Origin of the sequence: Actinosynnema sp. ALI-1.44, from assembly GCF_001984155.1 — a bacterium.
Lineage (GTDB): Bacteria > Actinomycetota > Actinomycetes > Mycobacteriales > Pseudonocardiaceae > Kibdelosporangium.
Map to the genome: position 1 here is coordinate 1 of NZ_MTQO01000049.1, position 115,343 is coordinate 115,343.

At 68.2% G+C, this 115,343-nt stretch carries 101 protein-coding genes, 2 tRNA genes, 1 pseudogene and 1 riboswitch (1 of these 105 running past the window's edge); of the genes and pseudogenes, 37 read left to right on the forward strand and 67 right to left on the reverse strand.

Annotated features, from left to right (window positions below; genetic code table 11):
* Window positions 1-252 precede the first annotated feature (252 nt).
* Both ALI144C_RS29995 and mca read right to left on the reverse strand, forming a co-directional pair.
* On the reverse strand, window positions 253-585 hold the full coding sequence (locus ALI144C_RS29995; RefSeq protein ID WP_076990564.1) for a hypothetical protein: 333 nt from the start codon (window positions 583-585) through the stop codon (window positions 253-255).
* Window positions 582-1,463, reverse strand: coding sequence for a mycothiol conjugate amidase Mca (gene mca / locus ALI144C_RS30000; RefSeq protein WP_076990565.1), 882 nt, complete (start codon window positions 1,461-1,463; stop codon window positions 582-584). Before mca ends, ALI144C_RS29995 begins: the two co-directional genes overlap by 4 nt.
* Before the next feature lie 117 nt (window positions 1,464-1,580).
* Here mca and ALI144C_RS30005 point away from each other — a divergent pair, with 117 nt between their 5' ends.
* Window positions 1,581-2,015 carry a DUF4307 domain-containing protein gene (locus tag ALI144C_RS30005; RefSeq protein WP_237774384.1) on the forward strand — a complete coding sequence of 145 codons (435 nt, stop codon included), beginning with the start codon at window positions 1,581-1,583 and terminating at the stop codon, window positions 2,013-2,015.
* 172 nt (window positions 2,016-2,187) lie between these two features.
* Window positions 2,188-2,685, forward strand: a complete 498-nt coding sequence (greA, locus tag ALI144C_RS30010; protein WP_054296447.1) for a transcription elongation factor GreA — start codon at window positions 2,188-2,190, stop codon at window positions 2,683-2,685.
* Between the two features lie 50 nt (window positions 2,686-2,735).
* Here greA and ALI144C_RS30015 read toward each other — a convergent pair whose 3' ends face one another.
* From ALI144C_RS30015 to ALI144C_RS30025, 3 genes are read right to left on the reverse strand one after another with little or no spacing between them, the layout of a single operon-like run.
* Complete coding sequence (locus tag ALI144C_RS30015) at window positions 2,736-3,227, reverse strand: Lrp/AsnC family transcriptional regulator (RefSeq protein ID WP_076990566.1); 492 nt, start codon at window positions 3,225-3,227, stop codon at window positions 2,736-2,738.
* The gene (locus ALI144C_RS30020; protein WP_076990567.1) at window positions 3,218-5,737 is read right to left on the reverse strand and encodes an MFS transporter; all 2,520 of its coding nucleotides are present in this window, start codon (window positions 5,735-5,737) and stop codon (window positions 3,218-3,220) included. The genes ALI144C_RS30015 and ALI144C_RS30020 overlap by 10 nt, the downstream gene beginning before the upstream one ends.
* A complete protein-coding gene (locus ALI144C_RS30025) occupies window positions 5,734-6,207 on the reverse strand; it encodes a MarR family winged helix-turn-helix transcriptional regulator (protein WP_076990568.1) in 474 nt (157 codons plus the stop codon). The genes ALI144C_RS30020 and ALI144C_RS30025 overlap by 4 nt, the downstream gene beginning before the upstream one ends.
* Window positions 6,208-6,428: 221 nt before the next feature.
* On the opposite strand from ALI144C_RS30025, the pseudogene ALI144C_RS54740 reads away from it, so the two are divergent.
* A pseudogene (locus ALI144C_RS54740) lies at window positions 6,429-6,580 on the forward strand (4-hydroxyphenylpyruvate dioxygenase); the annotation flags it as partial.
* A gap of 78 nt (window positions 6,581-6,658) precedes the next feature.
* Here the strand turns inward: ALI144C_RS54740 and ALI144C_RS30030 are convergent.
* Window positions 6,659-8,005 carry an RNA polymerase sigma factor gene (locus ALI144C_RS30030; RefSeq protein WP_076990569.1) on the reverse strand — a complete coding sequence of 449 codons (1,347 nt, stop codon included), beginning with the start codon at window positions 8,003-8,005 and terminating at the stop codon, window positions 6,659-6,661.
* Window positions 8,006-8,140: 135 nt separating this feature from the next.
* Between ALI144C_RS30030 and ALI144C_RS57800 the strand changes: the two genes are divergently transcribed.
* Together ALI144C_RS57800 and ALI144C_RS30040 are read left to right on the forward strand one after the other, a co-directional pair.
* The gene (locus tag ALI144C_RS57800; protein ID WP_076990963.1) at window positions 8,141-9,223 is read left to right on the forward strand and encodes a family 1 glycosylhydrolase; all 1,083 of its coding nucleotides are present in this window, start codon (window positions 8,141-8,143) and stop codon (window positions 9,221-9,223) included.
* 141 nt (window positions 9,224-9,364) lie between these two features.
* Complete coding sequence (locus tag ALI144C_RS30040) at window positions 9,365-9,607, forward strand: hypothetical protein (RefSeq protein ID WP_076990570.1); 243 nt, start codon at window positions 9,365-9,367, stop codon at window positions 9,605-9,607.
* Window positions 9,608-9,659: 52 nt separating this feature from the next.
* On the opposite strand, the gene ALI144C_RS30045 is transcribed toward ALI144C_RS30040, so the two are convergent.
* From ALI144C_RS30045 to ALI144C_RS30070, 6 genes are all read right to left on the reverse strand, one after another.
* Window positions 9,660-10,817, reverse strand: coding sequence for a cystathionine gamma-synthase (locus tag ALI144C_RS30045; protein WP_076990571.1), 1,158 nt, complete (start codon window positions 10,815-10,817; stop codon window positions 9,660-9,662).
* 68 nt (window positions 10,818-10,885) lie between these two features.
* Window positions 10,886-11,545, reverse strand: a complete 660-nt coding sequence (locus ALI144C_RS56415) for a hypothetical protein (protein ID WP_076990572.1) — start codon at window positions 11,543-11,545, stop codon at window positions 10,886-10,888.
* Between the two features lie 176 nt (window positions 11,546-11,721).
* Complete coding sequence (locus tag ALI144C_RS30055) at window positions 11,722-12,876, reverse strand: hypothetical protein (RefSeq protein WP_143230959.1); 1,155 nt, start codon at window positions 12,874-12,876, stop codon at window positions 11,722-11,724.
* Window positions 12,877-13,035: 159 nt separating this feature from the next.
* Window positions 13,036-14,010 carry an RDD family protein gene (locus ALI144C_RS30060; RefSeq protein ID WP_076990573.1) on the reverse strand — a complete coding sequence of 325 codons (975 nt, stop codon included), beginning with the start codon at window positions 14,008-14,010 and terminating at the stop codon, window positions 13,036-13,038.
* A gap of 71 nt (window positions 14,011-14,081) precedes the next feature.
* Window positions 14,082-15,452 (reverse strand): cystathionine beta-synthase, encoded by a 1,371-nt coding sequence (locus ALI144C_RS30065; RefSeq protein ID WP_076990574.1) that lies wholly within the window; start codon window positions 15,450-15,452, stop codon window positions 14,082-14,084.
* Between the two features lie 50 nt (window positions 15,453-15,502).
* Window positions 15,503-16,690, reverse strand: a complete 1,188-nt coding sequence (locus ALI144C_RS30070; RefSeq protein WP_202819087.1) for an amidohydrolase — start codon at window positions 16,688-16,690, stop codon at window positions 15,503-15,505.
* A 95-nt stretch (window positions 16,691-16,785) separates the two neighbouring features.
* Here ALI144C_RS30070 and ALI144C_RS30075 point away from each other — a divergent pair, with 95 nt between their 5' ends.
* The 3 genes from ALI144C_RS30075 to ALI144C_RS30085 all read left to right on the forward strand — a co-directional run bounded on the left by ALI144C_RS30075 (window position 16,786) and on the right by ALI144C_RS30085 (window position 19,859).
* Window positions 16,786-17,718 carry a hypothetical protein gene (locus ALI144C_RS30075; protein WP_076990576.1) on the forward strand — a complete coding sequence of 311 codons (933 nt, stop codon included), beginning with the start codon at window positions 16,786-16,788 and terminating at the stop codon, window positions 17,716-17,718.
* A gap of 70 nt (window positions 17,719-17,788) precedes the next feature.
* Complete coding sequence (locus ALI144C_RS30080; RefSeq protein WP_083753516.1) at window positions 17,789-18,559, forward strand: SGNH/GDSL hydrolase family protein; 771 nt, start codon at window positions 17,789-17,791, stop codon at window positions 18,557-18,559.
* A gap of 79 nt (window positions 18,560-18,638) precedes the next feature.
* Window positions 18,639-19,859 carry an acetyl-CoA C-acetyltransferase gene (locus ALI144C_RS30085; protein WP_076990577.1) on the forward strand — a complete coding sequence of 407 codons (1,221 nt, stop codon included), beginning with the start codon at window positions 18,639-18,641 and terminating at the stop codon, window positions 19,857-19,859.
* A 9-nt stretch (window positions 19,860-19,868) separates the two neighbouring features.
* On the opposite strand, the gene ALI144C_RS30090 is transcribed toward ALI144C_RS30085, so the two are convergent.
* The 3 genes from ALI144C_RS30090 to ALI144C_RS30100 all read right to left on the reverse strand — a co-directional run bounded on the left by ALI144C_RS30090 (window position 19,869) and on the right by ALI144C_RS30100 (window position 21,791).
* Entirely contained in the window at window positions 19,869-20,360 is a 492-nt protein-coding gene (locus ALI144C_RS30090) for a hypothetical protein (RefSeq protein ID WP_076990578.1), read from the reverse strand.
* 26 nt (window positions 20,361-20,386) lie between these two features.
* The gene (locus ALI144C_RS30095) at window positions 20,387-20,893 is read right to left on the reverse strand and encodes a GNAT family N-acetyltransferase (RefSeq protein ID WP_076990579.1); all 507 of its coding nucleotides are present in this window, start codon (window positions 20,891-20,893) and stop codon (window positions 20,387-20,389) included.
* A 97-nt stretch (window positions 20,894-20,990) separates the two neighbouring features.
* Window positions 20,991-21,791: a Bax inhibitor-1/YccA family protein gene (locus tag ALI144C_RS30100; protein WP_076990966.1), complete on the reverse strand. Its 801-nt coding sequence runs from the start codon at window positions 21,789-21,791 to the stop codon at window positions 20,991-20,993.
* A 227-nt stretch (window positions 21,792-22,018) separates the two neighbouring features.
* Between ALI144C_RS30100 and ALI144C_RS30105 the strand changes: the two genes are divergently transcribed.
* From ALI144C_RS30105 to ALI144C_RS30125, 5 genes are all read left to right on the forward strand, one after another.
* Complete coding sequence (locus ALI144C_RS30105; RefSeq protein WP_076990580.1) at window positions 22,019-23,104, forward strand: polysaccharide deacetylase; 1,086 nt, start codon at window positions 22,019-22,021, stop codon at window positions 23,102-23,104.
* A gap of 135 nt (window positions 23,105-23,239) precedes the next feature.
* Window positions 23,240-24,217: a nucleotide-binding protein gene (locus ALI144C_RS30110; protein WP_076990581.1), complete on the forward strand. Its 978-nt coding sequence runs from the start codon at window positions 23,240-23,242 to the stop codon at window positions 24,215-24,217.
* 28 nt (window positions 24,218-24,245) lie between these two features.
* Window positions 24,246-24,638: an SCO5389 family protein gene (locus ALI144C_RS30115; protein WP_076990582.1), complete on the forward strand. Its 393-nt coding sequence runs from the start codon at window positions 24,246-24,248 to the stop codon at window positions 24,636-24,638.
* 56 nt (window positions 24,639-24,694) lie between these two features.
* Window positions 24,695-26,683: an SDR family oxidoreductase gene (locus ALI144C_RS30120; protein ID WP_076990583.1), complete on the forward strand. Its 1,989-nt coding sequence runs from the start codon at window positions 24,695-24,697 to the stop codon at window positions 26,681-26,683.
* 28 nt (window positions 26,684-26,711) lie between these two features.
* Window positions 26,712-27,542 (forward strand): hypothetical protein, encoded by an 831-nt coding sequence (locus tag ALI144C_RS30125; protein ID WP_076990584.1) that lies wholly within the window; start codon window positions 26,712-26,714, stop codon window positions 27,540-27,542.
* 93 nt (window positions 27,543-27,635) lie between these two features.
* Here ALI144C_RS30125 and ALI144C_RS30130 read toward each other — a convergent pair whose 3' ends face one another.
* Together ALI144C_RS30130 and ALI144C_RS30135 are read right to left on the reverse strand one after the other, a co-directional pair.
* Window positions 27,636-28,451 carry an alpha/beta fold hydrolase gene (locus ALI144C_RS30130; RefSeq protein WP_076990585.1) on the reverse strand — a complete coding sequence of 272 codons (816 nt, stop codon included), beginning with the start codon at window positions 28,449-28,451 and terminating at the stop codon, window positions 27,636-27,638.
* Window positions 28,448-30,136: an SDR family oxidoreductase gene (locus ALI144C_RS30135; RefSeq protein WP_076990586.1), complete on the reverse strand. Its 1,689-nt coding sequence runs from the start codon at window positions 30,134-30,136 to the stop codon at window positions 28,448-28,450. The genes ALI144C_RS30130 and ALI144C_RS30135 overlap by 4 nt, the downstream gene beginning before the upstream one ends.
* 146 nt (window positions 30,137-30,282) lie before the next feature.
* Here ALI144C_RS30135 and ALI144C_RS30140 point away from each other — a divergent pair, with 146 nt between their 5' ends.
* Window positions 30,283-30,969 (forward strand): class I SAM-dependent methyltransferase, encoded by a 687-nt coding sequence (locus ALI144C_RS30140; RefSeq protein WP_168211379.1) that lies wholly within the window; start codon window positions 30,283-30,285, stop codon window positions 30,967-30,969.
* Here ALI144C_RS30140 and ALI144C_RS30145 read toward each other — a convergent pair.
* The gene (locus ALI144C_RS30145; RefSeq protein ID WP_076990588.1) at window positions 30,943-31,695 is read right to left on the reverse strand and encodes a MerR family transcriptional regulator; all 753 of its coding nucleotides are present in this window, start codon (window positions 31,693-31,695) and stop codon (window positions 30,943-30,945) included. The genes ALI144C_RS30140 and ALI144C_RS30145 overlap by 27 nt on opposite strands.
* Before the next feature lie 19 nt (window positions 31,696-31,714).
* Between ALI144C_RS30145 and ALI144C_RS30150 the strand changes: the two genes are divergently transcribed.
* The 4 genes from ALI144C_RS30150 (at window position 31,715) to ALI144C_RS30165 (ending at window position 42,067) form a co-directional block, all read left to right on the forward strand.
* A complete protein-coding gene (locus tag ALI144C_RS30150; protein ID WP_076990589.1) occupies window positions 31,715-32,116 on the forward strand; it encodes a hypothetical protein in 402 nt (133 codons plus the stop codon).
* Window positions 32,117-32,197: 81 nt separating this feature from the next.
* The gene (locus tag ALI144C_RS58710) at window positions 32,198-35,797 is read left to right on the forward strand and encodes a S8 family serine peptidase (protein ID WP_076990590.1); all 3,600 of its coding nucleotides are present in this window, start codon (window positions 32,198-32,200) and stop codon (window positions 35,795-35,797) included.
* 268 nt (window positions 35,798-36,065) lie between these two features.
* Window positions 36,066-39,413 carry a S8 family serine peptidase gene (locus tag ALI144C_RS30160; RefSeq protein ID WP_168211380.1) on the forward strand — a complete coding sequence of 1,116 codons (3,348 nt, stop codon included), beginning with the start codon at window positions 36,066-36,068 and terminating at the stop codon, window positions 39,411-39,413.
* 287 nt (window positions 39,414-39,700) lie between these two features.
* Entirely contained in the window at window positions 39,701-42,067 is a 2,367-nt protein-coding gene (locus tag ALI144C_RS30165) for a cation-translocating P-type ATPase (RefSeq protein ID WP_076990592.1), read from the forward strand.
* 6 nt (window positions 42,068-42,073) lie between these two features.
* On the opposite strand, the gene ALI144C_RS30170 is transcribed toward ALI144C_RS30165, so the two are convergent.
* From ALI144C_RS30170 to ALI144C_RS30215, 10 genes are all read right to left on the reverse strand, one after another.
* Window positions 42,074-42,784 carry a zf-HC2 domain-containing protein gene (locus ALI144C_RS30170; protein ID WP_076990593.1) on the reverse strand — a complete coding sequence of 237 codons (711 nt, stop codon included), beginning with the start codon at window positions 42,782-42,784 and terminating at the stop codon, window positions 42,074-42,076.
* A gap of 37 nt (window positions 42,785-42,821) precedes the next feature.
* A complete protein-coding gene (locus ALI144C_RS30175) occupies window positions 42,822-43,208 on the reverse strand; it encodes an ankyrin repeat domain-containing protein (protein WP_202819088.1) in 387 nt (128 codons plus the stop codon).
* Between the two features lie 250 nt (window positions 43,209-43,458).
* Window positions 43,459-43,532: transfer RNA gene (locus tag ALI144C_RS30180), tRNA-Leu, on the reverse strand.
* Between the two features lie 81 nt (window positions 43,533-43,613).
* Window positions 43,614-44,942 carry an NAD(P)/FAD-dependent oxidoreductase gene (locus ALI144C_RS30185; protein ID WP_076990594.1) on the reverse strand — a complete coding sequence of 443 codons (1,329 nt, stop codon included), beginning with the start codon at window positions 44,940-44,942 and terminating at the stop codon, window positions 43,614-43,616.
* Window positions 44,943-45,023: 81 nt separating this feature from the next.
* Window positions 45,024-45,542: a hypothetical protein gene (locus ALI144C_RS30190; protein ID WP_143230961.1), complete on the reverse strand. Its 519-nt coding sequence runs from the start codon at window positions 45,540-45,542 to the stop codon at window positions 45,024-45,026.
* A complete protein-coding gene (locus tag ALI144C_RS30195; RefSeq protein WP_076990596.1) occupies window positions 45,539-46,879 on the reverse strand; it encodes a DUF58 domain-containing protein in 1,341 nt (446 codons plus the stop codon). The genes ALI144C_RS30190 and ALI144C_RS30195 overlap by 4 nt, the downstream gene beginning before the upstream one ends.
* Window positions 46,876-47,823, reverse strand: coding sequence for an AAA family ATPase (locus ALI144C_RS30200; RefSeq protein ID WP_143230962.1), 948 nt, complete (start codon window positions 47,821-47,823; stop codon window positions 46,876-46,878). Before ALI144C_RS30200 ends, ALI144C_RS30195 begins: the two co-directional genes overlap by 4 nt.
* A 29-nt stretch (window positions 47,824-47,852) precedes the next feature.
* Complete coding sequence (locus ALI144C_RS30205; RefSeq protein WP_076990598.1) at window positions 47,853-48,311, reverse strand: hypothetical protein; 459 nt, start codon at window positions 48,309-48,311, stop codon at window positions 47,853-47,855.
* Window positions 48,308-48,946 (reverse strand): DUF4129 domain-containing protein, encoded by a 639-nt coding sequence (locus ALI144C_RS30210; RefSeq protein WP_076990599.1) that lies wholly within the window; start codon window positions 48,944-48,946, stop codon window positions 48,308-48,310. The genes ALI144C_RS30205 and ALI144C_RS30210 overlap by 4 nt, the downstream gene beginning before the upstream one ends.
* 80 nt (window positions 48,947-49,026) lie before the next feature.
* Window positions 49,027-49,755 carry a uracil-DNA glycosylase gene (locus ALI144C_RS30215; protein WP_076990600.1) on the reverse strand — a complete coding sequence of 243 codons (729 nt, stop codon included), beginning with the start codon at window positions 49,753-49,755 and terminating at the stop codon, window positions 49,027-49,029.
* Between ALI144C_RS30215 and ALI144C_RS30220 the strand changes: the two genes are divergently transcribed.
* Window positions 49,754-51,193: a S10 family peptidase gene (locus tag ALI144C_RS30220; RefSeq protein ID WP_076990601.1), complete on the forward strand. Its 1,440-nt coding sequence runs from the start codon at window positions 49,754-49,756 to the stop codon at window positions 51,191-51,193. The genes ALI144C_RS30215 and ALI144C_RS30220 overlap by 2 nt on opposite strands.
* Window positions 51,194-51,253: 60 nt before the next feature.
* On the opposite strand, the gene ALI144C_RS30225 is transcribed toward ALI144C_RS30220, so the two are convergent.
* The 12 genes from ALI144C_RS30225 to eno all read right to left on the reverse strand — a co-directional run bounded on the left by ALI144C_RS30225 (window position 51,254) and on the right by eno (window position 65,415).
* The gene (locus ALI144C_RS30225; protein ID WP_076990602.1) at window positions 51,254-52,957 is read right to left on the reverse strand and encodes a S8 family serine peptidase; all 1,704 of its coding nucleotides are present in this window, start codon (window positions 52,955-52,957) and stop codon (window positions 51,254-51,256) included.
* The gene (locus ALI144C_RS30230; protein WP_237774386.1) at window positions 52,954-54,735 is read right to left on the reverse strand and encodes a S8 family serine peptidase; all 1,782 of its coding nucleotides are present in this window, start codon (window positions 54,733-54,735) and stop codon (window positions 52,954-52,956) included. The genes ALI144C_RS30225 and ALI144C_RS30230 overlap by 4 nt, the downstream gene beginning before the upstream one ends.
* Window positions 54,732-55,748, reverse strand: a complete 1,017-nt coding sequence (locus ALI144C_RS30235) for an ABC transporter ATP-binding protein (protein ID WP_076990604.1) — start codon at window positions 55,746-55,748, stop codon at window positions 54,732-54,734. Before ALI144C_RS30235 ends, ALI144C_RS30230 begins: the two co-directional genes overlap by 4 nt.
* Window positions 55,741-56,781, reverse strand: a complete 1,041-nt coding sequence (locus ALI144C_RS30240; protein WP_083753520.1) for an ABC transporter ATP-binding protein — start codon at window positions 56,779-56,781, stop codon at window positions 55,741-55,743. The genes ALI144C_RS30235 and ALI144C_RS30240 overlap by 8 nt, the downstream gene beginning before the upstream one ends.
* Before the next feature lie 9 nt (window positions 56,782-56,790).
* The gene (locus tag ALI144C_RS30245; RefSeq protein ID WP_076990605.1) at window positions 56,791-57,744 is read right to left on the reverse strand and encodes an ABC transporter permease; all 954 of its coding nucleotides are present in this window, start codon (window positions 57,742-57,744) and stop codon (window positions 56,791-56,793) included.
* The gene (locus ALI144C_RS30250) at window positions 57,737-58,663 is read right to left on the reverse strand and encodes an ABC transporter permease (RefSeq protein WP_076990606.1); all 927 of its coding nucleotides are present in this window, start codon (window positions 58,661-58,663) and stop codon (window positions 57,737-57,739) included. Before ALI144C_RS30250 ends, ALI144C_RS30245 begins: the two co-directional genes overlap by 8 nt.
* Window positions 58,664-58,731: 68 nt before the next feature.
* A complete protein-coding gene (locus ALI144C_RS30255; RefSeq protein WP_076990607.1) occupies window positions 58,732-60,384 on the reverse strand; it encodes a peptide ABC transporter substrate-binding protein in 1,653 nt (550 codons plus the stop codon).
* A gap of 134 nt (window positions 60,385-60,518) precedes the next feature.
* Window positions 60,519-61,463, reverse strand: coding sequence for a Ppx/GppA phosphatase family protein (locus tag ALI144C_RS30260; RefSeq protein ID WP_076990608.1), 945 nt, complete (start codon window positions 61,461-61,463; stop codon window positions 60,519-60,521).
* Window positions 61,464-61,483: 20 nt separating this feature from the next.
* Complete coding sequence (locus ALI144C_RS30265) at window positions 61,484-62,656, reverse strand: lytic transglycosylase domain-containing protein (RefSeq protein WP_076990609.1); 1,173 nt, start codon at window positions 62,654-62,656, stop codon at window positions 61,484-61,486.
* A 233-nt stretch (window positions 62,657-62,889) separates the two neighbouring features.
* Window positions 62,890-63,393: a DUF501 domain-containing protein gene (locus ALI144C_RS30270; protein WP_076990610.1), complete on the reverse strand. Its 504-nt coding sequence runs from the start codon at window positions 63,391-63,393 to the stop codon at window positions 62,890-62,892.
* A gap of 4 nt (window positions 63,394-63,397) precedes the next feature.
* Window positions 63,398-64,129, reverse strand: coding sequence for an FtsB family cell division protein (locus tag ALI144C_RS56420; protein WP_083753522.1), 732 nt, complete (start codon window positions 64,127-64,129; stop codon window positions 63,398-63,400).
* Window positions 64,129-65,415: a phosphopyruvate hydratase gene (eno, locus tag ALI144C_RS30280; protein ID WP_076990611.1), complete on the reverse strand. Its 1,287-nt coding sequence runs from the start codon at window positions 65,413-65,415 to the stop codon at window positions 64,129-64,131. Before eno ends, ALI144C_RS56420 begins: the two co-directional genes overlap by 1 nt.
* Window positions 65,416-65,559: 144 nt before the next feature.
* On the opposite strand from eno, the gene ALI144C_RS30285 reads away from it, so the two are divergent.
* Window positions 65,560-65,937 (forward strand): tetratricopeptide repeat protein, encoded by a 378-nt coding sequence (locus ALI144C_RS30285; RefSeq protein WP_054288504.1) that lies wholly within the window; start codon window positions 65,560-65,562, stop codon window positions 65,935-65,937.
* Window positions 65,938-65,988: 51 nt separating this feature from the next.
* On the opposite strand, the gene ALI144C_RS30290 is transcribed toward ALI144C_RS30285, so the two are convergent.
* Entirely contained in the window at window positions 65,989-66,978 is a 990-nt protein-coding gene (locus tag ALI144C_RS30290) for a substrate-binding domain-containing protein (RefSeq protein ID WP_076990612.1), read from the reverse strand.
* Between the two features lie 271 nt (window positions 66,979-67,249).
* Between ALI144C_RS30290 and ALI144C_RS30295 the strand changes: the two genes are divergently transcribed.
* Window positions 67,250-68,044, forward strand: coding sequence for a phosphate ABC transporter ATP-binding protein (locus ALI144C_RS30295; RefSeq protein WP_441297580.1), 795 nt, complete (start codon window positions 67,250-67,252; stop codon window positions 68,042-68,044).
* 20 nt (window positions 68,045-68,064) lie between these two features.
* Here ALI144C_RS30295 and ALI144C_RS30300 read toward each other — a convergent pair whose 3' ends face one another.
* The 8 genes from ALI144C_RS30300 to ALI144C_RS30335 form a co-directional block, all read right to left on the reverse strand.
* On the reverse strand, window positions 68,065-68,892 hold the full coding sequence (locus ALI144C_RS30300; RefSeq protein ID WP_076990613.1) for a sortase: 828 nt from the start codon (window positions 68,890-68,892) through the stop codon (window positions 68,065-68,067).
* Window positions 68,889-71,444 (reverse strand): hypothetical protein, encoded by a 2,556-nt coding sequence (locus tag ALI144C_RS30305; RefSeq protein ID WP_076990614.1) that lies wholly within the window; start codon window positions 71,442-71,444, stop codon window positions 68,889-68,891. The genes ALI144C_RS30300 and ALI144C_RS30305 overlap by 4 nt, the downstream gene beginning before the upstream one ends.
* A complete protein-coding gene (locus ALI144C_RS58510; RefSeq protein WP_076990972.1) occupies window positions 71,441-73,066 on the reverse strand; it encodes a phosphate ABC transporter substrate-binding protein PstS in 1,626 nt (541 codons plus the stop codon). Before ALI144C_RS58510 ends, ALI144C_RS30305 begins: the two co-directional genes overlap by 4 nt.
* Window positions 73,067-73,071: 5 nt before the next feature.
* Complete coding sequence (pstA, locus tag ALI144C_RS54755) at window positions 73,072-74,211, reverse strand: phosphate ABC transporter permease PstA (RefSeq protein ID WP_202819089.1); 1,140 nt, start codon at window positions 74,209-74,211, stop codon at window positions 73,072-73,074.
* A gap of 15 nt (window positions 74,212-74,226) precedes the next feature.
* Window positions 74,227-75,213: a phosphate ABC transporter permease subunit PstC gene (gene pstC / locus ALI144C_RS30320; RefSeq protein WP_076990615.1), complete on the reverse strand. Its 987-nt coding sequence runs from the start codon at window positions 75,211-75,213 to the stop codon at window positions 74,227-74,229.
* 117 nt (window positions 75,214-75,330) lie between these two features.
* Window positions 75,331-75,846, reverse strand: a complete 516-nt coding sequence (locus tag ALI144C_RS30325) for a hypothetical protein (RefSeq protein ID WP_143230963.1) — start codon at window positions 75,844-75,846, stop codon at window positions 75,331-75,333.
* A 121-nt stretch (window positions 75,847-75,967) separates the two neighbouring features.
* Window positions 75,968-76,345, reverse strand: a complete 378-nt coding sequence (locus tag ALI144C_RS30330) for a hypothetical protein (protein ID WP_076990617.1) — start codon at window positions 76,343-76,345, stop codon at window positions 75,968-75,970.
* 202 nt (window positions 76,346-76,547) lie between these two features.
* The gene (locus ALI144C_RS30335) at window positions 76,548-77,345 is read right to left on the reverse strand and encodes a lytic transglycosylase domain-containing protein (RefSeq protein WP_083753523.1); all 798 of its coding nucleotides are present in this window, start codon (window positions 77,343-77,345) and stop codon (window positions 76,548-76,550) included.
* A gap of 203 nt (window positions 77,346-77,548) precedes the next feature.
* Here ALI144C_RS30335 and ALI144C_RS30340 point away from each other — a divergent pair, with 203 nt between their 5' ends.
* Window positions 77,549-78,256, forward strand: a complete 708-nt coding sequence (locus ALI144C_RS30340) for a transporter substrate-binding domain-containing protein (protein ID WP_237774387.1) — start codon at window positions 77,549-77,551, stop codon at window positions 78,254-78,256.
* A gap of 69 nt (window positions 78,257-78,325) precedes the next feature.
* Here the strand turns inward: ALI144C_RS30340 and ALI144C_RS30345 are convergent, their stop codons facing one another.
* The 4 genes from ALI144C_RS30345 to mfd are packed head-to-tail and all read right to left on the reverse strand — an operon-like array spanning window position 78,326 to window position 86,756.
* Window positions 78,326-81,508: a S41 family peptidase gene (locus ALI144C_RS30345; protein WP_076990974.1), complete on the reverse strand. Its 3,183-nt coding sequence runs from the start codon at window positions 81,506-81,508 to the stop codon at window positions 78,326-78,328.
* Window positions 81,509-81,518: 10 nt separating this feature from the next.
* Window positions 81,519-82,214 carry a MazG family protein gene (locus tag ALI144C_RS30350; protein WP_076990619.1) on the reverse strand — a complete coding sequence of 232 codons (696 nt, stop codon included), beginning with the start codon at window positions 82,212-82,214 and terminating at the stop codon, window positions 81,519-81,521.
* Window positions 82,211-83,158: a hypothetical protein gene (locus ALI144C_RS30355; RefSeq protein ID WP_143230965.1), complete on the reverse strand. Its 948-nt coding sequence runs from the start codon at window positions 83,156-83,158 to the stop codon at window positions 82,211-82,213. Before ALI144C_RS30355 ends, ALI144C_RS30350 begins: the two co-directional genes overlap by 4 nt.
* Window positions 83,159-83,198: 40 nt before the next feature.
* The gene (gene mfd, locus ALI144C_RS30360) at window positions 83,199-86,756 is read right to left on the reverse strand and encodes a transcription-repair coupling factor (RefSeq protein ID WP_076990621.1); all 3,558 of its coding nucleotides are present in this window, start codon (window positions 86,754-86,756) and stop codon (window positions 83,199-83,201) included.
* 84 nt (window positions 86,757-86,840) lie between these two features.
* Here mfd and ALI144C_RS30365 point away from each other — a divergent pair, with 84 nt between their 5' ends.
* Entirely contained in the window at window positions 86,841-87,164 is a 324-nt protein-coding gene (locus ALI144C_RS30365) for a hypothetical protein (protein ID WP_083753524.1), read from the forward strand.
* On the opposite strand, the gene ALI144C_RS30370 is transcribed toward ALI144C_RS30365, so the two are convergent.
* On the reverse strand, window positions 87,138-87,365 hold the full coding sequence (locus ALI144C_RS30370; RefSeq protein ID WP_076990622.1) for a hypothetical protein: 228 nt from the start codon (window positions 87,363-87,365) through the stop codon (window positions 87,138-87,140). The genes ALI144C_RS30365 and ALI144C_RS30370 overlap by 27 nt on opposite strands.
* 119 nt (window positions 87,366-87,484) lie before the next feature.
* On the opposite strand from ALI144C_RS30370, the gene ALI144C_RS30375 reads away from it, so the two are divergent.
* Window positions 87,485-88,333, forward strand: coding sequence for a helix-turn-helix domain-containing protein (locus ALI144C_RS30375; RefSeq protein WP_076990623.1), 849 nt, complete (start codon window positions 87,485-87,487; stop codon window positions 88,331-88,333).
* Between the two features lie 12 nt (window positions 88,334-88,345).
* Window positions 88,346-88,552 (forward strand): DUF397 domain-containing protein, encoded by a 207-nt coding sequence (locus ALI144C_RS30380; protein ID WP_076990624.1) that lies wholly within the window; start codon window positions 88,346-88,348, stop codon window positions 88,550-88,552.
* On the opposite strand, the gene ALI144C_RS30385 is transcribed toward ALI144C_RS30380, so the two are convergent.
* Window positions 88,549-89,301 (reverse strand): enoyl-CoA hydratase/isomerase family protein, encoded by a 753-nt coding sequence (locus ALI144C_RS30385; RefSeq protein WP_237774388.1) that lies wholly within the window; start codon window positions 89,299-89,301, stop codon window positions 88,549-88,551. The two genes, ALI144C_RS30380 and ALI144C_RS30385, sit on opposite strands and share 4 nt — an antisense overlap.
* Before the next feature lie 84 nt (window positions 89,302-89,385).
* Between ALI144C_RS30385 and ALI144C_RS30390 the strand changes: the two genes are divergently transcribed.
* Window positions 89,386-90,597 (forward strand): PQQ-dependent sugar dehydrogenase, encoded by a 1,212-nt coding sequence (locus ALI144C_RS30390; RefSeq protein ID WP_076990976.1) that lies wholly within the window; start codon window positions 89,386-89,388, stop codon window positions 90,595-90,597.
* Window positions 90,598-90,601: 4 nt separating this feature from the next.
* Complete coding sequence (locus ALI144C_RS30395) at window positions 90,602-93,421, forward strand: AfsR/SARP family transcriptional regulator (protein WP_076990626.1); 2,820 nt, start codon at window positions 90,602-90,604, stop codon at window positions 93,419-93,421.
* Here the strand turns inward: ALI144C_RS30395 and ALI144C_RS30400 are convergent.
* Window positions 93,413-93,757 carry a hypothetical protein gene (locus tag ALI144C_RS30400; protein WP_076990627.1) on the reverse strand — a complete coding sequence of 115 codons (345 nt, stop codon included), beginning with the start codon at window positions 93,755-93,757 and terminating at the stop codon, window positions 93,413-93,415. The two genes, ALI144C_RS30395 and ALI144C_RS30400, sit on opposite strands and share 9 nt — an antisense overlap.
* 2 nt (window positions 93,758-93,759) lie before the next feature.
* Window positions 93,760-94,902 (reverse strand): hypothetical protein, encoded by a 1,143-nt coding sequence (locus tag ALI144C_RS30405; protein ID WP_076990628.1) that lies wholly within the window; start codon window positions 94,900-94,902, stop codon window positions 93,760-93,762.
* 93 nt (window positions 94,903-94,995) lie between these two features.
* Here ALI144C_RS30405 and ALI144C_RS30410 point away from each other — a divergent pair, with 93 nt between their 5' ends.
* On the forward strand, window positions 94,996-96,363 hold the full coding sequence (locus tag ALI144C_RS30410) for a class I adenylate-forming enzyme family protein (RefSeq protein ID WP_076990629.1): 1,368 nt from the start codon (window positions 94,996-94,998) through the stop codon (window positions 96,361-96,363).
* A gap of 317 nt (window positions 96,364-96,680) precedes the next feature.
* On the opposite strand, the gene ALI144C_RS30415 is transcribed toward ALI144C_RS30410, so the two are convergent.
* The 3 genes from ALI144C_RS30415 to ALI144C_RS30425 are packed head-to-tail and all read right to left on the reverse strand — an operon-like array spanning window position 96,681 to window position 98,932.
* Window positions 96,681-97,262: a Uma2 family endonuclease gene (locus ALI144C_RS30415; protein WP_076990630.1), complete on the reverse strand. Its 582-nt coding sequence runs from the start codon at window positions 97,260-97,262 to the stop codon at window positions 96,681-96,683.
* A 59-nt stretch (window positions 97,263-97,321) separates the two neighbouring features.
* Window positions 97,322-97,915, reverse strand: coding sequence for a TetR/AcrR family transcriptional regulator (locus tag ALI144C_RS30420; RefSeq protein WP_076990631.1), 594 nt, complete (start codon window positions 97,913-97,915; stop codon window positions 97,322-97,324).
* Window positions 97,916-97,972: 57 nt separating this feature from the next.
* Entirely contained in the window at window positions 97,973-98,932 is a 960-nt protein-coding gene (locus ALI144C_RS30425; RefSeq protein ID WP_076990632.1) for an acyl-CoA desaturase, read from the reverse strand.
* A gap of 254 nt (window positions 98,933-99,186) precedes the next feature.
* Here ALI144C_RS30425 and ALI144C_RS30430 point away from each other — a divergent pair.
* The 9 genes from ALI144C_RS30430 (at window position 99,187) to pth (ending at window position 107,011) form a co-directional block, all read left to right on the forward strand.
* Window positions 99,187-99,257, forward strand: a tRNA-Gln gene (locus tag ALI144C_RS30430).
* A gap of 168 nt (window positions 99,258-99,425) precedes the next feature.
* Entirely contained in the window at window positions 99,426-101,021 is a 1,596-nt protein-coding gene (locus ALI144C_RS30435; protein WP_237774389.1) for a GGDEF domain-containing protein, read from the forward strand.
* A 47-nt stretch (window positions 101,022-101,068) separates the two neighbouring features.
* On the forward strand, window positions 101,069-102,535 hold the full coding sequence (glmU, locus tag ALI144C_RS30440) for a bifunctional UDP-N-acetylglucosamine diphosphorylase/glucosamine-1-phosphate N-acetyltransferase GlmU (protein WP_076990634.1): 1,467 nt from the start codon (window positions 101,069-101,071) through the stop codon (window positions 102,533-102,535).
* Window positions 102,532-103,515, forward strand: coding sequence for a ribose-phosphate diphosphokinase (locus tag ALI144C_RS30445; RefSeq protein ID WP_076990635.1), 984 nt, complete (start codon window positions 102,532-102,534; stop codon window positions 103,513-103,515). Before glmU ends, ALI144C_RS30445 begins: the two co-directional genes overlap by 4 nt.
* A 256-nt stretch (window positions 103,516-103,771) precedes the next feature.
* A complete protein-coding gene (locus tag ALI144C_RS30450; protein ID WP_076990636.1) occupies window positions 103,772-104,308 on the forward strand; it encodes a hypothetical protein in 537 nt (178 codons plus the stop codon).
* Window positions 104,309-104,319: 11 nt separating this feature from the next.
* Window positions 104,320-104,997, forward strand: coding sequence for an alpha/beta hydrolase (locus tag ALI144C_RS30455; protein ID WP_076990637.1), 678 nt, complete (start codon window positions 104,320-104,322; stop codon window positions 104,995-104,997).
* 49 nt (window positions 104,998-105,046) lie between these two features.
* Window positions 105,047-105,589 (forward strand): LppA family lipoprotein, encoded by a 543-nt coding sequence (locus ALI144C_RS30460; protein ID WP_076990977.1) that lies wholly within the window; start codon window positions 105,047-105,049, stop codon window positions 105,587-105,589.
* 221 nt (window positions 105,590-105,810) lie between these two features.
* The gene (locus ALI144C_RS30465) at window positions 105,811-106,422 is read left to right on the forward strand and encodes a 50S ribosomal protein L25/general stress protein Ctc (RefSeq protein ID WP_076990978.1); all 612 of its coding nucleotides are present in this window, start codon (window positions 105,811-105,813) and stop codon (window positions 106,420-106,422) included.
* A gap of 4 nt (window positions 106,423-106,426) precedes the next feature.
* Window positions 106,427-107,011: an aminoacyl-tRNA hydrolase gene (gene pth, locus ALI144C_RS30470; protein ID WP_076990638.1), complete on the forward strand. Its 585-nt coding sequence runs from the start codon at window positions 106,427-106,429 to the stop codon at window positions 107,009-107,011.
* A 12-nt stretch (window positions 107,012-107,023) separates the two neighbouring features.
* On the opposite strand, the gene ALI144C_RS30475 is transcribed toward pth, so the two are convergent.
* The 7 genes from ALI144C_RS30475 to ALI144C_RS30505 all read right to left on the reverse strand — a co-directional run.
* Window positions 107,024-107,725 carry a molybdopterin-dependent oxidoreductase gene (locus ALI144C_RS30475; RefSeq protein WP_076990639.1) on the reverse strand — a complete coding sequence of 234 codons (702 nt, stop codon included), beginning with the start codon at window positions 107,723-107,725 and terminating at the stop codon, window positions 107,024-107,026.
* 293 nt (window positions 107,726-108,018) lie between these two features.
* Window positions 108,019-109,686, reverse strand: a complete 1,668-nt coding sequence (locus tag ALI144C_RS30480; protein ID WP_076990640.1) for a fatty acyl-AMP ligase — start codon at window positions 109,684-109,686, stop codon at window positions 108,019-108,021.
* A 48-nt stretch (window positions 109,687-109,734) separates the two neighbouring features.
* Window positions 109,735-111,498 (reverse strand): ABC-F family ATP-binding cassette domain-containing protein, encoded by a 1,764-nt coding sequence (locus ALI144C_RS30485; RefSeq protein WP_076990641.1) that lies wholly within the window; start codon window positions 111,496-111,498, stop codon window positions 109,735-109,737.
* Window positions 111,499-111,558: 60 nt separating this feature from the next.
* Window positions 111,559-112,524 carry a 4-(cytidine 5'-diphospho)-2-C-methyl-D-erythritol kinase gene (locus ALI144C_RS30490; RefSeq protein ID WP_076990642.1) on the reverse strand — a complete coding sequence of 322 codons (966 nt, stop codon included), beginning with the start codon at window positions 112,522-112,524 and terminating at the stop codon, window positions 111,559-111,561.
* Between the two features lie 68 nt (window positions 112,525-112,592).
* Complete coding sequence (locus tag ALI144C_RS30495) at window positions 112,593-113,600, reverse strand: methionine ABC transporter ATP-binding protein (protein ID WP_076990643.1); 1,008 nt, start codon at window positions 113,598-113,600, stop codon at window positions 112,593-112,595.
* 195 nt (window positions 113,601-113,795) lie between these two features.
* Window positions 113,796-113,885, reverse strand: a riboswitch (SAM riboswitch).
* A gap of 87 nt (window positions 113,886-113,972) precedes the next feature.
* The gene (gene rsmA, locus ALI144C_RS30500; protein ID WP_076990644.1) at window positions 113,973-114,815 is read right to left on the reverse strand and encodes a 16S rRNA (adenine(1518)-N(6)/adenine(1519)-N(6))-dimethyltransferase RsmA; all 843 of its coding nucleotides are present in this window, start codon (window positions 114,813-114,815) and stop codon (window positions 113,973-113,975) included.
* A gap of 89 nt (window positions 114,816-114,904) precedes the next feature.
* Window positions 114,905-115,343 carry the 3' end of a resuscitation-promoting factor gene (locus tag ALI144C_RS30505; RefSeq protein WP_083753526.1) on the reverse strand. It continues 1,046 nt past the right edge of the window, so the window shows 439 of its 1,485 coding nt (coding positions 1,047-1,485); its start codon lies beyond the right edge, outside the window — the gene reads right to left on this strand; it ends in the stop codon at window positions 114,905-114,907.

Below are 115,343 nucleotides of genomic sequence, written 5' to 3' on the forward strand. Positions count from 1 at the left end.
GTCGCTGGGGCTCTTTTGGAGGCCGACCTCTTGACAGCCCGTGGTTGGCTTCGCCCAGGCCGACGGGCAGGAGACACCCCCGAAGCACCACTCTGCGCTAGCGCGCACGCCGCCTGCTCTGCGCTTACGTGCAAGCCCGTTGTGGGCTGACGCAACGCGCGAGCCGCGAACTTCTGCGCTGTCGTTGCGGCTACACCCGCAGGACGCGCTGGGCGTCTCGCCGACTGCCTACCGCGCCGCGTTCAGGGACCGTCAGGCCTTGGCGCCGTTCTTCTCTTCTTCCGACTCCGCGTCCGATTTCGATGTCGTCGATTTCGACTCCGGCTTCGAGTCCGGCGCTGTGTCCGGCTCGGCTGATGCCTCTGGGGTCTCGGTGGCGTCGGTGGCTTCCGCGTCGGGCTTGTCGAAGCTCTTCGGGACCCGCTTGAGGTGCTTGGTCATCGAGCGGGCCAGGAACACCACCGCGACCAGGAACACGAGCAGGACGAGCAGCCCCACCGGTGAGGACTTGCCGAAGTCCTCACCTCGGCCACCCGGGTCGTCGGGCATGGGCGGCGGCTGTGCCACCAGTGCCGTGAAGGTCATGCGGTCACCTTCTCGTTGATGCCGGCGAACAGGTCGTTCTCCGGCAGCGTCGTGTCCACCAGCGAGCGGGCCAGCTCGTACTCCTCGAACGGCCAGATCTCCCTCTGCAGCTCCAGGGGTATGGCGAACCAGCGGCTGTTGGGGTCGATCTGGGTCGCGTGCGCCCGCAACGCATCGTCCCTGATGTGGAAGTACTCGCCGCACTCGACCCTGGTTGTGACGCGGTCGGCGGTGTCCGCCTTGTCGTCAGTCCACCTCTTCAGCCACTCCTCGTAGGGCGACTCCATGCCCCTCGCGATCATCGCGTCGTGCATCGTCTGCAGGCGCTTACGGGAGAAGCCGTGCGAGTAGTACAGCTTCAGCGGTGTCCACGGCTCGCCTGCCTGCGGGTACCGGTCCGGGTCGCCTGCCGCGTCGAACGCCGCCACGGAGACCTCGTGGCACTTGATGTGGTCCGGGTGCGGGTAGCCGCCGTTCTCGTCGTAGGTGACGATCACGTGCGGGCGGAACTCGCGCACCGCCTCGACCAGCTTGCCCGCCGCTTCTTCCGTCGGGACCAGCGCGAAGCAGCCTTCCGGCAGCGGCGGCAGCGGGTCGCCCTCCGGCAGGCCCGAGTCGACGTAGCCCAGCCAGCGGTGCTTGATGCCCAGGATGCGCGCGGCCTCGGCCATCTCGGCACGTCTGATCTCGGTCATGTTGTCGAGCACGTCCGGCCGTTCCATGGCCGGGTTGAGGATGCTGCCCCGCTCACCACCGGTGAGCGTGACCACCATGACCTCGTGCCCATCAGCCACGTACTTGGCCATGGTCGCGGCACCCTTGCTCGACTCGTCGTCCGGGTGCGCGTGGACTGCCATCAAACGCAGCTTCTCAGCCATGGGTTCCTCTCTCCCTGTACCCCGCGTGCCAACGCCCCAGGCCCCCACGGATACTCGACAAGTACGTGACCCACATTGTTCCCGTGGGCGCGAGTCCAGTTGTCGGGAGACCCCGTTTTGGAGAGCCGCGTCACCTTGCCCGAGGGCCGCTACGGCTCACGCGCCCGGCCGCCGATGAGCCGTACACGGAAGTGGGCGCTGACCGGAGTGGGCTTGATACTCGCCGGGGGGATCGCGTTCGTCGCTTACAGCAACCTCGGCAGTGCGCCGATCGACGCGGAGCGGACGGCGTTCAGCCCAGCGGGCCCGGACACGGTCAAGATCACGTTCACCGTGACGCGTGACGAACCTGGCAAACCGGCCGTGTGCGTCGTGCGGGCCCGAGTGCGGGACGGCTCGGAGGGCGGCCGGAAGGAAGTGCTCATACCGCCTGGTGAGAGTACAGTTTCGACTGTGATCAAGAGCTCCGGCGAGCCCGTCACAGCCGACGTGTACGGGTGCTCGTACCAGGTGCCGTCCTACCTGTCCACGGAGGCGCGGCCAACGGAGTGAAACCTAAGCCGGAAGGCGATAAATCGGACATTTCGGAAACATGGTCGCTACTGATCGTGTTATCCTCTTATACCGGCACGGCCCCTGGCGGGCCGTGTTTTGACGTTCCGGGACCGCGGGGTTCCGGAACACACCGCCCCGCATCCGCGGGTTCCGGGAGCAAGACGAGGAGTTGGTGACCGTGAGCGATAGCAAGGTGACCTGGCTGACGCAGGAAGCCTACAACCGCCTCAAGCAGGAGCTTGACGAGGCGATCGAGAACCGCCCGGTCATCGCCGCGAAGATCAACGCCAGCCGTGAAGAGGGCGACCTCAAGGAAAACGGTGGCTACCACGCGGCACGCGAGGAGCAGGGGCAGGCAGAGGCGCGGATCCGGCACCTGCAGGAGCTGCTGCGCAACGCCAAGGTGGGCGAGGCGCCCGCGAACGACGGCCTGGCCGAGCCGGGCAAGGTGCTCACGATCCGTTACGACGGCGACGACGACACCGAGCAGTTCCTGCTCGCCACCCGCGAGGAGGGCGCCGAAGGCGACCTCGACGTGTTCTCCCCCGAATCCCCGCTCGGCCGCGCCCTGCTGGGCGCGAAGGAAGGCGAGACCCGCGAGTACGAGCTGCCCAGCGGCGCGTCCCAGAAGGTCACCCTGATCAAGGCGGTTCCGTACAACGGCTGAAACGTCTCACCCGGCGGGAGCGGCGCGCGGACGGGCAGACCGGCCGGTTCCTAGTCGGTGACTTCGGTGGTTCTCGCCACGCGCTCGAGCAGTGGGCGTGAGCGCAGTGGGATGGGCGTCGACAGCGCGATGGAGGTGGACATCCGCTGCACGCCCGCGACGTTGACGACCTCGTCGATCACTCGTTGCAGGTCTTCGTTGGACTGGGCGACCATCCTGACAAGGAGGTCGCCCTGTCCTGTCGTCGCGTGCACTTCGCACACCTCGTCGATCGACGCCAGGCCCTCGGTCACCGGACCGCGGTATCCCTGCGCGATCTCCACGACCGCGAACGCGGTCAGGCCGTAGCCCATCGCCTCGAGGTTCAGCGCTGGCGGGAAACCCGTCAGCACCCCGGTCCTGATCAACCTGTCCAACCTGGCCTGGACGGTGCCTCTGGCGACGCCGAGGCGCCGGGAACACTCCAGGACGCCCAGCCGCGGCTCGTCGGTGAGCAACAGCAGCAGCCGGGCGTCCAGTGCGTCGATCGGGGTTACTTCCACTCCTCAAACCCTAGAACCACGTCGTGGTCCATGTGTTCCCCGTCGCCGAGACGGACGTGGTCCACCGTCGGCGCGTACCCGCTGGCGATGACCGTGTACTCGCCCGGCCCGAGTTCCGTGATGCGGTACCGGCCGTTGTCGTCGGTCGTGGACACGCTGACCACCGAACCGTCCTTGTCGATGATCGTGATCCGCGCTTCGGCGACCGGCACGCCCCGGTGGTTGCGGGCGATGCCGCACAACGCGGCTCCGCTGGTCAACTGCACGTCCTGGCGGACCTCGCCGACCTCGGGCACGGCCAGCGGCACGGCGGCGGGGCGGTACCCGTCGGCGTTCACCACCAGCGTGTACGCGCCCGCGCCAACGCTCGTGAACCGGTAGCTGCCGTCGGACGCGCTCGGGTGTGACCCGATGACGTGCCCTTCGCGGTCGGTCAACGTCACGGTCGCGGCCTGCACGGGATTGCCCATCCGCTCGGTGCGGATGACCCCGGCGACCTCGCCCGCGCCGACCAGCGTCAGGTCGAGCACCAGCGGCTGGGAGGCGACTGTCAGCGGCGACGCGGAGGGCTGGTGCCCCGGCGCCGACGCGATCAGCACGTACGCGCCCTGTCCCGGCGTCTGCAACTGGTAGCGGCCGAACGCGTCCGTGTTGCCGCGGGCCACCTGCTGTCCCGTGTGGTCGATCAGGGTCAGGCCCGCACCGCCGACCGCCGAGCCGTCGCCGTTCTGCACCGCGCCCATCAACGGCTGGTGTCCGTTGAGGGACAACGGAGCCGTCACGGCCTCCGGCTTGACGTGCTTGCCGCGCGGCTGCTCGGGTTCCGGCTCGGGCGCGGGGTCGGGCAGCATCGCCTCGCCGCCCTCGACCATCGCCGACTGGATGGCGTTGCCGGTCCGCAACGGGATCTCCTTGATGAACAGGGAGACGATGAACGCCAGCACCATCACGAACATCCCGGCGAGGAACACCATCTGGATCGAGTCGGTGAAGCCCTCGAGGAACGGCCGCGCCAGCCGTGGATCGATCTGCTGCAGGAACGACGAGTCCTGCAGCACGTTGCCGACGCCGCCGCCCTGCAGTCCCTTGATCACCTGGGCGTTCTGGGGGTTGGCCAGCACCGCGGGATCGGTCAGCGCCTGCTGGAACGAACTCGTCGGCGCGATCCGCTCGAACGCCTCCCTGATCTTGTCGCCGACCGTGCTGAACAGCACCGACAGGAACACCGCGACACCGATCGTGCCACCCATCTGCCGGAAGAACGTGGCCGACGCGGTCGACACGCCCATGTCACGCGGTGGCGCCGCGTTCTGCGCGGCGATGGTCAGCGTCTGCATCGACAGGCCGAGACCGAGTCCGAACACGCCCATGTAGAGCATCGGCTGCCACAGTGGACTGTCCACTTCGATGGTGTGGAACAGGCCCATCCCCGCCACGAGCAGCGCGCTGCCGATGATCGGGAAGATCTTGTAGCGCCCGGTTTTCGCGGTGATCCGGCCGGACGTGAACGACGCGATCATGATGCCGACCATCAGCGGCAGCATCAGCAGGCCGGCCGACGTCGGCGTCTCGCCCTTCACGATCTGCAGGTACTGCGGCACCATCGTGATCCCGCCGAACATGCCGACACCGAGGATCACCCCGGCGAGGATCACCATCGAGAACGTCGAGTTCTTGAACAGCCGCAACGGGATCAGCGCCGCGTCCTGCATCTTGGCCTCGACCATGACGAACGCGATCAGCCCGACCACGCCGATGGCGTAGCAGAGGATCGACCGCTGCGACGTCCACCCCCACTCGCGGCCCTGCTCGGCGATGATCAGCAGCGGCACGACCCCGACGACCAGCGTCAACGCGCCGAACCAGTCGATCTTGTGGTCGTGCCGCTCGTGCGGCACGTTCAGCACGCGCGCCACGACGAACAGCGCCAGGACGCCGATCGGCACGTTCACCAGGAACACCCAGCGCCAGCCGTCGATGCCCAGGATGTCCTTCTGACCGGCGAGGAACCCGCCGAGGACCGGGCCGAGCACGCTGGACGTGCCGAACACGGCCATGAAGTAGCCCTGGTACTTGGCGCGCTCCCGCGGGGAGACGATGTCCGCGATGATCGTGAACGCCAGCGACATCAGGCCGCCCGCACCGAGTCCCTGCAGCGCGCGGAAGGCCGCGAGTTGGTACATCGACTGGGAGAACGTGCAGGCCAGCGAGCCGATGACGAACAACGAGATCGCGAGCAGGTAGAACGGCTTGCGGCCGTAGATGTCGGACAGCTTGCCGTAGATCGGCGTGGTGATCGTCGACGTGATCAGGTACGCCGTGGTGGCCCATGCCTGCAGGCTCAACCCGTCGAGGTCGTCGGCGATCGTCCTGATCGACGTGCCGACGATGGTCTGGTCCAGCGCGGCCAGGAACATGCCGAGCATCAGGCCGCTGAGGATCACCAGGATCTGGCGGTGCGAGAGCTGTGCCGGCAGCGCCCTCGGCGGCGCGACGGCGGTTTCGGTCATCGGGCTTCCCCCACTGGGTGGTAGTTCTCGAAATCGGTGTTCAGGCGGTCGAGCAACATCACCAACGTGCGCCGTTCACCCGACGGCCACTCGGCCAGCACGGCGGCGATGTGCCTGGTCCGCTCGGCTCGCGCCCGGTCGAAGGTGCCGCGCCCCTCGTCGGTGGCCACCAGCAGGCAGGCTCTGCCGTCCACCGGGTCGGCGGTCCGTTCGACCAGTCCGTGGGCCACCAGCGCGCTGGTCTGTCTGGACACCGTGGACGTGTCGGAGTGGACGGCGTCGGCCAGTGCGGTGATCCTCTTCGGCCCTTCTTTCACCAGGTGCGCGAGCAGCGCGTACGCCGCTCGCTCGATGCCGTCTCCTGTCGCCTGCGTGAACTGGGCCTTGGCCCTGCCGACCATGGTCAGCAGCCGCACCAACTGGTTCCCGAGTTCTTCCGCGACGGGGAGCTCCTGTGCTTGGTCAGCCATGACCCGCGCTCCGCCAAAAGATACTTGGTTCCTACAACTAGTTGCCTGACCCAAGCATTCGCTTGTTGTGAGCGCTATGCAAGTAGTAAAAGCGTGACGCTGGTCTTATTGCACGAACTCGCCGTCGCGGACTAGACCGCTTTGGGCAGATTGTCCAGCTGAACCACGAACACTTGCTCATTCTGCGGCCTTGAGCTGATCCTGGCGTCCGGTCAAGTCACTACCTGCTGCAGATCTTCACCAAGCCGATCGGTGACCGCCGACGGTGTTCCACGAGCTGATCGAACGGCACGGCTCGCTCGGCTTCGGCAAGGGCAACTTCAAGGCCCTGTTCGAGGCGATCGAGCGCGAGCAGGAGCGCCGAGGCTTCCTGCAAGTCCTGCTCGCAATCCTGTGGAGTGGCGCTGGACGGCGGCGTTTTGCCTTAGCGTGGCAAGGCAAAACGCCGCCTTCAGCATCGGGTGACCGCGACCTGCCCCAAGCCGCGGGTGGTTGACTGGCCGTCGCGGCCGACGGCCTCGACCGTCACGTCCGCGTGGTGACCGGCGTAGCGGTGCGGGAACGGTCCGACCTGGCTGTACCAGGTGCCCGCGAAGCCGATCATCGAGATCGTCACTGTGGTGTCGCGGATGCGCATGGTCATCCGCACCGACGCGAGCCCGTCCGGAGCGGTGACACCGACCTTCACCCTTGTCGCCGACGGGCACCTGCCGCCGGTACCGATCTGCCGGGCCGCGATCGCGTCCGGACCTGCGATGATCGTCGGCGGCTCGGCCTTCCGCGTCCGCGCCACCGGCGACGGCGGCACCACTGGCCGTACCGGTTGCGGTGCAACGGAAGTAGACAGCTTCACCGGCGGTGGTACGGCCACACGGGACGTGCTGTCCGATGTCAGGCTCGCGCTCTCCGGCTGCGCGGCGGGTGAGGCCATTCGTATCGAGGTGACAGGCATCGCCACACCTTGCTCGGTGGTTGCCCCGCCCTGGTTGACAATCAGCGCACCGGTGACGGCCGCGACGGTGACAACGGCGGCGACAGCGGCCTTCTTGAACGTGAGGAACGAGCCGAGCACGCCGATCGGCACCACGAACATGGCCTTGTGCACACCTTCCAGCGTCTCGGCCTGCCGTTCCCGGCACACCGAACACGATTTGACGTGCCGGTTGATCCGGCTGCCGAGCCTGCCGTGCGGACCAGCCTCGCGGAGGATCCTGGTCACGCCGGGACACCGCATCTGGTCGTCCGCCGACAGGGTCGCGGCCACGATCGCCTCGCCGACAAACTCCGGCAGGCGCTGGAACGTTCCGCGCAGCGCCGACGGCTTGATCTTGAGCTCCAGCGCCGCTTCGCTGTCGGTCAGCACACCGCCTTCGACCGCCAGGTAGCAGGCGAGCACGTCGAGCTGCCGCGCGGTGAGCATCGGCTTGGCCTTCTCGATGAACCGCTTGGCGTCCAGTGAGCTGGTCTTGCCGACCTCGTCGTCGGCGGCCAGCTGGTCGAGCAGTTCCATCGCGTAGGACGCGGACCGCGGCGACCGCGCCTCGCTGCGGGCCGCGTCCTTGATCAGGTTGAGCGCCACCGTGGCCAGGAAGACCCTCGGGTTCACGATCGGGTGCCGCGGCGGGCGCCGCTGCAGCTTCTCGAAGACCGCCTGCACCGCGTCCTCGGCGTCGTGCCGACAGCCCACCCGCTTTTGGCAGTACGCCAACAGCCAGGCGCGGTGCTGCTGGCACAGCAACGTCAGCTCCGCACGGCTCAGCCGACGAGAGATCCCGATGTCGTAGGTCTCAGCGCTCACACATCTGGGACGCTTCAGCGGGCCGTCTCGAAACACCGATGCGCCGTGTTCGCCGGAAGGCGTTAACCACTCCACTGACGGGTGGCAGTTCCGACTACGGTCCGTCACCGCAAGTCGGTCGATAGCCTGGTGGACATGTTCCTGTGGGGCGTCGCCGGTGCCGGGTACCAGTCCGAGGGGTCGGCGCCTGCCAGCAACTGGTCGGCCTTCGCCACCGGCTACCGCGATTCCGCGGACTTCCTGCACCGCTACCCGCAGGACATCGAACTGGCCGCGGACCTCGGCGTCCAGGTTTTCCGGCTGTGCGTGGAGTGGGCGCGCGTGCAGCGGATCCCCGGTGAATGGGACTTCGAGTTCTACGACGACGTCGTCGCCAAGGTCCGCGCGACCGGGATGCGCCCGATGATCACGCTCGACCACTGGGTCTACCCGGGTTGGACGGGCGGCTGGCGCAACCCGCGGATGACCGAGTTGTGGCTGACGAACGCCGACCGCGTCGTCAAGCGCTACGCGGGCAACGGAACCATCTGGATTACGTTCAACGAACCGACTGTCTACATGGCACACGAGATCCGGATGCGCCGGTTCAGCCCGATGATGCCGGGCCGGATGGCGCGGGCGCACAAGGCGGCGTACCGGCTGATCCACGAAACCGACCCGGAAGCGTTGGTGTCGAGCAACGTCGCGTACATCCCGGTGGTGAACCGGTTGGTGGACTTGGGTTTCCTCGACCGGATCGCCGGAAGCATCGATTTCGTCGGCATCGACTACTACTACGACGTCACCCCGGGCAACCTCACCGCGCTGCACGGCGCGACCGGCAAGCCGTACCGGATCGACCCGGAACCGAAGGGCATCTACCGCGCCCTCAAGCACTACGCCCGACGGTCTCCGCAATTGCCGTTGTACGTCGTGGAAAACGGGATGCCCACCGACGACGGACAGCCGCGACCTGACGGGTACACCCGCACCGACCACCTGCGCGACCACGTGTACTGGATGCACAGGGCACAGTCGGAGGGGGTGACCGTGCTCGGCTACAACTACTGGAGCCTGACCGACAACTTCGAGTGGGGCACCTACCGGCCGAGGTTCGGTCTGTACACAGTGGACGTGGAGCGCGACCCGGCGCTCGTCCGGCAGCCGACCGACGCGGTGGACGCGTACCGCGACATCGTCATGCACGGCCTGCCGGCCGGATACCGACCGAAGAAGTAGGCCATTCAGCCGGTACACCACCGGAAACGGCGGCGTTTCCCTTAAAGAATCCTGTCATTGTCGCCGCCGCGGCTCATCCGTGCACGAAGGCAGGTATCCTCGGCGGCAAGGAGTAGTCGCCGACAAGGGGCAGAGTAAGCAATGGCACGTGCAACCCGGGCCGCTGGAATGGTGCCACTGGTCGGTGCGTTGGCCGCTGCCACAGCTCTGGCGGGCGTCGCTGTGTTCAGCGCGTCCAGTGCCGGGTGTGCCAGCCCAGGCCAGTACGTCCAGCGCGACGGCTACGTCGAACTGGTCGGCGGATGCATCGACGCACGCGACCTCCCACCAGCACCGATCGCCCCACCGCAGCACGAGGGCGAACCAGCGGGCTACCAGCAATAACATCGTGAGTGTTGTGGCCGGTTCTGACCGGCCACAACACTCACGAGGGTTTTCAGGCCAGGGCTTGGAGGAGGTCCTGGACCAGGTCTGTGCCGTCCTCGATGCCCACTGACAGGCGCACCAGGTTGTCCGGCACTTCCAGCTCCGAACCCGCCACGCTCGCGTGCGTCATCTTGTGGGGGTGCTCGATCAGGGACTCGACGCCGCCGAGCGACTCGGCCAGGATGAACAGCTCCGCCTTCGACGTCACGTCCAGCGCGGCCTGCTCGCCACCGGCCACCGTGAACGACACCATGCCGCCGAACCGGCGCATCTGCTTGGCCGCGATCTCGTGGCCCGGGTGTTCCCGCAGGCCCGGGTAGTAGACGCGCTCGACGCGCGAGTGCCCGAGCAGCGCTTCGACGACGCGCTCGGCGTTGTCCGAGTGGCGCTCCATGCGCACCGCGAGCGTCTTCACGCCACGCAGCGTCAGCCAGGCGTCGAACGGGCCGGGCACCGAGCCCGAAGCGTTGCGCAGGAAGGCGAACTCCTCGTTCAACGCGTCGTCCGACGTGATCAGCGCACCGCCGACGACGTCGGAGTGGCCGCCGAGGTACTTCGTCGTCGAGTGCAGCACCACGTCCGCGCCCAGCCCCAGCGGGGACTGCAGGTACGGCGTGGCGAACGTGTTGTCCACGACCAGCCGCGCGCCCGCCTCGGCCGCGATCTGGGCCAGTCCGGCCAGGTCGGAGATGGCCAGCAGCGGGTTGGTCGGCGTCTCACACCAGATCACCTTGGTGTTCGGGCGGATCGCCGCCCTGACCGCGGCCAGGTCCGGCTGGTGCACCGGCGTGTGCTCGATGCCCCACTGCTTGAGCACCTTGTCGACCAGGCGGAACGTGCCGCCGTACGCGTCGTCCGGGATCACCACGTGGTCGCCGGGGCGCAGCAACGTCCGCAGCGCCACGTCGCTCGCGGCCATTCCGGACGGGAACGCCAGCGCGTGCCGTCCGCCCTCGAGCGACGCCAGACACTCCTCCAGCGCCGTCCTCGTGGGATTGCGGGTACGGGAGTACTCGTAACCGCCTTCACGCAGGCCACCGACGCCGTCCTGAGCGAAAGTGGAGGTCGCGTAGATTGGCGGGATGACCGCGCCGGTACGCGGATCCGGCTGCTGTCCCACGTGGATCGCCCGGGTCTCAAACCCCAGCGTGGAGTCCCCTTCTGACATAGCGCAATCCTACGTGGATCCAGTCGAGTGACCAGATGGTGGGACGATCCATCCGGACGGGTGACCGCTCACCAACCGGGCTGCTGGGGGTAACCGCCACCTTGCTGTTGCTGGGGGTAACCACCTTGCTGCGGGTAGCCCTGTTGGGGGAACCCGCCGGAATTCGGGTCGACCGGGTAGCCGGGCTGCTGCGGGTAGGCGCCATAACCCGCGTAGTCGCCGTTGCGGTTGCCGCGCAGGTACTTGAAGGTCGGCGGCAGCACGGCGAAGATCAGCGCCAACGGCGCGACGATCACGATCAGGGCCCGGCACGTGGCCTCGGCCTGACCGAACTCGAAGATCGTCTCGTAGAACAGGCCGAGGTTCTTGCTGCCGCCCGGCAGCATCAGCGGTTCGGTCAGCACACTGGCGACACCGAGCAGCGCGCCGATCAGGATCAGCACCGCTCCCGCGGTCTTGCGGGCGAACGTCACGATCGAGCCGATCAGCATCACCAGGCCGACGATCAGCTGGCCGACGAGGATCGTGACGATCCCGCCCGGCAGCTTGCTGAGGTTCTCGATCAGGGTGGACTCGTTGACCAGCAACACGACCTCGAAGCCGGCGATCGCGAGCGCGAGGACGGCCGCGATGATCGCCGTCGCCGGGCTGCCGCCGGACGGCGCCGCCGGGTACGGCTGCTGCGGGTAAGGCTGCTGCGGATACCCGCCCTGCTGTGGATAGCTCACGACTGTTCTCCCCGAACCGCTAGGCCGGTTGGCCTCTAGTGGCCACGACCATAGACCAGTTCTCCGCAGATCAGGCCGGTTTTCCGAAACGCGTCCTGAACAGTCGTCCCCATCGTGCAGGCGCCAGGTGGCAAATGGGGCGCCCCGCGTGGGACGCCCCATTTTCCGTCATTCGATCACCACTGCTGCGGCGGCTGCTGACCGTAGCCGGGCGGCGGCTGGCCGTAACCCGGCGGCGGCTGCTGACCGGGCTGGGGCGGCGGCTGCTGACCGTAGCCGGGAGGCGGCTGCTGCTGGCCATATCCGGGCGGAGGCTGCTGGCCGTACGGCGCCGGTCCGAAGCCGGGCGGCGGCGGCTGCTGGAACCCGCCGACGACCGGGGCCGGTCCCGCACCGACGAACGCCTTGGTGCCCGGGAAGAACTGCAACGCACCGAGACCGGCGACGATGATGCCCGCAATCAGGCTGAGGATGACCCAGCCGCTGATCGGCGAGTCCAGCTCGAGCTTCCCCTTGAGGATGATGAACAGCAGGGAACCCACGAACATCAGGCCACCGCCGACGAGCAGCAGCATGGCGCCGAGCTTGTTCTTCAGGAAGATCATCACACCCGCGCCGACCGCGGCGAGCCCACCGAGCACCGCCAGGATGGACGTGACCCACACCATGGGCCCCGGGATGATGTCGATGTTCTCCTTCATCGCGTCGGACGCCTGGGACCAGCCCTTGGCGTAGTCGGAGATGTCACCCATGTCGACGAACACCAGGATCGCGGCGACCAGACCGAGGATCGCGGCCACACCGGCGATGGCCCAGCTGATGATCTGCGTGTTGCCACCACCGGGCGGGCCGTACTGGCCGTATCCGGGTTGCCCGTAAGGCTGGCCGTACGCGCCGGGCTGTTGGTAACCGGGCTGTTGGTAACCGGGCGGCGGGGCGAACCCCGGCGGCGGCTGCTGGCCCGGTGCCGGCTGGCCGAACTGCGACGGCTGGCCGTATCCGCCGATCGCCTGCGTCTGCTGCTGGCTCTGCGGCGGCGGGAACCCCCCGGGCGGTGACGGCGGCTGGTCGGCCGCGCTGGGCGGCGGCTCGTACTGCGGCATCGGCGGCGGCATCGACCCGGGCGGCACCATCTGGGTGGATTCGCCCTGTTGCGGCGGCTGCCCCGGCTGGCCAGGCTGGACCATCTGGGTCACCTCGGGTGACTGGTCCGGCTGCTGCTGACCAGGCTTGAGCACCTGGGTGCTCTCCGGCACCTGCAGCGCGCCTTCCTGCTCCTGAGGTGGCTGACCGCCCTGGTTCGGATCGTGCGGCGGCTGCGGAGCACTCATTGTGCTTAACAACTCCCTCGGCCTGAATCGTCCACTTTCGGTGTAACGCTAGTCCAGATCAAGACGATCGCCTTGTAATGACCCCGAGTGTCCCACGGGCATGAAAACGGGGCCCGCCGGTGTCACCGAACAGGGCCCCGAAGGCTTGTCGACGCAGGGTCACCACTGCTGTGGCGGCTGCCCGTACGGTTGTTGCTGCTGCGGCTGACCGTACGCCGCGTACCCCTGCTGCGCAGACGGCGCCTCGATCACGATGGTGTTCACGATCTTGTCGGCGAACGTCTGCCGCTTGGCGTCCCACAACGGGGCGAAGAAACCGATGTAGATCGGCAACACGTCGATGATGTGCAGGATGTGGCGGCCGAACGCCAGGCCGAAGCCGATCACCTGGCCGCTGTCCTCCCGGACCACCTTGATGCCCGCGACCTTCTTGCCCCACGACTGCCCTTTGGTCCCGCCGAGGTAGCAGGTGTTGTAGAAGAGGAAGACCAGGCCGATGAGGCTGCCGAGGCCGGTCAGCGCGTACACCTCCGCGCCGAACGCGATACCCAGGATGATGCCGTTGAGCACGGCGAGCGAGCCGTAGTCGATCAGGCCGCCGACGAACCGCTGTCCCCAGCTCGCGTACTGGTACCCACCGCCGTACTGGTACGGCGCACCGCCGGGCGCGGGCGGGTAACCCGGCTGCTGCGGGTAGCCGGGCTGCTGTGGCGGATACCCGGGCGGGGGCTGCTGACCGAGTTGCTGGCCGAAGCCGGGCTGCTGCGGCTGCTGCTGCGGGTAGCCGGGCTGGGGATACCCCGGCTGCTGCTGGGGGTAGCCGGGCGGCGGCTCCTGGCCCGGCTGGGGCTGGCCGTAGCCCTGCTGCGGTTGGGGAGCCTGGGGTTGCTGCTGCACCGGCTGCGGCCCGGACGGCTGGGCACCGGCACCGACCTGGCCGGGGCGGACGACCTGGGTCGCTTCGGGCTGGTCGTCGTCCTGCGGCCGCACCACCTGGGTGGCGTCCGGATTCGGGTTCTGCCCCTGGCCTTGCGCCGGGTTGCCGGGACCGCCGATCGCGATCGTCGGCTCCGGGTTGGCCAGCGCGCCGGGCGGCTGCTGCGGTGGCTGATTCGGGTTCTGAGGAGCACTCATTTCGGACGTATCCCCCCTGCGGGTCGGCTACTCGCGCCACACGCTAACGGATTGGGGAAAGGCCCTCACATTCAGCTCCTGGCGAGGTAGCCGAGCAGATCCTGGCGGGTCACGACCCCCGCGGGCTTGCCGTCGATCAGCACCAACGCGCCGTCGGCACCGGCGAGCGCCTTCATCGCGACGTTGATCTGCTCGCCCGCGCCGATCGTCGGCAACGGTGCGGTCATGTGCTTGTCCAGCCGGTCGGCCAGCGCGGCCTTGCCGGTGAACAACGCGTCCAGCAGGTCGCGCTCGTTCACCGCGCCGACCACCTCGGCGGCCATCACCGGCGGCTCAGCGCTGACCACAGGCATCTGGCTGACGGAGAACTCGCGCAGGTAGGCGACGGCGTCCGCGACCGTCTCGGTCGGGTGCGCGTGCACGAGTTCCGGGATCCGGCCGTCCTTGCGGCGCAGCACGTCACCGACTGTCGCGCCGCTGTGCTCGGGCGGCAGGAAGCCGTACGAGGCCATCCAGCGGTCGTTGAAGACCTTGGACAGGTAACCGCGGCCACCGTCGGGCAGCAGGACGACGATCACGTCGTCCGGGCCGCACCGCTCGGCCAGCTTGAGCGCCGCCGCCGCGGCCATCCCGCACGAGCCGCCGACCAGCAGCGCCTCCTCGCGGGCCAGCCGCCGGGTCATGGTGAACGAGTCGGCGTCGGAGACCTCGATGATCTCGTCGGCGATGTCGCGGTCGTACGTGTCCGGCCAGAAGTCCTCGCCGACCCCCTCGACCAGGTACGGGCGGCCGCTGCCGCCGGAGTACACCGAACCCTCAGGGTCCGCGCCGATGATCTTGACCTTGCCGCCGGAGACCTCCTTGAGGTACCGGCCGGTGCCGGAGATCGTGCCGCCCGTGCCGACACCGGCGACGAAGTGCGTGATCCGGCCTTCGGTCTGCTTCCACAGCTCGGGCCCGGTCGACTCGTAGTGGCTCACCGGGTTCTGCGGGTTGGCGTACTGGTTGGGCTTCCAGGCGCCGTCGATCTCCTGGACCAGGCGATCCGAGGTGTTGTAGTACGAGTCCGGGTGCTCGGGCGGGACCGCCGTCGGGCACACCACGACACGAGCGCCGTACGCCTTGAGCACGTTGCGCTTGTCCTCGCTGACCTTGTCGGGGCAGACGAAGACGCAGTTGTAGCCCTTGCGCTGGGCGACCATGGCCAGCCCGACACCGGTGTTGCCCGACGTCGGCTCGACGATCGTGCCGCCCGGCCTGAGCTCGCCGGACTTCTCGGCCGCCTCGATCATCCGCTCGGCGATGCGGTCCTTCACGCTGCCGCCGGGGTTGACGTACTCCACCTTGGCCAGCACCAGCGGCGCGAGGCCGTCGGCGACCGAGTTCAGCCGGACCAGCGGTGTGTTACCGATCAGGTCGACGACGTGTTCGACGTACTCCACCGCTGTTCTCCTCGTGAGGCGCCCGTTTCCCGCCAGCCTAGCTCGCCGCGCTAACCCCGCTGACCGAGCCAGGTGAGGGCGGCGACGCACAACGCGTCGACGCCGGTCGACAGCGTCGGCTCGATCAGAGGTGCGAACACCGGCGAGTGGTTGCTCGGCAACGCCTCGATGCCGCCTTCCTGGATCGCCTTGACCACCACGTCGAACTCCAGGCCGCCCCAGAACCAGAAAACCGTCGGCACACCGGCGGCGTCGCCGAAGATGCCGATGTCCTCGCTGCCGGTGACCACCGGCAGCACCATCAGCTTGTCGGCGCCGAAGTGCCCGGTGAACGCCTCGACCGTCCGCGTGGTGCTGTCCGGGTCGCTGACGAGCACCGGCGCGCTGTTGTGCCAGTCGATCTCGGGGTCCTTCGGCGCGCCGCTCGCCGCGGCCTCCGCCCGGACGATCCGCTCGATCGCGGCACGGACCAGGTCCCGGGTCTGCCTGGTGTACGTGCGCATGTTGATGTCCAGCTCGGCCGTCTCCGGGATGATGTTGTCCTTCGTGCCCGCGTGCAGCTTGCCGACCGTGACGACCGCGGTCTCGGCCGGCGGGACCTCGCGGGCGACGATGCCCTGCAGCCGCACGACGACGTTGGCGGCCATCAGCACCGGGTCGACCGTGGTCTCCGGGCGTGATCCGTGCCCACCGCGGCCGTGCAGCGTGACCCGGACGGAGTCCGAGCCCGCCATCACCGGGCCGGTGCCGTAGCCGAGCATCCCGGCGGGCAGCGGGCAGACGTGCTGGCCGAGGACGATGTCCGGCTTGCCGAACCGCTCGAACAGCCCGTCGGCGACCATCGCACGCGCCCCCGTGGTGGTCTCCTCGGCGGGCTGGCACACGAGCATCAGCGTCCCGGTCCAGGAATCCTTGTCCGCCAACAGTTTCTCCGCGGCGCCAACCAGACACGTGACGTGCATGTCGTGTCCACACGCGTGCATCACGCCAGGCACTTTGCTGGTGTACGACAGACCTGTCTGTTCCTCGATCGGCAGCGCGTCCATGTCGGCGCGCAGCATGACCGTTGGCCCGTCACCGTTGCGGAGCAACGCGACGACACCCGTTCCGCCCACGCCGGTGGTCACTTCGTAGCCAAGCGAAGCGAGCGCCTCGGCGAGCTTCCCGGCCGTCCGGTGCTCCTGCCGGGACAGCTCCGGGTGCTCGTGCAGATCGCGGTAGAAATCAGCCAGGTTCACACCCGCGAGCGTACTCAACCTGCGGTTTCACTCTTCCGGATCTTCACGCGAGTCACCCGGGGAACGTACAGTTTCAACTACAGGGGGTGTTTCGCATGAAACTGAGCGTACACCTGTTGATGGACAAAACCGACGAGTCGGACACCCACGTGATCGACGGCAGGCGGTTCGTGGTGGGTACCACACCCCCACGGGAATCGCTCGTCCCCGATTTCGGCATCAGAGTCGCTGCCAATTCCACCTACCTGCCCGCGATCGGACTCGACCCGGAGTGGTCCCGCGCGCTGGCCCACGACGGGCTCGTGCGCGGCATGACGGGCTCGCACGTCCTGCACGTCGAACCGCGACAGCCGTTGCCGGAGCTGCTCGCGGAACTCCTCGCGCGGTACACGTCGGCCAGGTACCGCGCGGACTCGCCGCTGCTCGACATCATCAACGCGGTGCCGTCGAAGTCGAATGTGGTCGCACAACTCGACCTGACGCTGGAACACCGCGTCCGCGCCGGGTTGAACGTCGGCCTGCAGGAGCCGGAACTGCGCCACCGCGGCGAGTTCTACGTGTTCGCCGAGAACCACTGGTTCCTCGTCGACCGCCAGCTGCTCGCCGGGCTGGAGGGCAAGCTGGCCGCGATCCCCGACGTGACAGGGGAAATCGCGTTGCAACCGTGCATTCCCCTTGCGCACCACGCTGATCTGCTGACCAGGGACATGGACCTGGTGTTCACCACGCAGAGCTTCGCCAGGGCGAGCGCGACCGCCAAGCGGTACCGGGAATGGCCGCACTGCCGCGAGGAACTGACCAGCCTGCACGACGCCAACTGGCCAGGCTGGACGACCGGTGAGCCGCGGTTCGTCTACGCGCTCGACCCGCCCGGCGCGCTGCCGTTCCTGATGAAGGTGAACCTGCTGCACCACGTGACCAGGATCCGGCGCAGGGGCTTCGAGGTGGGTTTCGCCCGCAGGCCCATCCCGACGTGCACGTTGCCGTCACCGCGGACCGAAGGTCTGCCCCTACGGAACCCCCATTAGGGGACAATTCGGGTGCCTCGCACGTCATGATCCGTGTATTAGTGGGGTCAGGGCGTGAGGGGAGGCCGCGATGGGGGCGTTGCGGGGTGTTCGAGTCGCCGCGGTGGCTCTTTGCGGTGTGGGCGGACTGTCCGGTGCCATGTACGGACTGCTCACCGGACAGGGCAAGCGGGCGCGGACCTTGATCGGGCAGTCCACAGGCGACCCGCACCGCGCGGACGGCGTGTACGCGGGATCCGGTGCGGGAGAACTGAAGTTCGCCGTACTCGGTGATTCGCTCGCCGCGGGCTACGGCGCGGAGAACGCCGACCTGCTGCCGGGTGTGCTGCTCGCGCGTGGGCTGGCGGAGGAGACCGGGCGCTCGGTGCGGCTGACGACCTACGCCCGGGTCGGCGCGAACACCAGGACTTTCGTCTCGCAGGTCGACAAGGCGGTGACGGACCCGCCGGACCTGGCGTTGGTGATCATCGGCGGCAACGACGTGACGGGCAAGATGCGTGTCAGCACGTCGGCCGCGCTCCTCGGCGTCGAAGTGGCCCGGCTGCGTTCGGCCGGGGCAGCCGTCGTGGTCGCGACGTGCCCCGATCTCGGTACGGTCAGGCCGATTCCGCAGCCGCTGCGCTGGGTCGTGCGGCGGTGGGCGCGGATGCTGGCCAGGGCACAACGCAACGCCGTGCTGCGGGCGGGTGGTGTGCCGGTGCCGATGGGCGAGCTGGTCTCATCGGAGTTCCACGTGCGGTACTCGGAGCTGTTCAGCCCGGACAGGTTCCACCCGAACGGGGCGGGCTACCGGCACGCTTCGGACATCCTGCTCGCACCCCTGTGCCGTGCAGTGACCTAACTCCCGTGGCGAGTTCGGCCCCAGGCCCTAGGCTGACCGGTGAGTAACTTCCGTGTCGCCGGAGCAAAGGAGCTGCGCCATGCCCGAGGCCGTCATCGTCTCGGCCGCCCGATCGCCGATCGGACGCGCCGGCAAAGGATCACTGGTCAGCATCCGGCCGGACGACCTCGCCGCCCAGATCGTGCGCGCGGCGCTGGACAAGGTGCCCCAGCTCGACCCGAAGCAGATCGACGACCTGATCCTCGGCTGCGGCCTGCCCGGCGGCGAGCAGGGCTTCAACATGGGCCGCGTGCTCGCGGTGGAACTGGGCTACGACCACCTGCCGGGCTGCACGGTGACGCGGTACTGCGCGTCGAGCCTCCAGTCGACCCGGATGGCCTTCCACGCGATCAAGGCGGGCGAGGGCGACGTGTTCATCAGCGCGGGCGTGGAAACCGTGTCGCGCTTCGCCAAGGGCAGCTCGGACTCGTGGCCGGACACGCACAACCCGTTGTTCGCGGACGCCGAAGCCAGGACGGTGTCGACAGCCGAGGCCGGCGCCGAGTCGTGGCACGACCCCCGCGAGGACGGGCTGATCCCGGACGCCTACATCGCGATGGGCCAGACCGCGGAGAACCTGGCGCTGCTGAAGGACGTGTCCCGCGAGGACATGGACCGCTTCGGCGTGCGGTCGCAGAACCTGGCGGAGAAGGCGATCGCGGACGGCTTCTGGGCCAAGGAGATCACCCCGGTGACGTTGCCGGACGGCACGGTCGTCTCGGCGGACGACGGGCCACGGCCGGGTATCACCTACGAGAAGACGGCGACGCTCAAGCCGGTCTTCCGCCCGAACGGCCGTGTGACGGCCGGCAACTGCTGCCCGTTGAACGACGGCGCGGCGGCACTGGTGATCATGAGCTCGGACAAGGCCAAGGAGCTGGGCGTCACACCGCTCGCGCGGATCGTGTCCACGGGCGTCTCCGGCCTGTCCCCGGAGATCATGGGCCTCGGCCCGGTCGAGGCGTCCAACCGGGCACTGGCCAGGGCGGGCATGGCGATCGGGGACATCGACCTCGTCGAGATCAACGAAGCCTTTGCCGCGCAGGTGATCCCGTCCTACCGCGACCTCGGCGTCGACATCGACCGGCTGAACGTCAACGGCGGCGCGATCGCGGTCGGCCACCCGTTCGGCATGACCGGGGCCCGGATCACCACCACCCTGATCAACTCCCTGCAGCACCACGACAAGCAGTTCGGTCTCGAGACCATGTGCGTCGGCGGTGGCCAGGGCATGGCGATGGTCATCGAGCGCCTGGCCTGACCGACCGCGTCAGGACTCCTCGAGTTCCTTCTCCTCGCCGCGGCGGCGCAGGTAGCCGAAGCCGGGGATGCCCTGGATCGCCTGCCGGACGTCCTTGGCGACGTCGAGCAGTTCGTGGATGTCCGGTCCGACGCGGTCGAGGGTGCCGAGGATCGGCATGATGTCCTCGGCCATGTGCTCGGCGAGTTTGGGCAGTTCGTCGACCAGGCGGATGGCCGCTTCCACCTCGTGCGCGGACATCTCGGCCGCGAAGCGGACCATCGGCTTGGTCGCCTCGATGACCTCCTCCGCGGCGACGGCGACGCGCCTGGCGTGCTCGACGGCCGCCTCCGCCGACGTCACCACGTCGTCGGTGCGGCCGACGAGCTCGTTCGCCCGGCTGACCGCCCGCTCGGCTGCCGTGAGCAGGCCGAGCACCCGGCCGGGGATCGAGACGACCTCTGCCGCGGTCCGCACTGCCCAGCCGAACACCGTACGCGGGCCCGGGATGTTGAACGCCATGTCACGATTCTGCCGGAGAATCACGGTCAGCCGGTGACAGCGCGGGTGTCCACCCAGTAGCGGCGCACCTGACCGAACCTGGTGTCGCCGATCCCTTCCAGGACACCACCGTTGCGTTCGATCGTCCGCGCGGACGTGGCATTGCCGAGCGCGCAGACCACCAGCACCCGGTCGAGGCCGAGTTCCCGCGCCGCGCCGAGCATCCGGCCCAGCGCCCACGTCGCCAGCCCCTTGCCCCGGGCCGACGGCCGGATCCCGTAGCCGATGTGCCCGGCCCAGTTCACGTAGTCGCTGTGCTCGTGCCGCAGTGCGATCCCACCGAGGACCTGGTCGCCGTCGACGATCCACCGGTACGTGCACGTCGCGTGCTCGGCGGCCAGCCGGGCGACCCACGCCGCGAACCCCGGCGCCGAGCGCACCTCGTCGGATGCCAGGAGCCCGAACCCGTCCTCGTGGCGGCCTTCGCCCCATTCGGCATGCGCTTCGAGCCATGCGGCGTGCAGCCGGGCGTCCGGCGCGATCAGCTCAGGCACACCACCACCCTATCGATTCTCCGATCTTGGACGAGCGCACAAAAAACCGGACCCCGGCACGGGGCCGGGGTCCGGTGGATGGGAGCTGAACCGATCGCTAATCGCTGTTGAGTGCCCAGAGCAGTCGCAGGATCTCGACGTACAGCCAGACCAGCGTGGTCATCAGGCCGAAGGCGGCGTACCACGCCCACTTCGACGGCAGACCTTCGCGGATCATCTGGTCGGCCAGGTCGAAGTCGAGCAGCAGCATGAACGCGGCGATACCGATCACCACGAGGCTGAAGATGATCGCCATCGGGCCGTTGCCCCTGATGCCCATGTTCACACCGAACATGCTGAGCACGAGGTTCACCAGGATCAGCAGGAACGCGCCACCGGCGGCGGCGATGACCCACTTGGTCAGCTTCGGCGTCACCTTGACCGCGCCGGTGCGGTAGACCACCAGCATCACGCCGAACACCAGCGCGGTGCCCAGCAGCGCCTGCAGACCGATGCCCTTGGGCACCAGGCTGGTCAACGCGCCGAGCGCGACGCCCTCCGCGGCCGAGTACGTCAAGATCAGCGCGGGGTTCGGGGTCTGCTTGAAGATGACGATCAGCGAGACGACCAAGCCGACCAGGAAACCGATGATCAGCGGCGGCCACGGGCTGATCGACCCGCCAAGGACGAGGACGGACGTGATGATGCCGGTCAGCAGGGCCACGCCCAGCGTCGTAGCGGTCTTCATCACGACGTCGTCGACGGTGATCGGGCGGTCCGCCTCACGTGGCGGCGCCTGGTCAACGCCATATCCGGGCACCCCGCCGTGCGGGGAGCCCTGCGGGCTGCCGAAGCCCGCATAGCCAACGTTGCCGCGGGCCGCGAGGTTGCGGAACGCGGGGTTGCTCGAAGAACGCACCTGATCCTCCATGGGCCTGTTGTGGCCTTCACCGGGTCCAACGGCCGAACGTGCCCGTGTGTTCCCGTCGGGTAAAGCGGATTTTACCCAGATCGATCCGGCCAAATCGATCAGGTCATACGGCAGCCTAACGCGTCCCCTTGGGGCGGTGTGTTCCGTTCGTAACCTTCACCCGCGGTTTTCGCCCAGGTGTAACGTCACCACACCGTGCGTCTACCTTGTGGGTGATGGGTGCACGCGGAGCGAGGAACTGGCAGCCGATCACGCTGGGCGTCGCGCTGATCGTGACCTTCGTGATCCTGCTGGTCATCGGCATGCGCAACCCGGACGCGACCGAGCCGCAGCCGGTCGCGGCGGCCACGCCCGGCGACTGGATGCGCAAGATCACACCGGGCGAGCGGCCACCGCAGTTCGTGCTGTTCTCCTACGACGGCGCGGGCGCGCACGACCAATGGCGGCGACTGCTCGACCTGGCGGGCAAGTCGAACGCGCGGTTCACCGCGTTCCTGTCCGGCGTGTACCTGCTGGCCGACGACCAGCGCAGGCAGTACACCGCGCCAGGGCACCCGCAGGGCCAGTCGTCGATCTCTTTCGGGGGTTCACTCGATCAGGTCAGGACCAGGATCAACGACCTGAACACGGCCGCACAGCGCGGCATCGAGATCGGCACCCACTACAACGGCCACTTCTGCAGCCCGAAGTGGACGACGCAGCAGTGGCAGACCGAACTCCAGCAGTTCGTGCAGTTCGTCGACCAGGCGGGCGTCCAGGGCCTGAAGGTCGACGCCACGGCCATCAGGGGCGGCAGGCTGCCGTGCCTCGAGGGCAAGTTCGACGCGGTCTTCGACGCGATGCGCAGCCGCGGCCTGAGCTACGACTCCAGCCAGGTCTCCGACGGCGTGTTGTGGCCGGTCAAGGAGAAGGACATCTGGGAGTTCGCCATGCCGATGGTGCGCATGCCCGCGGTGAACAACAAAAAGGTCACAATGGTGGACTACCAGCTCTGGGACGCGCTCAACCGCTCGAAGGACGACAAGTCCAAGCGCGACGAGTTCGCCAGGGCGACACTGGAGGTCTACCGCGCCGCCTACGACGCCACCCTGCGCGGCAACCGGGCGCCGCTGCCGATCGGCAACCACTTCACCGACTGGGCGGGCGGCGGCTTCGGCGTGGCCGCCGAGCAGTTCATGGGCGAGGTCTGCACGAAGCCGGAGACCGTGTGCACCACGTTCTCCGAAGTGATCAAGTGGATGGAACTGCAGGACCCCGCCGTCCTCGACCAGCTGCGCAAACTCCCCGCCGCCCAGACCTGACTTTTTGGCAACCAATGTGGCCTTCGTTGCGCTTCACGCAACGAAGGCCACATTGGTTGCACGCAACGGTCTCGAGTGGGTGAACCGGCGAACCCGACTTGCGCTCGGATAATGAAAACCGATATCAATGTCGGGGTGAAGATCGCCTTCGTCGGGAAGGGCGGCAGCGGCAAGACCACGCTCGCTTCCCTCTTCCTCCGCCACCTCGGCGCCGCCGAGCAGCCGGTTCTGGCTGTGGACGCCGACATCAACCAGCACCTGGCAGGCGCGTTGGGCGCCTCGGAGCCGGAAACGCTCGCCCTGCCGACGCTCGGTGAGCACCTGCCGCTGATCAAGGACTACCTGCGCGGCGACAACCCACGGATCTCCTCGACCGCCGAGATGGTCAAGACGACCCCGGCCGGACGCGGCTCACGCGTGCTGCGCGTGATCGAGGACAACCCGATCTACGCGGCCTGTGTGCGCGAGATCGACGGTGTGCGGTTGGCCGTGACAGGTCCGTTCGGCGAGGACGACCTCGGCGTCGCCTGCTACCACTCCAAGGTCGGCGCGGTCGAGCTGATGCTCAACCACATGGTCGACGCCGCCGGTGAGTACGTCGTCGTCGACATGACCGCGGGCGCGGACTCGTTCGCCTCCGGCCTGTTCACCCGGTTCGACGTGACGTTCCTGGTCTGCGAGCCGACCGTGCGCAGCATCGGCGTGTACCGGCAGTACCTCGGCTACGCCAAGGACTTCGGCGTCAGGGTCGCCGTCGTCGGCAACAAGATCTCCGACGACGAGGACCTGGCCTTCCTGCGTGACCACGTCGGCGACGACCTGCTGACGTGGGTGTCGCGGTCGGCGCACGTGCGTGCGGCCGAGCGCGGCGAGGTCCGCCCGATCGACGCCTTCGAACCGGCCAACCGCCAGGCGCTGCGCACCATGCAGGCCCTGGTCGACTCGACGGCGAAGGACTGGGGTCGCTACCAGGACCAGGCCGTCCAGTTCCACCTGCGCAACGCGAAGGCGTGGGCCAACGAACGCACCGGCAGGGACCTCGCCGAGCAGATCGACCCGGAGTTCACTCTTGGGGCGGTCCCGCTGGCGGGCTCGGCCGTCAACGCTGGATAACACCAACCCGCAGAACACGGAGGTATTCATGTCCTTGGACGTGCCAACCGCGTTGCTCGAAAAGGCTGAACGTGGCGACGTCACCGACGCCGAGTTCGTCGACTGCGTCCGTGTGTCCCTGCCCTACGCGTGGAATCTGATCAGCGACGTGGCCGCGAGGGCCAAGGAGGGCACCGCGGAGTTCGCCGACAACCAGACGCCGCCGCCCAGTGAGAAGGAGCGTGGCCAGTTGCTGCGCGCGCTGGCGTCGGACGCGATCCGCGGCGGCCTGGAGCGTCACTTCGGCGTGAAGCTCAGCTTCCAGAACTGCCACCGGGTCGCGGCGTTCCTGCCGTCCGCTGTGGACGGTGACCGTTACCGCAAGTTCATCTCACCGCGTGGCCAGCTGCTCAACCAGAGCCCGGAGTTGCGCGACTGCTGATGCACGCCTCCTATGCGGCTGCCGGCACAGCCGCATAGGAGGCAGAATCACCGGTCATGGCGACCTATCTGGTGACGGGTGCGACCGGGCTGATCGGCAGGCACTTCACGCGCCGCCTGCTGGAAACGGCCGAAGTCGAGCGGGTCTGGCTGGTCGTGCGGGCCTCGTCGCAGGACAGACTGGCCGAGCTGGTCCGGTCATGGCCGACACCCGACCGGGTGACTGTGCTCCTCGGCGACATCTCCGAACCCGGCCTGGGCATCTCAGAACGTGAGCTGACCACGCTGCGCGGACGCGTGGACAACGTCGTGCACCTCGCCGCGCTCTACGACATGACGGCCGACGACGAGGAAAGCACCACCGCCAACGTCGACGGCACCCAGCACGTGATCGACCTGGCCGAGGACGTCGAAGCGGGGTGCCTGCACCACGTGTCGTCCGTCGCGGTCGCCGGTGACCACGAGGGCGAGTTCACCGAGGACATGTTCGACGTCGGGCAACGCCTGGTCACGCCGTACCACCGGACGAAGTTCGAATCCGAACGACTGGTGCGCGAGCAGGAAGCCGTGCCGTGGCGCGTGTACCGGCCCGCAGTCGTCGTCGGGCATTCGCAGACCGGCGAAATGGACAAGGTCGACGGTCCGTACTACTTCTTCCCCGCGCTGTCCCGGCTGGCCGGTCTGCCGAGCGTGCCGGTCGTCGCGCCCGACATCGGGGACACCAACATCGTCCCGGTCGACTACGTGGCCGACGCGCTGGCCCACCTCGTCGCGGCTCCCGGACTGGACGGGCGGACGTTCCACCTGGTCAACCCGTCGCCGCAGTCGGCGAAGTCCGTGTACAACGCGCTCGCGCGGGCCGCTGGCGCGCCGACGGTCACCTTCGAGCTCGGCGAGACCCTGAGCAAGCCCTTGGTCGAACTGGCGAGGCTCAGCGACTACGTGCCCGGGTTCACGCTCGCCAGGGACGCGGTGCTCGACCGGTTGGGCGTCCCGCCCGCCGTGCTGTCCGCTTTGACGTTCCCGTCGGCTTTCTCGTCGGCGGCCACCCGTGCCGAACTGCCCGGTTTCGCGGTGCCGGACCTGGATTCGTACGCGGACGTGCTGTGGCGTTACTGGCGGGAGCACCTCGACCCGTTCCGCGCGCGCCGCGGCGGGCGCGGCGGGAAGCTGGACGGCAGGCGGATCGTGATCACCGGGGCGTCGTCGGGGATCGGCCGGGCGACGGCGTTGAAGGTCGCCGCAGCAGGCGGGATCCCGCTGCTGGTGGCCAGGCGCGCGACCGAACTGTCCGAGCTGCGTGCGGAGATCGTCGCCGCGGGCGGGCAGGCGTACGCGTACCCGTGCGATCTCACCGACAACGAGTCGGTGACCAAGACGGTGGCGCTGATGCTCGAAGAGCAGCCGGGCGTAGACATGCTCGTGAACAACGCCGGACGGTCGATCAGGCGGTCGATCAGGTTGTCGTACGACCGTTTCCACGACTACGAGCGTGCGATGGCCGTGAACTACTTCGGGGCGGTGCGGCTGATCCTGGCGTTGCTGCCGCACATGACCGAACGGCGCTTCGGGCACATCGTGAACGTGTCGTCGATCGGTGTGCAGGGAATCGCGCCCCGCTTCTCGGCCTATGTGGCGTCCAAGGCCGCATTGGACTACTTCAGCAAGATCGCCGCTACCGAAACCCACGGCGCCGGTGTCACGTTCACGACTGTGCACATGCCTTTGGTGCGTACCCCGATGATCCGGCCGACCAAGCTCTACGACGCCTTCCCGGCGAAATCACCCGATCAGGCGGCGGACATGGTGATGGACGCGTTGCGTGACCGTCCCAAGCACATCGGCACCCCGACGGGCCTGATGATCCAGACCGCCTACGCACTGGCTCCCGACCTGGTCGACGCCATCGCGTACCAGGGATACCGGGTGTTCCCGGACTCGACGGCGGCGGGCGGCGCGGGGCGTGTCAAGTTCGGCAAGGGTGAACGAAAACTGTCGGCAGCGGCGGCGGCACTGGTCAGATTGACCAGAGGGTTCCACTGGTAGACCTGGACACGACGGGTAATCTCGCCGCATGGCCCCCGCCGATGCCCCACTACCGCTCGGTTTCGACGTGGTCCGCCACGGATACGACCGCGCGCAAGTGCAACAGCACGTTGCCAATCTGGAGTCCAACCTCCGCAGGCTCACCGCGGACCGCGACAACGCCCGCGCCCAGGCCGCGGAGCAGACCAGGCAGATAGACGCGATGCACGCGGAACTGACCAAGCTGCGCGATCAGGTCAACGGCTCGACGCAGCCGATCAAAGCGACCGACGAAGTCCACAAGCAGCTGCGCGTGATGCTCGAGGTGACCAAAGCGGAAGCGCTGGAGATCACCGCACGAGCCCAAGCCGCGGCGGACAAGACCTTCGAGACGGCCCAGCAGGCTACGGCGGCGTTGCGAAGCCGATACGAGTTCCTGCTCGCAGACCTGGAAGCACAGCAGAACCAGCTGCAGGCGGAACACAAGGCAGCACTGGAACGGGCCCGCGCGGACCTGACCCGGATGTCCACGGACGCGGAGGACCGCCGGAGCAAGTTCGGCGAACAGGCAGACGCCCAGCACCGCCAGGTGGAACAGGAATTCGAGTCGGCGATGGCGGCCCGCCGAGCGGCGCTGGACCAGGAAACGGCGGACCGCAGGATCACCAGCCAGCGAGAAGCGGAAAAACTGGTGGCGGACGCGACAGCCGAAGCCCACCGCAGGACAACCGAAGCCCAGCGGAAGATAGACCAGCTGGCGAGCCTGCGACAGCGGGTGTCGGAGCGCCTGAGGGAAACCAGCCAACTGCTGACCCAGAGCTCAACCCTGCTGGAACCCCTGGACAACGAAGCCGACGTGATCTCGGGCAAACACCCGTAACCAGACGGAAGCGACGGCAAAACCGCAGCTGCGCCTGACAGGGGCGACGCATTGACGCCGCCCAGAGGTCAGCCACCCGGCGAGGGAAATCTGTCAAGCAGGCCGAGCAGCCCCCTCACCAGCAGCAGCCTCAGCCCGAGCACAAGTCTCAAGAATCGTGCGAGCGACGAGCTCAGGCTCGTCGTACATCGGAACATGCCCACATGCGGGCAGCGAGACCTGAAGAGCCAGCGGCAACAACTCCGCCGCCCGCTTCGCCTGCACAGGCCACAGAATCCGGTCCCGCGTCCCCCAGGCGATGGTCACCGGAACCTGCGGCGCCACGCTCCCGAAGAAGTAGTCCCTGCCCGCGCGAGCCACCTCGTCGAAGCCCGGTGCGGCCGCCATCGCGGCCAGGTCATCCAGCATCGCGTCCAACGGCACCCTGGACGGGTGCCCGAACAGCAGGCTTCCGCTGGCCAGCCGGAACGGCTTGATCGACATGACTGTGCGCTGCGCGCGGGGCGACAACCGGCCGGTGGTGCGGATCATGCCGAGCACGCGCAGTGCCCACGCGCGCCCACGCGCCGTCCGCCAGAATCCCGCCGGCGACAGTGCTGTCACCGAACTGGCGTGCCCCGCGGACGCCAGTTCCAGTGCCAGCATGCCGCCGAGCGAGTTACCCGCGATGTGTGGCCTGGTGATGCCCATGGACCTCAGGCTGTCCACTGTAGCCTCAAGTGCCGCTTCGACGCTATACGGTGACGGCAGCGAAGGCGAATTCCCGAACCCCGGCAGGTCGACGGCGATCACGTCGTGCGCCTCGGCCAGCCGGTCGAGCACCGGTTCCCATGCCTGCCAGCGGTGTCCGATGCCGTGCAGCAACAGCAGTGGACTTCCCGAGCCGCGCCGTTCCAACGAGATGTTCACTTGTCCACCTTGATTCGTGCGAGGCGCCGCATGATTCCCGGCGCGAACCGTGAAAGCTGGAGTCCCACTTTGGCTTCGATGGTCACCGGAACTACAGCGGTGTTGTTCCGCACCGCGTCGACGATCGCCGTCGCGACCTTGGACGGCGGGAAGTTGCGCCGCCCGTAGGCCTTGGCGGCCTTGGTCCGCAACGCATCCTGTTTGGACGCGTCGACGCCGACGAACGTGGTCGCACGCGTGATCGGCGTGTCCACGATTCCCGGGCAGATCGCCGAGACGCCGATCCCGGACGACGCGAAGTCCGCCCGCAGCGACTCGGACAACGACAGGACAGCCGCCTTCGTCGCGGCGTAGGCAGGCAGCGAACGGGACGGGGTGTACGCGGCGGCGGAAGCGATGTTCACGATGTGCCCGCCCAGGCCGGATTCGGCCATCATCGCGCCGAAGATCCGGCACCCGTACGCGACGCCGAGCAGGTTCACGTCCACGATCCGTTGCAGTTGCTTCGCCGACATCTCCAGGAAAGGGCCTGCCATCGCGATGCCCGCGTTGTTCACCACCACGTCCGGCACGCCATGGTCGGATTCGACTTTCTCGGCGAGCAGCCGCATCGCCGACTCGTTGGTCACGTCCAACTGGTACGCCGACGCCGACGGGCCGATCAGCGCCGCCGTTTCCCGCGCCGCTGCCGGATCGATGTCCGTGACGATCACGTCGGCGCCTTCACGGGCGAACGCGAGCGCCGTCTCCCGGCCGATTCCGCTGCCCGCGCCGGTGATGAACACCAGGCGGTGCGCGACGGAGCCGGGCGGGCTGGCCGCGCGCCGCAGACCGCGCGTCACCGGGCCGCCCTCCACGTGCGACACGAACTCCGAGACCATCCGGGCGATCGCGTTCGGCTTGGCCGACGCCACCCAGTGCCCGCCGATGATCTTGCGGCGCCACAGGTTCGGCGCCCAGTCCGCCAGGTCGGCGTACACGTCGGGCGACAGGTAGCGGTCACCGGTCGGCACGATCAGCTGCACCGGCACCGAGGTGGCGCGCCGTTCCGGCGAGCCGACGCGCTGGAAGATGTTCGCCCGGTAGAGCTTCATCCCGTGCAGCGCGTCCGCAGTGGACGGCACGCGGTCCAGCCCTTCGACGGCGGCGATCAGCTTGGTCGCCCCGAGCCGCCACACCAGCTTCGGCAGGACCGGCAGGTGGAAGGCCACGATGTACCAGGAGTGCAGCTGTTGCCTGGCGAGTTGGACGAGGTTGCGCGGAGTCGGCCTGGCCAGCCGCCGTCGCACCCATTGTCCCATGTGGTCGAGAGACGGGCCGGAAATCGTCGTGTACGAGGCGATCCGGGGGTCATCGGCGGTCACGGCGTGCCAGGCCTGCACCGAACCCCAGTCGTGCGCGACCACGTGCACCGGTCGGTCGGGGCTGACCACGTCGACGACCGCGAACAGGTCCGCTGCCAGTTTGGAGATCTCGTAGTCGGCGACCGCGCGTGGCTTGGTGGAGTCACCGGCGCCTCGAACGTCGTAGGTCACGACGTGGAACTGCGAGGACAGCCGCGCCGCGACGCCATCCCACATCGTGTGGTTGTCCGGGTAGCCGTGCACGAGCAACACAGTCGGGTTCTTCCGGTCCCCCTGCTCGAACACCGCAAGGGACACGTCACCAGATCTGACCGTCCGCATGGTCGCTCCCGTCCTCACCGACTGCCCCAGAACGTTACAACGCCCATTGACACCATCGCAATGGCGAACCCATGTCTTCGCAGGTCAAATAGGGTTACCGGGAGTAGATTTCCGGCTCCGGACGCACCGTGGTGAATGCTGGACGGGTGAGCACTCCCGATGCCGTGCCTTTCGACTACGACACCAACCCGGACCGCTACCTCATCGGCTCACGGCTGACCAAGGCGTACTCCCAGGCCAACCTGTACGTGTGGGTGGCGACCCTGCTGGAGCGGGCCGACCTGGTGCTGGACGTCGGCTGCGCCGAGGGTGTCCTGCGCGAGGCGATGCCTGGCAGACGTGTGATCGGCCTCGACATGGCCATGGCGTTCCTGCGCAATCACCCCGCGCCACGCGTGCGGGCCAGCGCGGCGGCGCTTCCGTTCCGCAGCAACAGCGTCGACGCCGTCACCGCGCTGAACATGCTGTACCACCTGGCTGACCCGGCCCAGGCGTTACGAGAAGCCAGGAGGGTGCTGAAACCCGGTGGTGTCCTGATCGCCTCGACGGTCGCGCGCACCGACTCCCCCGAGATCTCGGCGTACCGCGTGCGTCTGCCGAGTCCGTTCGACGCCGAGGAAGCGCCGGACATCGTCCGGGCGGTTTTCGGCGACGTCGAGGTGCACACGTGGGACGCGCCGCTGGTCACCCTGCCGACCAAGGAGTCCATCAGGGAGTACCTGCGCGCCAGGATGGCAGGCGAGGAGGGTGCCGAGCGGGGCGCACGCGAGCTGACGACCCCGTTGACCGTGACCAAGCGCGGCGCGCTAGTGGTCGCCCGTCTGCCTGCTTGACCTGAGCAGGGCCTCCAGCCGGTCGCCGACCATGTCGGGGATGACGCGCTCGGTCGAGCGGGCCACCGCCGCGGTCAGCGCGGACATCACGACAGTCGGCAGACGGCGCAGCACGTCGGCGTAGTGCCCCACCTCGTCGCCGCTGGGCAGCCAGTCCTCACCCTTGGGGTCGAGGACGTACCTGCGCACGAGGCTGACCATCAGCCCGGCGACGTGGTCGACCTCCTGCTGGAGCACCCCGGCGAGGTCGATCACCTCGTCCAGCGGAACACCGAGCTTGACCAGCTCGTACCCGGCTTCCAGCAGCTGAGGGCTCGGCACGACCAGCCCGGCGCCCTGCCGCCGGAGCAGGCCGAGCTGCAGGGCCTTGCGGGTGTTGCCCGGGGTGAGCTGGGTGCCGAACATCCGCCGGAGCTCGCGGACCGTGATCGGCACCGGCAGCTCGGACGACCACCGGACACCCATCGCCTCCTCCAGTCCGAGCACGTCGGCGAGGCTGCGCCCGGACTCCCACGCCGCGATCATCTCGGCGATCTGCGCGAACGCGTAGCCACGGCCGAGCATGTTGATCACCAGCCGGAGCCGGGACAGGTGCGCGTCGGTGTAGATCGCGGTCCGGCCGCGGCGGATCGGCGGTGGCAGCAGGCCACGATCCTGGTACACCCGGATGTTGCGCGCGGTCGCACCGCTCACCCTGGCCAGGTCGTCGATCCGGTACTCCGCCACGCTGGCATGCTAGGTCCTCATGCGGATGGTGATCGCGACAGTGGCCATCGTGGCGGGTAGCGCCGCGGTCGGATACAGCACGTTCCTGCCCTGGTACCGCGAGCGCCAGGGCAGGCAGATCCCGATCAACGAACTGTGGAACGGGGTCACGGCGACCACGACCGACATGGCCAACTCGCTGTTCGTACCGTTGGCGCTCGCGGTCGTGCTGTGCCTGGCGGGATTGGTCATCGGGCGGCGGTGGCTGATGGCGCTCGGTGCTTTCCTCGCGGTCGCCGTGTTCGCGGTGTTCCTCGGCCAGCAGTTGCAGGTCGAGGCGCTGGCGTCGCAGTTCAAGCAGGGGTTCTGGAACACCGCCGGTGGCTGTGTGTTGCTGCTCGTCGGCGCAATCACCCGTCCGGCCCAGCGAAAAGTCGGGTAGTTCCGCCAACTCCGTACCCCTCCTACGGCGTATTAACAGTGCTGGGAAATTTCCGACACCACGTCAGAGGGGCACCTCACTGTGCGCGGAACCATCTACACGGCTGCTCTGGCCGTGCTCATCAGCGGGGTGGCCGGGCTGCCGGCGACCGCTGACCCTGCCAAGAACCCGTCGGCGGCAAGACCCGAACCCGCCAGGACAGTCACCCTGATCACCGACGACAAGGTGACTGTCACCAAGCGCGGCGACACCTGGGACGCCACCGTGACTCCCGCCGAACGGATCGGCGGGTCGACCGGCTTCGTCAAGGCCGTCGGGCCCGAAGGCGTCACGGTCATCCCCGAGGACGCCGTCCGGCTGGTCGCCGACGGCAGGCTCGACAAGGCGTTGTTCGACGTGACCGGTCTGATCAAGCTCGGCTACGACGACGCCCGTACACCGGAGATCCCGCTGCTCGTGGAGTCCGGGTCGGCGCAGTTGCGGCAAAGCGCCGCCACGCTCGGCAAGGTCACCCGCGACCTGCCCGCAGCGAAGATGACGGCCGTCTCGACGCCCAAGCAGCGGGCCGCCGCCCTGTTCGCGACGGCGAAGAACCACAAGGTCTGGCTCAACGGCAAGATGTATCCGACGCTCGACCAGAGCGTCCCGCAGGTCGGCGCACCGGTCGCGTGGCAGGCCGGGCAGACCGGCGCGGGCGCCAAGATCGCCGTGCTGGACAGCGGTTACGACAAGGGCCACCCCGACCTGGCCGGGATCGTCAAGGCCGAGAAGGACTTCACGCCCGAAGGGATCCAGGACGTCGTCGGCCACGGCACGCACGTCGCCGCGACCGCCGCCGGGCGCGGCACAGCGTCCGGCGGGAAGTACACCGGCGTCGCCAAAGGCGCGGACCTGGTGATCGGCAAAGTGTGCGAGGCCGGTGGCTGTCGGTTCGACGCGATCCTCGACGGCATGCAATGGGCCGCGGACAGCGGCGCCAAGGTCGTCAACATGAGCCTCGGCGGCGGACCAGGCGACGGCACCGACCCCATCGAAACCGCCGTCAACCGCATCTCCACCGAAAAAGGCACCCTGTTCGTGATCGCCGCGGGCAACTCCGGTCCGCGCAACAAGGTCTCCACCCCGGCCGCGGCCGACGCCGCACTCGCGGTGGCCAGCGTCGACAAGCAGGACAAGCCCAGCGGATTCTCCAGCCCCGGTCCCCGGATCAACGACAGGGCCGTCAAGCCGGACATCGCCGCTCCCGGCGAGGACATCGTCGCCGCACGCGCCAAGGAAACGCTCGACCAGTACGCCGTCGACGAGTTCCACGCCAAGGTCAGCGGCACATCAATGGCCACACCCCACGTCGCTGGCGCCGCCGCGATCGTGGCCGCACAACACCCGGACTGGACCGGCCAGCAGATCAAAACCGCACTGATGAGCACCGCACACCCCGTCTCCGCGTCGATCTACCAGCAGGGCGCTGGGCGGCTGGACGTCGGCCGCGCGGTCACCCAGACCGTCACGTCGCCGACCGGCAGCCTGAGCATGGGTTTCGTCAAGTGGCCGTACCCCAACGAGAAGGTGACCAAGCCGGTCACGTACAGGAACTCCGGCGGCGCTCCGGTCACGCTCACGCTGGACCTGCAGGACGCCGGTGTCTTCAGCACCGACGTCAAGGAGATCACCGTGCCCGCGCAGGGCGAGGCGAAGGTCAACGTCACGTTCGCCCCGACCGGCCCGGTCGGGGACTACAACGGCAGGCTGACCGCCCGTAGCGGTGACGTCGTCGTGCAGACCGCCGTCGGCGGGTCCAAGGAGCCGGAGAGCTACGCGCTGACTCCGAAGCTGATCGACCGCAACGGCGCGGAAAGCACTGGCATGGTGGTCTGGAAGCGGATCGACGGGACCGAGTACGACATCGCGGCGGGCAACCAGCCGGTGCGCCTGCCCGCAGGGCGCTACGCCTTGTTCAGCGCCGTGCGTACGCCTGCCGGGAGCCGGCCCGAGTCGACGACCATGCTGGCCGAGCCGGAGGTCGACCTGCGCAAGGACACCACAGTGACACTGGACGCGCGGCCAGGCGTCCGGGTCAGCGCACAGGTCGAGGAGAAGGACGCGCGCATAGTCGCCGGTGTCACTGCTATCACGGTCAGCGGCGGCCCCGGCGGCTACGACGTGGGGTACCTGAGCGGACTGAACGACGAAACCTACGCGGTGCCGACGAAGGGCAACCACAGCCACCTGCGGTACTACAACCGCGCCCAGATGGAGCGGCCGTTGGTCAGGTTGTCCGCGACCAAGCCGGAATCCTTCGACATCCCGGTCGCCTGGGCGCCGCGTTCGCCGGACTTCGTCGGTGTCAAGGACCTCGCCGCTGTCGACACCGGGCACGCCACGCCCGAGGAGATCGCGGCGAAGGACGTCAAGGGCGAACTCGCGGCGTTCACGCTGGGGCAGGGCGAGGAAGAAACGTACGACACCAGGGTCAAGGCACTCGTCGACGCCGGTGCGGCCGCGGTGCTGTTCTACTTCTCCGACTCCGGGTCGATCTCTGCCAAGGACAAGCCCGCCGTGCCGGTGGCGTACACGCTGGACCCGTCCGGTGCGCGCCTTGCCAAGCTCGGCAACGCCACCGTGCGGCTGGTCGGTCAGACCGCGAGCCCGTACCGCTACGAGTTGGCGTTCCCGCACTTCGGTGGTGTTCCGGCGGATCTCGCCTACCGGCCACGCAACACCGACCTGGCCACGGTCAAAGCCAAGTACCACAGCATGATCGACAACGGCATCGCGTACGTCGACTACCGCACCTGGTCCGGTGACCTGGACATGGGTTCGTGGCTGTGGTCGACAGTGGTTCCGCTGCCGTTGGAGCGGACCGAGTACTACTCGCCCGTCTCGTGGCAGAACTCGGTGCGGACCTCACCGAGCCTGGACGGCGGGAACGAACACGGCTACCGGGTCGGCGAGCGGACGTACCGCCCGGGTGAGCGGCTCACGGCCGAATGGAACAAGTCGGTGGTCGGGCCGGGGCTGTCGGTGTCGCAGGAGGCGTACACCGGCCTGCCGCACCTGGTCTTCCGTGAGGCGGACAAGATCACCGCTTCGCTGCCGTTGTTCTCCGACGCGGCACGGCACTCCGGGTTCCCCAGGCCGGAGGAGTACAGCTTCGCCGACAAGGGCGACACCGTGCTTTACGCCAACGGCAAGGAGATCGGCCGCAGCGGCCAGCCGGGGGACGGCAGCTTCCCGGTCGCGGCCGGAGCAGCGGACTACCGGCTCACCTCGGACGTGACCAGGACGAGCCCGATCTGGCCGCTGTCCACAAAGGTCAGTTCGGAGTGGACTTTCCGGTCCGGTCACACGGACAAGGCGACGCCGCTGCCGTTGCTGACGGTCGGCTTCGACCCGAAGGTCGACATCACCAACCACGCACGGGCCAACACCCTGTTCGCGATACCCGTGCGCGTCGACCGGCAGCCGGGTACTGAAGGTGGTGCGGCGTCCGTGCGCGCGGTCGAGACGTCGACGGATGACGGCAAGACCTGGCACAGCGCACCGGTTGTGCACATCAACGGCCAGACCTGGGCGTTGGTACACAACCCGGCGAGCGGGTTCGTGTCGTTGCGTACCAGTGCTTCCGACAAGGCCGGGAACACGGTCAGTCAGACCGTGATCCGCGCTTACCGTGTGAAATAACGTGAAGCAAAACTGAAAAAGAAAAGAACTCCCCTCGGGGGTGACGCCGCATGATCAACCCGGTACGGTGGGTGACGGGTCGACAGCTGGGGGCGGCTGACCTCGAGGGGAGTTCTTTTCCATGCGCGTGCTCACACACGCGGCGATTCTTGCCGTGCTCACAAGCGGATTGACAGTCGCCCCCGCGACTGCGCAACCGCGAACGGCTGCCGCACAAGGCAAATCCACAGCAACCGAAACCACAGTCACACTCATCACCGGTGACCAGGTGTCCGTCGCGAGACGGGGTCCCGGCTGGGATGTGCGGATCCGGCCCGCGGCGCGCCTCGGCGCCCCGGACAGCTTCCTGCACCACGCCGGGGCCGACGGCGTGACGGTCATCCCCGCGTCCGTCGCGCCGCTCGTCCGGTCCGGTCAGCTGGACCGCGCGTTGTTCGACGTCACCAGCCTGATCAGGCTCGGCTACGACGACGAGCACACGCCGGACATCCCGCTGCTCGTGGAATCCGGTTCCGACCAAGCGAGAAGCAGCCTCGCCGCGCTCGGCAAGGTCACCCGTGACCTGCCCGCGGTGAAGATGACGGCGGTCTCCACGCCCAAGCGCGACGCGGCGAAGGTCTTCCAGACCGCGAAGAACCACAAGATCTGGCTCAACGGCAAGGCGTTCCCCACGCTGGACCAGAGCGTCCCGCAGGTGGGCGCCCCTGGTGCGTGGCAGCAGGGCCATACCGGCGCGGGTGCGACCATCGCCGTGCTGGACACCGGGTACGACAAGGGCCACCCCGACCTGGCCGGGATCGTCAAGAGCGAGAAGGACTTCACCGGCGAGGGCATCCAGGACGTCGTCGGCCACGGCACGCACGTCGCCGCGACCGCCGCCGGGCGCGGCACGGCGTCCGGCGGGAAGTACACCGGCGTCGCCAAAGGCGCGAACCTGGTGATCGGCAAGGTCTGCGTGACGTTCGGCTGCCCGTTCGACGCCATCCTCGACGGCATGCAATGGGCCGCGGACAGCGGCGCCAAGGTCGTCAACATGAGCCTCGGCGGCGGACCAGGAGACGGCACCGACCCCATCGAAACCGCCGTCAACCGCATCTCCGCCGAAAAAGGCACTCTGTTCGTGATCGCCGCGGGCAACGGCGGGAGCTCGAAGGTTTCCTCACCGGCCGCTGCCGACGCCGCACTGGCCGTCGGCAGCGTGAACAAGCAGGATGTGCGCAGCCCGTTCTCGTCACAGGGGCCGAGGTCCAAGGACTACGCGGTCAAGCCGGACATCGCCGCGCCTGGTGAGGACATCGTGGCGGCACGGGCCAAGGGAACGCTGGACGACGTTGCCGTGGACGAGTTCCACGCCAAGATCAGCGGCACCTCGATGGCCACACCCCACGTCGCTGGCGCCGCCGCGATCGTGGCCGCACAACACCCGGACTGGACCGGCCAGCAGATCAAAACCGCGCTCATGGGCAGCGCGCACCCGGTCGCGAACGCCACGATCTACCACCAGGGCAACGGTCGCCTTGACGTGAACCGCGCGGTCAGCCAGACCGTCACCACGACTGTCGGCAACCTGAGCCTCGGCTACATCAAGTGGCCGAACCCCGGGACTGTGCTGAGCAAGCCGTTGACGTACAAGAACTTCGGCACGGCACCGATCACGCTTTCCCTGTCCGCCAGCGACGCGGCCTTCAAACTGAGCGCCGCCGAGGTGACCGTGCCCGCCGGTGGCGAGGCCACGGTGACGGTCTCGTTCGACGGACCGCAGGCCGCTCCCGCTTCGTACGGCGGTCTGGTGCTGGCCAAGGGCGGGACGACCGAGGTGCGCACGGCGGTCGGTGCGACCAAGGAGCCGGAGAGCTACGACCTCACGCTGCGGTCGGTCGACCGCGACGGAGGCGTGAACGGCCCCAGCCTCATCGTGGTGCAGAACCTCGACAAACCGGAGGTTTACTTCGTCCCGGTGTTCGGCGGTGACACGATCCGGGTGCCCGCGGGTCGCTACGCGGTGATGTCGTTCATCCTCACCCCGACCGTACCGGTGGGCTCGACCACCCAGATCGCCAAGCCCGAGCTCGTGGTCAAGAGCGACACGACAGTCGAACTCGACGCGCGTCCCGGCGTCCGGGTAAGCACGTCGATCGACCAGCCGGACGCCCAGCTGCACCGCACCCTGTCCGGGCAGATGATCAAGGTCGGCGACGCCATGGCAGGCGGCTTCGGGCCTGGCGACAACCTCTACGCCGTGCCGACGACAGGCAAGTTCGACCACTTCATGTACTTCGACAGCGCGTCGTACGAGCAGCCGCTGATCAAGCTCACAGTCACGAAACCGGAGCAGTTCCAGCCGGTGGTCGACTGGGTTCCCGATTCGCCGCGGATCACCGACACCCGCGAGCTGGCCACAGTGGACGTCGTCAGGGCCAGGCCGGAAGACCTGGCGCAGCGCGATGTCCGCGGCAAGATCGCGGTGTTCACGATCGGGGCGGGTGAGGAACAGGAGTTCATCCCACGGCTCAAGGCGTTGCACAGCGCGGGCGCCACGGCCGCGTTCTTCTACTTCACCGACAGCAACGGCGTGGCACTCGCCGAGGCACCAGCGCTGCCAACGATGTACGCGGTGGACGACTCCGGCCCACGGCTGGCAAAGCTGGGCACCGCGACCGTGAAGGTCGAGGGGATTGCCGCGAGCCCGTACCACTACAAGCTCACCTTCCCGAGCCACGGCGCCATCCCGGCCAACCTGACCCACCAGGCCCGGATCAGGGACCTCGCCGAGATCCGCGCCACCTACCGCGCGGTCGGGCCGCAAGCGAACGTGTACGCCAACCCGAGCGCGAACGGCTTCCCGTTGGTCGGGCCCGGCGGCGCGCCGATTCCACTGCCGACCAGCCGAGTCGAGCGCTACACGCCGGAGACGGTCAGCTGGCAGCACTCGTCACGCATCGATCGGCAGTACATCAACACCAGTGATGAGAAGGTCTATCCACGCGGGTCGAAGTCCACAGCGGACTGGTACAAGGCCGTGCTCGGCCCCGGCCGGGCCCAGCTGACCCGCACAGGCGCCAAGCTCACCGCAGACCTCCCCCTGTTCACAGATGCCGGACAGCACACAGGCCGCGCCGGAGGAACCGACAAAGGCACCACCGTGCTGTACGCCAACGGCAAGGAGATCGGCCGCAGCGGCAGGCCGGGATCCGGCGAGTTCACCGTGGGCAACGACCCAGCGAAATACCGCCTCATCACCGAGGCAACCAGGGAAAACCCGGCATGGCAACTATCCACAAAGGTCACAGCGGAGTGGGACCTCCCCCACGTCAGGACCGGCCCCCTGCCCACGATCACACTCGACCCCAAGGTGGACAGCACCAACACCACCAAAGGCGGAACATACACAGCCATCCCACTCCAACCAGGCAAGGGCGGCACAGTCCAAGCAGTCGACGTATCCACCGACGACGGCACAACCTGGCACAAGGCACCACTGGTACAAGCCCACAACCAATGGTGGGCAGTCGTATGGAACCCATCTAACGGGTTCGTGTCATTACGCGCCCAGGCGTCCTACCCAGACGGCAGCGCAGTCGCCCAGACAGTCATCCGCGCCTACCGAGTGAAGTAACAGCCGTCGCCATCACAGCGGGGGATCGGCCCAACAGAAAAACGGGCCGATCCCCCGCTCAGACCAGGTCAGCCTGTGCCCAAGCGCAGCCCAATGGGCGGCCTGCGCGCCAGCGCAGAGGTCAGCCACCCGGCGAGGGGGCAATCATCGAACCAGAGCGCAACGCAAACGTCCACAAAGGGTGAAACGGGCACCGACCGTCCAGCAGGGACCCAAATGTCCCCCTACGGGCTGGTCCCACCCTGGGATGACGCGCGTCAACGGCGGATGGGCCTAATGTCGGACGCATGTCGATTGACAACACGGCCGGTGACACGGCACTCGACACCGTCGACGGCGGGCTGAGCTCTGCCGAGGTCGCCGAACGGGTCGCGGCGGGCAAGACCAACGACGTACCCGCGCGGGCGAGCCGCACGGTCGGGCAGATCGTCCGTGCCAACGTCCTCACCCGGATCAACGCGATCTACGGTGTGCTGTTCGCGATCATCATGTCCACCGGGTACTTCCTGGACGGCATGTTCGGCTTGTTGATCATCTTCAACAGCGGGATCGGCATGATCCAGGAGCTGCGGGCCAAACGCACCTTGGAGAAGCTGGCCATCGTCGGCCAGGCCCGGCCCACGGTCCGGCGTGACGGCACCGCCGTCGAGATCCCGCCGAACGAGATCGTGCTCGACGACGTGATCGAGCTCGGCCCCGGCGACAAGATCGTCGTCGACGGGCTGGTCCTGGCCGCGGACGCGCTCGAGATCGACGAGTCCCTGCTGACCGGTGAGTCCGACCCGGTTGTGAAACACCGCGGTGACCAGGTGTTGTCAGGCAGTTTCGTGGTCGCCGGGGGCGGTGCCTACCGGGCCACCAAGGTCGGCGGCGACGCGTACGCGGCCAAGCTGGCCGAGGAGGCCAGCAAGTTCACCCTGGTCAAGTCCGAGCTGCGGTCCGGCATCGACAAGATCCTCAAGTTCATCACGTACCTGCTGATCCCGGCGGGCGCGCTAACGATCTACAACCAGCTCTTCAACGTCAACAAGCCGCTCGCCGACGCTCTGCGCGGCATGGTTGCCGCGCTCGTGCCGATGGTGCCTGAGGGGCTCATCCTGATGACGAGCATCGCGTTCGCCGTCGGCGTGATCCGGCTCGGCCAGCGCCAGTGCCTCGTGCAGGAGTTGCCCGCGATCGAGGGTCTCGCCCGTGTTGACGTGGTGTGTGCGGACAAGACCGGGACGCTGACCGAGAACGGTATGCGGCTCGCCGAGGTGCGCAACGAGAACGGCGACGACTCGGTGAACCTGGCGTTGGCCGCGCTGGCGCGTACCGAGGCGCGACCGAACGCGAGCCTCCAGGCGATCCTGGAGGCGTTCCCGGACGACCCGCGCTGGCACGCCACGGCCGTCGCGCCGTTCTCGTCGGCCCGCAAGTGGAGCGGCGCGAGCTTCACCGACCACGGCAACTGGGTTCTCGGCGCGCCGGACGTGCTGCTGCCCGCCGGGGACGCGGCCCGTGCCGAGGCCGAGCGGATCGGCTCGCAGGGCCTGCGTGTCCTGCTGCTCGGCAAGGCCGACCTGTCCGTGGACTCGGCCGACGCGCCCGGTGCCGTCCGCCCCGCCGCTCTCGTCGTGCTGGAGCAGAAGGTCCGCCCGGACGCCAAGGACACCCTCGACTACTTCGCCTCGCAGAACGTGACGGTGAAGGTCATCTCCGGCGACAACGCGCTGTCGGTCGGCGCGGTCGCGTCCTCGCTCGGCCTGCCGAACTCGGCGGACCCGCTCGACGCCCGCAACCTGCCGGAGGACAGGGAACAACTCGCGTCCGTGCTGGAGGAGCGCGCGGTCTTCGGCCGGGTCACTCCCGCGCAGAAACGCTCGATGGTCGGCGCGTTGCAGTCGCGCAAACACACGGTCGCGATGACCGGTGACGGCGTGAACGACGTGCTGGCGCTCAAGGACGCCGACATCGGCGTGGCGATGGGCTCCGGCAGCCCGGCGACCCGCGCGGTCGCCCAGATCGTCCTGCTGGACAACAAGTTCGCCACCCTGCCGCACGTGGTCGGCGAGGGCCGCCGGGTGATCGGCAACATCGAGCGCGTCTCGAACCTGTTCCTGACCAAGACGGTCTACTCGGTGATCCTCGCCCTGATGGTCGGGATCGCGCAGGTCAACTACCCGTTCCTGCCACGGCACGTGACCGTGATCGCCTGGTTCACCATCGGTATTCCCGCGTTCGTGCTGTCCTTGGCCCCCAACAACGAACGCGCCCGCACCGGCTTCGTCGCGAGGGTGATGCGGATGGCCATCCCGGCGGGCGCGATCATCGCGACCGCGACATTCGTCTCGTACATGCTCGTGCGCACCGAGGCCACCGACGAGCAGTCGGGCACCACCGCCTTGATCACCTTGATGATCGTGGCGCTGTGGGTGCTGGCGATCGTGGCGCGGCCGTACAAGTGGTGGAAGATCGGCCTGATCACGCTGATGTCGGTGGCGTCGCTGCTGCTGTTCGTACTGCCGTTCACCCAGCGGTTCTTCCTGCTGGACCCCAGCAACACCGGCTTCACGACGCAGGCCATCTGGATCGCGGCGATCGGGGTGGTCCTCGTCGAGATCGTGTGGTGGATCCAGCGGAAGCTGACCGCACCGGCCGAGACCGGCGACTGACGGGCGCTAGGCGGCGCGACGATCGTGACTGGCGGGGCGCAGCCACGGACGGCTGGGTCCCGCCCGGCGATCGTCGTCGGGCTTCGCTGTGGCCTGCACCACAGTCTCGTCCTCACGTGCCGTGGGAGTCGGGTCGCCGCCGCGCTTGTGCTCCCGCTGCACGATGTACAGCAACGCGACGCCTGCCAGCAGCGGCACGTGCGACAGCAGCCGGGAGGTCGGAACGCCCACGGTCGCCAGGTCGACCACCGAGAACACGACCAGCGCTGCCACGAACACGCCGACCGCGGGCAGCAACCCGCTGGCCCGCCTGGTCTGCCACGCGGCCGCGAGCATCGCGAGGCCCAGCGCCAGGTTCCACGCCGCGCCTTCGCTGATCAGGTGCGGCGTCAGCGTTACGCCGTGCGACGAGTGCGCGTCCGACCCGAACAGTTGCCCGACCGCGAGCAACAGTTGGATCAGCCCGACGCCTGCCAGCGCCATCCGTGCCAGCGGGCGGCGTCGTGGCCTTGCTTCCTCGAGCACCGCGTCGACCAGGTCGGGTGTCGCCACGAACTCACGCACCCGCACCCGGCGGTTGAGCGCCGCCGCCGCGTCGTACCAGTCCTGGCAGGCCGCGCACGTCTCCAGGTGCGCGTCCACCTCGGCTGCCGGTACCGGCTCCTGCTCGCCGTCCAGCCGGGCGGACAGGGCCTCCGTGCACGTCCCACAGTCCATGCCTACATAGTCGCTCGTGATACCCGTGTAGTTCCCATCAGCCCTTGCGCTCGAACAGGGCCAGCAACTCCAGGCGGCCGAACATCCTCGCCGTGTCCACCGCCGACGGTGTGCCCGTGAACGGGTCCGCTCCGCCGTCGAGCAAGGCCTTGACGACCTCGTCCTGCCCCTTGAACACCGCGCCCGCGAGCGGGGTCTGGCCCTTGTCGTTCGCCCTGTTGACGTCCGCGCCACGGCCTACCAGCACGGCCACGGCGGGCGCGTGGCCGTGGTACGCCGCCAGCATGACCAGGGTGTCGCCTACTTCGTTGTGGAGGTTCACCGGTACACCCTGGTTGATCAGGGCTGCCAGGTCTTCCGCCGCGCCCGCGCGGGCAGCGGCGAACGCGCGGTGGGCCAGGTCGATCAGCTCGTCGTCCGACACGTCGTCAAGGGTCGCACAGACGGTCCCACCTGGCCCGTCGGTCCGATCATCGGGCCACTCAATCCGTCTATAACGTTTTGGAAATGTTTTGTACCCGATGAATACGACCAGTCGCCGATTGACCGCCGTAAGTGATATCAATACGGAGCGTTTTCGGTTGATCGCCTGGCGTGAATGCGAGTCGGTCCGGACATGAGAACGGGTAGTCCACGTCCATCGCGTTTCATGGACATGAACTACCCGGTCAGCGTGCCCCCGACCGGATTCGAACCGGCACTCCAACCCTTTTAAGGGGCTTGCCTCTGCCTGTTGGGCTACGGGGGCGCGTGAAGCCTAAACGCTCCGGCGCTCCCTTTGGAGCCACTTTGCTCGAACTCATCCGGCTGGCCTATTCAATTGGTCCGGTCAGCTCTTGGCCGCGCGGGTGAATTCAGTCTTCGGGTCCTGGATCTGTCCCATCGAGATGACCTCGCGCCGGAAGACGAATGCGCCGAGCCAGTCGAACATGATCCGGACCTTGCGGTTGAAGGTGGGCATCCGCGACAGGTGGTAGGCCCGGTGCAGCCCCCACGCGAGGAAGCCCTTCAGCCGGATCACGCCGAGCACGTCCGTCACACCCTTGTACAGGCCCAGTGACGCCACAGAGCCCTGGTACTTGTGCACGTAGGGCTTCTGCTTCTTGCCGCGCAGCGCGGCCAGCACGTTGGGCACCAGCCGCTTGGCCTGACGGACGGCGTGCTGCGCCGAGGGGCTGCACGTCGCCGTCGGGTCCTCGGACGTCCGCGACAGGTCCGGGACGGCGGCGTTGTCACCGGCCGCCCAGGCGTCCGCGAGGCCCTCGATCTGCAGCTCGGCCGTGCACCGGACGCGGCCGCGTTGGTCGAGCGGCAGGTCCGTGTTGGCGAGGACCGGGTTGGCCTTCACACCCGCGGTCCAGATGATCGTGTCGGCGTCGAACTCGGTGCCGTCGTCGAGCACGACGTGCCCGCCTTCCAGCGACTTCGCCCGGGTGTCCAGGAAGACCTGGATACCGCGCTTCTCGAGCACCTTGACGGTGTAGACGCCCATCTTGGCGCTGACCTCGGGCATGATCCGGTTGGACGCCTCGACGAGCACCCAGCGCATGTCCTTCGCGCTGAGGCCCTCGTAGTACCTGATCGCGTAACGGGCCATGTCCTCGAGCTCGGCGAGCGCCTCGACGCCCGCGTACCCGCCGCCGATGACCACGAAGCTGAGCATCTTGCGGCGCAGCTCCGGGTCGGCGGTCGTCGCGGCCTGGTCAAGACGCGAAAGCACGTGGTTGCGGAGGTAGATCGCCTCACCGACGGTCTTGAACCCGATGCCGCGCTCCTCAAGGCCCGGGATCGGCAGCAGCCGCGACACGGACCCGAGCGCACTGATCAGCAGGTCGTACTCGACCAGCTCGGTGTGCCCGTCCAGCGACTCCACGGTGGCCGTCTTGGTCGCGTGGTCGATCTTGGTCACACGGCCGGTCAGGACGTGGCAGCGGCGAAGCACGTTGCGCAGCGGCACGACCACGTGCCGCGGCTCGATGGATCCGGCTGCCGCCTCCGGGAGGAACGGCTGGTACGTCATGTGCGGCTGCGGGTCGACCACTGTCACCGACGCTTCGAGCGACCGCAGTTTCTTCTGCAGGCCCAACGCGGTGTACAGCCCGACATAGCCACCGCCGACGATGAGGATCCGCTTCGGCTGTTTCTTGCCCTTGGCCATGGACCTATGGTCGCACCATTCACCCGGCGGCGCGCGTCACCCCTGGTCAGGTGTGACCCCGGTCGCGAACCGCTCACCGGTTCACTTAGGACGCTTCATGATCAACCGGGTCGCCAGGACCGCGAGTGTCGTCGCGGCAAGCAGTGCGAGTACTTCCAATGCCGCTGGTGTAACGGTTTCGGGCACCAGTGACGCGACGGCCGCCAGTGCGGCGACGGCCAGCTGAACCAGCACGAATCGGACAGCGGCCGGGCGCAGCGCGCTGACGTGCACCCGCGCAGTGCCGGGGATCACAGCGGTCAGCGCGCATCCGATGTGGACCAGGTGGATCAGCGGAACCAGTGCCAGGACGCGGATGTCGAACGCGTCGTCGCTGACCACGGCCACTGCGACCGCCGTCGCGACGATCAGGAACGCGGGTGCGGGCGTGGCGGGCGCAGTGACGGACAACACGCCGAGCAGGGCGACGATCCCCAGCGGGAACACCCCGACTCCCTGTGCCGCCAGTGAGATCAGGATCAACGCGACCGCACACGCCACCCCGCCGCGCAAGGTCCACGCGGGCATCCCCGCGGTGAGATTCATCGCGGGGAGATTCATCGCCGCCCCCTGGCCAGCACCCGCAGTGCCGCCGATGCCTCGTCGCCCCACTTCAGGACGGGGATCCCGTGTTCCCGCAACGTTTCCACCCGCGTGGCGTGTTCGGCTCGCAGCACCTTCAACACGGCTTCGCCCCAGGGGTCCCGCGCGGCCGCGACCAGCGGGTCGGGCAACAGATCCACTGCCAGCACTCGGGTTCCCCGTCTGGCGACGGTCGCTGTGAGCTGCACCATGGCGTCGTCGATGAACGGTGAGAGCACCATCACCAACGACCCGGCGGGCGCCTGCCTCGGGCGCAGCACGGGCTTCGGCGCCCACCCGGCCGACCGGGAACAGACCACCAGCTGGTGCCGCATCTTCTCGAGCTGCCGGTGCCCCGAGCGGGGTGCGAGGCTCAGCTGGGGTCTGCCGAGGTCGACCAGGCCCACGCGGTCCCCTTGCCGCAGGTAGCCGGCGGCCAGCGAGCACGCGGCCAGCACAGCCGTGTCGAGCGAACCACCAGGGCGGACGCCGTTGCCGACCGCGACGGTCGCCCAGTCCCCCAGTTCCGCTGACACGTCGACACGGGTGTCGATCGCGAGGACCAGTGACGCGTCCGCGTCCGCGTGCCGTTCACGGACGTGCAGCATGCTCGGCGACATCACGCCGCCGGTGGCCGCCGAGGCGCGCAGCGACACCCGCCAGTCGACGCGTCGCAGCCGGTCACCGGGCTGGAACACGCGGATGTCCCGCAGCTCCGTGCTGTCGCCGGGACGCGGCGAGCGGTGCACGCCGACCAGGCCGGACGGTCGTGGTGGCAGCGGTCCCGCGGGCAACGGCAGGATCGGCGGCAGGATCGTGCGGCGGCCCTCCCTGCCGACGATCGGGCCGTACACCCGCAGCGCGTCCGGCCCGGCGAAGAGCCGGTCGAGCCGAAGGTCGACGCCTTCGCCCCAGCCGCCGTGCCCGAGCGTCGTGCGGACCTGCGTGACGGAGCCCGCGATCAGGTGCACCGGTCCCGCACCTCTGCGCTTGCCGTGTGGCACCCGCAGCGCCGTCAGTTCGACGCCGGGGTTCGTGTCGATCTCGAAGACGGCCTCGGCCAGCTGGGACTGTTCCAACGCCCGCGGCAGCCGCGGCTGGTGGACGTCCGGTCGGCCCGGCTGCGGGCGTGCCATCGCGAGCAACGCGCTGATCAGCAGCGGCGCGCCGAACAACACGAGTGCGAGCTGGTGCACCAGGACACCGGCCGCGACCAGGCCAACGCCGACGACTACCGCGCGGTACATGGCGTCGGTGTTGCGCCAGTGGCCGGTGTCCCGTTGGGTGTGGATCCAGCGCAGGACGCGGTTGCTCACCTCGTGCTCGCCGGCCCGGGCACTGTGCCGAGCAGTTCGGTGACGACCTGTACGGCCGTCGTGCCCGTGCTCCAGGTCTCGGCGCGGAGCGTCAACCGATGTGCCAACGCGGCGACGGCGCATTCCTTGACGTCCTCCGGCAGCACGAACTCCCGGCCGTCCAGGACCGCGAGACACCGGGAGACCAGCAGCAACGCCTGCGACCCGCGTGGGGACGCGCCGATCTCGACCGCCGCGTGCCGCCGGGTCGCGGCGGCCAGGTCCACGCAGTAGCGCAGCACACCCGGGTCGACGTCCACGAGTTCGACGCCCTCCTGCAGCGCACGCAGCCGGTCGGCGTCGACGACGGGCTTGACCTCGGTCTCCTCCTTGCGACGGGCCAGCCTGCGCCGGAGCACCTCGGCCTCCTCGTCCGCGGGCGGGTAACCGACGTCCAGTCGCAGCAGGAACCGGTCCAGCTGCGCCTCGGGCAACGGGTACGTGCCTTCGTACTCGACGGGGTTCGCGGTCGCGAGGACGTGGAAGGGGCGCCGCAGCGGGTGCGTGTGGCCTTCGACCGTGACCTGGCGTTCCTGCATGGCTTCCAGCAACGCGGACTGGGTTTTCGGTGGCGTGCGGTTGATCTCGTCGGCCAGCAGCAGGCCGGTGAACACCGGGCCCGGCCGGAAGGCGAACTCGCGCTCGGTCGGGTCGTAGAGGTACGAGCCGGTCACGTCGGCGGGCAGCAGGTCCGGGGTGCACTGCAGCCGCCGGAATTCGAGGCCGAGCGCCTGCGCCAGCGTCCGGGCCAGCAGCGTCTTCCCCAGTCCCGGCACGTCTTCGAGCAACACGTGGCCGCCTGCCAGCACGGCCGCGAGCGCGAGCCGCGCGGTCCGCTTGCCGCCGACGACCACGGTGCCGACGGTGTCGAGGACCGACTGGCACCCGGCCGCGATCCCGGCCACATTTGGTCCTTTTCGGACGTCCGATGTGGTCACTTCTCCTCCAGTCGGCCGAGCAGTTCGCTCAGCCGTCGCGGGGACGGCAGCCGCGCGTCCCGGTCGGTGATCAGGGTGTGGAGCTCGTCGCCCAGCACCAGCCGGGCCCTTTCGTCCGAGAGGCTGATTCCCCTGTGCCGCAGCGTGTCGGCGGCCAGTTTGCGCAGCCGGGGCTGGACCCTGGTGCGGAACCGGCCCGGATCCTTCGCGGCTTCCGCGAATCGCGACGACAGCGCGCTCGCCTGATGCGTGGTCAGTGCTTCGTCCGGCGCGGGCAACGCCGCCCACATCGGCGCCGCCACACCGGTGACCACCACGGCCATCGTGGTGACCGCGGCGATCGGGATCGCGACTGCGACCGCCCAGAACACGGGCATCACCATCAGCCAGCCGGCGAGCACGGCCGTGAGCACTCCCGCGGCGGCACCGACGAGGATGGCGGGCAACGGCTTCATGTGATCTGCTCCAATGCTTGCCGCGCACGTCTCGCGTCGTCGTCGGTGATGCCACCCGGCTTGCCGAACCTGGCCCGGTGGTACAGCGTTCGCAGTGTCGCCAACGCTTCCTCGTCCGCGTTCTGTTCGGTCAGGACGGCGGCGGTGAACTCGGTCGGCGTCTGGTGCGGCTGTCGTTCGACGCCCGTCTCGGCCGCGGACCGCTCCAGTTGGACCCAGGCCGCGATGACCGCGTCCGACGGCGGGCCGCCGATCTTGCGGTCCAGTTCGAGCAACGCCCGCTTCCCGGCCGCCGCGAGCCACGATTCACCGTCGACCGCGTCGTCGGCGAGGATCGCCCGTTGCCGGATCCGCTTGTGGCGGCGTGCCCTCATCCCGCCCAACGACGCGAGGACAAGGGCGAATCCGAGGAGTGCGACGACGAGCACCAGAACGACCAGCACACCCGCGCCGTATCCGAAGAACTCGTCCGGGACCGGCGGCGAATCGGGCGGGACGCCCCCGCTGCCCTGCGATCCGGACTGCGAACCGGGATCGACGACGCCGGTCGGGATCGCCGAGGTCCCCCGGGACACCACCACGGCCAGCACCAGGCAGGCAGCGACCGCGAGCAACACCGGCAGTCGGACTCTCATCCCGAGAGCATCCCAAACTCCACTGCCAAACCACACCGTGTTTCCCATTCACACACCCCGCGCTGGAGGGTGGGACCGCGCTAGGGGATGTGGGCGGCTTTCCTCGCCTTGGTCAGGATCTCGGCCATCATCGCCTGCGTGAGCTTGCCGGTGAACGTGTTCTGCTGGCTGACGTGGTAGCAGCCGATCAGCGTCAGGTCAGGGCCGTCGTCGGTGGCGGGCAACGTGACCGTGGCGCCGTGGCCGAACTTCGGCCGTGGCGAGGGCAGTTTCCAGTACGCCAGCGCGGGCATGAGGGCCTGCCAGCCGAACGCGCCGAGCACCACGACGCTGCGCAGCGTGGGCCGCAGCAGCGCGAACTCCTCGACCAGCCACGGGCGACAGGTGTCCCGCTCGGCCGGTGTCGGCTTGTTCTCCGGTGGCGCGCACTTCACCGGCGCGGTGATGCGCACTCCGTGCAGGGTCAGGCCGTCGTCGACGCTCGTGGAGGTCGGTTGGGACGCCAGGCCGGCGGCGTGCAGGGCCGCGTAGAGGAAGTCGCCGGAGCGGTCACCGGTGAACATGCGGCCGGTTCGGTTCGCGCCGTGCGCCGCCGGGGCCAGGCCGACGATCGCCATCCGGGCGTCCGCCGGGCCGAAGCCGGGGACCGCGCGGCCCCAGTAGGTCTGGTCGCGGAACGCCGCCCGCTTCTCCCGCGCCACCCGCTCACGCCAGTCGACCAGTCGTGGGCAGGCGCGGCACTCGGTCACCGCGTGGTCCAGGTCGGCGATGGTCACTTCATGATTCTCCACCACATAGGGTTCAGGCATGGCAGACAACGACGAGCAGCCCAAGCCCGCCGACCCGACCGACGACCTTGTCACGACCAGTCACGTCATCGGTGACCTCGCGTACACGGCGACCGCCGGGCGTGTGGTCCTGCGTCGCGAGGTGCTCACTGACGGCAAGGTCGACGGCCACATCGCCAAGGCCGAGGTCTTCATGACCAGCTACACCGCCGACGGCGCCGACCCGGCCACCCGGCCGGTCACGTTCGCGTTCAACGGCGGTCCCGGGTCGTCGAGCGTGTGGCTGCACCTCGGTGTCTTCGGCCCCCGGCGGGTGGTCTCCGGGGACGCGGGCGACATGGCGAAGCCGCCGTACCAGCTCGTCGACAACCACGAGACGCTGCTCAGGCACAGCGACCTGGTCTTCGTCGACCCGGTGTCCACCGGCTACTCGCGGGCCACGAAGGGCGAGAAGCCGGGCGACTTCCACGGTTTCTCCGCGGACATCGAGTCGGTCGGCGAGATCATCCGGCTGTGGACGTCCCGCAACCAGCGGTGGCTGTCGCCGAAGTTCCTGGCCGGTGAGTCCTACGGCACGCTGCGCGCGGCCGGTCTGGCCGAGCACCTGCAGTCGCGGCACGGCATGTACCTCAACGGGGTCATGCTCATCTCGTCCGTCCTCGACTTCGGCACGATCGACTTCACCGAGGGCAACGACCTGCCGTACGTTCTGTTCCTGCCGACGTACGCGGCGATCGCGCACTACCACGGCCTGCACGGCGACCGCTCGCTCGAGGACGTGCTCGCCGAGGCCGAGGAGTTCGCGTCCCGCGACTACCCGTGGGCGCTGGCGCAGGGCTCGCGTCTGGCCGACCGGCAGTCCATCGTGGACAAGGTCGCGGCGCTGACCGGGCTCGAGCCGGACTACGTCGACCGGGTCAACCTGCGCGTCGAGCACGTCCGGTTCTACACCGAGGTGCTGCGCGACCAGCGGAAGGTGACCGGGCGCCTGGACGCGCGGTTCGTCGGCTGGGACGCCGACTACGGCCGCGAGCTGTTCAGCGAGGATCCGTCGTACGCCGCCATTCTCGGCCCGTACACCGCCGCGCTGAACCACTACCTCCGCGCGGAACTGGAGTACGCCAACGACCTGCCGTACGAGATCCTCACCGGCAACGTGCACCCGTGGTCCTACAAGGAGTTCGAGAACGCCTCGGTCACCGTGGCGAACAAGCTCGCCGCGGCCATCCGGTCGAACAACAGCCTGAAGGTGCACGTGGCGTCCGGCTACCACGACGGCGCGACGCCGTACTACGCCGCCGAGCACGTGTTGGCGCACCTGGCGATTCCGGCGGAGCTCCGGGGCAACATCGAGACGAAGTACTACCCGGCCGGGCACATGATGTACGTCCACGAGCCCAGCAGGCTGCAGCAGTCGGCGGATCTGGCCGCGTTCGTCCGAAACGCCTCGAACCGCTGAAAAGCCCTCGTGAGTGTTCGGCCCGGTTGGAACCGGACCGAACACTCACGAGATTTCTTGCTACTTGGCGAACTTCGCGCCGCCGACGAGCGCCTGGTAGGCGTCGATCTGGCCGTGGCCGTAGAAGCCGTTGAAGTTCAGGTCGCCCTCACAGGTCGCCGTCCAGTCGGCCGGGCGGCTGATCTGGGTGTAGTCGACCGTGCGCGGTGTCGGGCATGGTGTCTTCGTCGCCGTGTTCTCCAGCACTCGCCGCACCTTGCTCGGGTCAAGGGCGACGTGGCCGCCGCGGAACTTGCCGAACTGGCTGACGATCAGCGCCGCGACACCGGCCGCGTGCGGGGCCGCCATCGAGGTGCCCTGCAACGGCCGGTAGTACGCGCCCGGCCGGTCGAGCTTGACCACACCGACGGCGACGCCGTCCGGGGTGACGTTGCCCGCCGCGTCCACGAAGCCCTCGGTGACCAGCACGTTCTGCGGGTACGTCGAGAGGATCATGTTGTCGAGGCTGTTGTACCAGGGCGTACCGAAGTAGTCCCGGCGGAAGCCACCCGGCGCGGACACCGAGATCTGCTCGAGGCCGTAGGACGAGAAGTCCGACTTGGCACCGGACGGGCCGTAGGACGACACGTTGATGACGTTCGGGTCCTCCGACGGCATCGACTGGCAGGTCGCGTTGTCGATCGTGCGGGGGTGCTCGGTGCCCGCCGGGAAGTCCGGGCTGGACGTGTCCGGCTTCGGCTTGCCCGCGTCCGTGGCGTTGTTGCCGTACGCCGAGATCAACGTGACGCCCTTGTTGCGGGCGTAACGCAGGGCACGGCTCACGGCCGTCTTGACGGTCCGCTGCTGTGCCTGCTGTTCCGGCGTGTCAGCCGGGTTGTTGTCGCAGTTGTACAGCCACGGGTCGACGTAGAACGACATGTTGACCACGTCGAGGCCGACGTCACCCGCGTAGGTCAACGCGTTGACCACCGGCTGCAGGAAGAAGAACCCGGAGTCCTGGCCACCTCGGATGTTCACAATGGACACACCGGGGGCCACACCGGACAGGCCGAAGCCGTTGGCCGCGGCGGCGACGGTACCCGCGACGTGTGTGCCGTGACCGCCGTTGTCCACGTCCGCCGGGTCCATGCAGCCGCGGAACTCGCACGGCCCGTCGACCTCCTGGCCGAGCTCGTCGAACGGGATGTCCTTGGCGAAGTTGCGCGACAGCGCGCGGTCGAAGTTCGGCGCGATGTCCGGGTGCCTGCCGTCCACCCCCGTGTCCAGAATGCCGACCTTGACCCGCCGGTCACCGATCGTCTTGTCCCGCGCCAGGTCCGCGCGGATGGACTTCAAGCCCCACAGCTGCTCGTCCAGCGGGTCGAGCCCGACCGGGGTCCTGGCCTGGTTCTGCGCCTTGTTGCCGTTGCCGCGGTCCTTCTCGATCGCGTCGGCCTTGCGCTTCTTGGCGGCACGGTCCGGTGCGTGGCCGATCGACTGGACCTTGGCCGCCGACAGCACCGAGCCGTTCGTGGCCAGGCGCTCGCGGAAGCCGTTCACCGGTGCCTTGGCGGTGATCAGGCCGACGGCGTCGTTGCGCTCGACGACCGTGCCGCCGGCGGCCTGCACGGCCCGCTCGACGGTCGCCGCCGAGGCACCGTCCTTCGCCAGCACGTTGAACTCGACCGGTGTGCCGGAGAGCTCGGGCTGCGCCGACACAGTCGGCGCGGCGACGAGTGTCACCAGCAGCGGCAGAGCCGAGATGGCGATGACTGTCTTTCTCATAGGAAGTCCGCTCCGCTCACCAGTGCCTGGAGGGCATCGACCTGACCGGCACCGTGGAAGCCGTTGAACTCCAGGCCACCCAGGCAGGTCGCGGTGTACGAGTCGTCACGGCCTTCCTTGAGGTAGTCGACGGTCCGCGGTGTCGGGCATGGCGTCTTCGTCGCGGTGCCCTGCAGCACGCGCTCGACCCGGTCCGGGTTCAGCGTGACGCCGCCACGGGCGTCGTAGTTGCCGTACTGGCTGACGATCAGCGCGGCGACACCGGCGGCGTGCGGCGAGGCCATCGAGGTGCCCTGCAGCCACTGGTAGTAGGCGGCCGTGCCGTCCGGCTTGACCTGCTTCTGGATCTTGAGTCCCGCACCGGTCGGCGTGATGTTGCCCGCCGCGTCGATGTGACCGTTGGCCAGCGCGACGTTGCGCGGGTACGTCGACAGAACGGCGTTCTCCCGTGCGCCGAACCACGGCGTACCGAAGTAGTCGCGGATGTAGCCACCGGGTGCCGACACCGAGATCTGCTCGGTGCCCCAGTTGGAGTAGTCGGCCTTCGCACCCGACGGACCGTACGAGGCGACACCGACGGTGTGCGGGCCCTCGACCGGCAGCGACAGGCAGGAGGCGTTGTCGATCGTGCGCTTGTGCGCCGTGCCTGCCGGGTAGTTCGGGCTCTCGGCGTCCGGGTTCGGGTTGCCGAGGTCGGTGTGCTGGTTGCCCAGCGAGACGACCTGGGTCACACCCTTGCGGTACGCGTAGTCCAACGCGCGGGAGATCGCGGTCTTGATGGTCCGCTGCTGCGCCTGCTGCTCGGGGGTGTCGGCTGCGTTGTTGTCGCAGTTGTACAGCCACGGGTCGACGAAGAAGGACATGTTGACCACGTCGAGCCCGGCGTCACCGGAGTACGTGATCGCGTTGACGACCGGCTGCAGGAAGAACGAGCCGGAGTCCTGCGCGCCGCGGATGTTGACGATCGAGACACCGGGTGCGACGCCGGACAGGCCGAAGCCGTCCGCGGCGGCCGCGATGGTGCCCGCGACGTGCGTGCCGTGGCCGTGGTCGTCCCAGTCCGACGGGTCCATGCAGCCGCGGAACTCACAGGGCCCGTCCACGACCTGGCCCAGCTCGTCGAACGGGATGTCCTTGGCGAAGTTGCGCGACAGCGCGCGGTCGAAGTTCGGTGCGATGTCCGGGTGCTTGCCGTCCACACCGGTGTCCAGGATGCCGACCTTGACCCGCCGGTCACCGATCGACCTGTCCCGCGCCAGGTCCGCGCGGATCGAGGTCAGACCCCACAGGTTGCCGTCGAGCGGGTCCATGGCGACCGACTGGGTGGCACCCAGCGACCGCGGCTGCGCCTGTTCCTTGGTTTCCTTCGCCTTCGCGGCTTTCTGCGTCGCCGGGCTCGGCGACGGCGCGAGGCCCGCGGCTTCCTTCTCCACGTCGTCCGGCTTCGGCGCGCTCTCGGTCTTCGGCGCGTGGCCGACGACGCGGCTGCGTGCCGCCGCCGTCACACCTCGTGCCCTGCTGACACGCTCGGTGAAGCCCTGTTCCGGCGCGGTGACCGTGATCAGTCCGACCGCGGCGTTGCTCGACACGACCTGGCCCCCAGCCGCCCGTGCGGCCGCCTCGATCGTCTCGACGCCCGCGCCCGGCGCGGCGAGAACGTTGTAGTCGACGCTCTTTCCTTGCAGCCGCGGTAACGCCGACGCTGTCGGCGCCGTCACGGCGGTCAGTGCGGCGAACAGCGGCAACGCCGCCACCGCCAACACAGTTCTGCGTCTCACGAATTCTCCCTTTCTGCCCCTACTACGACGTGCGCCTCAGCGAAATGACAGGCGCTCGGGTGCCCCGCCACCCGGGTGATGAGCTCCGGTTCCTCCTCTGCGCAGACATCCTGCGCCTTCCAGCACCGCGTGCGGAACCGACATCCGGAGGGTGGATCAACCGGGCTCGGCACGTCACCGGCCAACCGGATCACTTCCCTTCGGCCACGCAGCAGCGGATCCGGCACCGGAACGGCCGAAAGCAGCGCCTGCGTGTACGGATGCGACGGCTGGCCGTAAATTTCCTCCTCGGTACCGATTTCGACAACTTTGCCCAGGTACATCACGGCGACGCGGTCGGAAAGGTGCCGGACCACCGACAGATCGTGTGCGATGAACACATAGGACAGTCCGAGGTCGCGCTGCAGCTCGCCGAGCAGGTTCATCACCTGCGCCTGGATCGACACGTCCAATGCGGACACCGGCTCGTCGCAGATGATCACCTTCGGGCGCAGCGCGAGCGCGCGGGCGATGCCGATGCGCTGCCGCTGGCCGCCGGAGAACTGGTGCGGATAGCGGTTGATGTGCTCGGGATTCAGCCCGACCACGTTGAGCAGCTCGCGGACTTCGCCCTCACGCGAGCCCTTCGGCGCGACCTCCGGGTGAATTTCGAACGGCTCACCGATGATGTCACCCACGGTCATCCTGGGGTTGAGCGAGGTGTACGGGTCCTGCAACACGATCTGCACGTTCCTGCGCAGCCGCCGCAGTTCCGCGCCGCGCAACGCGAACATGTCCTTGCCCTCGAACGACGCCGTTCCGCTCGTCGGCGGTTCGAGGCGCATCAGCACCTGGGCCAGTGTGGACTTGCCGCAGCCGGATTCGCCGACGATGCCGAGCGTCTCGCCCCTGCGCAGCTCGAACGACACGCCGTCGACCGCCTTGACGTGCCCCACCGTGCGCTTGAACAGCACGCCGACGCGCACCGGGAAGTGCTTGACGAGGTCGCGGACCTCGAGGATCGCCTCAGCCACGGGGGATCAACTCCTCGGCGAAGTGGCACGCGGAGAACCGGCCGTCCGCCACTCGGCGGTACGCGGGCACCTCTTGGGAGCACCGGGCGGCCACTCGTGGGCAGCGCGGGTGGAACGGGCAGCCGGACGGGATGTGCGCGAGGCTGGGCGGCAGCCCCTTGATCGCCTTGAGCTCCTGCCCCTTGAGGTCCAGGCGCGGCAGGGACTGCAACAGCGCTTCGGTGTACGGATGTGCCGGTGTCCGGAACAGCGAGTACACGTCCGCCTGTTCGACGATCCGCCCGGCGTACATCACCGCGATCCGGTCGGCCACCTCGGCGACCACGCCGAGGTCGTGCGTGATCAGGATCAGGCCCATGTCGCGTTCTCGCTGGATGTCCCGCAACAGGTCCATGATCTGGGCCTGCACGGTCACGTCCAGCGCGGTCGTCGGCTCGTCGGCGATCAGCAGTTCCGGGTCGAGTGCCAGCGACATCGCGATCATGGCCCGCTGCCGCATCCCGCCGGAGAACTCGTGCGGGTAGCTGCGGAAGCGTTGTCCGGCGTGCGGGATCCGCACCAGGTCGAGCAGGTCGATCGCGCCCTTGCGGGCCTCGGCCTTGGTCAGCCCGCGCCGCACGCGCAACTGCTCGGCGATCTGGAACCCCACGGTGAAGACCGGGTTCAGCGCCGACAACGCGTCCTGGAAGATCATCGCGATGCCCGCGCCGCGGACCTCCATCCGGCGCGTCGGCCTGGCGGCGAGGAGGTCCTCACCGTGGAACCGGACGTGGCCGCCGAGCACGACCGCGGGCGGCGTGTCCAGGATGCCCATCACGGTCTGCGCGGTGACGCTCTTGCCGGAACCCGATTCGCCGAGCACCGCGAGGGTCTCCCCGGCGTTGACGTGGTACGACACACCGTTGAGGACCTTGGCGACACCGTCGTTCGTCCGGAACTCCACGCGCAGGTCCTCGACTTCGAGCAGCGGCGCGGTCGCCTGTTCCTCGCCCGCCACGAACTCGCCCCGCTCCCCGTCGTACACTGTGGACATTGAAGGCTCCTACCGTGACTTGGGGTCGAGTGCGTCGCGCACCGCGTCGCCGAGCATGACGAAGGCCAGCACGGTGATCGTCACCAGACCGGCGGGGAACAGCAGTTCGTGCGGCGAGTTCTGCACGTAGTCCTTGCCGTCGTTGATCATCACGCCCCACGACACCACCGGCGGCCGCACACCGATGCCCAGGTACGCCAGGGTCGCCTCCACGGCGATGAACGCGCCGAGCGCGATCGTGGCGTACACCAGGACGGGCGCGACCGTGTTGGGCAGCATGTGCCGGAAGATGATCCGCCGGGTGCTCGCGCCGAGCGCCCGCGCGGCTTTGACGTAGTCCAGCTGCTTGGCCACGATCGTCGCCGACCGCATGATCCGCATGGACACCGGCCAGGACAGCACTGAGATCGACAGGATCACCTGCACCAGGATCGCCGTGCCGCTGGGTTCCGAACCGGGCGGGTTGAACGTGGTCAGGATGACGATCGCGCCGAGCACGAACGGCAACCCGGCGAAGATGTCGCCGAACCGGGAGAGGAACGCGTCGACGAACCGGCCGTAGAACCCGGCGATGATGCCCATCAACGAGCCGATCAGCACGGTGATCAGCGTCGCGAAGATCCCGACGAGCAACGTGGCGCGGGCGCCGTGCACCGCTCGCGCCCAGATGTCGTAGCCCTGGAAGGAATACCCGAACCAGGCCGACGCGGACGGCGGCTGGCTGGCGAAGTCCAGGTTGTTGAAGTCCGCCGGGCGCGAGGTGAACAGGTCGGGCACCGCGGCCATCAGCGCGACGACGACGATGATCACGCCGGAGATGTAGAACATCGGCTTGCGGCGCAACTGGATCCACGCGTCGCCCCACAGGCTGCGCGGTTTTCGCTGCCGCTCGCCGGTTTCGGTCGTGGCCAGGTCGGCGGCGTCCGCGCCGGAGAAGGTGTCGAGCGCCTGCGGGTCACTCATAGCGGATCCTCGGGTCAAGGACGGCGTACAGCAGGTCGACGGCCAGGCTCATCAGCAGGTAGACCAGCACGAGCAGGGTCACGATGGTGGTCACCATGACGCCCTCCTTCTCGGCGATGTTGCGGAAGATCAACCCGCCGATGCCGTTGATGTTGAACACGCCTTCGGTGACGATCGCGCCGCCCATCAACGAACCGAGGTCCGTGCCGAGGAACGTGACCACCGGGATCGCCGAGTTGCGCAGCAGGTGCACGAACACCACGCGCCGGGTCGGCTGGCCCTTGGCGATCGCGGTCCTGACGTAGTCGGCACGCCTGTTCTCCGCGATGCTGGTGCGCGTCAGCCTTGTCACGTAGGCCATCGAGATGGCACCGAGAACGAACCCCGGAACGATCAGCTCACCCCAGGTGGCCTCGGGCGACACCGTCGGGTCGATGATCCCCCACTCCACGCCGAGCAGGATCTGCAGCACCGAACCGGTGACGAACGTCGGCAGCGAGATCAGCAACAGCGTCGAGACCAGCACGAGGTTGTCGAGGAAGCCCCGGCCGCGGATCCCGGTCATGACACCGGCGACCACACCGATGACGATCTGGATCAGCAGTGCGACGATCGCCAGCCGGACCGTGATCGGCGCCGAGTTCAGCAGCTGCTCCGAAATGGACACACCGCTGAAGGTCTCGCCGAGGTTGCCGGACACGACCTTGCCCAGGTAGGTGAAGTACTGCACGACCAACGGGTCGTTGAGCCCGTACCGGTCGGTCATCAGCGAGATGAACGTCTCGGGGCACTGCCGCTCGCCGCACTTGCCCGCGAACGGATCGCCGGGCACCGCCCAGACCAGCGTGTAGACGATGAAGGTCGTTCCAAGGAAGACCGGGACGAACTGCAGCAACCGCCGCAGCAGATATCGACCCATCACATGCTCCTATGAACAGGACACCGGGCCGGGGTCAGTCGAACCCGGCCCGGGTGTGCTGGATCGCCTCAGCCCTTGGCCTTCACGACGACGGACGCGTACTCCAGCCGCCGCTTGAAGTTCAACTGTGCGGCTTCGAGGTTGGTGGACTTCGCGCCGACTCCCCGTTCCATCCAGACCGGGATGGACGGGAAGTACGTCGGCAGCAGGTGGTGCGCCTGCTGGTAGAGCTTGATCGCGTCGGCGCGCTGCGCGGTCGCGTCCGCCTGCGCCAGCAGCGAGTCGAGCTGGGGGTTCGAGGTCTTGGAGTCGTTGGACGAGCCGCCGGTGCGGTACAGCGGGTTGAGGAAGTTCTCGATCTCCGCGTAGTCCGCGCCCCAGTCCGAGCGGCCTAGCCCGGTCAGCTTCCGGCCGTCGATCAGGTTGCGGAAGTCACCGAAGTTGGTCGCGCCGACGAACGTGCACTCGACACCGATCGCGTTCTTGATGCTGTTGCACGCCGCCTCCAGCGGCTCCTTGCGGCCACCGTCCGCATTGGACTGGATGGTGATCTTGCCCGTGTGCCCCGATCGCTGGTAGTACTCCCTGGCCTTGACCGCGTCGTACTGGCAGAACTCGCCGCAGACACCCTTCTCGTAGCCTTCGATGTTGTCGTTCACCCAGCCGTCGGCGGGCACGTAGGTGTCGGCGAGCACGGTCTTGGTGATCTGGTCCCGGTTGATCGCCAGTGCGATCGCCTTGCGCAGGTCGAGGTTCTTGTACTCGGGCAGGTACTCGGGAACCGTCAGCGTCGAGATCGACAGCAGCCGCGCGGTCAGCAGCCGGTCACCGAGTTCCGTCTTGTACTTGCTGCCCGCCTTGGCCGACGGCGGCAGCGCCTCCATGAAGTCGAGCTGCCCGGACAGCAGATCCTTGTACGCCGCCTCCTGCTGGGAGTAGATCTTGATGGTCAGGTTCTTGAACTTGACCTTCTTCTGCTCGAGCGGGAAGTCGTCGTTGCGGGTGAGCTTGATGTCCACGTTCGGCGTGAACGACACGAACTTCAGCGGGCCGTTGCCGACCGGCGCCTTGGCGAACGCCACCGGGTCGGCGAAGAACTTGTCCGGCAGCGGCGCGAACGGGGTGTAGCCGATGAGCGTGGTGAACACCGAGAACGGCGCTTTCAGCGCGATCTCGAACTCGTGCTCGCCGATGACCTTGAGGCCCTTCATGGTCTTCGACGACGGCGTGGCCGGTTTCTGCGGGCCGGACGGGCCGTCGGGGTCCTTGGTGTACACGTCGTCGAAGCCGTCGATCTGCTTGAACCAGGTCGCGCTCAGCTGCGCGTTCGGGCCGTAGGCGCCCCAGTTCCACGCGTCGACGAAGTTCTTGGCCTTGACCTCGGTGCCGTCGTGGAACTTCCAGCCCTTGCGGAGTTTGACGTTGTACACCTTGGAGTCGGTCGTCGTGATCGACTCGGCGACCTGGTTGAAGGGCTTGCCGTCGGTCGGCGCGTACCCGATCAGCTGGGAGTACACGCCTTCCTGCATCTTGGCCGACCCGGCGTCGGTCGCGTTGGCGGGCAACATGTTGCCCGGCGGGTTGGTGCCGTAGATCGTGATCGTGGCGTCGGCGGTCGCGTTGTTGCCCGTTGGCGCCCCGCCACCACCACCGCCACAACCGCTGAGAACCAAGACCAAAGCTAACGGCGCAGCCGTCAGCGCACCCGCCCTTGTGCCCATGAAGTCCTCCGTCCCGAAGTGTGAGAGGACGTTAACTTGGGCATCGAGTGGCTTTCAGGGCACGAGGCGTCACAAAATCATGACGATGTGACCGCCGTCACCCACTTGGCTCAGTTCGAAAGTGGTGAACAGTGTCACAACTGAGCGAGGGCTATCCCGTCCAGGATGTCGTGCTCGCTCACGACCAGTTCGTCGACGCTGGTCAGCCGCTCGGCGAGCACCTGGAAGATCAAACTGCCGCCGCCGAGCACGTCGACGCGGCCGGGGTGGATGACCGGGTTCGCGGCGCGCTGGTCGTGGTCGAGCTTCAGCAGGTCCTCGCTCGTGGCGACCAGCTTCTGCTTGGCGATCCGGGAAAGGTGGATCGCGTCGGAGTCGTACTCCGGCAGCCCCAGTGCGATCGCGGCCATCGTGGTCGCGGTGCCCGCGACCCCGATCCACGTCCTGGCCTCGTGCACCGGGACGACGTCGAACGCGGCCTGCAGCACCTGCCCGGCCAGTTCACGCGCCTGCGCGATCTCGTCGGCGGTCGGCGGGTCGCTGCGCAGGCACCGCTCGGTGATGCGGACACAGCCGATGTCGGTCGAGCGCGCGGCCTTCGGCGTGGCCTTGACACCGTCCCACGTGCCGAGGACGAGTTCGGTCGAGCCACCGCCGACGTCGACGACCAGGAACGGCCCGTCCTCCGGGTCGAGATCGCCGACCGCGCCGGTGAACGCCAGCGCGGCCTCCTCGTCACCGGAGATCACCTCGGCCGGGACACCGAGCACGGCTTCGGTCATGCCGAAGAAGTCGTCCCGGTTGCTCGCGTCCCGCGTCGCGGAGGTCGCCACCATCCGGACGCTCTCGGCACCCTTGCGGCGCAGGATCGCGGTGTAGTCCACCAAGGCTGCCCTGGTGCGCTCCAACGCCTCCGGGTTCAGCGTGCCGGTCGCGTCGACGCCCTGGCCGAGCCGGACCACCCGCTGCTCGCGGTGGACGTCACGCAGCCAGGACGTGCCATCGTCCCGTGTGGTCACGTCCGCGACGAGCAGACGAATCGAGTTAGTCCCGCAGTCGATGGCAGCAACCCTTGGCATGCCACCAACCTACTCGGTGCCTACTGGGTGGCTGAGCTCTTGCTCGCCGATGCCTGCTGGCTCGTCTCCGCCGGAGCGCTCGTGGACGACGAGGTCGTCTCCGCGGGCTTCGCCGACGAGGTCGTCGTCGGCGGGGTCGTCGTGGTGGGCGGAGTTGTCGTCGGCGGAGTCGATGGCGGGGTCGACGGCGGGTTCGACACCGAGCCTGTCGGCGGCTTCGGCGTGATCGTCGTGTCGTGGCTGGGCGGCGGCTTCGACGTGCCCGGGTTGCCCGGCGTGGGCGCAGGCGTCGGCTGCGGGGTGGTCGCGATCGGCGTCTGCGCGGGCGCGGCCTGCGCGTTCGGGTTGGTGTTCGTGCTCGTCGACGACGTGCCCAGGCCGTCCGGCATGGGCGTGACACCCGACTCGTACGCCTTCGCCCAGATCAGCACGGTCCGGACGTAGCTCTCCGAGTGGTTGTAGCGGAACACCGCGATGCCACGCTGCTGGTCGTTGCTCATGTCGAGCCCGCCGGAGCACAGGTACTTCCCGGCCGCGAGGGCGGCGTCGTAGAAGTTGTGCGGGCTCTTGACGCCGTCGCCGTTGCCGTCGGCGGCGTAGCCGCTCCAGGTGGACGGGATGAACTGCATCGGGCCGACCGCACGGTCCCACTGCCCGTCGCCGTCGAGCGCGCCGCCGTCGGTGTCCTGGATCGCGGCGAAGCCGACACCGTTGAGCACCGGGCCGAGGATCTTCTCGATCGTGGTGCCCTTGGCGTCCACCGCGCCGCCCCGGCCGTGGTTGGACTCGATCCGGCCGATGCTGGCCAGCAGCGACCAGTGCATCTTGCAGGTCGGCTGCTGCGCGGCGAGCAGCGACTCGGCCTTCTGGTAGGCCCTCAGCGCGCTGCTGGGGATGTTGAGCGGGCCGTTCGGGGTGTTGATCGGGTCGCCCGCGGTGGCGAGCGCGTTCGGGTCGCCGACGACGCGCATCAGCTCGTCGGACAGGCCGTCCACCTCGGGCAGCTGACCGCTGGCGCCCAGGTCCTCCAGGTCGATCCCGAAGAAGCCACGACCGAGGCCGTTGGCCAACGGCGTGATGGAACGGTCCTCGACGCCCCACCCGTTGACCGCGTCGCCCGCCAGTGCGGCAGGCACGAGCAGCAGCGCCGCTGTCACGGCGGCCACCCCACGCTGGCGGCGCAGGTAACGCATCAGTTTCCGTCGGGCAGCCCTATTCGCAGGCGCTGGCACGAACGACACGGACCGGCCTCCCCGGTTTCGCTTCTCCTGTGGCTCCGGTCCCTAGAGTGCCTCATCCGAGCGAAGTTTTCACCGGTCTTTGGTCTGATCGGCCCAATGTGACTTGTATCGACAGTTACCAGACACCTCTTGTTAGCGGCACGTGAGTAATTCAGGTTCTTCCACCCGCGCGGACGTGCCATATGTCAACCGGCGCCGTTCACCGCCGCGCAGTCACCGGACGGCCATTGGTCCTCGATCATGCGCAGCGTCTCGTCGCCGAACGGGTTCACGCCGGGGCCGCTGGCCAGCGCGTGGGCCACGTGGACGTGCAGGCACTTCACCCGCCCCGGCATCCCACCCGCGCTGACCTGCGTGCCGAGCGATTCGATCGCGTCCCGCTGGGCGAGGTACGACTGGTGCGCGCGCTCGTAGTGGCCGGCCAGTTCTTCGTCGTCGGCGAGCCGCTCGGTCATCTCCTTCATCACGCCGGAGGCCTCCAGCGTGCTGCACAGCGACGTCAGCCGCGGGCAGGTCAGGTAGTACAACGTGGGGAACGGCGTGCCGTCCTCCAGGCGGGGATTGGTCTGGACGACGGCGACGTGACCGCTGGGGCACCTGGCCGCGACGGCACGCAACGCGCGCGGCGCCCGGCCGAGCTGGGCCGCGACGACCGCGCGATCCGCCTCGGTGACTGGCTCGAACTGCACCTGGCTATCTTTCCTTGATCTGGTCCCAGAGCTGCTGGAACCACGGCTGCTGCGGTCCTGGGACGGGCGCGGGCGGCTGACCTGGCTGGACACCGGCGTCACCGGGCAGTTGGACCATGTACGGGGTCTCGCCGGGCATGACGTAGCGCAAACGCTTGCGCGCCTCGGCCAGGATCTGGGTCGGGTCGGACAGCTGGGCCTTGCGGGCCTCGAGCTCCTGCACCTTGACCCGCAGCTCGTCCTGGCGACGCTCCTGCGCCGCGACCTCGTCACGCTGCGACAGGTACGTCCGGAGCGGCACGGCGATGGACAGGGCCAGCGCACAGACCACTGTCGCGACGATGGCCGCGCGGCGTGTGGTCGCCTGCCCCATCAGGGTCTTGGCGAACCGCGAGCGCTGCTTGGGCGCCGGACGCCTGCGCGGCGGCGGGCCGTCGCCGTCCGCCCTGGCCTGGGCCCGTGACGACGAGTACCGCGACCGTCTCGGCTCGGCGAGCGGTGGTTTCTCGTCCTGGGGCTTCGCCCCGGCCGACGGGGACTTCGACCCAGCCGACTTCGATCCGGCCGACTTCGACGAGCCGGGGCGGCGCCCGAACCGGCCACGCCGGTCCGGGCGCTCGGCACCCTCGGGCTTGTCGTCGGACTTCGCCGACGTGACGAACCCGCGCGTGAACCGGCCGCGCCGCGAAGCCGACCGCTCCGGACGCTGCTGCCCCTCTGCGGGCTCGTCAGCCATCAGCTCTCCGGGTTGAACCGCGGGAACGCGAGGTCACCCGCGTAGCGTGCGGCGTCACCGAGGGTCTCCTCGATGCGCAGCAGCTGGTTGTACTTGGCGACGCGCTCGCTGCGGGCGGGCGCACCGGTCTTGATCTGGCCGACACCGGTCGCGACCGCGAGGTCGGCGATGGTGGTGTCCTCGGTCTCACCGGACCGGTGGCTCATCATGCTCTTGTAGCCACAGGAGGTCGCCAGCGACACGGCGTCGAGCGTCTCGGAAAGCGTGCCGATCTGGTTGACCTTCACCAGCAGCGCGTTGGCCGCGCGGCGGTTGATGCCCTCTTCCAGCCGCTCCGGGTTGGTGACGAACAGGTCGTCGCCGACCAGTTGGACGCGCTCGCCCAACTCGGCGGTCAGCCGCACCCAGCCGTCCCAGTCGTCCTCCGACAGCGGGTCCTCGATGGAGACGAGCGGGTAGTTGTCGACCAGCTCCGTGTAGTACGCGGCCATCTGCTCCGCGCTGCGCCGCTCGCCTTCGAAGGTGTACGCGCCGTCGTCGAAGAACTCGGTCGCGGCGACGTCGAGGGCCAGCGCGACCTCGCGGCCCGGCCGGTACCCGGCCTTCTCGATCGCGACGAGGATCAGGTCGAGCGCCTCGCGGTTGGTGCCGAGGCTCGGCGCGAAGCCGCCCTCGTCGCCGAGGCCGGTGGCCAGGCCGCGGCTCTTGAGCACGGACTTCAGCGAGTGGTAGACCTCGGTGCCCCAGCGCAGCGCCTCGCGGAACGACTCGGCGCCGATCGGGGCGATCATGAACTCCTGGATGTCCACGTTGGTGTCCGCGTGCGAGCCACCGTTGAGGATGTTCAGCATCGGCACGGGCAGGACGTGCGCGTTGACGCCGCCGACGTACCGGAACAGCTCCAGCCCGCTCGACTCGGCGGCGGCCTTGGCGACCGCGAGACTGACGCCGAGGATGGCGTTGGCACCGAACTTGGACTTGTCCGGCGTGCCGTCCAGGTCCACGAGCTTCTGGTCGACCACGCGCTGCTCGACGGCCTCGATCCCGGTCAGCTCCGGCCCGATCTCGTCGAGGACGGCCGTGACGGCCTTCTCGACACCCTTGCCGAGGTACCGGTTGCTGTCCCCGTCCCGCAGCTCGACGGCCTCGTGCTCACCGGTCGACGCTCCCGACGGGACGGCCGCGCGGGCCAGGGTGCCGTCGTCGAGCGCGACCTCGACCTCGACCGTCGGGTTGCCCCGCGAGTCGAGGATCTCCCGCGCGCCGACCTGCTCGATTACCGCCACTGGTTGCCTCCCGGCTCACACCTTCTCGTCCTCACACAGCCTAGTCGTGCCGTGGATCGGCCCTGTTGAAGGCACGCTTGCCCACTGGAGGACTCGCGCGCCGCCTCTCGCCCGGACACGGCGTCGCTCCGTAAAATGGAGTAGATGAGCGACATGGTTGCGGCGTTCCGGCAGGCCGAGCAGCTCGTGGCCATGCGCAGACCGCTCGACGCGCTGGCGGCGCTGGCGCCGGTGCTGGAGGCAGAGGCCGACAAACCGAGTGTGCAGCTCCTCGCGGGTCGCGCCTACCTGGGCTCGGCCCAGTTACGCCGAGCGGAGGAAGCGTTCCGCAAAGTGATCGACCTCGACCCCAACGACCACTACGCCCGCTTCGCCCTGGGCCGCGCGCTGCAGCGGCAGAGCCGCTACACCGAGGCCCGGCGGCAGCTGCGGCTGGCCACGGCGATGCACCCGGTCCCCGAGTACCAGGAAGCGCTCAGCGAGGTCAACGCCCGGATAGCGCTGAACGAGGACGTGGACTGACGAGGAAGAGCCGCCCCGGGGTGGCCGGGACGGCTCGTCGTCGGTGAATCCCTACTTCACGTGCGAACCGCAGTCGGACGCCTTGGCGAGGCGGAAGTGCTGGCCAAGGATGGCGGCCTCCGCTGCCGGGTCGTTGCAGATCCAGCCGTCCGGACCGAAGAAGTTCGCGAACTTCGCGACGTCGACATCCGCGTTGCGGATCACGTTGTAGACACCGCGGTCGTACACGCGAACGGTCGGCAGCGAGCCGTTCGGCGGGGTGTCGTTGGCGATCAGGTTGGCGGGCAGGCCGACCGGGCGCTGCGAGTCGTCGATGTCGTTCAGCTTCAAACCGGGGACGCCCCAGCCGCGGGCCACCGAGAACGGCGCGATCGCGTTCGGGTTGCCGGCGACCACCGACGCGTCGTGCTCCTGCGAGACGGTGGCGCAGTTGCCGACGGTGGCGTCGCTCAGGCCGATGCTGGCCAGGAAGAACTGTCGGGTGCCGGAACCCGGCTGCGGGATGTACGGCTTGACCAGCGGCACGCAGTTCGGCGTGCTGCGGCTGTAGATGTCGTTGAGCTGGGCGGTGGTACGGGTGGCGGGCACGTTGCTGGTGGTGGCCGTGGCGTAGGTCAGGCCGTCCCGGGCGAACTGCAGGAAGCGGTAGTTGGCCTCCACCGGGTTCGAGCCGACCCACCGCGACGAACGCGCGAAGTCGATGTTGTGCGCGGTGCCGTCGTTGATCAGAGCGTTGATGCCCGCGCTGGAGCCGTTCGGCCGGGTGATCGACGGGGCGCCGGTCTTCGGTGTGATCGTCGTGGGCAGGCCGTCACCGAAGGCGTGCCAGGACGCCACCCAGTCGGCCGGACGCGCGTTGGCGGAGTTGTAGCTGTCGGCGAGCGCCTGCACCAGGCCCTGCGTGGTGTCCGAGCCGACACCGACGAGGTCACCTCTGAGCGGCGTGAAGCCAGGGTCGGCGACCGCATTGCCCGCGGCCAGTCCGATCACCGCGGCGGCGGCACCGAGGGTGATCGCCACCTTCCCAAGGATGGAGCGCATTGACAATCTCCTTGTCCTTCAACAGTTTCGCTCCGATCGGAGCTGATTCAAACCTTCCTGGAGCGCGGCGGGCCGAACCACCATGACCACGCGAAAACTGGTTTCTGGCCACACGCCTAGCTGCTTAACGGGCAACAAACTGGTAACAGGGCCATGCGGGGTGAACCGGCCGTTCACCCGCTCGTCGGCGAATCGGCTTAGCGTGCTTGCCTGACGAGTGCTTTTGTGTCCCAAGAGGAGTGTCGTGTCGACCGAGGAACTGACTCCGCTGATCGAAGACGAAGCCTTTCGTGGCAGCGAACTGGAAGCGGTCGACGTCTCCGCGTGGTTCGGTGGTCACAAGGTGTTGCAGCGGGTTTCGCTTGTCATGTCGGCTGGTACCGTGACCGCCCTGATCGGACCGTCCGGGTGTGGCAAATCGACTTTTCTCCGCATTCTCAACCGGATGCACGAGTTGGTGCCGAGCGCTTCATTGGCGGGCGAGGTCCTGCTCGACAGCGTGGACATCTACGAACCGGGCGGGCGGATCACCGAGACGCGCCGCCGGATCGGCATGGTCTTCCAGAAGCCGAACCCGTTTCCGGCCATGTCCATCGCGGACAACGTGACCGCCGGGCTGAAGTTGACCGGCACCAAGGTCTCCCGCACCGACAGGATGGACCTCGTCGAGGAGTGCCTGACGAAGGCCGGACTGTGGAAGGAGGTCCGCGACCGGCTCAAGCAACCGGGCGGCGCGCTGTCCGGTGGTCAGCAGCAACGGTTGTGCATCGCGCGGTCACTCGCGGTCCGGCCGGACGTGCTGCTGATGGACGAGCCCTGTTCGGCGCTGGACCCGACGTCCACCCGGCGGATCGAGGAGACCATCGCGGAGCTGCGCCGCGAGGTCACGATCGTGATCGTCACGCACAACATGCAGCAGGCGGCGCGCGTTTCCCAGTACTGCGCGTTCTTCCTCGCCGAGGCCGGTACGCCGGGCCAGATCGTCGAGGCGGGGCCGACCGGGATGATGTTCGACAACCCGGTCGACCCGCGGACCTTCGACTACGTCAACGGCCGCTTCGGCTGATCGGCTCCAGCAGGTATCGGCTACAGCAGGTTCGGGAGCAGGGCGACTGCTCCCGAGTGGTAGACCTGCCACGTGGCCGCGATCACGATGGGCGTGCCGACCAGCCACGTTTCCCCGCGCCCCCACCGGATTCGCGCCCACGCGAAGAACCCGACAGCGAGCGCGAGAACCTGCAGCCACAGCACCAGGTCGATCAGTTCGCCGGTGTCGGTGGCCAGGGTGTCCTCTTCGGGGAGCTGTGTGCGTGGACGGCCACCCGGTGCGGCCACCGCCTGGCCGGTGAGCGTCGTGTCCACGAACAGCGTGCGCTCCGGACCGGTCACGTCGCCGCCTTCGGCGCTGACCAGCACCATCCGGCTTGAGCCGCGGGGCAACGCGCCCGGCGTCGGATCACCTTCCCGCCGGACGCCTTCGACGCGGTACGTGAACTTGCCCTGGCCGGTCGTGGCCCTGACCTCGTCTCCCGGCTGGAGCTTCCCGATCTCCCCGAACGGCGCGCCGAACGCCTCCGCGCGTCCCAACAGGACAGACGTGCCCGGCTGGCCGGGCAGCGGGCTGGTCCGCCGGTGGCCGGGGCCTTGCGCGAGCTGGCTGCCCGCGGTGCCCTCGACCACCACCTGGGTCAGGTTCAGACCGGGGATCTCCAGCACGACGACCGGCGTGCCCGCGTCGATCTTCCCGCCGGTCGGCATGCTGATCTCGGCGAGCGTCTGCCGGGCCTGCGCGTACAGCACCGTCTGGCTGCGGTCCTGCTGGATCGACGAGAGAACCAGCAGGTATCCGGCGAACCCCAGCGCGAACACGGACAAAGTGATCAGCGCCTGCGTGAACACACGCGTTCTGTTCATGATCGTCGGAGTCGATCCACTGCTGCCCGGAGAACGCGGCGGACCGGGTGGCCGGGTTGCGTCCACACCATCGCGCCGAACGCGATCAGCCCGGCCAGCACCGCGATGGCCAGCAGGCCGGGCAGCACCCACTTGGCGAAGCCGGACGAATCGGTGCGAGTGGCGACCGACGTCGCCGCCTTGTCCACAGTGGGCACCCCGGTCGGTGAAGCGCTCGGCGAGGGCGTACCGGCAGCAGGCGCCTGGTTGTTGCCCGCGAACGTATTGCCCGCACCAGTGGCCGCGCCGTTGGTTGCACCGCCGTGCCCTGGCGGTAGTGGCAAGCCCGCCGCGGGGTTCTCGGCCAATCCAGGCGGAGGTGCCGGAACTTCGCCCTTCTGTTCGCGCACCGCCTTCGCCGCGTTGGTGGTCTGTTCCCGCATCGGCGTGCTCAACGGTACGTACCCGTCCGGCAGTTGACCGGCCTTGTACCCCCGGACCTGACCGGGCTCGGCGGCGTACTCGAGGAACTTCGCGTAGTTGTCCGCGGTGGTCTTGCTCAGACCGATCGTCGGCACCACCGCGTACACAATGGACGTCCCTGGATACGCGTCAGGGGACAACTTGGTGAAGTCCGTGCTGAGTACGCCCGTTTTCTCGTCGAGCTTGGTCCCGTTCAACGCCAGGGCCAACGTCTGGTCGTTCGGCGCGACGAACTTGCCGGGAGCGGTCTGCAACGCGGCCTGCCGCAGGTTGAACACCTTCGAATCACCGAAGGTGGTGACCGCCACCATCGCCCGGTGCCCACCGAGCTGCCGCTGGTCCTTGCGCTTGAAACTGCAGGTCTCCGGCTTGGTGGGATCCACACACGACCTGGTGACGAAAGCCTGTGGCCACGCCTGAGTCGCCGCGACGGCCGCGTTGTACAGGTTGTCCGCGGTGTTCGCGTATCGGTCAAGCAGGATCTCACCGGCGTACTGGCTGGCTTGGTCGGTCACGACCCAGTCGTCCCGCAACTCCAGTTTGCCGAGCGGCAGCTGGTACTGCTTGAACTTCGGGTTGACGACCATGCCGTGCCCGTCGTCGGCGCCGGTCAGCCAGGCCATCGCGTCCTTGTCGGCGGCGATGTACGCCGTCAACGCGTGGATCGCGTCCAGGTCGCCGAGCGAGAACACCGGGTACTCCGAGCCGTCGCGCAGCAGATCACCGAGGTTGCCCACGGCGGGATTCAGCGCGGCGAACTCCGGGTCCGAGCCCCACCAGGTGGGGTTGTTCTTGAGAGCCGGATGACCCAAACCCGCTGCCGACGTCGTCCGATAGGACTGGGTGAGCATCTTCGCCAGCAGCCGGGCGTTGAGTTTCAGCTCGGTGATCTCCTTGCCGTCCAGGCCGTCCAGCGTGAACGAGACCACGACACTGCTCACGGTGACAGGGGCGTACACGAAAGGCTTCGCCGGCTCGCCCTCCATCGGTCTGGAGGTGAGCAAAGCGTTGGTTGCCCCGTCCTGCCACGTGCCGCCCAACGCGCCCGCGAACTGGCCGCGCGCCTCACCGTCGCTCAGCGCGATGTACCCGAGCTTGAACAGGTTCTGGTCGTGGCAGAACTTCGGCTGCCAACTGTTGTTCAGCACCTGGTACGCGTAGAAGGACCCGGCGAAACCCGTTTCCAGCCGGTTGTCCAGCTTGCAGGCTTCGGGCGATTCCCGGAACGACAGGTCGAAGGTGAACTTGCGCGCCCAGTTCGTGGGGGAAACCCAGTTCGAAGCACGGCGCGCGCCACTCTCGTCCAGCGGCGGGGTGGCGCAGAAACCCCTGTGTCTCCTGGGCAGCGCGCTGTCCGGTTTGCAGCGCGGGTCGCCGATCGGGATCACGACCAGTGAACACGGGGAAGCGCTCCCGCAGCCGAGATGGGGGTTCTCGAAACCGGTGAGCAGCTCCATGTCCGCCTCCCCGGTGCCGTCCGGGTTGGTGAAACCGTGATACAGGTTGGGGTACACGGCGTTCTGCGTCGCCGACGAGAACGATGTGGGGTTGCTCTTCACCACCGTGTCGGGCGGCCAGCCCCCGTCCCGCTGCTCGCCGACGTACATCTTTCCGTCGTCCTTCGCCCGGAACGGCACGAACGAGGAAGCGCTCGCGGTCCCGAAGACCGCCGGGTCGAACGTACCGGGGTCGACGAAGCTGCTGTCCAGCAAAGTACCGACGTTCGCGCCTCCGTTCCAGCACGTCTGCTGGGTCACTTCCGCCGGTTTTCCCCAGCACTGCAGGACGACGACGGGAAACGTCTCGCTGCCGACGCCACCGCTGCCCGTCGGCCTGAGCCCGGACCACGACACCTTCACCCGCTGGCGGACAAGGTCCTTGGTCTGCGACACGGTCACGGACGCCTTGTACTTACCGGCAGGCTCGGTGTAGCTGTACTCGTTCTCCATGGTCCGGGTCTGCGTCACGGCCGAGGACTCGGTCTGGCCGACCGCCGGGGCCGGGAGCAGAACCACCAGTCCAGCGGCGAGGAAGGACGCCGCACTGGTCAGTGCCAGCCACGGGATCGCCTTGGTGATCCGGGTTCTCATGACGATGTCCCCTCCTGCGCGGCACGCGCCGCGCGCCGTCTGCTGACTGTCCGCGCGACGATCGCGGGTACCACTAGGACGAGCACGAGTTCGACGGCGGCGAGCACGCCCAGCATGGTGTTGGTGCTGGACCGGTTGGCCGCGAGTTCGGTGGCGACGCCGCTCGCTCCCGAGCCGGCACCGTCTCCGCCTCCCGCACCGATCGGCTCGCCGGTGATCGGGTCGATCTGGGGACCGCCATCGGGATTGTTCGGGTCTCCCGTGCCACCCGCACCATCAGCGCCGCCACCTGCGCCACCACCGGCAGCTCCACCCGCACCGCCGGCGCCGCCGCCCGCACCACCGCCGTTGCCGCCACCAGGACCGCCGGCACCACCGGCGCCACACGGCCCTTGGCCGGTCTTGTCGCAGTCAGGTGGCATGGGCGCGGTGGAGGCGAGCTTGTTGGAACCCGGATTGCTCGGGTCGAACGTCGGGTTGTTGCAGCCGGTCGCGTCCAACGACTTCTTCTCCGCGCCAGGGATCTTGTGCACCTGCTCGTAGCCTGCCTGCACCAGGTTCAGCGGCAGGGGTGAGTAACCGAGCGGACCGGCTTTCTGCTGTCCCTGGCACAGGAAGTAGTAGGCGAACGCGCCGAGGGTGAAGCCCGTTTGTTCGTTGATCTTGCCGTCGACCGACGTCGGCAGGATCATGTACGAGTAGGACGACAGCGGATACGTGCGCTTGTCGTTGTAGACGTAGACGCCACTCAGATCCTGTGTCAGGTAGGTGGCCGGATTGTTCGGGTCGCTCTTGTCGATCTTCGCTGCCTGCAGCGCCACCGCGACGTTGGAGTCCGTCGGCTCGGTGAAGTAGCCCGCACCGTTGAGCACCTTCGCCACCGGGTAGTTCTGTGCACGCGCGTACGAGTACTCGACGTAGCCGATCGCCCCTTCGCCGTACTGGGCCGAGATGTACTGCGCCATGTCGGTGGAGCTGCCCTTGGCCACCGCTCCGGGGATCTGCGGGAAGTACGAGGTCATCCCGTGCTTCCAGATGCCCCCGTGCTGTTCGGCCATCCACTTGGTGAACTGGGCCGACGTCCCGGAGCCGTCCGAGCGGGTGATCGGGATGATCTTCTTCGACGGCAGGGCCTGGCCGTTCATGTCGGCCGTGATCGCTGGATCCGACCAGTTGGTGATCTGACCGGAGAAGATCTTGGTGATGGTCGCGCCGGACAGTCGCACGTTGCGGACCAGCTGCCCACCCTTTTTCAGGTGGTACATGAACGAGGTGCCACCCGCCACGATCGGCATGTAGGCGAACGGCCTGCCCTGCGAGCTGTCGGTGTTGCCGGTGAGCTGGTCCTTGATCCCGTAGGGGATCTCGGTCACGCCGAAGTGGGTGAGCTTCTGCGCGAACTGCAACCGCCCCTGGCTGGAGCCGATCGAGCCGTAGTCCACACGCATGCCGACGTTCTTGACGTCCGCGACCCACTGTGCGACGGCGTTCCCGCTCCAGGTCGAGCCGGAACCGTTGATCCCCTGGTAGGTCTGGGCCTGCGCCGACCCCGCCGCCGAACTCAGGCCGAGCAGGACGACGACGAGCAGCGTGGCGGCCATCCGGTGGCGCGGCCGGTTCATCATGATCACCTTCCGGTCTTCGACCGCGCCACGACACGCGCGACCACGAACAACAGCAACACGACCAGCAGCAGAACCGTGGCGGCGCCGAAGGCACGCGCCTGGTCCACCTGTTCGGACGAACGCGAAAGCTGGTAGGTCATCAACGGCAGGGACACCATCGGCCCCGAGGTCGGGTCAAACCCCAGGTACGTGGTGTACCCGGCGGTGAGCAGCACCGGCGACGTCTCACCGATGCCACGGGCGATGCCGAGAATCAACGCCGTGGCGAGGGCCGGACGCGCGGTCGGCAGCACGACTCGCCACACCGTCTGCCATTGCGACGCACCGAGCGCGAGACTGGCTTCCCGCAGGCCGCCAGGCACCACCCGGAGCACGACTTCGGCGGACCGCGCGATGATCGGCAGCATCATCACGCTGATCGCCAACGCCGCGGCCAGGCCACTGCGCTGGAAACCGGCCATCAGCACCACGGTGGTCAGCACGAACAGACCGGCCACAATGGACGGCAGCGCGGTCATCGCCTCGACGACCGTCCGGACCACACGGGAAAGCCTGCCGCCGACCTCGTTGAGGTACACCGCGGTCCCGATGCCGAGCGGCAACGTGATCACCACCGCGATCATGATCTCCACCAGGGTGCCGACCAACGCGTGCAGCACACCACCGACGGTGAGCGGGTCGAGCGGGCCCGCGCTGCTCAGGTCCGAGGTGAAGAAGTTGATGTGCACCAATGCCTCTGCTCCACGGACCGCTGTGTAGCCGATCACGAGCAGCACTGAGAGACCGACCAGGCCGGCGAACGCGTGGACCACCGCGGACACGACCCGGTCGGCCATGACCGTCCGTGGATGCCGCATCGCCGTGACGCCCGCGTACATCAGCACGAACACCACGAACCAGGAAACGAAGAAACCCAACGGACCCGACGTCGGCAACAGGTTCTCGTAGAGGACCCACACCAGGCCGAGCGCGCCGAGCAGCGACCCCGCCGCCGCGAGTACGTCGTCGAGTGTCCTGCTGCGCAGGTCCCGTTTGCGCGACTCGTCGTCGACGATCTCCCGGTCCGGCTCCGCCTCCGGTTCGGGCTGGGCGTCGGGCGGTTGCTCCTGGGTGGCTTCGTCTTCGATCGCCGGAGCTGCCACTGTCGTTCTCCCCCCTCAGATCTCGGTGGCCGACCCGCTGCGGGTGCGGGCCACGATCGTCGACGCCACCGTGTTGACCACCAGCGTGAACAGGAACAACACGAGTCCCGCGGCCATCAGCGAGGACAGTTGGGACTGGGTCGCCTCACCGAATCGCAGTGCGATCAACGACGAGATCGTCACGCCACCGTTCTCGAGGATGCGCAACCGGATGTCGAACACCGGCGCCAGGATCATCACCACGGCGATGGTTTCGCCGAGCGCGCGCCCCAACGCGAGCATGGTGCCGCCGATCACCCCGCCCTTGCCGAACGGCAGCACCACCGAACGGATCACGCCCCAGCGGGTGGATCCCAGTGCCAGCGCGCCTTCCCGTTCCCCCAGGGGTGCCTGCGAGAACACCTCCCGCATGATCGACGCGGCGAAGGGCAGCACCATCATCGCCACGACGACGCCTGCGATGAACGGCGACGAGGTGTACAGCGACTGTTCCCACGACGCCGCGTTCACGTCGGTGCGCACGTCGAAGAACGGCAGAAATCCCAAGTACTTCGACAACCACCGGGACAGGTAGATCATGTGCGGTGTCAGGAACACGAACCCGAACAGGCCGTAGACCACGCTGGGAATCGCGGCCATCAGGTCGAGGATCGCGATCAGCGTCCGCCTGAGCCGAGCGGGCGCGTACTCCGAGATGTACAGGGCCGTCGCCAGTGCCAGCGGGAACGCCAGCACGATCGCCACTCCGGCGACCTGGAGCGTGAACAAGCCGACCGCGGCGATACCGAGTTTTTCCTGGTTCGGGATGAACGACGGTTCGGTGAAGAACCCCCAGCCGAACTGCCGCAACGTAGGAACTGCCTGGTAGGCGAGGAAAAGGCCGATGGCGCCCATGATCACGAGCACGGCGATGCCCGCCGCGCGCACCGTACCCCTGAACACCCGGTCGGACACGGGCACTGATGGCCGCACCGGGCGTGGCCGGTCGACTTGCGTGGTCATCAGTCGGTTGTCCTCCAGGATCGCAGAATTCCTTGCCGTGACAGCGAAGCTTGTGGTTGTGTCCAGCGGCGGCACGTCAGGTGAACGCACACCCAACGTGCCGCTGCGGCCACACGGCTACTTGTTGGTGACGAACTCGCCGAAAACGAAGCCCTCGGCGAAGAGCCCGTCGAAGCCGAGACCCTTGTTCAGCGCGTTCGCGCCCGCGGCGGTCAGCACGAGGTTCTGGCCGTTGAGCGAGAAGACGTCGATCCGGCGACCGGCGACCGACGCCTTGACGACGTTGTTCCTGGGGTCGATGACGATGGAGTTCACCTTGACGTACTTGTTGCCGGTGGTGAACTTCAGGCCACCGGCCAGTTCCGCGGTGCCGTTGTGACGCACGCATGCCGGGAACGCGTACGCCAGCCCGGTGGCGCTGGCCGGCCGTAACGCCTCGAGCTTGATGGTGAAGAACTCGAAAGCCACCGCCGCGCCCGAGTCCACGGTGACCACGGTCTGCGACGTGTGGGTTCTCGCTTCCCGCGCGAGTTCCACCACGCCGGTGTCGGCGGCCAGCGCCGGTGTGGCACCGATGCCGAGGCCGAGCGCGAGCAGTCCGCCAACCATGCCGGACACGATTCGAATCCTCATGACCCCTCCGTTTCGTGTGAGAACGGGAGAATCTTCAGACTCGTTGTGGCTGAGGGGAAACCCACTCAGACGGGTGTTCCCCGGCCAGCCGTGACCGGCAGGCGGCGCGTTCATCTGGTTGTCAATTAACGGAATTGGTCGCGCGGCCGCGGTGCCCCGGTTGGAACACCATCACCGACGCGTCGAGCGTCGCCTCACCTATCCGGCGCATGAACCTCTTGGCGGCCAGATCGGCGTCGATCTTGCGCGCGAAGCCCTGGGCCGACCTGGCGACCGGCGTGTCCGAGACGGCCAGGTGCCACCACCACTGCCCGGTCGCCGACCGCTCGAAGTCGAGCCGTGTCGTGCCCGTCTCTTCTCGAAGCAGGTCCAGTTCGCGGAGCGCGGCCGTCTGGTCGATGTGCCCCCGCACCGACACCCCGAGCACGCGGTTGTTGCCACCGAGCAGTCGCCATCTGACACCGCTCGAATCGGATCTGAAACACTGGAATCTCGCCATGTCCCCTCCCCGACCGCGGAATGGTGACCTTTCCGCGGTCGGGGCAGACAATTCATCCCATGGGTGGACACCACGGCGTGGGGCCGTGAACGCCACACGCCCAGTGGCTTAACTGGAGATGACCAGCGGCACCCGTTGCACCGAACGGGTTGCCGGTACCGTCACCGAACAGCCGACACCTGGCGAAGTTCAGCCGTCCCGGTCACCCGGGCTGGACAGCTTTGGCGTACGCCTCCTGGCCGCTGAACACGTCCCGGCCGTAGGCGACCGACTCGTTGTACGTCAGGACAGCCTGCCACCACCCGGCCGGAGTGGTGAGCTTGTTCCCGCCGGACTCACAGAGGTACCTCGCCGCCGTCGCGGCCGAGTCGTCGAGGTTCTGCGGGTCCGCGGGTTTGCCGTCGCCGCTGAACCGCACGCCCCACCGCTTCCAGGTCGTGGGCAGGAACTGCATGGGCCCGAGCGCGCGGTCCCACGTCGTGTCCCCGTCCCACACGCCCTTGTCGGTGTCCTTGATCGCCTTGAAACCGGGTGAGCCGTCCAGCGGCACGCCGATGATGGGCTTGGACAGCGTGCCGTCCGGGTTGAGGGTGGTGCTGTTGATCCGGCCGTGGAACGACTCCTTGCGGCCGATCCCGGCGAGCATGGTCCATGAGATGCCGCAGTTCGCGTTGGTCTCGCGCTGGCGCTGCTCGGCCTTGGCGTACGCGATCAGCGCCCGCTCGGGGATCTGCATCCGGCGGCTCATGTCCGGCACGGCCGCCATGTCGACCGGCGATGCCTGGAACGGCAGGGTGGTGCGTGCGGCCGGGGTGAGCGCGGGCACGGGGAACTGCGGCTGCCTGGCCTTCTTCCTGGGCTCGTCGTGGTCCCGCAGCACGAGGTAGGCGGCCACGACGACGCCGATGATCAGTCCGATCACCAGCAGCTTCGGCAGGCCGCGACGCTTGGGCCGAGGTCGCTCAGGTGAGGGTGGTGCGATCGGCAGCGAAGAAGTCATCGAACCCCACAGTACGCAATGCGACTACTCGCCCGCAGAATCAGACCTTTCCGACCAACCCGACATTGGACTGGACAGCGCAGGCGAGCCTTACCTAACTCTAGTGACCAGTTGCTCCACACACTGTCAGACGCTTCGCCCATGGGTTGGGTTGCGGGTGCTGGCCGAGTTCGTCCAACGCTGATCAGGTGATAATGGCCCCCATGACCATCGCCGACGACCTGGCACGAACGGGCACACTGCGCGCATCGATAAACCTGGGCAACCCCATCCTGGCCCAGGGAACGCCATCGGAGCCCACAGGCGTGACGGTGGACATAGCGACCGAACTGGGCAGGCGCCTGGACGTGCCGGTGCAGTTCGTGTGCTTCGACGCGGCACGAAAGTCGTTCGAGGCGATGACGGCAGGCGAGGCGGACATCTGCTTCCTGGCCATCGAACCGGCCCGTGCGAAAGAGGTGGCGTTCACCGCGCCCTACGCGTTGATCGAGGGCGTGTTCGCAGTGCCCACCTCATCGCCGTTGAAGACCGTGGCAGATGTGGACGGCGAGGGCGTCCGGATCGGCGTGCAGCGGGGCTCGGCCTACGACCTGTACCTGACCCGCACACTGCAGCACGCGACAGTGGTTCGCGGGGAGGAGGGAACGGCGGTGTTCCACCCGGCCGACATGGACGTCGCGGCCGGAATCCGCCAGCCGATGACGGAGTTCGTGGCAGCGAACCCAGACCTGCGCCTCATCGACGAAGCCTTCATGCACATCCAGCAAGCCGTGGGAACAACGAAGACCCGGCAGCCGGAGACCATCGAGTACCTGCACGGCGTGGTGGAAGAGTTGAAAGCAAACGGCTTCATCGCCGAGTCCCTGCGACGCGCGAACCAGCCCAGCGCCCAGGTCGCCCCACCGGCATAACCCGGCACCAACCTCGTCGGCAGATCGTCAACCACAAGACAGATCATGATCAACCGCGTGAGACGTCCTCTAAGGCAACTCAGGCAAACCAGGAGGAGTAACAGCCGGACGACTCTCCAAAGCCTCCACAGCCAACCGAACGGCAGTGTCCAATTGAGGATCCCGCCCAGCGGCATAATCCATAGGCGTAGTAGGAACCTCGACATCCGGATCCACACCGTGGTTCTCAACGCCCCACCCGGACCCCTCCAGCCAAGTCCCATAGCAAGGCTGGGTCACCAGAGTCCCGTCGATCAAGTGGTAGCGCATGTCGATCCCGATGGTCCCGCCCCAGGTCCGCATACCGACAACAGGGCCCAACCCGAGAGCCTTGATGGCGGCATTGACGATGTCCCCGTCGGAACCGGCCTGCTCATCGGCGATCGCAACGATGGGACCACGCGGAGCGTCCTGCGGATAGGTCTCTGGACGAGTGCCATCCCGGGCCACCTGCCACCCGATCACCCGCCGAGCCAGCTTCTCGATCACCAGCTGGGAAAGATGTCCACCGCGGTTCTCCCTGATGTCAACGACAAGCGCGTCCCTGCGCATCTCCAACCGCAAGTCCCGGTGCAGCTGAGCCCACCCGGCGGACAACATGTCGGGAACGTGCAAATACCCGACCTTGCCCGAGGACAACGAATGCACACGCTCACGCCGATCCGCGACCCAGGCGTGGTACCGCAAAGGCGTGTCGTCCAACAGAGGAACAACGACGACACGGCGCGGCGCACCACCGGCCGCCGGGCCAAGAGTCAGTTCGACAGGCTTACCAGCCGAACCAGCGAGCAAGGGCGCAGGACCCGCAGCCTCCACAACACGGCCGTCCACAGCAAGAATCGCGTCACCGACGCGAGCGGCGACGCCGGGCGCACGCAGCGGCGAGCGAGCTTCGGGATCCGAGGTCTCCGCGGGCAGGATCCGATCGATACGCCAGACACCCGCCGAATCCGGCGACAGATCAGCCCCCAGCAGCCCGACCCGAACACGAGCATCCGGCGAATCCCGGTTCTCGAAGACGTACGCGTGTGACGTCCCCAGCTCGCCCTGCACTTCCCACAGCAGGTCGCAGAGGTCGTCGTAGGATCCCAAGCGGGGCACCAGGAATCGGTAGCGGTCCAACTGCCCCGCCCAGTCGAGCCCGCCCATGTCGCTGCGCCAGAAGTGGTCGCGCATCAGCCGTCCGGCTTCGTCGTAGGACTGGCGCCACTCCGCGGGCGGGTCCACGGTCACCCGGATCCTGGACAGGTCGACGTCCACGTTGTCGGTGCTGTCGTCGTCCACCTTGTGGTCCGACGGCAGCACGCGTAGGGATCGCCCGTCCTGCACCACGATTCGCTTGCCGTCGCCGCTCACCCTGAACTCGTCGAGCGCGTCGACGAGGGATTCCGCGCGGCGCTTGGCGAAGTCGAAGCGCTCGAGCGACGGCCGGGGTGGGCTGTCGTCGGTCGACGCCATGTCGTGGCCGAGTTCGCCGGTCAGCGGACGGGTCATCCACAGCACGCTGTCCTTGGCCGGGTACAGCGACCAGTACCGCGCCGACTCCACCGGGAAGGCGACCAGCCGGTCCGCGATGCCTTCCACGTCAACGGAAACGCGCGGTGTCTCGGCGTCGTCGGATTCTTTCTCGTCGTCGGGCTCGGTCACCGGGCGCCCCTGGACCTGGGGTGCGAACGGCGACGGCGTGGTGGCCGACAGCGGGACGAGGTACGGCCGGGAGCCGCCCGCGAAGTACATGTCGAACACGTGGGAGTCGTAGTGCGGGTCGAAGCTCCGCGCGGACAGGAACGCCAAGTACTTGCCGTCCAAGGTGAACACCGGTTCGTGGTCGTCGAACCGAAGCGGCGTCACGTCCACAATGGACAAACTAGTGGTGTCGGCCATCCTGATCTGGCGCAGCGGCGGCGGGCCGGGGTGCGACCAGGCCAGCCAGCCAGAGTCGGGCGAGAACTGCAGTCCGGTCGGATCTCCGTCGCGCACGTGGGTCACGGTCCTGGTCTCGCCGGTTTCCACCTCGGCGAGCAGGACCTTGCCGTCGTTGGTGGCGATGCCGACGCGCCGCCCGTCCGGCGCCGCGACGAGCTCGTGGACACGCCCGATCTGCCCCGCGCCGATCCGCCGCGGCGCGGCCTGCACCGAAGCCGGCCCGTCGACCGGCACGATCTCCAGCGCCTCGTCGCCGTCGACATCGGTCACCCACACGACGTGCCCGGTAGCCCCGAGAACCTGGGGAAGCCGGGCCCGCACACCGGGTTGCGCGGACAGCACACGCGCGGGACCGTCCTGGTGGGTCAACCAGTGCACGGTCCCGCGAACCTCGACGACGCTGGCGCGACCGGTGTGGTCGGGTGTGGCCTCGTTCAGCGCGTACCGGGCCGAGATCGGGTACTGCTGACGCGAAACCCGCGACCCGCCGAGCCTGATCGGCAGTTGACGCGGCGACGCCTCAAGGCTGTCCAGGACCCAGATGTCGCCCGCCGAGTGGTACACCACGCGTGTGCCGTCCGTGGACGCGTTGCGGGCGTAGAACTCGTGTTCGGTGTGGCGCCGCAGGTCCGTGCCGTCGGGCAGGCACGAGTAGACGCTGCCGATGCCCTCGTGGTCGGACAGGAACGCGATCCGGTCGCCGACCCACATCGGCGACACCAGGCTGGAGTCCAGTTCGGGCAGGATGCGGGTGAACTCGCCGGATCCGGCGGTGTCCACCCAGAACCGGCCGACTGTGCCGCCGCGGTACCGCTTCCACCACGCGGGCTCCACCGATTCCCGCGTCTGCACCAGCACCGCGCCGTCCTCGCGGTAGGTGATGTCGCCGAGCGGCCCCCACGGCAACTGCCGGGGCTGACCGTCGAGCGGGACGGCGTACGCCCACGTCCGGCGGAACTGCGCCTGACCGGCGGAGCTGATCGCGAGCACCTCACCGGACGAGTTCCAGCCGAGTGCGGTGGTCTTGACCGATCCCCAGTAGGTCAGCCTGCGGCTTTCCCCGCCGTCGACCGGTGCCACGTACGCCTCCGGCTCGACGTCACGGGTGCTCGTCCAGACGACGTGCTGCCCGTCCGGCGAGATCCTCGGCCGGGTGACCGGAACCTGGTCGGCGGACACCCGCCACGCCCGGCCACCGTCCATCGGCGCGAGCCAGACGTCGTCCTCGGCCACGAACGTGACCAGATCGCCGTGCAGGTGGGGAAACCGGAGATACGCGTTGCTCACCAGTCCCAACTTACCTGGGCCAGAACCGGCGCCAATCCTGCTCGGACAACGCCGACGGGTCCAGGCCCGCGTCCTTGGCGGCGCGTTCGGCGGTCCGGACGTCCTCGGCGAACTTCCGGGCGACCGAGCGGACATCGCCTTCCGGCTCCTCGCCCGAGATCTTGGCGCGGGCGGCCGTCGTGAAAAGCTGCTCGGCCGGGCTGTCCCCGGAGGGCAGCAGGTCGACGGGGAAACCGGCGCGAGCGGTGCGCTGGGCGAGCTTCGCGGCCAGTGCCAGCGCGGGTGCGCCGAGCGCGACGCCGTCGATGCTGGATTCCCGCTTCTTCTCGACCTGCTTGAGCTCCTCCCAGCGCTTCTCCTGCGTCGCGGAGTCGCGGACTTCCGGGTCCGTCGCGAAGACGTGCGGGTGCCGCCCGATCAGCTTCGCCGACAGGGTCGCGGCCACGTCGTCGATGGTGAACGGGTCGTCCGGGTCTTCCTGCGCCACCCTGGCGTGGAACAGCACCTGCAGCAGCACGTCGCCGAGTTCCTCACGCAGCGCGGCGCGGTCGCCGTCCTCGATGGCCTCGATCAGCTCGAAGCACTCCTCGATCAGGTACTGCCGCAGCGACTCGTGGGTCTGCTCGGCGTCCCACGGGCACCCGCCCGGTGAGCGGAGGCGGTCCATGACCACCACCGCTTCGAGCAGCTTCTCGCCGGGGGTCACGGCTTCGGGGTCTTGACCTGCAGGACGGTGCTGGCCGCGGCCGCTTCCTCACCGGAGACGACCTTCAGCGTCACCGGGTCCCACGAGCCGTACCGGGGGTTCGGGTGGATGCCGGTCTGCTGAGCCAGGGACACGAGCTGGGCCTGGCCGACCTGGGCCAGCTGGAGCGGGTCGACCGAGGTGGGGTCGAAGCCCTGCGGCGGCTGCGCGGGCTGCTTGCTCTTGAGGTAGAAGACGACGTAGCCGCCGGTCTCGCCGCCCAGCCTGGTCGCGGTGACCGTGCCGGTCGGCAGGTTGAACAGCGGGGACGACGCCGCCTGCATCAGCGACTGCGGGTCGCGGGCTTTCGCCGGGTCCTGGGTCTGGCCGATGATCGCCTCCTGCGCCGGGTTCGGCACGGCCTGCATCAGCTCGGCCGACTTGGCCGGGTTCTCCGCGACCTTCTTGGCCAGCGCCTGCGCGTCCTCGAGCTTCTGCGGGAACGCGGCGTCGAACGTGACGGCGGAGCGGCCGACCGCACGGCCACCGAGCTCGATCAGCGCCAGCCGGGTGCGGGTGATGTCCTTGGCCGGGAAGGCGGCGTCCACGATCGACTGGAACGGGTCACCCTGGGTGGCCTGCGGACCGGTCAACGACGGGACCGACTGCTCGACGAGCTGTTCGTCGATGGTGATGCCCGACTTCTTCACCGCGTCGGCGGTCAGCTGGTTGAGCGCCTGCTGCGTGACGATGCCACGCGAGACCACGTCCAGCTTGCGCTGGCGGGCCTGGTCCTGCGCGGCCTTGTTGGTGGCCAGCAGGTCGTTGAGCTTCTGCTGGACCTGTTCGACGGTCGACACGGTCACGTCACCAACGGTCAGGGCGACCTTGGGGTCTCCCTGCCCGGCACTGCACCCGGCCACGAGCAGGGTGGTCGCGGCGAGCATCCCGATTGAGCGGCGCATGGCAGTCGTCACGGTGATTAGCCTCTCACAGCCGGATCGTTCACCCGACTGGGGCCGGGGCGATCACCAGGCTCTGCAGGAAGTCGGTGCACCACTTGAGCAGCTCCTGGTCACGCAGCTGCGGCGCGCCGATCCGGCCACCGGCCGGTCCCTCGGTGGGGCGGGGCACCACGACGGTGTTGGTGACCGCCTTGTAGTTGGCCTTCGGGTGCAGCCGCTTGAGCCGCACGATCTGGGAGTCGCGCAGGTCGAGCGGGGCGAACCTGATCATGGCGCCCTGCGTGATGACCTCGGTGACGCCGTGGACACGGCAGGCCTGGCGGAACGTCGCCACGGCGAAGAGCCGCTCGACCGGCAGCGGCGGCGCGCCGTAGCGGTCCTTGAGCTCCTCCAGCACCCCGGCGAGGTCGTCGGCGTCGCGGGCCGCGGCGATCTTGCGGTACGCCTCCAGCCGCAGCCGCTCGCCCGGCACGTAGTCGTGCGGGATGTGCGCGTCGACCGGCAGGTCCACGCGGACCTCGGCGAGCTCTTCCTCGCCTTCCGGCCCGTCCGCGCCCGCGTGCCTGCGGAACGCTTCGACGGCCTCGCCGACGAGCCGGACATAGAGGTCGAAGCCGACGCCCGCGATGTGCCCGGACTGCTCGGCGCCGAGGATGTTGCCCGCACCGCGGATCTCCAGGTCCTTCATGGCCACGGCCATCCCGGCGCCGAGCTCGGTGTTCTGGGCGATCGTGGCCAGCCGGTCGTGTGCGGTCTCGGTGAGCGGCGCCTCCGGCGGGTACAGGAAGTACGCGTACCCGCGTTCGCGGCCACGGCCGACGCGGCCGCGCAGCTGGTGCAGCTGGGCGAGGCCGAGCAGGTCGCCGCGTTCGACGATCAGGGTGTTGGCGTTGGAGATGTCCAGGCCCGTCTCGACGATCGTGGTGGACACGAGCACGTCGTGTTCGCGTTCCCAGAAGCCCTGGATGATCTTCTCCAGGCGGTCCTCGTTCATCTGGCCGTGCGCGGTGACCACGCGGGCCTCGGGCACGAGTTCCCGGATCCGCTTGGCCGCGCGTTCGATCGACGAGACCCGGTTGTGCACGAAGAACACCTGGCCGTCACGCAGCAGCTCACGCCGGATCGCCGCGCCGACCTGCTTCTCGTCGTAGCCGCCGACATAGGTCAGGATCGGGTGCCGGTCCTCCGGCGGGGTCAGGATCGTGGACATCTCGCGGATGCCCGCCAGCGACATCTCCAGGGTGCGCGGGATCGGCGTGGCGGACATGGTCAGCACGTCCACGTGCGTGCGCAGGGCCTTGATGTGTTCCTTGTGCTCGACGCCGAAGCGCTGCTCCTCGTCGACGATCACCAGGCCGAGGTCCTTGTAGCGGATGCCGGTCTGCAGCAGGCGGTGCGTGCCGATCACGATGTCGACCTCGCCGTCCGCGAGGGCCGCGATGGTCTGCTCGGACTCGCCGGGGTCGGTGAACCGGGACAGGCCCTTGATGGTCACCGGGAAGGACCGCATCCGCTCGGCGAACGTGTTGAGGTGCTGCTGGGCCAGCAGCGTGGTGGGCACGAGCACGACGACCTGCTTGCCGTCCTGCACCGCCTTGAACGCCGCGCGCACGGCGATCTCGGTCTTGCCGTAGCCGACGTCGCCGCAGATCACGCGGTCCATCGGGACGCCGCGCTGCATGTCGGCCTTGACCTCGTCGATCGCGGCCATCTGGTCGACGGTCTCAGTGAACGGGAACGCGTCCTCCAGTTCGCGCTGCCACGGCGTGTCCGGCCCGAACGCGTGCCCCGGCGCGGACTGGCGGGCCGCGTAGAGCTGCACGAGCTCGGCCGCGATCTGCTTGACGGCCTTGCGCGCCTTGGCTTTCGTGTTCTTCCAGTCCGAACCGCCGAGCTTGTTCAACGTCGGCAGCTCGCCGCCGACGTAGCGGGAGACCTCGTCGAGCTGGTCGGTCGGCACGAACAGGCGGTCACCGGGCTGGCCGCGCTTGGACGACGCGTACTCCAGCACGAGGTACTCACGCGTGGCCCCCGCGACGGTGCGCTGGACCATCTCGATGTACTTGCCGATGCCGTGCTGTTCGTGCACGACGTAGTCGCCGGTCCTGAGGGCCAGCGGGTCGACGGCGTTGCGGCGGCGGGACGGCATCTTGGCCGACATGTCCTTTGTGGACGTGCCGTGCCGCCCGCCGGTCAGGTCCGTCTCGGTGAGCACGACCAGCGCGGAGTCCGGCGCCATGAACCCGTCTTCGAGCGCGCCGCGGACAACCGTGACGACGCCACGCTGGGGCGCCTCGGTCAGCCCGTCCGCGGCGAACCTGGCGGGGACCTCGGCCTCGCCCAGCTGCTCGACGGCACGCTGGGCCGTTCCGCTGCCGGGCACGACGAGAACCGCCGCTCCTCCGGCTGCCGTGTGCGCACGCAGGTCCGTGAAGGCGCGCTCGATGTCGCCGCGGTACGAGTCGACCTGTTTGATGCCAAGGGAAAGCACGTCGTCGGCGCCGGTGAGCTGACTGAGCGTCCACCACTTGCGGCCGGTTTCGCGGGCGTGGGTGACGATCTCGCCCAGTTCGCGGTACGCCGACGCGCCGAGGTCGATCGGTGCCTTGCCGCCGCCCGCGGCGGCCATCCACGATGCCTCGAGGAACTCCTGACCGGTGCGGACCAGGTCGTGGGCGCGGGTGCGGATCTTCTCCGGGTCGATGACCAGGACGTGCGAGCCGTCCGGCAGGACGTCGGTGAGCAGTTCCAGCTCGCCGTCGCAGAGCACGGGGATCAACGCCTCCATGCCCTCGACGGGGATGCCCCCGGAGAGCTTGGTCAGCATCTCGGCCAGGTGCGCGTCGGCAGCGTGGTCGGTCGCCAGGTCCGCCGCGCGGCGCTTGACCGACTCGGTCAGCAGGAGCTCACGGCACGGCGGCGCGGTGACCTCGGTGACCTTCGTCGGCAGCGAGCGCTGGTCGGCCACGGAGAACGGCCGGATCTCGCTGACCTCGTCGCCCCAGAACTCGACGCGGTACGGGTGCTCCGCGGTCGGCGGGAAGAGGTCGAGGATGCCGCCGCGCACGGCGAACTCGCCGCGCTTCTCGACCATGTCGACGCGGGTGTACGCGAGCACGACAAGGCGCTCGATCAGCTCGTCGAAGTCGTGCTCCTCGCCCGTCTTGAGGTACACGGGGGCGAGCTCGCCGAGACCGGGCGCCATCGGCTGGATCAGGCTGCGCACGGTCGAGACGATGACCTTGATGGGCTGACCGTTCGGGTGCGCCAGTTTGTGCAGCACGGACAGGCGTTGGGCGACCGTGTCGGCGCGCGGTGACAAGCGCTCATGCGGCAACGTCTCCCACGAGGGGAACTCCGCGACCGCCTCCTTACCCAGCAAGTCACGCAACGCGGCCGTCAGGTCGTCGGCCTCACGGCCGGTCGCGGTGACGGCGAGGACCATCGAGTGGGCGGCGAGCGTCGCGGCGACCACCGGTCGCACCGCGGGCGGGCCTTCGAGTTCGTAACCGGGTGCGCCTGCGGCCTCGGCGACAGCCCTGACCGCGGGATCGGCGGACAGACCGGCCAGCAGACCAGTCAGCGGAGCGTGAGACACGGAAGCTTCCCCTTGCCGAAGAGTCGGACCCGACAAGCTTACGTCGAAGGTCCGACAGCGCAGGGCGACCGCTACGGTTCGGGCGTGACCCGACGACCGCTCAACGACGCGGAACGCGCGGTGCTGCGCCGAATCCTGGCCGCACACCCCGGGCTGCTCGCCCAGCTCGACCACGCCGAGGTGACCTCGGCGTGGTCGGAGGGCTCACTCAGTGTGGACATCGAGGTGCCGAACGCGACCCCGGCCGAAGGCATATCGGGCGTACTGCCCGGCTACGCGTACGTCGAAGACATCGGTGAACTGCTCGTCTGGGTCGACAAGGGTGTCCTCGCGGCGTTGGAATACGCCTGGCACACCGACGAGCCGCCGACGGAACTGCCCTCACCCGACCGGATCACCCTCGTCTGAGCCGGTCGCCCGCAGGTCCCGGAGTGCCTCGGTGCCGACGGTGATCAGCTGCTCCAGGCCGTCTTCCGTGGCCACGAAGTCGAATCCGTCGGTCCGGCCGCCGAGGGTGAACTCCACTTCGTTGGCGCAGACGTTGTATTCGATGTGGCACCGGTTCTCGATCTTGAACCAGGCGCTGACCTGGACCCCGTTGTAGGACACGCCGAACCACTCCCATCCGATGAGGACCGAGACTTGCTACGCTCGGCTGTAAGCGACCTTGAGCGATCAGCATAGGGTGCGAGTCTCATTTCAGCCGAGCCTCGAAAGGGTGAACCTCGATGCCTTCCGGTCAGCGTCGAACCGCCGAACGCATCCAAGTCGGCACCACGCTCAAACGAATGCGCCTGGAAGCGGGCTTCGATCGAGAGGTGCCCGCCGGAAAACTCGGCATCACCTCGACGACGCTCAGCAACATGGAACAGGGCCGAACCAAGATCGCCCACGCCAGACTGGCCCGGCTGCTCGAACTCTATGACGTTCCCGAAGACCAGGCCGCCGACTTGATCGCAGTCAACCGCGAGGCACACCGATCGGTGGCACGTGTGCCAAGGGGCGCCGCGATCCAACCGCACCAGCGCCGCTGTGCCGACGTGATCGCGGCGGCGACAGCGATCCAGTACTACAGCCCCGAGATCTTCCCCGGCATCTTGCAGTCCAGGAGCTACGCCCAAGCGATCATGGCGCGCTGGGGCCACACCACCGACAAGCTCGGTGTGCGGCTCAACTTCCGGCTGACCTTGAGCGAAGTCCTGACCCGCCCCGAAGAAGCACTCGAACTCCGGGCCGTGGTCGGCGAAGCAGCGCTGCACAAGAACATCGGCGGCTACGCGGTGATGCGCGAGCAACTGACGCACGTTCGCGATCTCTGCAGGCAACAGCCCAACATCACAGTCCAAGTCCTGCCGCTGAACGCCCGCGAACATCAACTTCTCGGCGCCACTCTCACCATCTACGAGATCGCCAACCTGGCGACCCTGGCCAGCGTCGACACCAGTGTCAACGAGCACTTCCTCGAACACGACTCACTGATCGCCGAGGCGGCCCGCCGGTTCGACGACGTGCGACTTACGGCCCTGGATCCGTTGACCAGCCTCGATATGATCGATGAACTCGCAACTCGTCGGTGAAGTGAGGCGAACATGGCGCTGGAACCCAACACCTGGACCAAGTTCTCCGGCGGCGGGAGCAACTGCGTCGAGGTCATGCTGACCGACACCGCTGTCCTCGTCCGCAACTCCCACCACCCCGACGCGGGCACCCTCACCTTCACCCACGCCGAATGGGACTCCCACACCCAGGGCCAGAAACTCGGCGTCTTCGACCTGCCTCGCTGGAACTCTCGCTAGAACTTCGGGGCGCGCTTCTCCAGGAAAGCCCGCACACCTTCCGCGTAGTCGGCGCTGTGCACGGCCTCGTCGTACAAGGCGCGGACGCTGTCGTCCTCGTGTTCCCCGTCGGCGATCCGGTTGATGATCTTCTTCGAGCCCCGGACCGTCACCTGGGCGCGACCGGCGATCGTGTCCGCCAGCTCCTTCGCCCGTGCTTCCAGGTCGCCGACCGGGTGCAGCTCGTTGACCAGGCCGATCCGCAGTGCCGTCGCCGCGTCGATGATCTCGCTGGTGAACAGGATCTGCTTCGCCCACGCCTTGCCCACCGCGTCGACCAGCTGCTTCGTCGACGTGAAGCTGTAGACGATGCCGAGCTTCGCCGGGGTGATCCCGAAGCGCGCGTTGTCCGCCGCGATCCGCATGTCGCAGGCCAGTGCGATCTCACAGCCGCCGCCGATGCAGAACCCGTTGACCACCGCGATCGTCGGCTGCGGGAACTCCGTGATCGCGCGCTCGGCCGCGTGCACGATCTCGCCGTATCGGGCCGCGCCGTCCGCGCCGGAGCGCAGCGACTCGAACTCCGCGATGTCCGCGCCCGCCGAGAAGTGCTCGCCGCCCTGGATCAGCAGGACCCTGATGTCCGGGCCCAGCGACCCGAGCAGTCCGGGGATCGCCGCCCACATGTCCAGGTTCAGCGCGTTGCGCTTGTCCGGCCGGTCGATCGTCAGCGTCGCGACGGCCCCGGCCGTCTCCATCCTGAGATGCACGCCCCCAGCGTGACACGCCCCGACACATGCGACACGTGCGTAACCACACACGAACCGGACATTGCGGAGCGCATGCTTGTCCTCATGCGACGAACAGCTGTGCTCCTCGTCACAATCGCCGCCACCCTGTCCGCGTGCAGCGAGTCCTCCGCGGGCCGAGTACCCCCGCCGACCGGCGCCACCGATCAGCAGCCGAGCACGCCGCAGGAGTCCAAGGCGCCCGGTCTGAAGATCGAAACGGTCGCGGGCGGCCTGGAGCACGGCTGGGACATCGCGTTCCTGCCCGACGGCAAAGCACTGGTCAGCCAGCGGCCCGGCAAGCTCGCGTTGCTGTCGTCGACCAAGCAGGGTGCGACAGTCACGCAGGTCCAGGCCGATTTCGACGACGTGCTCGTCGCCGGTGAAGGCGGCCTGATGGGCATGGTGCCCGCCCCGGACTTCGCCACGAGCCGCGAGTTCATCACGTGCCAGACGTACCGGGAGAACGGCGTCGCCAGGGACATCCGGCTGGTGCGCTGGCGCCTGGCTCCCGACGGCACGAGCGCGCAGCGGGTGAACGTCATGCTGTCGGGTTTCCCGGTCGCGCAGGGCGGCAGGCACTCCGGGTGCCGTCCGACCATCGCCCCGGACGGCGCACTGCTGGTGGGCACCGGTGACACGGCCCGTCCCGCGCCGTCGCAGGACCGCACGAACCTCGGCGGCAAGGTCCTCCGGCTGGACGTGAAGACCGGCGGCCCGGCGCCCGGCAACCCGTTCGCGAACTCGAAGAACGGCAACGAGCAGCGGGTCTACACCTACGGCCACCGCAACGTGCAGGGCGTGGCGATCCGCCCGGGCAACGGCCAGGTGATCACGGCCGAACACGGCCCGGACAAGAACGACGAGGTCAACATCGAACTGGCGGGCAAGAACTACGGCTGGGACCCGTCGCAGGGCGGCCGCGTCACCAGCTATGACGAGGACGTCCCGATGACGGACTTGAAACGCTTCCCCGACGCGATCCCGGCACTGTGGGAGTCCGGCGACCGCACCGAGGCGGTCTGCGCGGCGGCGTTCCTCGACGGCCCGCAGTGGCGTGACCTGAACGGCTCGCTGGTGGTGACCGCGCTGAAGGGCGCGAAACTCCTGCTGTTCAAACTGGACGACGCGGGCAAAGTGCAGTCGGTGTCCGTTCCGCCCGAGTTCGACGACGACTACGGCCGGTTGCGCGCCGCACGCCAGGGCCCGGACGGCGCCCTCTACCTGACGACTTCGAACGGAACCGACGACAAACTGCTGCGGGTCACGCGAAGCTAGCCGGGTGAAGTTCGAGGTACTCGGGCCGGTGGCGATCCGGACCGGCACCGGTCGCGTGGCCATGGGCGGACAGCTGCGGAGCACGCTGCTCGGCGTCCTGCTGGCCCGGGCCAACCGGCCGGTCCCGGTCAGCACGCTGGCCGACGCGATGTGGAACGACGCCGTGGACGACCGGACGCCGCAGAAACTGCACCTGCACGTGCACAAGCTGCGCCGGGCTCTTGACGATCCCGATCGCGTGTCGTTCAGCGCTGGTGGCTACCAGCTGCGAGTACTGCCCGGCGAGCTCGACGCCGAACGCTTCGAGTCACTGGCCGACGAGGCCACCGCGCTCGTGACGGCCGATCCGCGCCGCGCTGCCGAGTTGCTGCGCGACGCGCTCGGCCTGTGGCGTACCGAGCCGTATCAGGGTTTGGACGTGCCGGTGCTGGCCGGTGAGGCGCGACGGCTGAACGACCGCAGACTGGTCGCAGCCGAGACGCTGTACGAGGCCGAACTGGGATGCGGCAGGCACGCCGCGATCGTCGGTGAGCTCACCGCTCTGGTCGAAGCGCATCCGTTGCGTGAACGGCTGCACGGACTGCTGATGACAGCGCTGCACCGCTGCGAACGGCAGGCCGACGCGCTGGCCGTGTACCGCAAGGCCCGTGCGGTGATCGTCGACGAGCTCGGTGTGGAACCCGGGCCGGGACTGCGTGGGATCGAGCAGCGGATCCTCGCCGGGCAGCCGCTCGGGCCGCTGCTCACCGCGCCCGCCCAGCTGCCGCATGTGACCGGGGAGTTCACCGGGCGCGCGGCCGATTTATCTACTTTGGACTCGGTGGCCGCCTCGTCGCCGATCGTCGCGATCACCGGCACGGCGGGCGTCGGCAAGACGACCCTGGCCGTGCACTGGGCTCACCGCAACCGGGACAAGTTCCCCGACGGCCAGCTGTACGTCGATCTGCGGGGCCACGGACCGGAGAAACCCCTGCCCGCCCGGGATGTGCTGGCGAGTCTCCTGCGCACGCTGGGTGTCCACGGCGCCGGAGTCCCGGCCGACCAGGACGAGCGAGCCGCCCGGTTGCGCACCCTGGTGGACGGCAAACGAATCCTGCTGGTGCTGGACAACGCCGCGTCCGCCGACCAGGTGCGGCCGCTGCTGCCCGGATCGCCGTCCTGTCTCGTACTGGTGACCAGCAGGGACACGGTGGCCGGGCTCGTCGCGCGGGACGGCGCGCACCGCGTGGATCTCGACCGGCTCACGCCCGGCGAGGCGTTCGACCTGATCCGCGCGGTCGCCGGGAGCCGCGTCGACGCCGAACGCGAGGCCACGGCCGCACTGGCGGAACGGTGCGCCCGGTTGCCGCTGGCGATCCGGATCGCGGCCGAACTGATCTCGACCCGTCGGGGCAGCGACGTCGCCGACCTCGTCGCCGAACAGAACACACTGGACCTGCTCGACGCGGGCGGTGACCCGCGGACCGCGGTCCGCGCGGTGTTCTCGTGGTCGTACCGCCACCTCCCGCCGGACGCTGCCCGGCTGTTCCGGCTGTCCGGCGTGTCCCCGGATGTCAGCCTGCACGCACTGGCCGCGCTGGCCGGACAGGGGGTGCGGGAGACGCAGCGCTCGCTCGACGTCCTGGTTCGCGCGAACCTCGTCGAACCGTTGCCTGCCCGGCGTTTCCACGTCCACGACCTGCTGCGCGCGTACTCGGTCGAGCTGGCCGAGCCGACACGATCCGAAGCCGTCGCCCGCCTGCTCGACTGGTACCTGCACATGGCGGCGACGGCGATGGATCTGATCTCGCCACACGAAGCGCGGCCCCAGATCCCCGTGCCCGTCGCGGAGGCTGTGCGGTTGGCCGATCGTCACGACGCCGTGCGGTGGCTCGACGCGGAGCGCGCCAACCTGGTGGCCGCGGCAGGGCCGGACCAACCGGCGTACACCGCGCGCCTGTCCCCGATCCTTTGGCGTTACCTGGAAAACGGCGGATACAACGACGAAGCTCTGACGTTGCACGGGTTGGCGCTGGCTGAAGCGGACCAGCGCGGAGATCGCGCCGCCGCCGGTGCCGCGCTCACCAGACTTGGGGTCGCACACCTCCGCCTGTGGCACAACGACATCGCCATCGATCACCTGACACGGGCGTTGCGTGCGCACGAGTCGTTCGACGACCGTTCCGCACTGGCCGCCGTGCTGAACAACCTCGGTCTCGCCTACGCGCTCACCAGCAGGTTCCGCGAAGCGGCCGACCACTACGAGCAGGCGTTGGTCCTGCGTCCCGACCGCCACACCGCGGCGATCCTGACCAACCTCGGCGACATGTACCGGCGGCTCGGCGACCACCGGCGAGCGGCCGTGCTCCTCGACGAGGCACTTGCCACCGCCAACGGCCAGATCGAGGCGTTCGCGTTGTGCCACCTCGCCGCGTTGCGCGTGGACACCGGCCACTACGACGAGGCAATCGCCTTGCTGCACAAGACGTTGATCGTCGTCAAGGACTCCGGCAACCAACTGGCCGAAGGCGAGGCCAGATACTTCCTCGGCGCGGCCTTCGGCAGGCTCGGCGACCACGAACGCGCGTTCGGCCACTACCGCGAAGCGTGGGAATCTGCCGTCACCATGGGAAACCGGCAACTGCAGGCGCAGGTGTCGAACGCGTTGGCCGAACTGCACCACGCCCAAGGCAGCGCCGCCGAGGCGGTACAGCACCACAAAGCCGCCTGCGCGATCGCCACGGCGATCGGCGACCGCTACGAGGAAGCCCGCGCGTACGCGGGCCTCGGTGAAGCCGAACGGGCCACTGTCATCTTCGCCGAGCTCGGTCTGCCGTCACGATGACCAGCGGTTGTCCCGCGTCGGTGGCGCCGCGCGCATGATCGGCTCGTCGAAGCCGTCGTCGGCCACCGGCTCCGGCTCGCGCCGTGTCGGTGGTTCGTCGACCGGCTGTTGGTTCGCGGCACGCACCAGGTCCTCATGGCTCGTGCCACGCATGGCCTCGGTCACGTGCTGGGCCGCGGTCACGAAGATCTCCCGGTACGCCGAGCCGGACGCGGCCTCGCGCAACGTCATCCGGCCGGACCGCACCTGCGTGGCCATCTCGGCGAGCAGCTTGTCGGGCCCGGCGGCCATCTGCCGCAGGACCGCGTCCAACTGCCGTCGTGTCGTCTCGTCCATGCCTACACCACTCCCGGGTGCTGGTAGCCGGCGTTCACGTCCTCGGGCAGACCGAGCTTGTCCAACAGGGAAACCGGCATCTTGTCGGGCAGGTCGGCGATCGAGCCGATGATCTCGCCGAGCCGGACGACGTCGACCACGAACGTGCAGATCGAGACCACGTAGCCGATCGCCTCCCAGATCTTCAGCAGCGTCGCCGCGAGAGAACTGGTCGCGCCCAGTGACACACCGCCGGTGGACACGGCGAACCCGGCCATGGCGAGCAGGCCGAGCACCTGGTCGATGATCGTGTTCAGCATGTCGTTGAGCACCTGCTGCGCGTGGAAGGCGATGTCGACGTACTCCACATACGTCCGGTACAGGAAATCGAAGAACTCGGCCTCGGCCAGCATCGCCACCCGCAACTGCTGGAAGAACGCGATCGCGTTGTCTGCCGCGTTGCCGGCCCACACCTGTGTCAGCCCCGCGTCCGAGTAGTGCAGGTTCTCGGCCATGGCCAGGAGCGCGGACTGGCAGTTGCGCCACACGACCGCGCAGCCGCCGTACGCCTCCCAGTCACCGCTGAACAGCTTCACGACCTCGTCGACCGGGTCGACGCCGAAAGTGTCCTTCAGGAACCGGCGCAGGTAGTACGCGATGCTGACGCCGTCACCGATGGTGTGCACCAGCCAGTCGATCTGCGAGGCCTTCGGCACCAGGACCGCCGGGTCCGGGTGCGTCAGTTCGTCCTCCGGCTCCGCCAGGTCCTGGAACGCGTACGCCGCGTCGGTGACGCCCACCTCCGCGGTGTCCTCGGGCGGGTACGGCGCTGTGCCGACCGGGTACGTGGCGTCCAGCGAGGCCTCCGTCTCGCTGTCGGTCTGCCGGTACCAGTCGGCCGCGAGCCGCACGTTCCCGGCGGAGTTGACCACGATGCGGCACAGCTGGTTCATCCGGGCGGTGGCCTCCGCCTTGACCATCCCGTGCGACCTGCCGAGATAACCGAACAGCACGCCTTCCTGCGCGACACCCGGCGTCATGGCGTTCCAGTCCATTCCGGCCTGCCGCTCGAAGTACTGCCTGACCGCCTCCGCGTCGGCGGCTGAGCGGTCGACCAGGTCCGCGAACTTGTCCAGCCCGGCCTCGTCGACCTTGAACGACGACATGGTGGTGACTCCCCTCCTCGGCCCCGGGCGGCATGGTGCAGGCGGGTGCTTTCCTCCGGCTTTCCCGGCGTGCCGATCACTAAGGTGAGGTCCATGTCGTTCCCGGACGCGGTCTTCGCCGCACTGCGCACCGAACCGTCACGAATCGCTGTCGAACACGGGTCGCGCGAAGTGACCAGGGCCGACCTGCTGCGCCTGACCAGCCGGATCGCCGCCGGGATGCGCGCGGCGGGCGTCAAGCGCGGCTCAGGCGTCGCGATGACCACGTCGGTGACGCCGGAGGCACTGGCCGCGTACCTGGCCGCATGGGCGTTGGGCGCGCGGGTCGTCGGGATCCGGCCGGGCTTCAGCGACAAGCAGCTCGACCACATCCTCAGCGGCGGTCTCGACCTGACCGTCACGGACGCCGAACTGCCGGACCTGCTGGAAACCGACGACGAGCCGCTGCTGCTGACCTCGCGGCCTGGCGACGTGGCCCGCCTGGTCTACACAAGCGGGAGCACGGGCCTGCCGAAGGCGTGCGCGCAGACCTACGAGGCGCTTTCCGCGCACTACACGTGGAATCCGGACAGCTGGGACACCGCGACCACGGCGATGGCCGCGGCCTGTGACCGTTATCTGCTGTTCGGCAGCCTGGCGAGTGTCGTGGTGCAGGACTACCTGGCGTTGTGCCTGCTGCACGGCGGGACCGCGGTGATCCCGGAGGAACTGGACTTTCCCCGTGTGCTGGCGGACCTGCGGATCACGTTCACGATCATGAACGTGCCCCGGCTGTACGCGATTCTGGATTCGTTGCGGGACAACCCGGTTGACCTAAGCAGCCTGCGAGGCATGATCGTCGCGGGCTCGCCGCTGGCCCCGCACCGGCTGCGCGAGGCGATGGACCGCATCGGGCCCGTGATCTACCACCACTACGGCCAGAGCGAGACCAACGGCCTGACCATCACCACCCCGGCGGACATCGCCGCCGGACACGACGAAACAGTCGGAAAACCCCACGGCAGCGCGGAGATCGAGATCCGCGACGGCGAGATCTGGGCCCGCACACCGTGGATGATGCGCGAGTACTGGGAAAACCCGACCGAGACAGCGGAAATCCTGGTCGACGGCTGGATCCGCACCCGAGACCTCGGGGTCCTGCGGGACGGCTGGCTGCACCTGACCGGCCGCGCCCGCGACGTCGTGATCGTCAATGGCTACCCGCTGTACGCCGGTCCGATCGAACGAGCACTGGCCACCCACCCGGACGTCGACCAGGCGTACGTGCTCGGCCCGGAGGAGGTGCTGCACGCCTTCGTGATCCCCCGGCCAGGCAGGCAACCCGACCCGGTCGAGCTGTCCACAGTGGTCCGCGATGAACTCGGCACGGACAGCGTGCCGACGACGATCACGTTCGTCGACTCGGTCCCACTTGCCCCGAGCGGAAAACCGGACAAGCAGGCACTGCTCCGCGGCGACTAGCCTGATATTCCCTTGGCGCATGACACTTTCATGTCAAACTCGTCAGTGCTGAAGGCTGCGGCACGGAGTAGGTTCGCCTTATTGGTTCAATCTTCAACTGAACCGGATCGCGTCCGAGGGGACCACGGAGATGGCCAAGCACGAAGCAGGACCAAGCACACCGGCGTTCGAGATTCCGGCAGCCGACCGGGATCATTCACCCAAGCACAGCAAGGACACCCCGCACCCGCCTAGGTTGCGCGTGGTCGTCGATGTGAAGAACTCCCGCAGGGCCAGCTGAACTTTGCCCTCGCAGGCGCAGCGACCGGCCAAGGTGCTCAGAACTGGAGTTTCGCGAGGTCCAGCGTGATCGGCGTCGGCCCGGCCGTGACTGCCGCCGATTCCTTGCCCTCAAGGACGTTCTCACCCACGTACTGCCCGTCCGTCAAACGATGAGCGGTCAACCGAAGCCCACGGAGATCATCCTGTTCGATGATCCACACGAACGGAACACCAGCATTGGCGTAACCAGCGAGTTTCGTGTCTCGTTCCGCCCGAGTGTTGCCGGGAGACCATATCTCGACAGCGAGTTCCAGTGCGTCGGGCGCGAAGCTCGCACCCGAGGGCTCGTGATTCAGGATGACGACATCCGGAATCAGTGCCGTCCGCCACGCCGTGGAGATCCGCACATTCACCGCCGGAACCACGTACAGGCCGGTCCGCCCTGCCTCGTCAAGGGCGTCCTCGATCTGTCGGACCAATCGCGAGGACGCGAACTGGTGTTCGCCGGAAGGTGCGGGAGTCAAGTGGAGGTATCCAAAGATCAGTTCGAGGCGCGACCCGTCGACCGGAGGGTCCAGCGCCAGCCATTCCTCAACGGTGTACGGGCCGATCATCGGGTGCTGCAGAGCTGCGGACATGCGCTCCACCTCCAATCTCGGCTTCACCTCAGTGTCCCACGCCAACCGCCGTCGTGCGACTATCGGTGGACCTTGGGCTTGTGCTCCAGGTGGGACAGGCCGTTCCACGCCAGGTTGACCAGGTGCGCCGCCACGTCCGACTTGCGCGGCTTGCGGACGTCCAGCCACCACTGCCCGGTCAACGCGACCATGCCGACCAAGGCCTGCGCGTACAACCCGGCCAGTTTCGCGTCGTAACCACGTGACGAGAAGTGCACGCCCAGAATGTGCTCGACGTGGCTGGCGATGTCCGACAGCAGGCTGGAGAACGTCCCGTGCGCACTCGCCACCGGTGAATCCCGCACCAGGATCCGGAACCCGTCGGTCGACGTGTCCACATAGTCCAGCAACGCCGTCGCCGCGTGCTCCAGCAGCGTGCGGGGGTGCATCTCCTCCGACAGCGACTCGGTGATCGCCGACAGGAGGTAGTCCATCTCGCGGTCCACCACCACCGCGTAGATGCCTTCCTTGCCACCGAAGTGCTCGTACACCACCGGCTTGCTCACGCCGGCGCGGTGCGCGATCTCCTCGACCGACGCACCGTCGAAGCCCTTTTCGGCGAACAACGACCGAGCGACGTCGAGCAGTTGCCGCCGACGTTGGGTCCCGGTCATCCGTACCCGCGTCGGCGGCCCTGCCTCGTTACGTCGCACCGGCCTACAGTAGCCAGCTCAGTCCTTGCCAACCGCCAAACGGGCCAGCCGCTGCTCGGTCGGCCAGCGCACGTCGTACACCCAGCCGAACTTCTCGAAGATCCAGATCAGCCGCGCCGAGGTGTCGATCTGGCCGCGCTGCACACCGTGCCGGGCACAGGTCGGGTCGGCGTGGTGCAGGTTGTGCCACGACTCGCCGAAGGACAGGATCGCCAGCGGCCAGAAGTTGGCCGCCTTGTCGCGGCTCTTGAACGGGCGCTCGCCGATCATGTGGCAGATCGAGTTGGTCGACCACGTCACGTGGTGCAGGATCGCCACCCGCACGAACCCGGCCCAGAAGAACGCCGTGAACGCTCCCCACCACGACATCGTCACCAGGCCGCCGATCAGTGCGGGCAGCAGGAACGTGGCGACGGTGAGCGGGATGAACAGCTTGTTGACCCGGACGATGTCCTTGTCGGCCATCAGGTCGGGCGCGAAGCGCTGCTTGTTGGTGACATTGTTCTCAAAGATCCAGCCCATGTGCGCGTGCCAGAAACCGCGCGCCAGCGCCCACGGCGACGTGCCGAACAGCCACGGCGAGTGCGGGTCGCCCTCACGGTCGGAGAACGCGTGGTGCCTGCGGTGGTCGGCCACCCACGTGATCGGCGGCGACTGGACCGCCATGCTGCCCATCACCGCGAGCATGATCCGCATCGGCCGCTTGGCCTTGTACGAGTTGTGCGTGAACAGCCGGTGGTAGCCGACGGTCACGCCGAGGCCGCTGAAGTAGAAGAAGAACAGCGACAGGCCGACGTCCAGCCAGCTCAACCCCCAACCCCACAGCAACGGGACGGCCGCGATGAGCGCCGCGAACGGCACCAGGATGAACACGTACACCGCGATCTGCGTCGCCAGATTCCGCTGGCCCTCGAACAGCGGCCGCGGACCGCTGCCCGAAGCCTCCTGGTCCTCGGATTTGTCGAGGGTTGTTGTCATTCGCACACCTCACGCGTGACTTAGGTCAGCCTTACCTACGATGTCGTAACTTACGACAGGGTAGGTTGCCTGGACGGCGCCGCGCCACCCCGCCAACCGTTAATTCGATCGTCTACCACGACACTGGGAATACCCGCTGTGACGCTGCTAACGCCCGTTCGGGTAGTACCCGGGGAGAAAATCCACCGGGGGTCTGTCGCTCGCCAACCCCGCTCGTGCGACGATGTCCCACCGTGAGCCCTCACCGGCTCTGGTCCGCCGTGGTGTAAAGGCAGCACCTCAGATTTTGGTTCTGATGGTCCAGGTTCGATCCCTGGCGGCGGAGCGGTCAAGGTTGAACGGTTGATGGGCAGGGGGTGCACCGCTGCGCAGCGAGTCGGACGAGGGGCACCCGCCCGCGCTGGATGAGAAGTCCGACGCGTGGCTGGTCGGTCGCGCCAGTGAGTTGTTGGCGATCACTCAGAGCGCTGGACACGCGGAGCAGGTCCAGAACGTGCAAGAGGTCGACAGCATGCTGGCCGAAGCACAGCAGCGGGGCGAGCCTCGCATCGTCGCCCAGCTCCTGCGTTCAGCCGTCGCCATCCGCCTGGTGACCACCGGCGAGGCGAGCACCGCCCAGCCGTTCCTCGAAGAGATGATGGTGCACACCCGCAGGCACGGCCTGCTGGTGCTGGAGGCCGACGCCCACGCGCTGCTCGGCCGCCTGATGCTGATGGCGGGCGCCGAGGACGTGGCGCTCACCCAGGCCGCCATCGCGCTGGCGATGCTGGACGACCCGCTGATCCCGGACGGCACGCTCAGCAGGCGGGCGTGGAACGTGCTGGTGGCGTCCACGCTGATGGACATCGGCCTGGTGCTCACCCAACTCGGCGTGTACGAGGAAGCCGACCAGGCGATGAACCGCGCCAGCCGGTACATCCGCGACACCCCGGCGCCGCACCAGATCTCGGTCCACCTGATCAACCGGATCCGGATGCTCGTCGGTTGGGGCCTGCGGCTGGAACGCGTGGACCAGTCCGAGACCGCGCACGAGAAGTTCCAGACCGCCGCGGCGATCTCGGAGGCCGTCGAAGGCCCGTTCCGCGAGTCGCTCTTCCCGCGCCAGACCGACAAGTCCGCCGCCGAGCAGGTACCCGTGATCGCCTCCGCGCTGGCGCTCGCGGACCCGTCGCCGGATCACGTCGAGCGGCTGTTCGAGATCAAACCGACCGCGACGTACGCCCGTGAGCTGATCATCACAGCGATCGCCCTCGCTCGGTGCCTCGAACAGACCGGGCTGGTGGACGAGGCGGTCGAAGTGCTCGCCGACGCCCGCACCGCGCTGGAGGACGACCCGTCCGAGCCAACGCTGCGGCTGTGCCTGATCCGCGAGTTCGCCCGGTTGTCCGGTCCGGACGGTGGCGAACGCACGATGAGCGCACTGGAGAGCTACGCGCACGAGCTCGAGACCCAGCTGTGGGACATGCGCGAGTCACGGATCGCGACGCTGAACACCCGCCGCGAGCACGAGCGGCTGACGCGCAAGCACGGCGAGACCGAGCACAAGGCGATGCACGACCCGTTGACCGGACTGCCGAACCGCCGCGCGCTGGACGAACGGCTGGAAGCGCTCTCCGCACGAGCCGACAACCACCCGATGGCGCTCGCGCTCGTGGACCTGGACGGGTTCAAGGAAGTCAACGACCAGTTCTCCCACGCCGACGGCGACGACGTGCTGCGCGTGGTCGCGAGCACGGTCCGGGACGCGTTGCGCGGCGGGGACATGGTCGCGCGCTACGGCGGCGACGAGTTCGTGGTCCTGCTGCCCGGTGCGCCGCTGCACGCCGCGGAGGCCGCGCTCAACCGCGCGGTCAGGGCCGTCTCCAAGCTCCCCCATGATCTTTCCCACGGTGTGACCTTGTCCGTCGGCGTGGTCGCGCTGCGTCAGAACGAGACCGCAGCGCGTGCCCTCGCCCGCGCCGACGCGGCCATGTACGAAGCGAAACGCAGTGGTGGCAACGGAGTCGCGGCCGTCACGATGAGCACCGACACCGCACAGTCGGGGCGAGTTGTAGACGACCCCGCGTGGGTCATGCCAGAGGCAACGTAGGATCGTTACCTGGTGTTATCCGTACGGATTCCGCAGGGAGATCGCTGATGCCCCAGGGTGGGAACGCCCAGCTCAGCACCGTTGTACTCGCCGCAGGCGAAGGCACTCGGATGCGTTCGTCGACCCCGAAGGTGCTGCACCCGATCGCGGGCCGACCGCTGGTCGAGCACGCCGTGCGCGCGGTCGCCGGGCTCGAACCGGAGCATCTGGTCGTCGTCGTCGGCCATGGCCGGGAGGCGGTGACCGAGCATCTCGAAGGCCTCACCACCGCGCTGGACCGCAAGGTGACCACGGCGGTGCAAGCTGAGCAGAAAGGCACCGGACACGCGGTGTCGTGCGGCTTGTCCGAATTGCCGCCCTCGTTGAGCGGCACAGTGATCGTGACCTATGGCGACGTGCCGTTGCTTGAGACCGAAACGCTTTCGGCGTTGCTGGCCGAGCACACCTCGTCCGGCAACGCGGTGACGGTGCTGACGGCGGTCGTCGGCGACCCGACCGGCTACGGCCGGATCGTGCGCGACGCGGACGGCGGCGTGACCGCGATCGTCGAGCACAAGGACGCGGACGAGAACCAGCTGGAGATCGCCGAGATCAACTCGGGCATCTACGCGTTCGACGCCGAAGTGCTCAGCGACGGCCTGTCCCGGCTGCGGACGGACAACGCGCAGGGCGAGCTGTACCTGACCGACGTGCTGAGCATCGCGCGTGGCGACGGCCGCCGGGTCGGTGCGTTGGTGTGCGTCGATTCCTGGCAGGTCGAGGGCGTGAACGACCGCGTCCAACTGGCCCGGCTGGGCGCCGAGCTCAACCACAGGTTGCTGGAAAGCTGGATGCGTGAAGGTGTGTCGGTCATCGATACCGGCAGCGTCTGGCTGGACGCCGGGGTGACGCTCGCCAGGGACGTGCTGATCGAGCCGAACGTCCAACTGCGCGGTTCGACCAGTGTCGGCGAGGGCGCCACCATTGGTCCCGACACGACGCTGACCAACGTGACCGTGGCCGAGGGGGCGAAAGTCATCCGTACTCACGGCTCGGACTCGGTCATCGGCACGGGCGCGTCCGTCGGTCCCTTCGCCTACCTGCGACCGGGCACAGCGCTCGGCGACAAGGGCAAGATCGGCACGTTCGTCGAGGTCAAGAACTCCCAGATCGGGACGGGAACCAAGATCCCGCACCTGTCGTACATCGGTGACGCGACCATCGGCGAGTACAGCAACGTCGGTGCGGCGAGCGTCACCGTGAACTACGACGGTGTGAGCAAGCATCGCACCACGATCGGCTCACACGCCCGCACCGGCTGCGACAACATGTTCGTGGCTCCGGTGACGGTCGGCGACGGCGCCTACAGCGGCGCCGGCACCGTGATCCGGCGGGACGTGCCACCGGGTGCGCTCGCAGTTTCCGGCGGTCCGCAGCGCAACCTCGAGAACTGGGTGGTCAACCGCCGCCCGGGCACCGCGGCGGCGCAAGCGGCATTGGCCGCACAAGAAAAAGTCGAGGAGCAGCAGCCATGAACGCCAAATCCGGGACACCGAAGAAGCACCTGATGCTCTTCTCCGGCCGTGCTCACCCGGAGCTGGCCGAGGAAGTGGCACGGGAGCTGAAGGTGGAGATCACGCCGCAGGCGGCGTACGACTTCGCCAACGGCGAGATCTTCGTGCGGTTCAACGAATCGGTGCGGGGCACGGACGCGTTCGTGATCCAGTCGCACACGAGTCCGATCAACCAGTGGATCATGGAGCAGCTGCTGATGGTGGACGCGCTCAAGCGCGCGTCGGCCAAGCGGATCACCGTGATCATGCCGTTCTACGGCTACGCGAGGCAGGACAAGAAGCACAAGGGCCGCGAGCCGATCTCGGCCAGGCTGATCGCGGACATGTTCAAGACGGCGGGCGCGGACCGGATCATGACGGTCGACCTGCACACCGCGCAGATCCAGGGTTTCTTCGACGGACCGGTTGACCACCTGTTCGCGCAGTCGCTGCTGGCCGAGCACGTCTCCAAGACCTACGGGGACTCGGCGGACATCACGGTGGTCTCGCCGGACTCGGGCCGTGTGCGCCTGGCGGAGAAGTGGGCGACGCAGCTGGGTGACCGCCCGATCGCGTTCATCCACAAGACCCGCGACCCGCTCAAGCCGAACGAAGCGGTGGCCAACCGCGTGGTCGGTGAGGTGTCCGGCCGACTGTGCGTGCTGGTCGACGACATGATCGATACCGGCGGCACCATCGTGAAGGCCTGCGAGGCCCTCATCGAAGCTGGCGCGTCAGACGTGGTCATCGCGGCGACGCACGGCATCCTGTCGGACCCGGCGTCGGAGCGGCTGGCCCACTGCAAGGCGCGTGAGGTCATCTTCACCAACACGCTGCCGATCCCCGACGAGAAGCGGTTCCCTGGCTTGACCGTGTTGTCGATCGCGCCGCTGCTGGCCCGCGCGATCCAGGAGGTCTTCGAGGACGGCTCGGTGACGAGCCTCTTCGACGGCAACGCCTGACACTTCTACGCCGAACATGAGGGCCACCGTCCAACTGGACAGTGGCCCTCGTGCGTATGACTACTCAAGTTGGGGGTTCTCGGGTTCCGAGCCGGTCCCGGTTGCGTCAGAGTGTGACCAACCGACTACCGGGGAGGAAGATCGGGATGAGTACCTAGGCGGTGGTGATCGACGCGCTGAGACGGTCGTCGAAAGCCGCCAACGACCTGAGCACCCAGCTGCGAGCCGTCGACCTCGACGCACCAGTCTCGAAGCGGTGATCCGCCGAGCGAACGCGATCGACGAAGACCTGACCACGGTCGTCAACCGCGCGAGAACAAGCCAAACTCTCGACGGCGACGCACATGGCCTGACCAGCGCGGCCCAGGCAGGGACGGCTCGTGGTGGCCTGTCGGTCTCAGGGCCGCCGCAGGGCGGCTCACCGTTCGACAACGCAGGCTGGTGGGACGCGCTGTCTGACATGGAGAAGCAGCGGATCATCAAGGAGCACCCGGACTGGATCGGCAACCTCGACGGCGTGCCCGCCGCCGCGCGAGACGCCGCCAACCGCGCGAGACTGCCTGGTGAGAGGACCGCGCTCGAACGCCAACTCGCTGAAGTGGAAGCGAAGTCGCGCGAGGCCAGGGAGCGCGGCGGCGAGTTCGCGGAACTCAGGGAAATGGTGTGGCGTGCGGAACTGAACAAGATCCGAGCCAAACTGGAATCCATCGAAGAACTGGAAAGAATCCTGCGCATGGGTGATCGACAGCTGTTGCTGTGGATATGTCAGGCGAGCGCGCCAAAGCAGCGGTAGGAATCGGAGACATGGACACTGCCGACCATGTCGCGGTCTGCACCCCAGGCATGAATTCTACTGTCAACGGCAACCTACGAGACTATGTCAGCGATATGGACGAACTGCGCACCAGTACTACCCGGGAGCTCAACAAGACCGGCGACGGCACTGTCGCGGCAGTCGCATGGCTGGGATACGAGCCCCCGAACACTTCCGGCGAAGTTCTGGAAGCAGGCAGCGAAAAACGGGCCCGCGACGGCGCGAACCGGCTGGCTCCATTTCTGAACGGCATCGATGCGATGCGGGAGAAGGACGCACACCTGACCGCCCTCGGCCACTCCTACGGCTCACTCACCACCGGACTGGCACTTCAGCAGAAGACCGGAGTGGACGACGCGGTCGTGTTCGGTTCACCTGGCATCGGAACGAGCGATCCGGGAAAGATCCAGGTCGCGGGTGGCCACCTCTACAACCTTGAGGCAGACGGAGACCTCGTCGCCGACCTCGGCGATCCTCTCGCCCATGGCGCCGACCCCAGTTCATTGCGCATCCCGCAGTTGTCCACCCACGAAGCCGTCACGCCGGACGGCCGAAATCTCAAGGCATCGGAAGGGCACAGCCAGTACACCTGGAAAGACACGACGAGCCAGTACAACATAAGCGTCATCGTCGGGGGTATGAACGATCGTGTCATTCATGCGCGGTAATCGGGCGCAATTGCGACTCATGGGGTCCGCCATCGCGGCCATTGCCATCATGGCGAGCGGCTGCACTACCGAACCAACTGCGGAGGGCAAGGAGAAAGCCTTGGAGAGCCAGTTCGCCGAACTGCTGAAGCGGCCGGACATCGAGTCGGCGGCGAAACGACACGAGGAAATACTCACAAAGATCCGAGACAAGCTGGTGGCAGCGGGTTTCACGGCCGCCTGGCGGGAAGCTGAGGACAGTTCGAGTGTCAGTGGCTGCCAAAGCGGCTTTTCGGACACGTGGTCGGAGATCGACAGCGACACGGCGGAGATCCGAGCGCTCGCGCAGTGGATCTCGTCGGGGAACCTGCCGGATGGCAAGTGGGAACAAGCCGTCAAGGTCGTCGAGGAGGTCGCACGGGAACACGGCTTCGACGGCCCCGCGGTGGTGGTCGACCGGCCGGGCGACCACGAGGTCTCCTTCAAGGACGGCTACGGCGCCCATCTCCAGTTCGGCACGGTGCAGAACACCGTCCTCAGCCTCACCACGGGCTGTCACCTGACGGTGGCCGCGCACCAGCGGGGAACGCCGACATCGAAGCGCACCTACTGACCTCCGTGACCCGGCCGAAACGCCAAGTGGTGCCCGGATTTCGGACCCCCGGTGATGCCGGGATGAAGCTGACGTAAACTATCCGGGTTGTCTCGGCGAGGCTGGGCCCGTTCAGGACCTGGCGTGATCGACGCGGCTGGTTGGGTAGCCGTGTGTCTTCGCGCCTGCCTCCGCCGCGGTGACGACCCCATTAGCCTTTTGTGTTGAAGGAGAGCATCACCGTGTCCGAGGTCCGTCTTGCCGCCGAGTCGCGTACTGAATTCGGCAAGGGCGCCGCACGCCGTACCCGCCGCGCCGGCAAGATCCCCGCGGTGCTCTACGGCCACGGTTCCGACCCGAAGCACCTGGCTTTGCCGGCGCTCGAGTTCGCCCGTGTAGTCCGTGAGCACGGTCAGAACGCCGTCCTGACGCTGGACGTGGACTCCAAGTCCGAGCTGGCGCTGACCAAGACCGTCACCACCCACCCGATCAAGAACTACATCGAGCACGTCGACCTGCTGCTCGTCCAGCGCGGCGAGAAGGTCAGCGTCGAGGTGCCGATCGTGCTGACCGGCGACCCCGCCGCCTCCACCCTGGTCACCCAGGAGGTGACCGTGATCACCGTCGAGGTCGAGGCGCTGCACATCCCCGAGCAGTTCGAGCTGTCGATCGAGGGCGCCGAGGCGGGCACCCAGTTCACCGCGGCCGACATCAAGCTCCCGCAGGGCGCGACCCTCGCCACCGACCCCGAGGCGCTCGTCGTCGCTGTCAACCCGGCACCGACCGCGCAGCAGCTCGAGGGCGACTCCGGCGAGGCGGTGGCCGACGAGGCCGCCACCGACGAAGAGGCCTGATCCCGTGAGCGAGGGGCCGGGGACCGTGGTCGTGGTCGGCCTCGGCAACCCCGGCCCTCGCTATGCGGCCAACCGGCACAACGTCGGCGCGATGGTGCTCGACGAGCTGGGCGACCGCGTCGGTGGGAAGTTCAAGGCCCACAAGGGCTTGGCCGACGTCCTCGAAGGGCGGCTCGGCACGAGGCGCGCGGTGCTGATGAAGCCGCGCTCCTTCATGAACGTCTCGGGCGGGCCCGTGTCGGGCGTCGCCAAGTTCTTCAAAGTCGAGCCAGCCGACATCGTCGTCATCTACGACGAGCTCGACCTGCCGTTCGGCACGGTCCGCCTCAAGCTCGGCGGCGGCGAGAACGGCCACAACGGCCTGCGGTCCATCTCCAAGTCCCTCGGGACCAAGGACTACCACCGCATCCGGGTCGGCATCGGCCGCCCGCCCGGCCGGATGGACCCGGCCGACTTCGTCCTCAAGGACTTCTCGGTGATCGAGCGCAAAGAGCTGCCGTTCGTCTTCGACCGTGCCGCCGACGCCACCGAAGCACTCGTCAACAACGGCCTGGAAGCCGCGCAGAACGCTTTCCACGCGTTGAGCTAGCCCACTCTTCTTTTACCGCGGGGGCCGGCGTCGCGTGTGCCGGTCGCGAGCGCCCAGCGCACAGAGCATCCGGATCGGGCGGATCAGGACCCGGTAGAAGGGCCGGACCACTCGTCCCGGCAGCAGGCCGTGCCGCTCCTCTTCCCAGACCCTGGCCCTGGGGTGGCTCCTGATCAGGACACCTTCGGTGATGGCCGGGGCGCGGGTCAGAACCTCGACGTGGCAGAGGTGTTTGACGTTGAGGTAGCCGTACTGGCTGGGGCTGACCAGGCGGACCGGGGCACCGTGGTCGCTGTCGAGCGGGCGACCGTTGAGGTTCTGGGCGATGAGCACGTCGTCGGCCAGGATGTCCTCGATCGTCACCGCGGCCTCATATCCGTCGAGGCCCCGGCACTTGATGTGGGTGACCGATGTTCCTGGCGACAGCGCCGGTTTGACCACAGCGCGGTAGAACGTCTCGAACGAAACACCCTCCCAGCGCAGGTCAGTCGCCGACCAGCCGGCGACGCAGTGGAAGTCGGCTGTGATCTCCTTGCGTGGCAGGGACGACAGCGCGGTGAGCGGCAGGTCGAGGTCTTCGGCGACCACCCCGCGTACCGCGATCACCGGATCGGCCGGAACGGGCGGCGCAGGCCGGGAAAGGTGCGTACCGAACCGGGGGAATCCCTCGACCCTGCTTTGCCCCGGGGGAAGCTTTCTGGTGCTGTGCCCCATTGGTCAACCCTTTCGCCTGGCGCGAGATGGGCCGTCCGGCGTCTCTCCCGACGGTGCCCAGTGGATCGATGTGATCACCACCGGACCACCATCTCCTCAGCCGCCCGGCACGAGATCACCCACGGGAGGGAAACCCCTCGTCCCCAGGAGTGGTGTTGCCGGATTTCGGATAGCGCACGCGGCAGACGCTAGGTTTTCTGGTGACTACACCGAATTCAAGCCTGCTGTGTGATCGCACAGTGAATGGGTCTTTCGCTGTGCGATCACACAGTGGGGTCTGACTCGGTAGGGACCTACTTGCTCTCGGTCTTGCGGATGCTCTCCGCGAGCTGCTCCCCGGCCGCGGCGCGGCGGAGCTTGCCGGACGGGGTCTTGGGCAGCGACCCCGGCGACAGCACCAGCACGGCCACCGGGCGCGCCTCCACTGCCTCGAAGACCCGGCTGGCGACTTCCTTGCGCAGCCTCGCTTCCTCAGCCGCGTCACCGGCCAGTTTGGACTCGACGACGACGGCGAACCGTTCACGCCTGCTGCCCGCGTCCAGCCGGACCGCGACCGCGTTGCCCGCGCGAACGCCGTCCACGCCCGTCGCGGCGCGTTCGATGTCCGTCGGGTAGATGTTGCGGCCGCCGAGGATGATCACGTCCTTCTCACGGCCGCACACCACGATCTCGCCGTCGATCAGGTAGCCGATGTCCCCTGTGGACATCCAGCCGTCCTCGCCCTGGATCACCCTCGGGCCGTCGACCGTCAGGTAGCCCGGCGTCACCGACGAGCCGCGCAGCTGGATCTCGCCGACCTCGCGGTCGCCGCGGACCTCGCCGTCGTCGGTGAGCACGCGTGCCTCGATGCCCGGCAACGGCTTGCCCAGCACGGCGAACGACCGGACTTCCGCGCTCGGCTCCACCGGCACCGCGCGGCGCTCGACCTCCAGCTCGTGAGGATCGATGTAGTCCAGCGTCAAACCGGTGAACAGCGGCGCGAAGGACACCGCCAACGTGCACTCAGCCATGCCGTACGCGGGGAACACGCATTCCCACGGCATCTTGAACCGCGCGCCCGCGTCGGTGAAGGTCTTCACCGCGGTCGCGTCGATCGGTTCGGCACCGTTGAGCGCCAGGCGCAACGTCGACAGGTCGTAGGCGCCGTCCTCGGCGTTGCCCATCCGCTTGCCGACCATGGCGTACGCGAAGTTCGGCGCGGCCGTGATCGTCGCGCGGTAGCGGCTGATCAGGTCCATCCACAGCAGCGGCGCGCGCAGGAAATCCGGGGGCGTGACCTTCACCAGGTCGATGCCCAGCACCATCGGCGTGGTCAGGAAGCCGACCATCCCCATGTCGTGGAACAGCGGGAGCCACGACACCATCGTGTCGTTCTCCCAGTCCAGCGCGGCCCTCTCGGCCATCGCCCCGATGTTGGCCATCAGGTTGCCGTGCGTGATCCGGACCGCCTTCGGGTCGGCCGTCGACCCGCTTGTCAGCTGCAGCAAGGCGTGCACGTCCTCGCCGACGTGCACCGGGTCGGTCAGCGGCTGACCGTCGACCAGGTCCGTCAACAGCCGGTACGGGATGTTGTGCTCGGTCAGCACCGGCGCGAGCTGGTCGAAAGGCGCGCCGAGCAGCACCAGCTTGGAATCGATCATGGTGAGCACGCGCAACGTGTCCTCGGCCCACACCGCGAGGTCCGTGCGCGGCGTCGGCTGGTGCAGCATCGTCACGCTGCCGCCGGACAGCCACACGGCCTGGATCGCCGGGGCGATCAGCACCGGGTCGGCAGCGAGCACCGCGACCGCGCTCTGCGGCCCGAGACCGCCTTCCACCAGTGCGCCCGCCATCTTGCGGGCCTCATGGTGCACCTGCTCCCACGTCCGGCGAACGGGATCCCCGGGCTCACCCGTGACGATCCCCTTGACCTTGCCGCGGGTGGCGGCGTTGCCCAGCAGGGCGTCCACGAACCGACTCATAAGGCGCACTCTAAAGGGTCACCGTTGGTCGATACTGACAAACTGTCGCTACTCCGCGCTGTCCGCGATCTCCATCCAGCGCTCCTCGACCTCGTTCTTCTCCTTGATCAGGTCCCTGAGCTGCGCGTCAAGGTCCAGCAGCCGGTCGGGGTCGGTCGCCGCCTCGGCGAGGGCGGTGTGCAACTGCGCCTCGCGCTTGCTGAGTTTGTCCAGCGCGCGCTCCAGGCGTGCGAGCTCCTTGCCCGCGGCACGCTGGTCGGCGGCACTGGATTTCGGCTTCGGCTCCTTGCTGGGCGCGGGCAGCGGTTCGGCCATCGCGGCCCGTCGGGTCAGGTACTCGTCGATCCCGCCGGGCAGGTGCTTCGCACGGCCGTCGCCGAACAGCGCGTACACCTCATCGCAGACGCGTTCGACCAGGTAACGGTCGTGCGAGACGACCACGAGCGTGCCGGGCCACGAGTCGAGCAGGTCCTCCAGCTGCTGCAACGTGTCGATGTCCAGGTCGTTCGTCGGCTCGTCCAGCAGCAGCACGTTCGGCTCGGCCATCAACAACCGCGACAGCTGCAACCGGCGCCGCTCACCACCCGACAGATCCGAGACGGGCGTCCACTGCCGGTTGGCAGGGAACCCGAACTTCTCCGCCAACTGCGACGCCGACAACTCCTGTTTGCCCAGCGTGACCCGGCGGGCGATCTCCTCGATCGCCTCAAGCACCCTCAGGTCACCGGGGAGGTCGGCGAGTTCCTGGCTGAGGTACGCCAGGTGGACGGTCTGGCCCTGGATCCGCTTGCCCGTCTCCGGCTGCGACTCGCCGGCGAGCAGCCGCAACAACGTCGTCTTGCCGGAGCCGTTCACGCCGACGAGGCCGATCCGGTCACCGGGCCCGATCCGCCAGGTCACGTGATCGAGCAGCTGACGGCCGGGGACGCTGAGGCTCGCGTCCTCGAGCTCGACGACGGTCTTGCCGAGCCTGCGCTTGGCGAACGCCGTCAGCTCGACGGTGTCCCGCGGCGGCGGCACGTTCGCGATCAGCGCCTCGGCCGCGTCGATGCGGTAGCGCGGCTTGGACGTCCTCGCCGGGGCGCCGCGCCGCAGCCACGCCAGTTCCTTCGCGGCGAGGTTGCGACGCTTCTCCTCCAGGGTGTCGGCCAACCGCGCACGCTCGGCGCGCGCGAACACCCAGTCCGCGTAGCCGCCTTCGTACTGCTCGACACGCCCGTTCTGCACCTCCCAGGTGCGGGAACAGACCGTGTCGAGGAACCAGCGGTCGTGCGTGACGACGACCAACGCGGTGCGCCTGGCCAGCAGGTGGTCCGCCAGCCACCGCACGCCCTCGATGTCCAGGTGGTTGGTCGGCTCGTCCAGGATCACCAGGTCGAGCTCCTGGACCAACGCCGCCGCCAACGCGACCCGCCGCCGTTCACCACCGGACATCCGATCCAGCGGGGCGTCCAGGCCCAGCGCGGAGATCCCGATGCCGTCGAGCACCGCGCGGACCTTCGCGTCCGCGGCCCACTCGTGATCGGCGCTGAACCCCAGCGGATCCAGCACGGCGTTGCGCACCGTCCCACCCGGCGGCAGGTCCGTGCGCTGGGTGACCACGGCCATCCGCAGATCACGCGCACGACTGACACGTCCGGTGTCCGGGGGCTCGATGCCCGCCAGTACTTCCAGCAGCGTCGTCTTGCCGCCGCCGTTCAGTCCGACGACCCCGATCCGGTCGCCCTCACCGACGCCCAGTGAGACCGCATCGAGCAACGGCCGAACCCCGTAGGACTTGCTGACCGACTCCAGGTTGACCAGGTTGGCCATGTACCCGCGCTTCCCTCGTGGCTGTATCTCCCAACCAGGGTATTAGGCTCGCCGCCCCTGTCAGGCGTGCACCTCTGGCGGCGCCGGGCGCGGGGCCTCATCGCCCCCGATCACGCGTGCGCCCGGGACAGGTCCGTGCGCCACTCGGACGGTCCGGCACACGCCCGCCCCGGCGAGCTCGGCCGCCACACGCAGCGCGGACTCACCGTCGGAACAGAGAAACGCACACGTCGGGCCGGAGCCGGAGACGGTTCCGGCCAGCGCGCCCGCGTTGACGCCCGCGCGCAACGTGCGCCGCAGGCCGGGACGCAGCGAGATCGCCGCGGACTGCAGGTCGTTGCCCAGCAGCAATGCCAACTGGCGCGGATCCCCGGACGCCAGCGCCTCCAGCACCGGTTCGACCGCGCCGATGCGAGGGGGATCGCCTTCGCCACGCAGCCGGTCGAGCTCCTCGAACACCTTCGGCGTCGACAGGCCACGCCGGTCGAACGCGATCACCCAGTGGAACGTGTGCCTGGTCAGCACCGGGATCAGCTGCTCACCGCGGCCCGTGCCCAGCGCGGTACCGCCCGCGAGCACGAAAGGGACGTCACTGCCGACCTTCGCGGCCACAGTGGAGAGTTCGTCCCTGCCGATCTCCAGCCGCCACAGCGCGGCGAGACCGACCAGCGTCGCGGCCGCGTCGGCGCTCCCGCCGGCCATGCCACCGGCCACCGGGATGCCCTTGCGGATCACCACCCGGATCTTCGGCTCGGTGTGGTCCTTGCCGACGTGCTCGGCCAGCGCCTGCACCGCGCGCCACGCCAGGTTGCTCGGGCCGGTCGGCACCTCGTCGGCGCCCTCCCCGAGCACCTCCACACCGGGATCGTCGGTCACGGCGACCGTCACCTCGTCGGTCAACGAGAGCGCCTGGAACACCGTGTTGAGCTCGTGGTAGCCGTCCGGTCGCACGTCGCCGACGGCGAGGTGCAGGTTGACCTTCGACGGCACACGTACGGTCACAGGTGGAGGAACGACAGCGAGCACAAGTGCAGCCTACGTGTCCGAGTACTCGCCGTCGTCCAGATGTCCTTCCGGACCCCTGTACACCTCGCCTACGCGGCCACCACGCCCTGCGGACCGGCCAGCGGCTGGTGCACGATGCCGCCGCGGTCGCCGATCCACGCCAACGCGCTGTCGGAGCGTTCGCCGCGCAGTCCGATCCGGAACCGGGCGACCGGCGTCTCACCGAGCCGCGTCAACCCGCCGCCGAGCACCGACACCTGCACACCGAACCGGGACGCGGCCTCCGGCAACAACGCGCCGACAGCGGCGAAACCGATCAGCACGATGTCGGCGATGCGGTCCTGCCCGACCGACGCCGTCGCGTCGATGACCGGAAGAAGTTCCTTCACCGCACGGCTTTCCGGGTCGTGCAGCAACTCGAACAGGTTGCCGTTCTCCACCAGCCTGCCTGCGTCGAGCAACGCGATGTCGTCGCAGATCCGGCGCACCACACTGGAATCCTGCGTCGCGACCACCAGCGTCACACCGAGTTCCGCGCGCGCCCGGTCCAGCACGGCGAGCACACCGGCGGCGCCGTCGGCGTCCAGGTTCGCGGTCGGGTCGTCGGCCAGCAGCAGACCGGGCTCGCCGACGAGCGCACGGGCCACGGCGACGCGGCGGCGCTGTCCGTCGGTCAGGTCGTCCGGATACGCGGCCGCCTTGTCGGTCAATCCGATCAGGTCGAGCAGCCTGCCGACCCGCGCCCTGCGCTGCGGGCCCTCCACACCGGACTGCTCAAGCGGGAGCGCGATGTTGCCCGCGGCGGTGCGCTGCCGGAAAAGCTGGGATTCCCCCGACACGACACCGATCTGACGCCGGGTGGCGCGCAGGGTGCGGGTGTCGAGGGTCGCCGTGTTCAACCCGTCGAGCCGGACGACACCCGCGTCGGGGCGTTCCTGCAACGAGATGCACCGGGCCAAAGTGGACTTGCCGGACCCCTGCGGCCCGACGACACCGAGCGCCGCACCCGCGGCGACCTCGAGCGAAACGCCGTCGAGCGCGACGACGTTGCCGGTTCGGCTCCAGAACGACTTGCTGACATTCTCTACGGTGATCACAGTTACTCCAGCGCAGCACACGGCGCGACCGCGGTGACGGCCGTCCGACGTCCTTCATGAACCGTCCTGATAGGACGGAGGCGTGTTCGGGTGTGAATTGAGGAGATCAGAGCGTGTGGCTACGACATGCGGTGACTGTCCGCCTGCCCTGATCTATCACCCGGCGCTGTGTGAGCATTTTCGCGACCACGGAATCCTCCATCGGTCCTGGCGGTAGCACCTGCCCATGGTGGGTGGTTGCTGCGGCGTCAGGGAGCCAGGTCTCTCGGCCGCTCGGGATGGATGCACTTGCATTGAAACCGACCGGGCCGCGTGTGCGCAAGTCCTGGGCCATACATCACACCGACGGACCAGCGGCCGTGGCCCGGGGTTTCACAGATGGTGGTCGGCCGCTTCCAGAATGCGAGAGAAATCCCCCACCGTGAGCTGCTCGCCACGCACACCTGGATCGATTCCGGCGACGACGAGGATCTCCGCGGCCCTCGTGGGTGATCCTGCCCACGTCCCGAGCGCGGCCCGCAGCGTCTTGCGGCGCTGTGCGAAGGCCGCGTCGACGAGTTTGAAAAGCCGCTCGCGGTCCACATCGGCGGGCGGTGGGCGGCGGATCATCCGCACGAGCGCGGAGTCCACGTTCGGCACCGGCCAGAACACCGACCTCGACACCGTCGCGGCCCGCCTGGCCTCGGCGTACCAGGCGACCTTCACGCTCGGCACGCCGTAGACACGGCTGCCGGGGCCCGCGGCCATCCGGTCGGCGACCTCGGCCTGAACCATCACCAGGCCCGACCGCAGGCTCGGCAGAATGGCCAGCAGGTGCAGCACGACCGGCACGGCCACGTTGTACGGCAGATTGGCCACGAGCGCTGTCGGCTCGCCGATCTGCTCCTGCGTCACGCGCATCGCGTCCGCCTCGACCACCCGCAGCCGACCCTCCGGAGCACGCTCAGCGGCCGTCTCGGGCAGCTTGCGGGCCAGCACGGGGTCGATCTCCACGGCGACGACCTCACGGCACGCGGGCAACAGCGCGAGCGTCAGCGAGCCAAGCCCCGGCCCGACCTCCAGCACCACGTCGTCGGCGCCGAGTTCCGCGGTCGTGACGATCCGCCGGACCGTGTTGGGGTCGTGCACGAAGTTCTGGCCCAGCTTCTTGGTGGGCCGCACATCCAGCTCACCGGCCAGCCGCCGAACCTCGGCGGGGCCAAGGAGCGATGTCACCGCACAAGCCTACTAACACCCCTGAAAACACTCGTGAGTGGTTGCGCGGGTGAGAACCCGCATAACCACTCACGAGGGTGTTCCGGTGCTTAGCGGGGCAGTCCCAGCTTCTTGGCGCAACCGGGCCAGGCGCTGTAGCCGCCGCGGGCGTCGCGGAGCTTGGTCGCGATCGCGATCTGCTGCTCGCGGGTGGCCTGGTGAGGCAGTGGGGCGTACGCCGTGCCGCCGTAGGCCCGCCACGTGCTGGCGTTGAACTGCACACCGCCGTAGTAGCTGTTGCCGGTGTTGATCGCCCAGTTTCCGCCGGACTCGCACTGGGCGAGGCGGTCCCAGACCTCGCCGTCGGAGATCGGCGGGTTCGGTGCCTTCTTCGCGCCGACCTTCACGACCTTCTTGACGGCTTCCTTGGTGACCTGCTCGCCGATCTTCTCGCGCTTGGTCTCCTGGCCGTTCTTCATGGTGATGCGCCAGGTGACCATCTTCTCGCCAGGGGCACCGGCCTCGACGACCTGCTGGGTGCCCTTGTCC

Bases quoted from the DNA above. Each gene is read 5' to 3' on its own strand.
- ALI144C_RS30400 (WP_076990627.1), bottom strand. From the start codon at position 93,757: ATGGACGAGACGACACGACGGCAGTTGGACGCGGTCCTGCGGCAGATG.
- ALI144C_RS30265 (WP_076990609.1), bottom strand. From the start codon at position 62,656: ATGCGTTACCTGCGCCGCCAGCGTGGGGTGGCCGCCGTGACAGCGGCG.
- ALI144C_RS30455 (WP_076990637.1), top strand. From the start codon at position 104,320: ATGGACACTGCCGACCATGTCGCGGTCTGCACCCCAGGCATGAATTCT.
- ALI144C_RS30150 (WP_076990589.1), top strand. From the start codon at position 31,715: ATGCGGATGGTGATCGCGACAGTGGCCATCGTGGCGGGTAGCGCCGCG.
- ALI144C_RS30185 (WP_076990594.1), bottom strand. From the start codon at position 44,942: ATGGCCAAGGGCAAGAAACAGCCGAAGCGGATCCTCATCGTCGGCGGT.
- ALI144C_RS30205 (WP_076990598.1), bottom strand. From the start codon at position 48,311: ATGAAGCCGTTGCCCGCCATCCTCGTCGGTGCCGCCGCGGGAGTGCTC.
- glmU (WP_076990634.1), top strand. From the start codon at position 101,069: ATGCCCCAGGGTGGGAACGCCCAGCTCAGCACCGTTGTACTCGCCGCA.
- ALI144C_RS30255 (WP_076990607.1), bottom strand. From the start codon at position 60,384: ATGGGCACAAGGGCGGGTGCGCTGACGGCTGCGCCGTTAGCTTTGGTC.
- ALI144C_RS30485 (WP_076990641.1), bottom strand. From the start codon at position 111,498: ATGGCCAACCTGGTCAACCTGGAGTCGGTCAGCAAGTCCTACGGGGTT.
- ALI144C_RS30245 (WP_076990605.1), bottom strand. From the start codon at position 57,744: ATGAGTGACCCGCAGGCGCTCGACACCTTCTCCGGCGCGGACGCCGCC.
- ALI144C_RS30460 (WP_076990977.1), top strand. From the start codon at position 105,047: ATGGCGAGCGGCTGCACTACCGAACCAACTGCGGAGGGCAAGGAGAAA.
- ALI144C_RS30340 (WP_237774387.1), top strand. From the start codon at position 77,549: ATGACCATCGCCGACGACCTGGCACGAACGGGCACACTGCGCGCATCG.
- ALI144C_RS30380 (WP_076990624.1), top strand. From the start codon at position 88,346: ATGGCGCTGGAACCCAACACCTGGACCAAGTTCTCCGGCGGCGGGAGC.
- ALI144C_RS30285 (WP_054288504.1), top strand. From the start codon at position 65,560: ATGAGCGACATGGTTGCGGCGTTCCGGCAGGCCGAGCAGCTCGTGGCC.
- ALI144C_RS30415 (WP_076990630.1), bottom strand. From the start codon at position 97,262: ATGTCCGCAGCTCTGCAGCACCCGATGATCGGCCCGTACACCGTTGAG.
- ALI144C_RS30080 (WP_083753516.1), top strand. From the start codon at position 17,789: ATGGGGGCGTTGCGGGGTGTTCGAGTCGCCGCGGTGGCTCTTTGCGGT.
- ALI144C_RS30115 (WP_076990582.1), top strand. From the start codon at position 24,246: ATGTCCTTGGACGTGCCAACCGCGTTGCTCGAAAAGGCTGAACGTGGC.
- ALI144C_RS30330 (WP_076990617.1), bottom strand. From the start codon at position 76,345: ATGGCGAGATTCCAGTGTTTCAGATCCGATTCGAGCGGTGTCAGATGG.
- ALI144C_RS30210 (WP_076990599.1), bottom strand. From the start codon at position 48,946: ATGAGAGTCCGACTGCCGGTGTTGCTCGCGGTCGCTGCCTGCCTGGTG.
- ALI144C_RS57800 (WP_076990963.1), top strand. From the start codon at position 8,141: ATGTTCCTGTGGGGCGTCGCCGGTGCCGGGTACCAGTCCGAGGGGTCG.
- ALI144C_RS30290 (WP_076990612.1), bottom strand. From the start codon at position 66,978: ATGCGCTCCATCCTTGGGAAGGTGGCGATCACCCTCGGTGCCGCCGCC.
- ALI144C_RS56420 (WP_083753522.1), bottom strand. From the start codon at position 64,129: ATGGCTGACGAGCCCGCAGAGGGGCAGCAGCGTCCGGAGCGGTCGGCT.
- ALI144C_RS30170 (WP_076990593.1), bottom strand. From the start codon at position 42,784: ATGGACTGTGGGACGTGCACGGAGGCCCTGTCCGCCCGGCTGGACGGC.
- ALI144C_RS30220 (WP_076990601.1), top strand. From the start codon at position 49,754: ATGGCAGACAACGACGAGCAGCCCAAGCCCGCCGACCCGACCGACGAC.
- ALI144C_RS30045 (WP_076990571.1), bottom strand. From the start codon at position 10,817: ATGTCAGAAGGGGACTCCACGCTGGGGTTTGAGACCCGGGCGATCCAC.
- ALI144C_RS30020 (WP_076990567.1), bottom strand. From the start codon at position 5,737: ATGACCGAAACCGCCGTCGCGCCGCCGAGGGCGCTGCCGGCACAGCTC.
- ALI144C_RS30090 (WP_076990578.1), bottom strand. From the start codon at position 20,360: ATGGCGTTCAACATCCCGGGCCCGCGTACGGTGTTCGGCTGGGCAGTG.
- ALI144C_RS58510 (WP_076990972.1), bottom strand. From the start codon at position 73,066: ATGAACCGGCCGCGCCACCGGATGGCCGCCACGCTGCTCGTCGTCGTC.
- ALI144C_RS30410 (WP_076990629.1), top strand. From the start codon at position 94,996: ATGTCGTTCCCGGACGCGGTCTTCGCCGCACTGCGCACCGAACCGTCA.
- ALI144C_RS30085 (WP_076990577.1), top strand. From the start codon at position 18,639: ATGCCCGAGGCCGTCATCGTCTCGGCCGCCCGATCGCCGATCGGACGC.
- ALI144C_RS30165 (WP_076990592.1), top strand. From the start codon at position 39,701: ATGTCGATTGACAACACGGCCGGTGACACGGCACTCGACACCGTCGAC.
- ALI144C_RS30135 (WP_076990586.1), bottom strand. From the start codon at position 30,136: ATGCGGACGGTCAGATCTGGTGACGTGTCCCTTGCGGTGTTCGAGCAG.
- ALI144C_RS30420 (WP_076990631.1), bottom strand. From the start codon at position 97,915: ATGACCGGGACCCAACGTCGGCGGCAACTGCTCGACGTCGCTCGGTCG.
- ALI144C_RS30040 (WP_076990570.1), top strand. From the start codon at position 9,365: ATGGCACGTGCAACCCGGGCCGCTGGAATGGTGCCACTGGTCGGTGCG.
- ALI144C_RS30375 (WP_076990623.1), top strand. From the start codon at position 87,485: ATGCCTTCCGGTCAGCGTCGAACCGCCGAACGCATCCAAGTCGGCACC.
- ALI144C_RS30300 (WP_076990613.1), bottom strand. From the start codon at position 68,892: ATGAACAGAACGCGTGTGTTCACGCAGGCGCTGATCACTTTGTCCGTG.
- ALI144C_RS30405 (WP_076990628.1), bottom strand. From the start codon at position 94,902: ATGTCGTCGTTCAAGGTCGACGAGGCCGGGCTGGACAAGTTCGCGGAC.
- ALI144C_RS30060 (WP_076990573.1), bottom strand. From the start codon at position 14,010: ATGAGTGCTCCTCAGAACCCGAATCAGCCACCGCAGCAGCCGCCCGGC.
- ALI144C_RS30260 (WP_076990608.1), bottom strand. From the start codon at position 61,463: ATGCCAAGGGTTGCTGCCATCGACTGCGGGACTAACTCGATTCGTCTG.
- ALI144C_RS30240 (WP_083753520.1), bottom strand. From the start codon at position 56,781: ATGTCCACAGTGTACGACGGGGAGCGGGGCGAGTTCGTGGCGGGCGAG.
- ALI144C_RS30120 (WP_076990583.1), top strand. From the start codon at position 24,695: ATGGCGACCTATCTGGTGACGGGTGCGACCGGGCTGATCGGCAGGCAC.
- ALI144C_RS30075 (WP_076990576.1), top strand. From the start codon at position 16,786: ATGAAACTGAGCGTACACCTGTTGATGGACAAAACCGACGAGTCGGAC.
- ALI144C_RS30250 (WP_076990606.1), bottom strand. From the start codon at position 58,663: ATGGGTCGATATCTGCTGCGGCGGTTGCTGCAGTTCGTCCCGGTCTTC.
- ALI144C_RS30325 (WP_143230963.1), bottom strand. From the start codon at position 75,846: ATGAGGATTCGAATCGTGTCCGGCATGGTTGGCGGACTGCTCGCGCTC.
- ALI144C_RS30425 (WP_076990632.1), bottom strand. From the start codon at position 98,932: ATGACAACAACCCTCGACAAATCCGAGGACCAGGAGGCTTCGGGCAGC.
- ALI144C_RS30335 (WP_083753523.1), bottom strand. From the start codon at position 77,345: ATGACTTCTTCGCTGCCGATCGCACCACCCTCACCTGAGCGACCTCGG.
- mca (WP_076990565.1), bottom strand. From the start codon at position 1,463: ATGGCTGAGAAGCTGCGTTTGATGGCAGTCCACGCGCACCCGGACGAC.
- ALI144C_RS30445 (WP_076990635.1), top strand. From the start codon at position 102,532: ATGAACGCCAAATCCGGGACACCGAAGAAGCACCTGATGCTCTTCTCC.
- ALI144C_RS30390 (WP_076990976.1), top strand. From the start codon at position 89,386: ATGCGACGAACAGCTGTGCTCCTCGTCACAATCGCCGCCACCCTGTCC.
- ALI144C_RS30190 (WP_143230961.1), bottom strand. From the start codon at position 45,542: ATGAATCTCCCCGCGATGAATCTCACCGCGGGGATGCCCGCGTGGACC.
- ALI144C_RS29995 (WP_076990564.1), bottom strand. From the start codon at position 585: ATGACCTTCACGGCACTGGTGGCACAGCCGCCGCCCATGCCCGACGAC.
- ALI144C_RS30105 (WP_076990580.1), top strand. From the start codon at position 22,019: ATGGGTGCACGCGGAGCGAGGAACTGGCAGCCGATCACGCTGGGCGTC.
- ALI144C_RS30055 (WP_143230959.1), bottom strand. From the start codon at position 12,876: ATGAGTGCTCCGCAGCCGCCGCACGATCCGAACCAGGGCGGTCAGCCA.
- ALI144C_RS30215 (WP_076990600.1), bottom strand. From the start codon at position 49,755: ATGCCTGAACCCTATGTGGTGGAGAATCATGAAGTGACCATCGCCGAC.
- ALI144C_RS30480 (WP_076990640.1), bottom strand. From the start codon at position 109,686: ATGAGTCGGTTCGTGGACGCCCTGCTGGGCAACGCCGCCACCCGCGGC.
- ALI144C_RS30025 (WP_076990568.1), bottom strand. From the start codon at position 6,207: ATGGCTGACCAAGCACAGGAGCTCCCCGTCGCGGAAGAACTCGGGAAC.
- ALI144C_RS30225 (WP_076990602.1), bottom strand. From the start codon at position 52,957: ATGAGAAAGACAGTCATCGCCATCTCGGCTCTGCCGCTGCTGGTGACA.
- ALI144C_RS30355 (WP_143230965.1), bottom strand. From the start codon at position 83,158: ATGCGCCGCTCAATCGGGATGCTCGCCGCGACCACCCTGCTCGTGGCC.
- pstC (WP_076990615.1), bottom strand. From the start codon at position 75,213: ATGACCACGCAAGTCGACCGGCCACGCCCGGTGCGGCCATCAGTGCCC.
- ALI144C_RS30475 (WP_076990639.1), bottom strand. From the start codon at position 107,725: ATGGGGCACAGCACCAGAAAGCTTCCCCCGGGGCAAAGCAGGGTCGAG.
- ALI144C_RS30305 (WP_076990614.1), bottom strand. From the start codon at position 71,444: ATGAGAACCCGGATCACCAAGGCGATCCCGTGGCTGGCACTGACCAGT.
- ALI144C_RS30125 (WP_076990584.1), top strand. From the start codon at position 26,712: ATGGCCCCCGCCGATGCCCCACTACCGCTCGGTTTCGACGTGGTCCGC.